Genomic DNA, 112,227 nt, shown 5'->3' with positions numbered 1-112,227 from the left:
CAGGGCGGCGGCGGGAATGGCTTGACGCTCGGCGAAACCGCCGAGGGGGTTCAATTCTTTCATGGTGTTCCTCTGAAACTCGTTGGGAGGTGTGCTACGCGGGGGTAGCATCCGCCAGACGCACGGCCTGGATGAAGGCCTCTATCCTGGCGGCATCCTTGATGCCCTTGGCGGCTTCGACGCCACTGCTGATGTCGACCGCGTAGGGGCGAACGCCAGCCACCGCCTCAGTGACGTTGTGTACGCTCAAGCCACCACTCAAAACGGCCCGAGGCGCGAGTTCTTTTGGAATGAGAGACCAATCGAAAACCTTTCCGCTGCCGCCATACTCCTCGACCAGGGTGTCGAGCAGCAGTCCGGTGAAAAACGGACTGGCAGAGCGATATGCCTGCTCGTATTCTAACAAATCCGCGGGCTGCGTCGAACTTCCTATTCTGGCCGCGCGCATGAAGGGTCTGACAACAGCTTCGGCGATGGCAGCGCATTGCTCGGGCGTCTCGTCACCGTGGAACTGCAGCACCGTGAGCGGCGCCTCGGCCAGTACCTGCTGCACCTCTTCCAGGGTCGGATTGACGAACAGCCCGACGATGCTCACGAAAGGCGGCACCGCACGGGCCAGCTCGCCGGCACGCTGCGGCGTCACGTAGCGCGGACTCTTCGGATAGAACACCAGGCCCAGCGCATCGGCGCCGGCGGCCACGGTGGCGCGGACATCTTCTTCACGGGTCAGGCCACAGATCTTGATGCGGGTACGAAAGCTCATGGAGATTGCCTCATGGGTGAAAACTTCTACGGGCCTGGCGGCTGACAGCCTCACAACCAGGGCCAGGACCGCGCCTCCTGCGGCAGCGCCCAGCTATCCGGATAGTCGACCCGCGCCAGGTACAGGCCGTCTGGCATAAAAGTCGGTGCGGCGCGGCTGCGATCGCGCAGGGCCAGCACCTCCCCCATCCATTCCGGTCCGTGCTTGCCGCTGCCGACCACGATCAGCGAACCGACGATGTTGCGCACCATGTGGTGCAGGAAGGCATTGGCCTTGAGGGTGAAAACGATCATGTCGCCATGGCGGCGCACGGCGATGCTTTCCATCTTGCGCACCGGCGACTTGGCCTGGCACTCCACGGCGCGGAAGCTGGTGAAGTCATGTTCACCGATCAGGTATTGCGCGGCCCGGTGCATGCGGTCAGCGTCCAGCGGGCGGAAAGTCCAGCCAGCCTTGCCGGCCAGCAGCGGCGAGCGCACCGCGTGGTTGTAGAGCACGTAGTGATAGGTGCGGGCGATGGCCGAAAATCGCGCATGGAAACCGAATTGGGCCATGCTCTCGGCCCCTTCCCGCTCGGCCCCGTGCAACTCGGCCGCCTGGGCCGCAGCAGTGGCGCCGGCGATGGCCGCGTCATCCACCCAGGGCAGCTCGCAGGCCCAGCGCACCGCAATCGTGGGCGGCAAAAACGCATTGGTGCCACGTACCCAGGAGAAGCTGTCGCGGGCAATGGCCGTGTCGAAATGCACGACCTGCTCCAGCGCATGCACGCCCGAATCGGTGCGGCCGGCGCAGGTGGTCGCAATCGGGGTCGTGCTGAAGCGTCGCAGGGCGGCTTCCAACTGGTCCTGCACGGTCTGGCGGTGCGGCTGGGTCTGCCAGCCCTGCCAGCTGGCGCCGTCGTATTGCACGCCCAGCACCACACGGCGCAGGCCCTCGGACGGGGAAGAAAGTTCTGTCATGGATGTTCACTGCCTGCCGCAAGCGGCCGGGGTCCTGCGCAAGCCTGCAGAAAGCTTCATACAGCCCGCACACCACGGTCTGGCGGCACGATAAAAAACGAACGGGCAGCTCATGCGAGCTGCCCGCGAGATGAAGCTATTGTAATCGCTCCTGATGCCGGGATCAGCCCAGGGCGGCGATCATGGACTTGGCGCGCGCCACCTGGGCGTCGTTGCCGCCGCGCATCACTTCTTCCAGCAATTCGCGGGCGCCGTCCTTGTCGCCGATTTCTTCATAGGCGGCGGCCAGGTCCAGCTTGGTGGTCATTTCCTGCTCGAAGGCCGATTCCTCGTCCTCTTCCAGGATGTTGGCCGCCGACGGGGCCGGGGTGTCTTCTGGCAGGCTCAGGTCGAGGTCGGCCAGGGTCGTGGCAGCCGGCGCATCCTCCAGGCTGTCCAGCAGCATCGAGGCCGAGGCCGCGCCGCTGGAGGCCGGCAGGATGGGCTCGTCGGCATCCGGCTTGGCGCCATTTTCCAGATCCAGGTCGAAATCGATGTCCTTGCCCAGGTCCATGGTGGCCGCCGGCGCCGGCGTGGCTTCCGGCTGTACCTCGGCCGCCTTGAAGTCGGACAGGTCGAATTCCATGCCCGCGGCTTCTTCCGGCTCAGGCTCCGGCTCGGCCGGCGTGCCACCATACAGCGGATTGGTCGGATCGATGGTGAGGCCCAGCGCAGCTGCCTTGACCCAAGCTTCGTTGAGGCCACCGCTAAGGGCATGCAGGTTCAGCGCCACGCGGTTGAAATTGTCCACGTCGCCGCGCTTGGCATAAATCTCCAGCAGCTTGGCGTGCAGGGCCTGGCGCTCGGGCTGCGTCTGCAGGGCCAGCTTGAGGATGTCCTCGGCCTGTTCGTCGCGGCCATAGGCGATGTACATGTCGGCCTCGGCGATCGGGTCGACCGGCGGCTCTTCGACAGGTGCCGCCACCACCGGTGCCACGACCGCTTCGGCGGCGGGCTCAGGCTCGGCCACCGGAGCGGGCTCAGATTCAGGCTCGGGCTCGGGTGCGACGGCAGCCACCGCCGCCACGGGTTCAGGTGAAGGCGCAGGCTCAGGCTCGATGGCAGGTTCAGCCGGTCCGTCCTCGGATTTCTTCTTGCGGCGGCGCATGGCCAGCACGCCGCCACCGACTGCCAGCAGCGCGACCAGGACGCCCGCACCGGCCACGATGTAGGGATTTTCCTTGATCTTGTCGACGAAACCACCGGACTTGGCGGACTTGTCCGCCGGAGCCGCCGCAGCAACGGGAGCCGGGGCAGGCGCAGCGGCCGGCATCGGCTTGTCCTCGGGCTTGGTGTCGCCACCCTCGGCCGGCTTGTCGGCGGCAGGCGCGGCCGTTGCCTCAGCTGCCGGTTTGGCGGCCTCCGCCTCCTTCTGCTGCTGCGCGGTCAGGTCGGCGATGGTCTTGTTCTTCAGCTCCAGCAGTTTCTGGAGGTTGTCGACGTTCTTTTCCAGATCCTTGACGCGGTCATTGGCTTCGGCCAACGCACGTTCGCTGGCGGCCTTGTCCTCGGCAGCGGCGCCCGCGTTGCCAGTCTTGCCACGGCCCTTGTTGGCGCGCGAGAGCTCCAGGCGGTCCCGTGCATCCTGGGTGCCGGAACGCTCCTCTACCCGCGCGGTGATCTTGCCCCCGCCGCTCTGGCGATTGCTGCCCGCCTTGCCGGCCGGCGCATTGGCGACCTGGCCTGCCAGCTTGTTGCGGTAGGCGTTGAAGTCCTGGGCCTGCGCAACGACCATGCCGCGCGCTTCGTCGCGGTCGACGGCGGCAGCCGTGGGCTGGTCGGGGATCGACAGGATCTTGCCCGCCCGCAGACGGTTGATGTTGTTGCCCTGGAATGCGTCCGGATTGGCGCGGTACAGCGCAATCAGCATCTGATCCAGCGAGACATTGGGCTGCTGGTTGCGGTTGGCGATGCTCCCCAGCGTATCACCGGGCTTGACGCGATAATCGGCGCTCTTGCCGCCACTGGCTGCGGCCGGGGCTGTTGCGGGGGCGGCCACGCTGCCGGAGGCGGCAGGACCGGCGGCCGGCGCGGTCGCCATGGCATCCGGGCTGGCCGAAGCCGGGGTATTTTCGGGGGCGGCCTGCTGGCGGCGGATCAGTTCTTCGGCCAGCGGCGAAGGAGCAGGACGCTGCACGATGCTGGTGGCCGGCTCTTCACCGCTGACCGGGATCGCCGCACTGGCCATGGGCGCAGCCGCGGCAGGCGCAGCAGCCGGTGCAGGCGCTGCGGCGGGTTCAGCCGCAGCAGGTGCCGCCATCGCAGCTGCCGGCGCTTCGGCAGCCGCCGCAGGAGCTGCAGCAGGGGCCGGCGCAGGGGCGGCGGCCGGTGTTGCAGGTGACGCGGCCGCAGCCGCCGTGGCGGCCTGGGCATTGCCCGGTGTCAGCGGCGCGACCTGGGCGTTGCGCGGGGTCTTGCTGTCCGGAGGATCGAGCAGAAAAGTATATTCACGCAACTGCCGCGCTTCGCCCGAACCCAGTTCCAGCAACAGGTCGACGAAGGGATCGCTGACCGGCTGGGACGAACTGATGCGGATGACATGACGTCCCTGCCGCTGCTCCAGCACGATCGACAGCGAACTCAACACCGGGTTGTAGTCCATGTTGGCGCGGCGGAAGGCTTCCGCCGGTGCCAGGCGCGCCGTAAGCTTGCCGGCCTCGTCGGCACCGACGGCGGTGACCTCGATCTCCGCACGCAGCGGCTGGCCCAGCGACGAGAGCACGGTCAGCTTGCCCAGAGCGGCGGCCTGCGCCCCCAGCGGCAAGGCCATGGCCAGCGCGATGGCAGCGCTGAGTGTCTTCATCTGGGACAGGGGAAGCTTCTTGTTGGTATGTACAGGCATGTTTTGTTTGGCTTAGAGAAACGTTCCGCTTCAAACCCGTCACGCTGGCGTTCAACCCGGTGCTGGCCTGGGAATGCCGTACCACTCCGTGAATGGGGCAGATGCCGCGCGGCCTGCAACCCGGCCTGCGCCACTCCTTGTCCGTGCCGGCTTGCTGTTGTCACGGCTTTTCTGGCAGGCCAGCGGACGGAGCAGATCCATTTCATCAAATCCAGCAGGCGTCCGTCCGGGGCGCTGCCACATGTTGGCTTTCATGAAATGGATTGGCTTTTCAAATTAACATCAAGAACTTACACCCGCAAGTGTACTTACTTTCTCAAGATGAGAAAAACCCGCCAGCATCCACTCGCATGGACGCTGGCGGGCTATTGTTGCAGACTGACAACGCGAAAGGCAAGTCCTATTCGCATTGCAGCAACGCAGCGGGTGCAGTGACCGGGATGAATCCCGGCCGCCGACATCACTCCAGGTTGCCCAGGATGATGCGCAGCATGCGGCGCAGCGGCTCGGCCGCGCCCCACAGCAGCTGGTCGCCGATGACGAAGGCGGAGATGTATTCCGGCCCCTGGTTCAGCTTGCGCACGCGGCCCACGCCGATTTCCAGGCCGCCGGTGATGGACGCCGGGGTCAGTTCCTTGACCGTGACGGCGCGGTCATTGGGCACCCACTTCACCCACTGGTTGCCGGCACGGATGATGGACTCGATCTCGGCCAGGGGCAGGTCGCGCTTGAGCTTGATGGTCAGCGCCAGGCTATGGCAGCGCATCGCGCCGATACGCACGCACAGGCCGTCCACCGGGATGATCTGCTCGTTGCCCAGGATCTTGTTGACTTCAGCCTGGCCCTTCCACTCTTCCTTGGACTGGCCGTTTTCCAGCTGGGCGTCGATCCAGGGGATCAGGCCGCCAGCCAGCGGCGCGCCGAAGAATTCGGTCGGCACGTCTTCACGGATGGTCTTGGCAACCTTGCGGTCGATGTCCAGGATGGCCGAAGACGGGGTTGCCAGCTCATCGGCCACCGCCGCGTTGATGACGCCCATGCCCTTCAACAGCTCGCGCATGTGGTTGGCGCCGCCGCCGGAAGCGGCCTGGTAGGTCATGGAACTGACCCACTCGACCAGGCCTTCCTTGAACAGGCCGCCCACGCCCATCAGCAGGATGGAGTTGGTGCAGTTGCCGCCGATGTAGTTCTTCACACCCTTGGCCAGCGCATCCTTGATGACGTTGTTGTTGACCGGATCCAGCACGATCACGGCATCATCCTTCATGCGCAGCGAGGAAGCGGCGTCGATCCAGTAGCCATCCCAGCCAGCGGCGCGCAGCTTGGGGAAGATCTCATTGGTGTAGTCGCCGCCCTGTGCGGTGATGATGATGTCGCATTTCTTCAGTTCTTCAATGCTGTTGGCGTCTTTCAGGGTCGTTGCCGTTTTGGCAAACGACGGCGCCTTGCCGCCCGCATTCGAAGTCGAGAAAAACACCGGTTCGATGTGATCGAAATCACCTTCATCCTGCATGCGTTGCATCAGGACCGAACCCACCATTCCACGCCAGCCAACCAAACCAACCAGTTTCATCATCTTTCCCTATTTAGAACTTCCATGGTGAACAAATCAGATTGAACACATTTGCGCCGGACCATCCGGCATTTCAAGCATCTGGCCGCACCGGTTGGGGCGCGGCCAGACGACGTTGATCTCAGGCGAGGGCCTTGACCACGGCTTCACCCATCTGCTGGGTGTTGACCTTGGTGCAGCCTTCTTCATAAATATCGGCGGTGCGCAGACCTTGCGCAAGCACTTTCTTCACGGCGTTCTCGATGCGGTCGGCCTGCTCGGCACGGTTCAAGGAGAAGCGCAGCATCATCGCTGCCGACAGGATGGTCGCCAGCGGATTGGCGATGCCCTTGCCAGCGATGTCCGGGGCCGAGCCGTGTGAAGGTTCGTACAGGCCCTTGTTGTTGGCATCCAGCGAGGCCGAGGGCAGCATGCCGATCGAACCGGTCAGCATGGCGGCGGCGTCCGAGAGGATGTCGCCGAACATGTTGCCGGTGACGATGACGTCGAAGTTCTTCGGTGCCTTCACCAGCTGCATGGCGGCGTTGTCCACGTACATGTGCGACAGCTCGACGTCCGGGTATTCCTTGCCGACTTCGGTGACGATGTCTTTCCAGAACTGGAAGGTTTCCAGCACGTTGGCCTTGTCCACGCTGCACAGGCGCTTGCCGCGCTTGGCGGCGGCTTGGAAGGCGACGTGGGCGATGCGGCGGATTTCCGGTTCCGAATAGCGCATGGTATCAAAACCTTCACGTGCGCCCTTGAACGGACCGTCCGGCGCTTCGCGCATGCCGCGCGGCTGGCCGAAATAGATGTCGCCGTTCAGTTCGCGCACGATCAGGATGTCCAGGTTGGCCACCAGCTCGGGCTTCAGGGAAGAAGCACCGGTCAGTTCCGGATAGCAGATCGCCGGACGGAAGTTGGCGAACAGCTGCAGGTGCTTGCGCAGGCCAAGGATGGCTTGCTCGGGGCGCAGGGCGCGTTCCAGCTTGTCGTACTTCCAGTCGCCCACCGCACCGAAGAGAATGGCGTCGGCTTCCTTGGCCAGCTTCAGGGTGCCGTCCGGCAGCGGATGGCCGTGCGCTTCATAGCCAGCGCCGCCGACGGGGGCGGTTTCCATCTCGAACTTCTCGTCCAGGGCATTGAGCACGCGGACGGCTTCGTCGACGATCTCGGGACCGATGCCGTCACCCGGCAGGATAGCAATCTTCATGGTTTCTCTTTCTCAGTGTTTCCAGCCGTGCTGGAAGACGTTCTTGGAATAAGTAACGACAGTAACGACAAGGGCGGCCATCTGACCGCCCTTTGCTGTTGTCTCGACGATCCTCTTCAGATCGTGTTGCTCAGCCAGGGCTGTTCGTGCAGGTGTTTCTCTTCGTAGGCACGAATGGTGTCGGCTTTGCGTAGGGTCAGGCCAATGTCATCGAAACCGTTCAGCAGGCAGTACTTGCGGAATTCGCTGATGTCGAACGGATAGACTTCGCTGCCATTGGTGGTGCTGACGACCTGTTTTTCCAGGTCGATGACCAGGCGATAACCCGGGAAGGCCTTGACTTCATTGAACAGGTGATCGACCTGTTGTTCGGTCAGGACGATGGGCAGCAGGCCGTTCTTGTAGCAGTTGTTGAAGAAGATGTCGGCAAAGCTGGGCGCGATCACGGCGCGGAAGCCGTACTGGTCCAGCGCCCAGGGCGCATGTTCGCGCGAGGAGCCGCAGCCGAAGTTCTTGCGCGACAACAGGATGGACGAACCCTGATAACGCTCCTGGTTGAGCACGAAATCGGGATTGAGCGGACGCTTGCTGTTGTCCATGCCCGGCTCGCCATGGTCCAGGTAACGCCATTCGTCGAACAGGTTGGGGCCGAAGCCGCTGCGCTTGATCGACTTCAGGAATTGCTTGGGGATGATCGCATCGGTATCGACGTTGGCGCGATCCAGCGGCGCCACCAGTCCTTCATGCACGATAAATTTATTCATGAGCTTGACCTCGGGTCGGCGGGGCGATGCTGATTGCTCTGCCCTGCCCTTCCTGTTTCCTGTTCAAAAACTGAAGCTGCGGCACGCTGGCCGCAGCCTTGCACTGTCTGATCCTGCGTTTTTCTGCTTATTTCTTGCTGGCGTCCTGCATCTTCTCGCCGACCTTTTCGACATCCTTGCCAAATCCGTTGACGGTATTGCAACCAGCCAGCGCCCCCAGGGCGACGGCCAGCAGAACCAGAGCGGAGATATTTTTCATGGTTGTATTCTCTCGAAAAGATTCACAAGCCCGTGCTTACAGAGAACGCACGTCCACGAAGTGACCGGCAATGCCAGCCGCCGCGGCCATGGCCGGGCTCACCAGGTGAGTACGGCCACCGGCGCCCTGGCGTCCTTCGAAATTGCGGTTCGAGGTCGAGGCGCAGCGCTCGCCCGGTTCCAGGCGGTCGGCATTCATGGCCAGGCACATAGAGCAGCCCGGTTCACGCCATTCGAAGCCGGCATCGCGGAAGATCTTGTCAAGACCTTCACGTTCTGCCTGTTCCTTCACCAGGCCCGAACCCGGCACCACCATCGCCAGCTTGACGTTGGAGGCGCGGAACTTGCCACGCACCACCTTGGCCGCTTCGCGCAGGTCTTCGATGCGGGAATTGGTACAGGAACCGATGAAGACCTTGTCGATGCGGATGTCTTCAATGGGGGTGTTGGGCTTCAGGGCCATGTAGGCCAAGGCCTTTTCCATGCCGTCGCGCTTGGTCGGGTCCTTTTCCTTGTCGGGATCGGGAACGCGGGCGTCGACTGCCACCACCATCTCGGGCGAGGTGCCCCAGGTGACTTGCGGCTTGATCTCGGCGGCGTTGAGCGTGACGACCAAGTCGAACTTGGCGCCCTGGTCCGAATGCAGGGTGCGCCAGTACGACACGGCGCGCTCCCAGTGCGGGCCGGAGGGCGAGAAGGGACGGCCCTTCAGGTATTCCAGAGTGGTGTCGTCGAAGGCCACCATGCCGGCACGGGCACCCGCTTCGATGGCCATGTTGCAGACCGTCATGCGGCCTTCCATGGACAGCGAACGGATGGTCGACCCGGCGAATTCGATGGCGTAGCCGGTACCGCCTGCGGTACCGATCTTGCCGATCACGGCCAGCACGATGTCCTTGGCGGTGACGCCGGCCGGCAGCGCGCCGTCGACCTGCACCAGCATGGCCTTGGACTTGCGCGCCAGCAAAGTCTGCGTGGCCAGCACGTGTTCGACTTCGGAGGTGCCGATACCATGGGCCAGCGCGGCGAACGCGCCGTGGGTGGAGGTGTGCGAGTCGCCGCAGACCACCGTCATGCCCGGCAGCGTGGCACCTTGCTCAGGGCCGATCACGTGCACGATGCCTTGACGCTTGTCGTTCATGCCGAAATACGTCAGGCTGAATTCTTTTGCATTGCCATCCAGCGTTTCGACCTGCAGGCGCGAGATCGGGTCGGCGATGCCTTGGGCGCGGTCAGTGGTGGGGACGTTGTGGTCCGCCACCATCAGGTTGGCCGAGTTCCGCCAGGGTTGGCGACCGGCTAGCTTGAGGCCTTCGAAGGCTTGCGGGCTGGTCACTTCATGGAGCAGGTGGCGGTCGATATACAGGATGGCGGTACCGTCATCTTCCGTATGAACGACGTGCGACTCCCAGAGTTTGTCGTAAAGCGTCTTGAGCATGTTGCGGTCCGGCGGAAACGAGAAAGGGATGCTGAACGGGAAAAATAGCGTTTGATTATGCCATAAAGCGACAGGTCTGACCTCCCTGCCGTGTTTTCCGCCGCGTCGCAGCAACAGGGAATAATGCTGCAAGGCAGCAGAAAAAGCGCAGAACTTGCGGCAGACATGAAAAAACCGGCATTTCTTCCGTGCAGGAAGCGATGCCGGTTCGGTCTTTCCCGAAAACGCCGGGATCAGCGCTTGCGGGTCTGCTGGTACAGCGGTTCCACACGCTGGGCGTAGACCGTCAGGTCGGCGATGCGCTCGCTGCTGGAGGGGTGGGTGGACATGAACTTCATCGGCTCATCGCCGCCCAGGCTGGCCATCTTCTGCCACAGCGTGACGGCGGCCTTGGGGTCATAGCCGCCGCGCGCGGCCAGTTCCACGCCGATGCGATCGGCTTCGGTTTCGTTGGCGCGCGAATTGGGCAAGCCCATCAGGCCCATGTACAGGTATTGGCCGCCCTGCTTGCCGACATCGCCCAGGCCCAGCAGGGCGGCACCGATGGAAATGGCGGAATTGGCCACCACCTGCTGCGAAGCGCGCTCGCGGGCATGCTCGCGCAGGGCGTGGGCGATCTCGTGACCCATCACGGCCGCCAGTTCGTCGTCGGTGATCTTGAGCTTGTCGATCAGGCCGGTATAGACCGCGATCTTGCCGCCCGGCATGCACCAGGCATTGGTCTCATCCGAGGTCAGCACGTTGACCTCCCAGTTCCACTTCAGCGCATCCGGGCGGAACACGCCGGTCTGCGGGATCAGGCGGTTGGCGATGGTACGCACGCGCTGCGCCTGGGCGGCATTGCGGTTGAGCAGGCCCTTGCTCTTGGCTTCGGCCAGTACCTGGGCGTATTCCTTGGCCGAGGAGGCTTCCATCTCGGCCGAGGACACCAGCATCTGCTGCTTGCGATCGATGCCGACGGCACCGCCCTGCGTGGTTTGTACGGTTTCGCAAGCCACCAGCCCCACCAGGGCTGCAGCCAGCAGACTGTTCTTGATGATAGGTTTAAGCACCATGCCCGCCTCCATTGAGTAATTGATATTGATCTCGGGTCCCGGTCTGCTGGCGTGCGTGTTGCCGTCAGTCAGCCGTGAGCCGCTTCGACCCGGCTCTTTGCAAATTGTTTCAGACAAGAAAAAACCGGCGACCGCATGTGCGATGGCCGGCTTCCTGGCAGGACTTTCCGGCCGCTCAGCGCAGGGCCGGCGTCTCAACCTTCACATCGCCGCATTGTGCGCGATGACGCAGGGCGTGATCCATCAGCACAAGGGCCAGCATGGCTTCGGCAATGGGAGTCGCGCGAATGCCCACGCAGGGATCGTGGCGGCCGAAGGTTTCCACCGAGATTGGCTCGCCGTTCTTGTCGATGGACGGGCGCGGCGTGCGGATGCTGGAGGTCGGCTTGATGGCAATCGAGGCGGTGATGTCCTGCCCGGTCGAGATGCCGCCCAGGATGCCGCCGGCGTTGTTGCCGACGAAACCTTCCGGGGTCAGCGCATCGCCGTGCTCGGAACCCTTCTGCGCCACCGCAGCGAAACCGGCGCCGATCTCCACGCCCTTGACCGCATTGATGCCCATGAGCGCGTAGGCGATCTCGGCATCGAGCTTGTCATACAGTGGTTCGCCCAAACCCACCGGCACGTTCTGCGCCACCACGTCGATGCGCGCGCCGATGGAATCGCCCTCCTTGCGCAGGCCATCCATGTAGTCTTCCAGGCGTTCGATGATGCTGGCGTTGGCGGCGAAGAAGGGGTTGTTGGGCACGTGCTCCCAGGATTCGAAGGGAATCGCGATCTCGCCCAGCTGGCTCATGCAGCCCTTGAAGGTGGTGCCGTATTTCTCGAACAGCCACTTCTTGGCGATGGCCGCCGCGCCCACTACCGGGGCGGTCAGGCGCGCCGAGGAACGGCCGCCGCCGCGCGGATCGCGGATGCCGTACTTGTGCCAGTAGGTGTAGTCGGCATGGCCGGGACGGAAGGTATCGAGGATGTTGCCGTAATCCTTGCTGCGCTGGTCCTGGTTGCGGATCAAGAGCGCAATCGGCGTGCCGGTGGTCTTGCCTTCATAGACGCCGGAGAGGATCTCCACCGTATCCGGCTCCTGGCGCTGGGTCACGTGGCGCGAGGTGCCGGGACGGCGGCGGTCCAGTTCGGGCTGGATGTCGGCTTCGGACAGCGTCATGCCCGGGGGGCAGCCATCGATCACGCAGCCGATGGCCGGGCCGTGGGATTCGCCGAAGGTGGTGACGGTGAAGAGCGTGCCGAAAGTATTGCCGGACATGATGGAATTCGCGCAAAAATAGGGGAAGCCGCGATTCTACCAGCCTCGGCCGATGCCGACGAGCCGCACCAGGCGGCAGGCTCCCCCTCAGGCAGGCTTATTTCCAGTCGCCGCGCAGCGCCCGGACCTGCTCCTGCAGCCCTTCCGGGCTCACGGCGTCGGGCGCAATCGGCTCACCGACCGCCAGCTCCAGCCGCGAGAACAGCCCGCGCTTGAAGGTGCGTGCCACCGGATTGCTGGGGTCGCGCGAAAACAAGCTGCCCCACAGCCCGCGCAAGGCCATGGGAAGGACCGGTACCGGGCTGCGGTCAATGATCTTCTGCACGCCGCCCTTGAAGGGATTCAATTCGCCATCGCGGGTCAGCTTGCCTTCCGGGAAGATGCACACCAGTTCACCCTCGTGCAAGGCCTGGGCGATATCGACGAAGGCCTTTTCGGTCAGCCAGGGATCCTCCTTGACCGGTGCGATCGGAATGGCGCGCACATTGCGGAACAGCCAGGACATCACCGGAATCTTGAATATCTGGTGATCCATCACGAAACGCACCGGGCGCGGGCTGGCGGCCATGATGGCAATCGCGTCGACATAGCTCACGTGATTGCACACCAGCACGGCCGGTCCTTCATCAGGAATGGCCTGGCCGTTGATGATGCGCACCCGATAAAAGGTGTGGATGAGGATCCAGGCCAGGAAGCGGATCAGGAATTCCGGCACCAGCGAGAAGATGTAGACCGCCACCACGCCGTTCATGATGGCCGTGGCCAGGAAGATCTGCGGGATCGTCAGCCCGGCCTTGAGCAACACCATCGCCACCACGGCCGAGACCACCATGAACAGCGCATTCATGATGTTCATCCCGGCGATGGTGCGGGAGACGTGGGCCGGGTCGCAGCGGGTCTGGATTAGCGCAAACAACGGCACGATGTACAAGCCGCCAAACAGGCCGATACCCAGGCAATCGAACAGGATGCGCCAACTGCCGCCCTGCGCCAGGAAGCCGCCCAGGTCCAGCATGGCCGACGGCGTGACATAGGCCTGGCTGGCGAAATACAGCTCCAGTCCGAACACCGACAAACCGATGGAGCCGAAAGGCACCAGCCCGATTTCCACCTTGTGCCCGGAAAGCCGCTCGCACAGCAGCGAACCGGCACCGATGCCGACCGAGAACACCGCCAGCAGCAGCACGAAGACGCTGTGGTCGCCATGCAGGTAGTTCTTCGCATAGACGGGGAATTGCGCCAGCATGATGGCCCCGTAAAACCAGAACCAGGAATTGCCCAGCAGCGACAGGAACACTGGCCGGTTGCGGCGCGAATAACCGAGGTTGCGCACGGTCTCGGTGAAGGGATTCCAGTTCACCTTCAGGTCCGGCACAGGGGCCGGCGAAAGCGGAATGCGCAGGCTGGCCAGCCAGCCCAGCACGGCGATACCGATGGTGATCCCGGCCACCAGGTGCAGGCCCCAGGGCTTGTGCACGACCAGCACCGCACCCAGGATTTCACCCAGCAGGATGCCGACGAAGGTGCCCATTTCGATCAGGCCATTGCCCCCGACCAGTTCCTCGCGCTTCAACTGCTGCGGCAGGTAGGCGTATTTCACCGGCCCGAACAGGGTCGAATGAACACCCATGCCGATCACGGCGGCGATCAGCAGCCACAGGTGATGCGTCATCCAGCCATAGGCGGCAACGCACATGATGGCGATTTCGAGCAGCTTGACGAAGCGTGCCACCCGGCCCTTTTCCAGCTTGTCGGAGAGCTGGCCGGAGGTGGCCGAAAACAGGAAGAACGGCAGGATGAACAAACCCGGGATGAGGTTGTTGAGCAAGCCCGGATCCATGTCCGTCCAGGACAGCGCGTCATAGGTGAGGATGGTCAGCAGCGCCGTCTTGAACACGTTGTCATTCAAGGCCCCCAGGAACTGGGTCCAGAAGAAGGGAGCGAAGCGCCGTTGGGAGAAGAGCGTGAACTGGCTGTTCTTTTGCATGGGCAATCAGGTGAGGGAGGAAGCGCGCAGTCTGCGCCGCGCGGGTCAGGATTGGCAACAATACCAAGGGACAAGGGGTAACGGGCAATAAAAAACCGCTCCAGCAGGAACGGTCATGACGGCAGCGCCTGCACCGGGCAGGCGGCTGCCAACAACAAACGAAAGCGCAGAGCGTTCAGCTGTTGCCTTCGCGCTCTTCTTCCTCGGCCGGCCAGTCGCGGATGTAGGCCTTGAGCATCTTGTTCTCGAAGCCCTGCGCATCCAGCACCGCCTTGGCCACGTCGTAGAAGGACATGACGCCCAGCACGGTACGGGCTTCCATCACCGGCACATAGCGCGCGTGCTTTTCCAGCATGATGCGGCGCACTTCGTTCAGGTCGGTATCCGGGGTGACGGTGATGGGCGCATCGTTCATGTGCTTGCGCACGGTCGAGCCGCCCAGCTCGCCGCCGTTTTTGTGCAGCGTCAGCAGCACTTCGCGGAAGGTCAGCATGCCGACCAGGTCGCCGTATTCCATCACGACCAGCGAGCCGATGTCTTTCTCGGCCATGGCGGCGACCGCCTCCTGAATCGGGGTTTCCGGCGTGACGGTGAAGAGGATGTTGCCTTTGACCTTGAGGATTTCAGAGACTTTCATGATGTCGTCCTGGTTTGGTTATATGAAGCTGTTTTGACTGTAGGCGATGACGCCGGGAAAATCCAATTCATGGGGGCAACAGGATAACTGATCCTGCCCGCAACCGCAGCGGACGCCTCCTCCACGCCCTCCTGGCGCGCTGGAAATCACATGGTACGGGCAAGGGCGACATTTGGGCAACCCGCAAAGACGCTGCTGCGCAGTATTTCCCTGCAGAATTTAAGTTTTACAGCTGAAGCTTGCTTCAGCACAAGGATTGCAAACGGGCGCGGCGCTGACTACTCTGAAAGGGTCAGGACTCTTCGGAGAAGACCATGGCCGCTACCCTGCCCGAACGCCATTACGCCAGTTTCAGCGAGTTCTATCCGACCTACCTCAGCGAGCATGCGCACCGGGTCAACCGGCAACTGCATTTCCTGGGGTCGACGCTGGCGCTGTTGAGCCTGTTGCTGCTGCTGATCACGCACCAGTGGTGGTGGCTGGCGGTGGCGCTGTTCTGCGGCTACGGTTTTGCCTGGGTCGGGCATTTCATGGTGGAGAAGAACCAGCCGGCCACCTTCCGTCATCCGTTCTATTCCTTCATGGGCGATTGGGTGATGTACTGGCAAATGCTCACCGGGCAGGTGTCCTTTTAGAAACCTTCATAAAAGGGCCGACAAGGGCTGATCCGGGCGCCTTGGCGTCGGGTCAGCGCTCCCACAGACGCCGGCGCGCCTCCAGCGGCACCGCAGCGTGGGGCATGGCGGCCACGGTGGCGGCGACTTCTTCCTCGGCCACCCGCCCGGCCTGACAATACTGCTCCAGCGACTGCGCCAGCTCGGCGTTGATGGCATCTTCCACCCGCGCCACCAGCGCTTCTTCCTCTCCGGCCTGGGCCAGTACGGCAGGATCGAACACGAACAGGCGATACACCCGCGCCAGCTGGATGGTGCTGGGATTGGCCACCAGGGTCCAGCGATCCATGTCATCGGTAATGCGGCGGTTCCAGCCGCGACGGCTGCGGCTGCCCGACTCCGGCTTGACCGAGGCCACCCAACCCTCTTCGCTCATGCGCGCCAGCAGTTGCTGCAATTCGCCCAGGCCCAGCCGGGTGGCGCGCCGCACCTCCTCCATGCTGACCACGGCCGACTCCACCCCCACGCGCGCCGCGTGCAGGAATTTCAGGACCTTGACCGCATCGATGAATTCCGCGCCCGGCGAGGGGACATGCCACCAGCGTTCATAGCGCACCACCGGCAGCGCCGCCGTCAGCAGCGCCCCGAAGAGCGTGATCATCCACATCATGTAGATCCACACCAGGAAGATCGGCAGCACCGCCACCGTGCCATAGACCATGGTGTAGGTCGGGAACTGCAGGATGTAGGCGGCGAAGAGCCGCTTGGCGATTTCCAGCCCGATACCGGCCAGCAGGCCGCCGGCGGCCGCATCGCGCCAGTCCACGGTCTGGTTGGGCACGGTGCTGTAGAGCAGCGTATAGGCCAGCGTGGAGAGCATCAGCGAGACCAGCGTATAGAAGCTCGCGCCCAGCCACGGCAGGCTCTTGACCGCGCCGCCGGTGGCGGTCGACAGATACGAGGTCACGCTGATGGAGACCCCGATCAGCAGCGGCCCCAGCGTGATGATGGCCCAGTACACCAGCACCCGCTGCACCAGCGGGCGCGACTTCTTGACGCGCCAGATCTGGTTGAACACGCTCTCGATGGTGGACATGGTCAGCACCGAGGTCAGGATCAGCAACACCCCGCCCACGGCCGAGATGCGCGCCGATTTGGCGGCGAACTGGTTGAGGTAGCCAAGGATGGTGTTGGCCACGCCCTTGGGCATGAGGTTCTCGACGAAATAGGCTTCCAACGAGGCGCGGAAGGTCGAGAACAGCGGGAAGGCCGTAAACAGTGCCAGCGCGATGGTCAGCATCGGCACCAGCGACAGGATGGTGGTGAAGGTCAGGCTGCCGGCCACTTGCGGCAGGCGATCTTCGCGCAGCCGCCGGCCGGCGAAGCGCAACAGGTCGCTGAACTGCTCACGGGTCAGACCACGCATACGGGACAAGGAAAAACGCAAAGAAGACATCCGTTCGACTTCATCGGAGACGCCGCACCCGCAGATGCGCCGCCCCATCGGGGTTGAATCAGGCCGCATGACGGCGCGCAGGCTTGCTGCCGGCCAGACGACAAGTTTGGCGATTATCGCCCAAGCGGGCAGCAAAATCCCGCAAAAAGGCAAAGCAGGCCCAAAGTTTCTGCTTCCTCATGGTGCAGATGAAGAAAAAGCGGGGACACTCAGGCTTTTCCTGCTGTCTGGGAGCAAAAAAACGGAAATATAATAAGTCACATGATGACCTCTTCGACCGCTACTTCCGTGCAGACCTCCTCCAACGCCACCATCCTGGTGCTCTACTATTCGCGCCATGGTGCCACCCGCAAGCTGGCCGAGCTGATCGCCCAGGGCGTGGAAAGCGTGCCCGGCTGCGATGCCCGCCTGCGCACCGTGCCGGCGGTTTCCACCGTCACCGAAGCGGTGGAACCGGACGTGCCAAGCTCCGGCGCGCCCTACGTGGAGGCCAGCGACCTGGCGGAATGCGATGGCCTGGCCCTGGGTTCGCCCACGCGTTTCGGCAACATGGCAGCGGCCATGAAGTATTTCTGGGATGGCACCTCGCCGCAGTGGCTCTCCGGCGTACTGGCGGGCAAGCCGGCCTGCGTCTTCACCTCCACCGGCAGCCTGCATGGCGGCCAGGAATCGACGCTGTTGAGCATGATGCTGCCCCTGCTGCACCATGGCATGCTGATTGTCGGCCTGCCCTATTCGCATCCCGAGCTGATGAATACTTCCAGCGGCGGCACACCTTACGGTGCCAGCCACTGGGCGGGCGTCAACGGCAATCAGCCGCTGTCGGACGACTCGCGCACCCTGGCCATCGCGCTGGGCAAACGGCTGGCAGAAAACGCCATCAAATTACGGAGACTATCATGAACAGCAGTGCGCGCTACTTCCACCTCGGAGCCAGTTCCAGCCTGATCGCCCTGATCCTGCTCTGTCTGGCGTGGGAACTGGTGCTGGCCCCGCTGCGACCGGGCGGTTCGTGGATGGTGCTCAAGGTCGTGCCTTTGCTGCTGCCGCTGCGCGGGGTATTGAAGCGCGATGTCTACACGCTGCAATGGTCGTCCATGCTGATCCTGGTGTACCTGGCGGAAGGACTGGTGCGCGCCACCAGCGACAGTGTCCATGCTTCGGTGCTGCTGGCCTGGGCCGAAGTGGCACTGACCACGCTGTATTTCGTCTGTGCACTGGCGTATTTGCACCCGTTCAAGAAGGCCGCCAAGGAAATTGCCCGCCAGGCGATCCAGAAGGCCTCCCAGTAATACACACCGCTTCCCCACATCGATAGGGCGCGCCACTGCACGTGGCGCGTTTCGCTTTCATGACCGACTTCCTCGCTGCCTGCCGTACCGCCATCGGTGCTGCTTATGTCCTCACCGAAGCCGCCGACACCGCCGGCTACCTGACCGACCAGCGTGGCCGCTACACCGGCCGTGCCCTGGCCGTATTACGCCCGGCTGATACGGCCGAAGTGGCGGCGCTGGTGCAACTGTGCGCGCACCATGGCATCCCGCTGGTGCCGCAAGGGGGCAACACCGGCCTGGTGCTGGGCAGCGTGCCCGACCAGCAGGGCAATGCCGTGGTGCTCTCGCTGCGTCGCCTGAACCACATCCGTGCGGTGGACCCGGTCAACAATACGATGACGGTGGAAGCCGGCTGCGTATTGCAGCATCTGCAGGAACAGGCGGCGGCGGTCGAACGGCTGTTCCCGCTGTCGCTGGCGGCCGAAGGCAGCTGCACCATCGGCGGCAATCTCTCCACCAATGCCGGCGGCACCGGCGTGCTGCGCTATGGCAATACGCGCGAGCTGTGCCTGGGGCTGGAAGTGGTGACGGCCGCGGGCGAGATCATGAGCAGCCTCAAGGGCTTGCGCAAGGACAATACCGGCTACGACCTGCGCGATCTTTTCATCGGCGCGGAAGGTACTCTGGGCATCATCACCGCTGCGGTAGTGAAACTCTTCCCGCAACCGCGCGCGCAACTGACTGCACTGGTAGCGCTGCAATCCCCGGCGCAGGCGCTGCAACTGCTGCAGCAGGCGCAAGCGCGCTGTGGTTCGGCCTTGACCGGTTTCGAGCTGATGTCGCACTTCTGCCTGCAGCTGGTCTGCAAGCACTTCCCCGACCAACGCCTGCCCTTCAGCCAGCCGCATCCGCAATACGTGCTGCTGGAACTGTCGGACAACGAATCCGAAGACCACGCCCGGGCGATTTTTGAAACCCTGATTGGCGAGGCCCTTGAACAGGGTTTGGTGGACGATGCCGTGATCGCCGCCTCGCTGGCCCAGTCCAGGGCCTTGTGGCGACTGCGTGAAAGCATCTCGATGGCACAGGCGCACGAGGGCAAGAACATCAAGCACGACATCTCGGTGCCGATCTCGCGCATCGCCGAATTCATGGAAGCGACCGATACCCTGGTGCAGCAGGCCGCACCGGGTTGCCGCATGGTCAGTTTCGGCCACCTGGGCGATGGCAACCTGCACTACAACGTCTCGCCGCCGGTGGGCGTGCCCGATGCCGATTTCCTGGCGCGCCAGGGCGACATCAACCACGTGGTCCACGACAGCGTCGACCGCTTCGGCGGCTCGATCTCGGCCGAGCATGGATTGGGAGCGCTGAAGCGCGAAGAGATCCTGCGCTACAAGTCACCGGTGGAACTGCGTCTGATGCGCGCCATCAAGCAGGCGCTGGATCCGCAGCAATTGATGAATCCGGGCAAGGTGCTGTGACGCCACTTTGAAGCAGGTATCAACAAAAAGGGACGGACGCCAGTACGAGCCGTCCGCCCCAACCTCCCCCTCAGGAGCCTGCCTGAAACGCTCAAATTCCTTGCGTTTCCCTATGTCGTGATCTTTGCATCAAGCGCGCTTCTCCAATTCGAGGAATAGCAGGCGATGCCACAGCCAATTTGTGAATTCAGGCCGCCGTCTTGTGCTCGGCGGCATGGTCGCGCATGGTCTGCAGGAACAGGTCCGGTGCCATCGGCCGTCCCAGCAGATAGCCCTGCATGGCGTCGCATCCGACCTGGTGCAGGAACTCCTGCTGGCGCTCGGTCTCCACGCCTTCGGCGACGATGCGCAGATTCAGCGTCCGCCCCAGGGCCACGATGGCCGATACGATGGCGGCATCCTCGGTGCCTTCGCTCAAGTCGCGCACGAAGCCGCGATCGATCTTCAGTTCGTTGGCCGGCAGGCGCTTCAGGTACAGCAGGCTGGAATAGCCGGTGCCGAAATCGTCGATGGAGATCTCCACGCCCAGGTCGGCGATCTGCTGCAGCGTCTGCAGGCTCTGCTCGGTATTGTTCATGGCAGTCGACTCGGTCACCTCCAGCGTCAGGCAGGACGGCGGCAGCTGGTGTTTCTCCAGGGCAGCACGCACCACGTCCAGCAGATGCGGATCGGCAAACTGCACCGGCGAAAGATTCACCGCAATCTTCCAGTCGGCATAGCCCAGGGTCAGCCACTCATGCATCTGGCGACAGGCTTCATCCAGCACCCAGGCCCCGATCGGGATGATCAGGCCGGAACGCTCGGCCAGGCCGATGAACTCATCCGGCCCCACCAGTCCGCGTTGCGGATGCTGCCAGCGCAGCAGCGCCTCGGCCCCCAGCACCGGACCATCAAGCAGGCTGAACTTGGGCTGGTAGACCAGCCGGAATTGCTTGCGCTCCAACGCCACCCGCAGGTCCTGCAGCCACTGCAGCTGATGATGCGCATTGGCATTCATCGACGGTTCGAAGAAGTTGTAGCCGTTGCGGCCGGCGCGCTTGGTGTGATACATGGCGGCGTCGGCGTTGATGACCAGGTCGTGGCGCGTGGCCCCGTCCTCCGGGTAGATGGCGATGCCCACGCTGGCCGACACGCGCAGCTCCTGCTCGGCCAGGCGGAACGGCAGGTTGACCACTTCCACCAGCTTCTCGGCCACCGGCATGGCGTCTTCCGGCTGCGCCAGTTCCACCAGGATCACGAATTCGTCGCCACCCAGCCGCGCCACCGTATCGTGTGCGCGCATGGCACCAGTCAGGCGCTGCGCCACCTCCACCAGCATGCGGTCGCCCACATGGTGGCCGAGCGAGTCGTTGATGGCCTTGAAGCCATCCAGATCCATGAACATCAGCGCGAAATGTCCCTGGCTGCGTGCGGCCTTGTTGATGGCCTGGCTCAGGCGGTCTTCCAGCAGGGTGCGGTTGGGCAGCTTGGTGAGATGGTCGTGCAGCACCATCTGCGTCAATTCTTCATTGGCTTCGGCCAGCGAGCGCGCCAGCTTGGCGGTACGCGACTCCAGCCGCGCATCCAGCACCGAGGTCAGCAAGGCGATGCTCAGCACCGCCAGCGTGACCACGATGACCAGGATCGCCAGCCAGCCGGTCCCCACGCCCTCGCGTGCCGACAGGCACACCGAACCGTTGGGAAAAGTGGCAGCCGCCATGCCGGTGTAATGCATGCCGACGATGGCCACGCCCATCACCACCGAAGCGCCGGCGCGCGCGGCTTTCACGTAAGGGGTATTGCGGCGCAGGCTGAAGGCGATCCACAGCGCTGCCGCCGATGCCGCTATGGCGATCAGGATGGAAGCGATGAACAGCACCAGGTCGTAATCGATGCCCGGCGTCATGCGCATGGCGGCCATGCCGGTGTAATGCATGCCGGCAATGCCGGTCCCCATCAGCAAGGCGCTGCCGAACAGCCGCCGCAGCGGCAATTCGCTGCGGGTAACGATCCACAGCGCATAGCCCGAGGTGGCGATGGCGATGAGCAGCGAGAGCGTAGTGATCCAGACATCGTAGCCCAGCGCGATGGGCAGCCGGAAAGCCAGCATGCCGATGAAATGCATCGACCAGATCCCCAGCCCCATGGCCACCGCACCGCCGGCAAGCCAGAAGCGTGCGGCACGCGAATGCAGATGGCTGGTGGTGTTGATGCGCTCGGCCATGTCCAGCGCCGTATAGGAGGCGAGGATGGCCACCAGCAGGGAAACGACCACCAGCGGCTTGTCGTAGTTGGCGATGAGCATGGCGAAGAGTGATGCCTGTGAAAAACGGGATTGAGCGAAGGTCGCTGGAAGGCAGGTGATTCGGTGCGCGCACGCACCGGCACGTCCCGCCCCGGCAAACAGCTTGGCAACATGGAGGACTTGTCATCAAGCTTAGGGGGCGGCGCATTGTCACACAATCAGGAAATACCCGTTATCAAAATGGCATTTTCCGTCGACCAAACCTTACCCGAACGAGGCAAACAAACAACATTTCGTGACCAACCGCATGCCAAATTGATCATTTGGTCAGGATTGCGCCTCCCAAAGGCATACGGAGGTCAGAAGATGTCGATGGAATGGCAACTTTATGGAGCGCCGCTGATCTCTTGTCACGGCAGTCCGCGCATCGCCGCCCGACGTGCGCCCGGCCGCCCTTCGCGCCTGCACGCCACCGAACAAGCTGCAAAACGACAACAAAACACAACAAATCGACAACAAGGACAACATGCTGAACTTACCCCACTCCCGTCTGCATCCGCACCAGGACGGCCTGCCGGCCCGTAGCCGTCTGTCGCGCCGCGTGGCGCTGGCCTTGTGCGGTGTGGCCGCACCGCTGTGGCTGGCCGCTCCGGCGCATGCCGGCATTTCGATGGTGCAGCCGCCCAAGCGCATCGATGCCACCAAGCCACTGGAACTGACGCTGCTGGTGTCCGAGGATGAGCAGGCCCAGCGCACCTATCAGTTGCCCGCCACGCTGCTGGTGGCGGCCTCGGCCGACATGATTCCGCCGCAGCAGATCGCCCTGCAGCGCGTCGATGGCGAAGACAGCCTGACCCTGAAGCAAGGTGAGTTCCGCAAGGTGCGCTACCGCGGCGAGTTGCCGCGCCGCCTGCGCGGCATGGTGCGTATCGAACCGATCGGCATGGATGCTTCGCCGGTGCTGGTGGCGGTGGTGCGCCCGGATCCGTCGCTGGGCCCCTTGCCGGAGTCGCCCGACCTGATCAACACGCCGCTGGCCGATTCGACCAGCAAGGTCGCGCCGGTGGCCCCTTCGGCCACGGTATTTACGCCGGGTGCCAATGCCTCGCCCATCGACAGTGCACCGGCAGCTGAGGACATCCTCTCCAACAATCGCCGGCTGTCCTTCAATGAGCCGATGTATTTCACGGTGGGGCACAACAATGGTGATACCAATGCGCGCTTCCAGCTCAGCTTCAAGTTCCGCGTGTTCGTGCCGGACGATCCGCGCTCGCGCGGCCTGCTGGACAATCTCTACCTGGGCTACACGCAATTCTCGCTGTGGGACCTGTCGGCCCCCTCGGCCCCCTTCCGCGATACCAGCTATCGCCCCAGCCTGTATTACTACCTGCCGGACGTGGGCATACAGAACCGCGTCTTCAGCCGCATCGGCATCGCCACCGGACTGGAGCACGAGTCCAATGGACGCGACGGCACGGCCTCGCGCAGCATCAATACCTACTTCATCGAGCCGACCTTCAACTTCGGCAATCTCAACGACTATCACTTCAAGGTCGCGCCCAAGGTCTATGCCTATCTCGGCCCGACCCGCGACAACCCGGACATCGCCGACTATCGCGGCCACCTGGACCTGAAGCTGGCCTATGGCAAACCCGACGGTCTGGAAGTGGCGACCATGCTGCGCAAGGGCAAACTGGGCGGCAAGTACAGCGCCGAAACCCAGGTCACCTACCCGCTCTCGCGCCTGCTGCCCGGTACCGCAGGCTATCTGATGGCCAGTTACTTCTACGGCTATGGCGAGAGCCTGCTGACCTACAACCAGAAGGATCATCCGCAACTGCGCATCGGTTATGCGCTGTGGCGATGAACATCGTGTGAGCGTGCTTCGCGGGGCATGATGCAAGCAAAACGGGGATGCCTTGGCATCCCCGTTTTTTTCCGTTCCTTGGGTACCGCTTGCAGAAGACGGTGGACTCAGGCCACCGGCGTGCGCATCGTCACGAACTCTTCGGCGGAGGTCGGATGGATGCCGATGGTGGTATCGAACTGCGCCTTGGTGGCACCGCATTGCAGGGCCACTGCAAAGCCCTGGATGACTTCGCCGGCATCGCCGCCGACCATGTGCACGCCGAGCACCTTGTCGGTCTGCGCATCGACCACAAGCTTCATGAAGGTGCGTTCGGTATTGCGCGAGAGGGTGTTCTTGAGCGGCTTGAAGTCGGTCTTGAAGATTTTTACTTCACCATGGGCTTTTCGCGCCTGTTCCTCGGTCAGTCCCACGGTGCCCACATTGGGATGACTGAACACCGCTGTCGGAATGTTCTGATAGGACATCACGCGCTCGCCCTTGCCGAACAGGCGCGCCACCACCACCATCGCTTCGGCCAGCGCCACCGGCGTCAGGGACACGCGGTCGATCACGTCCCCCACGGCGAGAATCGATGGCACGTTGCTCTCGAAATTCTCATTGACCACCACGGCGCCGTTTTCCTTCAAGACGACACCGGCCTGCTCCAGCCCCAGGCCGCGTGTATTGGGCGTACGCCCGGTGGCAAACAGCACGCACTCCGCCGCCACGGTTTCGCCATTGGTCAGGCGCACCTGCTTGACGCTGTCTTCGGCCGCATGCGGTCCTTCTATGGCCGCGATGCTGGCATCGAAGACCAGGCGGATGCCCTTCTTGGCCATTTCATCGGCCAGGTGGATGCCCAGGTCGGCATCCATGTTGCGCAACAGGCGTTCGCGGCGATAGACCAGCGTCACGTCGCTGCCCAGGCCATTGAGGATGGACGCCAGTTCCACGGCGATGTAGCCGCCGCCCAGCACCACCGCGCGTTTCGGCAGGCCCTTGAGATGGAAGAAATCGTCCGAAGTGATCCCCAGCTCGCTGCCCGGGATCTGCGGCTTGTCGGGATGGCCGCCGGTGGCCACCAGGATGTGGCGGGCCGTGAAGCGCTTGCCTTCCACGTTCACCGTATGCGCATCTTCCACCGTGGCGAAGCCGCGATGCAGGCTCACGTTGGCGCCATCGAGCAGACGCTGGTAGATGCCGTTCAGGTGCGTGATCTCGCGGTCCTTGTTGGCGATCAGGGCCGACCAGTCGAAGGTGGGTTCGCTGTGCAGGGTCCAGCCGTAACCGGCGGCATCGGCGAAATCCTCGTGGAAATGGGCGCTGTAGGACATCAGCTTCTTGGGGATGCAGCCGACGTTGACGCAGGTGCCGCCCAGATCGCCCTTCTCGGCCAGCCCGACACGGGCCCCGGCCTGGCCGGCGAAGCGCGCTGCGCGCACGCCACCGGAACCGCCGCCGATGGTGAAGAGATCGTAATCGTATTGGCTCATGGTTTCTCCAGAGAGTGGCCGCAGCCCCCTGGCCACGCCCATTGTTGGTCTTTGCGTGCTTGGGTTATGCGGGCGGAAGCGCGCTTTGCAAGTCCGTGCGGCGCCGGCCATCGAGCGCCCGCATCACCAGCAGCACCGGCGCCAGCCCCACCAGCACGATGGACAAGGCCGGCAAGGCCGCCTCGCCCAGGCGCTCGTCGCGCGCCAGGTTGTGTGCAATCACGGCCAGGGTATCGGTATCGAAGGGGCGCAGCAGCAAGGTCGCCGGCAGCTCCTTGACCACATCGACGAACACCATCAGCGCCGCCACCGCCAGCGACCGCCACAACAGCGGCATGTGCAGGCGCCAGGCAATCACCGCGCGCGAACTGCCCAGGGTGCGCGCCGCTTCGTCGAGACTGGCCGGAATACGGGTGTAGCCGGACTCCACCGACTGCACCGCAACCGCCGTGAAGCGTACCAGATACGCGTAGATCACGCCCAGCGAGCTGGCCGTGAGCAGCACACCCAGGCCCGCGGCCGGCCACAGCGCCTGCAGCCAGGCCACCGGCAGCAGGATGCCGACCGCGATGACCGAACCGGGAATGGCATAGCCCATGCCGGCCAGGCGTGCGGTCAGGCGCAGCACCAGCCCCTGCAGGCGCGGCAGGTGCGCGCCGCGCAGCGCGAAGCAAAGGCCCAGCGCCAGCACGATGGCCGCCAGCGCCGCCATGCCGCCGAAGCGGAAGCTGTTCCACACCCAGCCGGCGTAGCGGGCCAGATCGAAGGCGGGCATGGCGGCGTCGCTGCTGCCCCACTGCCCGGCCCACAACTGCAACAGGATCGCCACCGGCAGCACGAAGCCCAGCACCACCGGCAAGCCGCACACCGTCCAGGCCGCCAGCGTCTGTGCGCCGGACAATTGCGGCAGGCGCGCTTCGGCCCCCTCGCTGCCGCGCGCACCGCGTGTGGCCGCAAAGCGCATGCGGCCCTGCTCGCGCCGCTCCAGCCACAGCAGCACCGACACGAAGAGCAGCAGCAGCGACGCGTACTGGGCGGCGGCAATGCGGTCATCCAGTACAACCCAGGCCTTGTAGATGCCGGTGGTGAAAGTGGTCAGGCCGAAGTAGGCCGAGACACCGTAATCGGCCAGCGTTTCCATGAGCGCCAGCGCCGCCCCGGCCGCCAGGGCCGGACGCGCCAGCGGCAAGGCCACTCGCCGGATGCGTTCGGATAGCGGCGTGCCCAGCATGCGGGCAGCCTCCATCAGGTGCATGCCGCGCTCGGAGAGCGCATTGCGCGCCAGCAGGTAGGCATAGGGATAGAGCGTGAAGACGAACATGCACACCGCCCCCGGCAAGCCGCGCACATCCATGCGCCAGCCCGGGAACCAGCCGCGCAGCGTGCTCTGCACGGCCCCCGCGTATTGCAGGAAATCGGTATAGGCATAGGCCGACACGTAAGCCGGCATGGCCATCGGCAACAGCAGCGCCCAGGACAGCCAGCGCCGTCCGCGAAACTCGAACAGGCTCACCGTCACCGCCGCTGCACCACCGACGATGACCACGCCCAGCGGCACCATCAGCGCCAGCCAGCCGGAGGTGGCCAGGTAGCCGGGCAATACGGTCTGCATCTGCTGGCGCAGGTTGTCGATGCCGGCCGCATCCAGCCCGAACCAGGCAGCGAGGATGCCGAAGAGCGGCAAAGCGATCAGGACAGCGAGCAAACCGATGATGTGCATAAACGGGAACGGCCAAATAAAGAATTGCCAGGGGAAGTCGGCGGTCCATGCGCTACACTGCGCACTCCGAGACAAACGCGAATTGTAACCATTTCATCGAGCCTGCCCATGTTTCTGGAAGTCGATCACGTCAGTATCCGTTATCCCCGCAGCGCCCAGGCGGCCGTCGATGCCGTCTCGCTGCGCCTGCAGCCGGGCGAGCTGGGCGCCCTGATCGGCCCCTCCGGCAGCGGCAAGACCAGCCTGCTGCGCGCCGTGGCCGGGCTGGAACCGGCGCAATCAGGCCGTATCCGGCTAGACGGAACATTGCTGGAAGGTGATGGCGTGCGCGTGCCGGCCGAGGCGCGGCGCATCGGGATGGTGTTCCAGGATTTCGCGCTGTTCCCGCATCTGGATGTGGCCGCCAATATCGGCTTTGGCTTGCGCGGCATGGCGCGTGCGCAGCGGGAACAGATCGTCACGCAGATGCTGGCCCTGGTCGGCCTGCCCGAGGCGGGCAGCAAGTTCCCGCACCAGCTCTCCGGCGGCCAGCAGCAGCGCATCGCCCTGGCGCGCGCGCTGGCACCGCAGCCGCGCCTGCTGTTGCTGGATGAACCGTTTTCGAGTCTGGACGTGGAACTGCGCGAACGCCTGGCACACGACGTGCGCGACATCCTCAAACGCACCGGCACCACCGCCCTGATGGTCACGCACGATCAGCTGGAAGCCTTTGCGGTGGCCGATGTGGTGGGGGTGATGCGGCACGGCCGATTGGAACAGTGGGATACGCCCTACGCGCTCTACCATCGTCCGGCCACCCGCTTTGCCGCGGATTTCATCGGACATGGGGTGTTGCTGCGCGGCGAGGTGCAAGCTGCAGCGGATGCGGGGATACAAGGCGAGATCAGCGTCCAGACCGCAGCAGGCCTGTTGCGCGGACTGCCGGTGGAAAGCGGACGCGATGCCAGCGCCGCGCAGGTCGACGTATTGCTGCGGGCCGACGACGTCATGCACGACGACGCGTCCCCCTTCAAGGCGCAGGTGGTACGCAAGTCATTCCGGGGCGCGGAATTCCTCTACACCCTGGCGCTGGAGAACGGCCAGCAACTGCTCTCGCTGGTGCCCTCGCATCACGATCATGCGGTGGGGGAATGGATAGGGATCAGCCTGGATGTGACGCATCTGGTGACGTTTCCGAACATGGAATCGTCATTGGCAGCGGCACCTTCGGCCCCGGCAGGGACCGCCCCCGGGGCTACCGGCAAGCCGGGCTGATCGACCCCGGCCGCCCTCCCCAGCGCATCCACCACCAGCCAGTCAAGCGCACGCCGCATCAGCCGCGCGCCTTCGACAGCACCACCAGCCAACGGCGGAACAGCAGGATTTCCACATGGCCGGGCTCGATGCCCGCGCTGCATTCAATCACCGGATTGACCCGGTAACGGCGCACGTAGGTATCACGGCAAATGAAGATTTCGCGGCGACCCAGGCGGATGGCCAGCGAAGACGGGGTGGACGATGCAACAGCGAAGCGAGCGTCGGAAGCAAGATCAAAGTGGGTCATGGCAGCGATTCCTCTTCTTGTCGATAGGAGGCTTCACTTTAGCATAACACTGTATGAATACACAGTACTTTTTATACAGTACTGTACACACCATGGCGAGCATACAACAGCCGCCGCCACCCTGCCCTTCCGAGCCTGCTACGGCGTGGCGCTCAGGCCACACCGGCCGCCAGCCGGGCCCGGACGAAGCCGATATGCTCCCGCAACACGTAGAACTGGTCGGCAAAGGCCAGCGGCATCTTCATGCGATTGACCGCAATCTCGATCTCATCCAGGCGTTTGAGCATCTCGGCCTGCTCCTCCGGCGACTCGCGCGAGAGCCCGCGTTCCAGCGCGATCAGCTCGCCATACCAGCGATAGATGCGCGAACGCACCCGCCAGCCATAGAGCATCGGCACCAGGCGAATGCCCGGGATCAACAGCAGGATCACCGGCAGCACGATCACCACCGCGCGATCCACCAGGCTGGCCATCCAGAAGGGCAAGGTGCGGTAGAAGAAGGTCTTGCCGGACTTGTAGTAGCGCGCCGCATCGTCGCTGATCGGGTATTCATGCTCCAGCGGGGCCGGGAATTCCCCGGCCTTCTGCATCACGTTGGCCTTGCCGTGCACCTCGCGGGCTGCTGCGATGAGCAGGTCCGAGAGCGCCGGATGCAGGTCCTCGCGCGCCACCAGCTCAGCCGTGGGCGCAATCAGTTGGGTATCCCGCGCCGGCAGGTTGTGCGCCAGGTCGAACACGCCCATGGGCATTTTGAGGGTATTGAGATAGCGGAAGCGCCGCACGTAGGCATCGGCCTGCGAGAAATCCAGCAGCCGGATGCCGGGCGCGCGCAAGAGCTTGCCCATGGTCGCCACCGAGACCGAATCGCCCATCAGGAAGGCCGCATCGATCTTGCCGCTGGTCAGCGCCTGCGCGGCCTCGTCGCCGCCGATGTTCAACAGCTGGGTGCTGCCGCCCGACTCGACGCCATTGGCCTTGAGCAGCGTGGCCGCCAGCACGCTGGAACCGCTCCCCTCCCCGCCGATGGCAATCCGCTTGCCCGCCAGCTCCGACAGCTGCCGCAATGGCGGCACCGGGCGGCCATCCTCACGCGGCGGCGGCACGCGGTAATACACCGACACCGGGACATAGGAAATACTGCCCAGCGACACCAGCGGGCTCAAGGATTCGGCCGGTACTGCGCCGGCCAGGCCACCCTGCACGAAACCGACGTCCACATTCTGGTCGGGGTCGGCCAGGCGCTTGAGGTTGTCCAGCGAGCCCCCGGTCTCGACGATGTCCAGCCGGATACCGTCGCGCGCCAGCAGCGCCTTGTAGCGTTCGGCCACGCGCCAGAAATTGCTGTCCTTGGGACCGGCGGCAATGGTGATGGACGACGGCGGCGCCGGCCGGATCAGCCAGATCACCAGCCATGCGCCGATCAGGATCAGCAGGATGATGGGACCGAAGCTGACGGCGAGATCGCGCCACGAGATGGCCACGAAGCGCGCCCGGATGCGGGTGGCCGAGGGGGCGTAGGCGGAGAGTTTCTTGTCTTTGAGCATGCGCGCTATTCTAGCCGCGCATTCCGCCTTTGCATCGCCGCGCTTGTAACCCGATGTGACTCAATAGGTTTTATAAGGCAGGAACTTGCCTGACAGCATCACATTGACGCGATCGCCATTGGGGTCGGCCTGGCGCTGGATATCCATCTTGAAATCGATGGCACTCATGATGCCGTCGCCGAACTCTTCGTGGATCAGTTCCTTGATGGTGCTGCCATAAACACTGACGATCTCGTACCAGCGATAGATCAGCGGATCGGTCGGCACCGGAGTCGGCAGCGATCCCTTGTAAGGCACGATCTGCAGCCACAGCGTTTCTTCATCGGTCAGTTCGAACAGTTCCTGTGCCGCGGCGGCCTGCTTGGCCGTCAGGGTCATCTGGCCCAGCATGGCGGCGGTAGTCCACTCCTTGCTCTGGCCGATGCGTTCGGCGATCTGGGCCCAGGTCATCTTCTTGCTGACCTTGGCGGTGACGATCTTCTGGGTGACTTGGTTGCGGTCCATGCGCTCTCTCCTTGTGGTGGACGAAAAATGAAAACCGACGACACTTTGTAGTGTGCGTCATCGATCCTGACGAAACGATGCTGCAAAACGACGATATAAACTGACGAAATGGCAGGTCACCCTGCCCCTGCCTTCATGCCGCGACCTGCTCCAGCCCCGGCATGACGATGCGGGTCGGCAGACGCGCTGCGCCGCTGGCCTGCGCTGCCTGGATCTGGCGCGAACGATGCACCAGGAAATCGACCAGGTGATTGCGGATGCGATAGAACTGCGGATCGTGGTGCATGCCTTCGCGTGTGCGGTTCTTGGGCAGCGTGTTGATGACCACCTCGGCGATGCAGGCCTGCGGGCCGTTGGACATGAGGAAGATCTTGTCGGCCAGCAGGATCGCTTCATCGACGTCGTGGGTAATCATGAACACGGTCTGGTGCGTGGCCGCGCAGATCTTCAGCAACTCGTCCTGCACCACGCCACGCGTCAAGGCATCGAGCGCACCGAAGGGCTCGTCCATCAACAGCATCTTGGGCTCGATGGAAAAGGCGCGTGCAATGCCCACGCGCTGCTTCATGCCGCCCGAGAGTTCGGAGGGCTTCTTGTGTTCAGCGCCCTTCAGTCCCACCATCTCGATGAAACGCCGTGCATGCTCCTCGGCCTTGGCCCGTGGCCAGTCCGGCCAGCGCGAACGCACTGCGAACACCACATTGCCCAGCACGCTGAACCAGGGCATGAGGGCGTGGCTCTGGAACACCACACCACGATCCAGGCTCGGTCCCTTGACTTCGCGCTGGTCCATGATGACGACACCCTCGCTGGCCGCTTCCAGCCCGGCCAGCACGTTGAGGATGGTGGTCTTGCCGCAGCCCGAGTGCCCGATCACGCAGACGAATTCACCGCGATCGATACCGAAAGAGACCTGCTCGAACACCGGCGGCGCGCCCGCTGCATACCGCTTGGCCAGGCCCTGCACGCTCAGGAAATTGTGATCCATGCTGCTGCTCCCTTCATTCGACATAGGTGACCCACTTCTGCAGCCGCGCGAAGATCAGGTCCAGCACCATGCCGGTCACGCCGATGACCAGGATGGCGAAGATCACGCTGGTCAGCGACAGGTTGTTCCATTCATTCCAGACGAAGTAGCCGATGCCGGTTCCGCCCACCAGCATCTCGGCGGCCACGATCACCAGCCAGGCAATGCCCATGGAGATGCGCATGCCGGTCAGGATGGTGGGCGCTGCCGCCGGCAGGATCACCAGGAAGGCGCGCCGCAGCGGTGCCACCTCCAGCGTCTTGGCCACGTTCAACCAGTCGCGCCGCACCGAGGCCACCCCGAAGGCGGTGTTCATCAGCATCGGCCAGACCGAGCAGATGAAGATCACGAACACCCCCGACACCGAGGAATCCTTGATGGTGTAGAGCGCCAGCGGCATCCAGGCCAGCGGGGAAATGGGCTTCAATATCTGGATGAAGGGATTGAGCGCACGCTGCATCAGCGGCGACATCCCCAGCAGGAATCCCAGCGGCACCGCCACCACCGCCGCAATCGCAAACCCCAGCCCGACCCGGCCCAGCGAATAGGCCAGCTGGATGCCGATGCCCTTGTCATTGGGACCGTTGTCGTAGAAGGGATTGCTCAGTTCCTTGCGGATGGTCTCGCCCATCTGCGCCAGTCCGGGGAAGCCATCGCGCTTGGCCGCGCCGCTGCTCTTGCCCATCAGCCTGGCGTACTCATCCTGGGCGGCACTGGCGGCGCTCTCCTTGGGCAGCGTGGCCAGGTGCCACACCATCAGCAGTGCGGCCAGCAGCAGCAGGGAAATGAGCGCGGCGCGCCAGCCGATATGCCGGGCCGGCATCACGCGCTCCTCTTGATGGCGAAGCTGTTCACGTAGGCGTCGGCCTTGTTGGCATCGAACTCCTTGCCCATGATGGAATACTTGCGGTAGGCCCCGTCCGGGACCGGCTGGCCCAGCTCCTTCATGTGCTTCTTGGCCTCGGTCAGCAGCAGCACCTTTTCGGTGATGGCCTTGTAGTCGACGTCGCCCTTGATGTAGCCCCAGCGCTTCATCTGCGTGAGGATCCACACCCCCATCGAATCCCAGGGCACCGGATCAAAGTCGGCGCGGCCCGGCACGTTCTTGACGTTGCCCAGGCCATCGGCGAAGCGGCCGGTGAGCACCTGCTCCACCACCGTCTCCGGCTGGTTCAGGTAGGCCGGTGGCGAGATCACCTTGGCCACCAGCGAGCGGTTGGCCGGATCGCGTGCCATCGCGGCCGCGGTCAGCACGGCGCGGAACAGCGCCGCAAAGGTATTGGGATTCTGCTTGATGAACTCTTCGGAGGTGCCGAAGGCGCAGCAGGGGTGCCCGTCCCAGATCTCCTTGGAGAGGATATGAATGAAGCCGACCTCGTCATAGACCGCGCGCTGGTTGAACGGGTCCGGCCCGAGGAAACCGTCGATGTTGCCTGCGCGCAGGTTGGCCACCATTTCCGGCGGGGGCGTCACGCGGATCTGCACGTCGCGGTCCGGGTCCAGTCCGTGCTCGGCCAGGTAGTAGCGCAGCAGGAAATTGTGCATCGAATATTCGAAGGGCACGGCGAACTTGAAGCCCTTCCATTGCTTGGGATCGCGCTTGTCCTTGTGCTTGGCATGCAGCGTGATGGCCTGGCCGTTGATGTTCTGGATGGTGGCCACGCGCATCTGCGTGGCATTGCTGCCCACACCCATGGACATGGCAATCGGCATGGGCGAAAGGAAGTGCGAGGCGTCGTGTTCCTTGTTGATCATCTTGTCGCGGATCAGCGCCCAGCCGGCCGTCTTGTTGAGCGACACGTTCAAGCCCTGCTTGCGGTAGAAGCCCAGCGGATCGGCCATGATGAGCGGCGCCGCACAGGTGATGGCGATGAAGCCGATCTTGAGGTCTTTCTTTTCCAGCGCACCATTCTTTTCCTGCGCCATGGCCTGCAGCGAGCCCAGCGGCAGCACGCTGGCAATGGCCGCGCGCGCCGCATTCTTGCCCACCGCCCGCAGGAAATCACGGCGTTCGGCCACGCGCGGGAAGAGCGAACGCATCAGCGCTTCCTCCACCACGTCATTGGTCAGGGTTTCGACATCGCGGCCACGCTGCAGGCGCTGCTGCTCGGCCAGCACATCGGCCTCGTGCTGCTGCTGGCTGCCGTGGCGGCCGCAGGAACAGCCCTGCCCGGCGCGTTCGGCGTCATAGGTGTGGAACAGATTGGTCTCTGGTGCGTCCGGCATGATTCCCCCGTTTGGTGAATGTGAGGTGAGTTGCTGCTTTCACTTTCACTACCTGCAAGGGATTTGCCAGCGCGCTGCATTACGTCATGGGCGCACGACATCTTGTAGTGCTGCCACTACAAGCAGCGTCGATCACATCGTCAGAATGACGAAAACGCGCTGCAAAATGACGACACTCGGTGAGAAATGCTCACACCGGCAGCAACTGGTGCCGCACGGCATACATGGCAATGCCCACGTCATTGGAAGCCCCGGTCTTCTCCAGGATACGGCTGCGATAGGTGCTCACCGTATTGGGGCTCAATTCCAGCTGGTCTGCGATTTCCTTGACGCTGCGCCCTGCGGCGATCAACTGGAAGACCTGGTATTCGCGGTGCGACAGGCTCTCATGCGCGGCCCGCTGCGGGGCCGTGGCGCGCTGAGCCAGGCCCGAGGCCAGGGTCTCGGCCATCTGCGCGCTCACGTAGAGGCCGCCGCCAGCGGCCTTGCGGATGGCTTCCACCAGTTGCTCTGGGTCGGTGCTCTTGTTGAGATAGCCTGCTGCGCCCAGCTTGTAGCAACGGGCCGCGTATTGTTTCTCGGGATAGGTGGACAGCATCAGCACCGGCAGGCGCGGCATCTCCTGCTTGATCTGGCGCAGCACGTCCAGCCCGTCCTGCTGGGGGATGGCGATGTCCAGCAGCACCAGGTCGATCGCCTCGACGCGCGCACTGTGCAGCACCTCCGGCCCGCTGGCGCATTCGGCAGCCACCTCGATGTCGGGCGTGTCGGCCAGGATCTGCTTCAAGCCCTCGCGCACGATGCGATGGTCGTCGCAGAGCAGGATGCGGATGTTGTCACCGGGGCGGCTCATGGCAGCTCCCGGCTGGCGTGATGGGGCAGGCGCAGGCAGACCAGCGTGCCGGGCCTGCCGTGCTCTGGTGCATACCGCGCACCAGCAATGCTCAGTGCGCCACCGAAGTGCAAGGCGCGCTCGCGCATGCCCATCACGCCATAGGACGTGGCCGCTTCCTGGGCGGCACGGGGCGTGCCTACGCCATCGTCTTCCACCTCCATGCGCAGTTCTGCCGGGGTGAGGTGAACCGCGATGCGCACCTGCGTGGCCTGCGCGTGGCGCGCCACGTTGGAGAGCATTTCCTGGAAGATGCGAAACGCCGCCGTGGCCTTGGCCCCATCCGGGACGAAGGCTTCCGGCGCGATATCGAACTCGACCTCGCAGGGCAGTTCGGTGGCTTCGGAGAATTCCTGCACCTGCCATTCCAGCGCGGCGATCAGGCCCTGGTGATCGAGGATGCTGGGGCGCAGGTCGGTGATGATGCGTCCCACGTTGTCCACTGCGGTTTCGATCAGGCGGCTCATGGCCTCGCACTTGCGCGCCACCGGATCGAGATCGGTCACACGCTTGGCCATCCAGTTCACATCCAGTTTGAGTGCCACCAGCAGGCTGCCCAGTTCGTCGTGGATTTCGCGGGCGATGCGGGTGCGTTCATCCTCTCGCACCGAATGCGCATGCGCCGACAACTGCCGCACCTGGCGCAGCGCAGCCGACAACTCGCGGGTGCGCTCGGCCACGCGCACTTCCAGTTCGGCCTTGGCCCGCTGCAACTGTTCCTCGGCCTGGCGGCGCTTGGAGATATCGCTGAAGGCGATCACCGCCCCGCGCACCTGGCCGCCATCAATGATCTGGTAGGAAGAATATTCGGTCGCAAAGCAGCTGCCATCGGCGCGCCAGAACACTTCCTGGTCGACCCGGCAGGACTCGCCCTTGCGGAAGGCCTTCAGGATCGGGCATTCGGCCTCGGGATAATGGCCACCGTGCTCATGGCTGTGATGCACCAGTTCGTGCATGTTGTGGCCCAGCACGTCTGCCGGCGCGTAGCCCAGCATGGCCGCACCGGCGCGGTTGATGAAGGTGCAGCGCCCCTCCAGGTCGATACCGTAGATGCCCTCGCCGGTGGAGTCCAGCAGCAGGGCCAGCTTGTCGCGCAGCAGTCCGCCTGGCGGGGCCAGGGCGGCTGAAGCGGAAACGGGCAGGAAAGGATCGTGGCGCATGATCCTCCCTGCCCGCAAGAGCCATGCCAGAACCGGTGTGGCGTGGCGCCGGACCTTACGGCATGTACTGGCCGCCGTTGACGTCGATGATCTGGCCGGTGACGTAGCCCGACATCTGGTCCGAGGCCAGATAAAGGAAAGCACCGCTGCATTCATCAGGCTCGCCGATGCGGCCCATGGGGATGGTCTTGCGGAAGCCTTCCAATTGTTCCGGAGTGGTGAAGCGTTCCTGGAATGGCGTCATGATCACGCCCGGCGCCACCGCATTGACGCGGATCTTGTCGGCCAGCAATTCCTTGGCCATGCCGCGCGTGATGGTGCTGACGAAGCCTTTGGAGGCCGCATAGATCAGCGCTCCGGGGCCGCCGCCATGGCGTGCCGCCACCGAGGTGACGTTGATGATGTTGCCGCCGCCCTGGGCGCGCATGACGGGAATGACCGCACGCGTGAAGGCCACCACCGAGCGGGCATTGATGTTGATGATCTCGTCGAAGAGTTCATCGGTGACCGTTTCCAGCGGGGCCCGCTTGACCAGCGCGCCGGCGTTGTTGATGAGCACGTCGATGCGGCCCATCTGCTCCACGGCCTTGGAGACGGCGGCGTTGATGGCTGCCGTATCGCGCACGTCCGCGCCGATGGTGACGGCCTTGCTGCCAGCGGCGCGCACTTCTGCGGCCACGGCCTCCGCCTCTTCCTTCGAGCTGTTGTAATGGACCACCACGTGGGCACCACGTGCTGCGAAGGCGCGCGCGGCGGCCGCGCCGATACCGGTGCTTGCACCGCTGATGAAGACGACTTTACCTGCCAGATCCAGCATGCTGTTCTCCTGCAATCGATTGATAAGGAAAGATCCTGCCTGTCCGGCTTGTAGAAGTGCTGCATCAACAGGCGGCCCTGCGCGCCTTGCCGGTATCGCTTCTTGTGAGGGGCACCGCGGCCATGCTGCGGCTGTGCTGCCACGCCGCCGTTGTGGAATGCTGCGGGACCAGCCCGGCAGCAACGGCGACGCTTCTTGCGTTGGATCGTGCTTGTTGTCTCAGTCGTGGACCGATTCGTTCTGGCTGCGTCCGGCACTGCGATAGGCATCGCGCACCCTCAGCAGGTGGTTGCGCATGGCTTCGGAGGCCTGGTGCGGATTGCGCGCCTTCAGCGCATCGAGGATGTCGCGGTGGTCCTGCAGGCTGCGTTCCAGCGTGGAGGGGATGCGCGAGGTGATGGAGCGGCTCTTCTTGCCCAGCATGTAGAGACTGCCGGCGACGCTTTGCAGGAAGGGATTGTTGCAGGCCTCGATGATGGCCTCGTGGAATTCCACATCCGCTGCCGAGAAGGCCGCCGGGTCCGACAGCAACCGCGCCTCATCCTCGACGTTGCGCGCCAGGCGCGCCAGTTCGGCGTCGTCGATATGGGTGGCGGCCAGCGCGGCCACGCCGGTCTCGATGATGAGACGGGCGTCGAACAGCGCTTCCAGCGTGCCGGGGTTGAGATCGATGATCATCTCCAGGGGCTCCAGCAGCTCGCGCGTTTCCAGCGAACTGACGAAGGTGCCCTCGCCCTGGCGGATGCGCAGCAGGCCCAGCAGGGCCAGCCCGCGAATGGCTTCCCGCACGGCAGGACGGCCCACGCCCAGCATGGCTGCCAGTTCGCGCTCGGGCGGCAGTTGCTGGTCAGGTTTCAGCAGGCCGCTGCGGATCATGGTCAGCAGCCGCTGGGCTACCTGCTCGGAAATGGATTTCTGGACGATGGGGTCGAAGGACATGCTCTCTGGGTATCTGCCTGTAGGGTGAATCGCTGCCGTCGCGGCAGTGTCGGCCTGGCCCGCCAGCCCGGCGTGTGCGGGCGACAAAAGGTATGACCAATCGGGGGTGAGGATAGGTATGGGGAAGGAATGTGTCAAGCGGCGGGAAAATTGGTGCGGTGCGCAAGAAATGCGTTGAAGCGGCGTGACCGCGCTGACGTGTCAGTCGCGGTCCACGCCAACCGGAAAAGCTCGCCAGTTGCGATCCGCAGCGGCTCTTCCGATTACACCGTGCAGGGCGTCATTCCAGCTTCCGCCCCGCCGTCTCCCGCACCATGGCAATGGCCACCAGTGAGATGAGGCCGGTGCCGATCACATACCAGGCCGGACCCAGGTTGGAACCGGTGGCCTTGACCAGCCAGGTGGCGATGAACTGCGAGAAGCCGCCAAAGATCGATACGCCCAGTCCATAGCACAGGGCCAGCCCGGTCGCCCGCACGCGGCGCGGGAACAGTTCGGTCATCATGACCACGCTGGAGACCGAAGTGAAGACCATGGGAATGACCATCACCGTCACCGCCGTCAGCAGGCCCATGCCGCTGCGCAGATGGTTCATCAGCATGAAGGCCGGGAACACCAGGACGATCAGCGCCAGGCGCGACCAGGTGGCCACCGGCTTGCGGCCGAGGCGATCAGTCAGGATGCCGGCCGGCGCACACAGCAGCAACTGCAGCAGGCCGGCCAGCCAGGAGGCCCACAGCGCCAGCGAGAACGGCATGTGCAGGATGGCCTTGGCATAGGTGGTGATGTAGTGCATCACGATGTAGTTGGCCGAGGTCCCGCCGATGACGATGGCCGTGCCCAGCAGCAATGGTTTGCGATGCGCCTGCAGGATCTCGCTCAGGGCACCCGGTGCCCGCTTGCCCGGCTGGCCTGACGCGGGCGCATGTTCCACCTCGGCGGTCTCATCGAGGAAACGGCGGATGTAATTGCCGATCGGCACCAGCAGCAGGCCGACGACGAATGGCAGACGCCAGCCCCAGCTTTCCAGCTGCTCAGCAGTCAGCGCATAGGTCAGCAACAGTCCCACGCCGGAGCCGACCAGCGTGCTGAGCGCCTGGCTGAACAGTTGCCAGCTGCTGTAGAAACCACGTGTCCTGTCGTCCGCGTATTCCAGCAGCATGGAGGTCGACGCGCCCACTTCGCCGCCCACCGCAAAGCCCTGGATCATGCGGCCGGCGATCATCAGCAGCGGCGCGGCCAATCCGATCTGGGCGTAGGTCGGGGCCACGATGAAGATGGCCGAGCCCACCGCCATGAGCCACAAGCTCAAGGTCATGGCCGGCTTGCGTCCGCGCCGGTCGGCGAACTGCCCCATGATGATGCCGCCCAGCGGGCGCATCAGGAAACCCACCCCGAAGGTGGCCAGCGACATCATCAGCGAAGCCCATTCCGAGGTACTGGGAAAGAACTGGCGACCGATGATGGCCGCAAAGTAGGTGTAGATGGAAAAATCGAAAAACTCCAGGCCATTGCCGATGGTGATGGCGGCGATCTTCTTGGCCTTGGAAACCGGAGCGGGTACGGCAGCAGCGGGGCTGACGGCAGCTGAGTGGCTGTTGCTGTTCATGGTGTGGGTGGCCCTTCTGTCGTGTCTGTTGTGCGTTGGCAGCGCCCGGCGAGATTGCGCCGCCGGGTGCCGTTCTCCCCTGTGACGGATCAGGCCACCATCGGCGCGTCCGACAGGAAGCGCTGGGTCAGCTTGACCCAGTAGCTGGCCGCGATCGGCAGGATGCCGTCATTGAAGTCATAGCGCGGGTTGTGCACCATGCAGCCGCCCTGCTCTCCTTCCCCATTGCCGATGATGACGTAGCAGCCCGGGCATTGCTCCAGCATGAAGGAGAAATCCTCGCTGCCCGTCAGTTGCTGGACGTTCTCGATGAAGGCGTCCTGTCCCAGCCAATCACGCACCACGCCTTCGGCAAAGGCGGTCATGCCCGCATCGTTCTGCAGCGCCGGATAACGCCAGTGGTAATCGACCTCCGCCCGCGCGCCCATGGCCTGCGCCTGGGTCTGGGCCAGCTCGGTGATGCGCTGGCGCAGCAGCGCCCGCACCTCGGGCGAATAGGCGCGCACCGACAGGCGCAGCTCGGCGGTCTCGGCGATCACGTTGGGGGCATTGCCCGCATGCAGCGCACCGACTGTCACCACCGCCATCTGGCGCGGATCGACATTGCGCGCGACCACGCTCTGCAAGGCCACTACCAGATAGGAGGCCACCAGAATTGCATCGACCGTGATGTGCGGCATGGAGCCATGCCCCCCATTGCCGATGATCTTGATGATGACAGTATCGGACGAAGCCATGAAGGCTCCCGGCAGGGTACCGAACTTGCCCACCGGATAACCGGGCATGTTGTGAAAGGCGAACACGCCATCGCAGGGAAATCGCTCGAACAGGCCATCCTCGACCATCTTGCGCGCACCGCCCAGGCCTTCTTCGGCGGGCTGGAAGATCAGGTGCAGGGTGCCATCGAAGTCGGTGTCCTTGAGCTCGCGCGCGGCCGCCAGCAGGCTGGCGGTATGGCCGTCATGGCCGCAAGCATGCATGGTGCCGCCGTGCTGGCTGGCATAAGGCAGCTTGGTCTCCTCATGGATGGGCAGGGCGTCCATGTCGGCACGCAGGCCAAGGCGGCGCGGACCGCTGCCCTTCCTCAAGGTCCCCACCACGCCGGTCCCGCCCAGGCCGCGATGGACCTCGTATCCCCATTCGGCCAGCTTGCCGGCGACCAGCTCGCTGGTGGCGTGCTCCTCGAACGCCAGTTCGGGATGGGCGTGAATGTGGTGACGCAGCGCCACGCTTTCCTGCAGGTGGTGCAGGATGCCGGGCACGAGGGCGGAAGAGGACGGGTTCTTGGTCATTGCGGGTCTCAGGGTAGTGGAATGCGATCCTGCCGATGCGCACTGGCAAGCACGCTGGCATGGCCGGTCTCACCATGCAGCATGCATACCAGTGCGTCTCCGGCAGACGGAACAGGCCGGGCGGGACAGCCCCGGGAGCTGCGTAAATCATTTACACTTCTGCCCGCAACACCCTGCCCTTCCTGGTGCGGCAAGTGTGCAGCCATTGCGCGGCGGCGTCGCGTCAACGGCTCGTTGACATGAATAGATCCGGTTGAATCGAAAAACAGATGCGCGAATACGGTGCAGCGTTTATCCTCGCCGCACCCCTTCATGAGCCCCCCGGAGGAGCGAACCCATGGCGCGTCCGCCCGAACTGAAGCTGCAGCAACTGCAATATCTGATCGCCATCGCCGAGCATGGCGGCCTGCGTTCGGCTGCACAGGCCCTCAACGTGACCGCCGCCGCTGTCAGCAAGGGCTTGCAGGAGTTGGAGAATACCGCCGGCACCCGCTTGCTGGAACGCCAGGCACAGGGGCTGCAGCTCACGGCTGCGGGCCGCAAGCTGCTCACTCGAGCCCGGCTGATCCAGTGTGAAGTCGAACAGGCCATGCAGGAACTGGGCGCTGCGCGGGCCAGCAATCGCATCCGTTTCACCGTCGGTGTCACGCCGTGGATTTCGCTGACCCTGCTCACCCCCACGCTGCTGCGCTTTGCCGAACTGCGGCCGGATGTGAGCCTGCGCCTGTCCGATGTCTTCGGTTCCGACTATGCTGCCCTGCGCGAGGGCAGCATGGACCTGGCCATCGGCCTGGCACCGCCCGATGAGGGCAGCGCTGAACTGGCGGCACGGCCGCTGTTTTCCTACGAACACGCGATCGCCTGCCGCCGTGGCCATCCGCTGCAGCAGGCCCGCCATCTGGAGCAACTGGCCGGACAATCATGGTTGGTCAGCCACGAGATCGGCCAGTACCAACCGCCCCTGCGCGATTTCTTCCAGACACACTATGGCGACGGTGCGCTGCCTGGCGGCGGCCAGGTGCATCAGTACCGTTCCCTACACATGATGGAACTGATCTGCAACAGCGACCTGCTCACCGTGGTCCCCTGGCCGGTGATCGAAGCCAGCCGCCAGCACTACCCGCTGGAAGCGCTCACGCTCAAGGAGCGGCTGCCGGCCAGCATCACCTGCTACGTCACGCGCAAGAACGCGCCCATCCATGGCTGCGTGAGCGATTTCGTCGGGGCCATGATGCATGTGCTCACCGACGAGGCCACCCGCAGCCGCTTCCTGCATCCGCGGGTGTTGCGTTCGCTGGACGTGATCGCACAACGCTAGCCGGCAGGCGCGCGCATCTGGTAGCCTAGGGCCTGCCCACCCCACCGCCGAGCACCCATGAACCTGCGTTTCGTCGAGGCCTTCCACTGGGCCGCCTCGCTCAAGAGCATCACCCGCGCCGCTGAAAAGCTCCACATCACGCAATCGACCATGTCCAGCCGCATCGCCTCGCTGGAAGAGGAACTGGGCGTGGTGCTGCTGGACCGCCGCGAAAAACAGTTTCGCCTCACCGTGGCCGGCCAGCGCTTCCAGCGCCTGGCGGTGAAACTGCTCGACATGCAGCGCCAGATCCGCCAGGAGCTCGGCGGCAACAGCGCCGGCCCGCTGCTGCTGCGCATCGGCAGCATCGAATCGGTGGTGCACAGCTGGCTGCCGGCCTGGCTGCAGGAAATCCGCAGCCGCTATCCCGATTTCGCGCTGGAACTCACCGTCGAAACCTCGCCGGTACTGACCGAGCAGATCCGGCGCGGTGCCCAAGACCTGGTCTTTACCTCCACCGTAGGCAGCGACACGGCCGTGCGCTCGCGCCTGATGACGCCGATGGAGATGGTCTTCGTGGGCCACCGCGAACGCTTCGGTACGCGTTCTCACACGCTGGACGAACTGGCCGCACACGACCTCATCACCTTCCAGCGTGGCTCGCAGCCGCACCAGGGCGTGCTGCAGCTGTGCCAGGAATGGGGCGTGATCGAACCGCGCGTGCATGCCATCTCTTCCATCTCCGCCATGGTGCAGCTGGTCGAAGGCGGCTTCGGTGTAGCCACCCTGCCGCGCGCCTCGGTGCGCGAACTCACGCGCCGTCTTCCCCTGCGCATCCTGCGCTGCGAAGCCACGCTCCCGCCCTTGCAGATCCACGCCAGCTATCGCGAAGACCCCAGCTCCAGCCTGGCCGAACTGGTGCTCGATTCGGCATTGGAGCATGCACGGCGCACCCAGGGCAAAGGCCGCACCGCAGAAAAATGAGCCACTGGCACGGAAATCGCTACAGTGAAATTTCCGTTGTCCTCATCGAAAAAATCGATAACAAAAGATATAAATTTTTTGTTGGACGCTGTCCCGGCACGCTCCTAACATCGGCTCCATTCCAAGAAGGAGACCGCCATGCCAGAGACTGCCACCGCCTCGCCTGCCGTACCGACTCATTCCGCCGCAGCGCCTGTGCTGTCGGCTTCCTCCAGCGCGCTAGACGTGCGGCTGGCCGCCCGCAGCGGGGCATTCACCGGCCACACCAGCGGGGTGGCCAGTGCCCATGTGCAAGTCAACCTGGCGATCCTGCCGGCGGCGTTGGCCGATGATTTTCTCGCCTTCTGCGAACGCAATCCCATCCCCTGTCCCTTGCTGGCCATGTCCAAGCCGGGCTCGCCCGCCCTGCCCACGCTGGGCCTGGATTTGGACGTGCGCAGCGACGTGCCGCGCTATCACCTGTGGCGTGACGGCGAGCGCGTGGCCGAGGTGAACGACCTGCGCGCGCTGTGGCGCGACGATCTGGTCACGTTCGCGCTGGGCTGTTCCTTCTCTTTCGAGCATGCGTTGCTGGCCGCCGGTATTCCGCTGCGCCATGTCAGCGAAGGCCGCAACGTGGCCATGTACCGCACCAATATTCCGACGCAGCCGGTGGGCGTGTTCCAGGGACCGACGGTGGTCTCGATGCGGCCGCTCAAGGCCGCCGATGCCATCCGCGCCATCCAGATCACCGCACGCACGCCGCAGGTGCATGGCGCACCCATTCACATCGGCGACCCGGCCTTGATCGGCATTGCCGATCTCCACCAGCCCGACTATGGCGAAGCGGTGGACATCCACGCCGATGAGCTGCCGGTGTTCTGGGCCTGCGGCGTCACGCCGCAAGCCGCCATCGTCGCCGCCCGGCCCGAATTCTGCATCACCCATGCACCCGGCTACATGCTGGTGACCGACAAGCTCAACAGCGAACTGCCGCTCGACGCGCAGGCCTAGCGCCTGCTGCCGCTCTACCGTTTTTTCATCGATGGCCGCATGCTTCTTGCACGCGACCAGCGATGCCGCACGTCAGTGATTTACACATTCATTACGGGGATCAACATGTGGCTGCAAGAGACAACGACATCCGAGCGACGCACGCTCACGGCAACCTTCACCGGCTATGCGGTGGATGGTTTTGATTACATGATCTACACCTTCCTCATCCCCACGCTCTTGGCCGCGTGGAGCATGAGCAAGGCCGAAGCCGGCTACATCGCCACCGGCGCCCTGCTGACCTCGGCCATCGGCGGCTGGGCAGCAGGCGTGCTGGCCGACCGCTACGGGCGGGTGCGCGTGCTGCAATGGACGGTGCTGTGGTTTGCGCTCTTCACCTTCCTCTCGGGCTTCACCACGTCCTTCGGCGAGCTGTTCTTTACCCGTGCGATGCAGGGCTTCGGCATGGGTGGCGAATGGGCCGTGGGCTCGGTGCTGATCGCCGAGACCATCTCGGCCCGCCATCGCGGCAAGGCCTCGGGCCTGGTGCAGAGCAGCTGGGCGGTGGGCTGGGCGGCTTCGGCGCTGGCGTTCTGGGGCGTCTATGCGGTGCTGCCGCCGGAGACGGCGTGGAAGGTGCTGTTCTGGATCGGCGTGCTGCCGGCCCTGCTGACGCTCTACATCCGCCGCGCCATCAGCGAACCGGAGGTCTTCCTGGCGACCCAGGCCCAGCTGCGCGAGAGCGGCCAGCGCGGCAACTTCCTGCGCATTTTCCATCGCGACCTGCTGCGCACGACGCTGCTGGCCAGCCTCCTGGCGACCGGCATGCAGGGTGCGTATTACTCGGTGACCACCTGGCTGCCGACCTTCCTGAAGACCGAACGCCACCTGTCGGTGCTGGGCACCAGTACCTATCTGCTGGTGTTGATCGGCGGGTCTTTCTGTGGCTACCTGACCTCGGCCTGGCTGTCGGACACCATCGGCCGCCGCCGCTGTTTCATGCTGTTTGCGGCCATGGGGATCGTGCTGGTGCTGAGCTATACGCAGCTGATCATTACCGATGCGTGGATGCTGGCGCTGGGCTTTGTGCTGGGGTTTTTCCTGTCGGGGATTTTCTCGGGGATGGGGGCCTATCTGTCTGAACTGTTTCCCAGCGATGTGCGCGGTTCGGGACAAGGATTCTGCTACAACTTCGGGCGTGCGGTCGGGGCGATATGTCCTGCGCTGGTCGGGTATCTCAGCAACAGCCTGCCGCTGGGGCAGACCATCGGGTGGATTGCGGCGGGGTGTTACGGGCTGGTGATCGTGGCTTGCCTGATCCTGCCGGAGACCCGGGGCAAGGAGCTGGAGGCGGTGGTGGCGGCGTCGTGATCCACCACCGTCCCGTTGAACAACGCAATGCTCACTTCACGCCGGATTCGTTTTCCATGCCGGCGTGAGCGTTCTCGACCAGCTCGCTCAGGTAAATGGCAGGCACGGAATCGGTCAGCCAGACACCGTTATCGGCGATATGGAACACGCTTCCCGCTGCGGCCATTTTCCTTGCATCGACCACAAGCACGACCGGCTTGCCATGCCGGCTGCCGACTTGCCTTGCCACCTCAGGACTGGCGGACAGATGCACATGCTGCCGGGATCCTGCATGCAGTCCGCTGGCGCAGATGGATTCCAGAAAGCGCGTCGCCGTACCGTGATACAGCACGTCCGGCGGCACGCTGGGTGGCAGTCCAAGCGCAATCTCGACGGAATGGCCTTGATTGGCGCGAATCCGTTGGCCATCGGGGCTCAGTGCAAAACGTTTCTTGTCGCTGCTCGCAACGATGGCTTCGACCAAGGGGCGGTCGACGCTCAGACCATTGGCGTGAGCGTTGGCCAATCGAATCAGTTCATCTACGTCTGCCCAGCCGGCGGGATCCAGTTGAAGGCCGATCTCTTCGGGCTTGTGGCGGAGTACCAGGCTCAGGAATTTGCTGGAGGTCTCCATTGATTTTCGGTTGCTGTTCGTTTTCAATCATGTGTTGGTGATGTCTGCCTACTGCAATGGCGGGCATTCAGGACATAAGTGGCCACTGCTCCGTATCGCGATGGCTATTCAAACCTGCCGCAGCGAACCTGTCGACATGTTCGGAAACATTGACGCCGACCAGAGCCTCCATTCGGAGTGGTATCAATCAAGTCCTCCTCTGGCCGAAACGGTTTCTAGATGACTATTTTCTGAAATCGATCATCGTACGGCAACAGGTCATCATGCGGCTTGACGCACCTGATGAAGCAACGATTCGTCAGGAGCTCGATTCGCTCGTCGAGGGTCAGCTCCGGACAGGCTTCCAGTACCTCCTTCAATTCAGATCCTTTCGCGTGCAGATCGTATTTGCCATCGACGTTGAAGTACTGCATGTTACCGATGGCATAGTCTCGCCGAAAAACCGTTCTCCATTGCGAGTTGCTTCCCCAGCCGTGGGACAGATCATGGTGAGGCCTCGCTTTTCGGCGATAGGCCCAATACAGAGTCGTGCTGCGCGCCAGATCAGGATCAAGAACCTTGGCGTTTGCTTCCAATTCAATTCCGCCGCGCAGGACAAGCAGATTGCCGAGCATCACGCACGGCCATCGGGAGGAGATGATTTCAGGGACAGGAGAAGCCTTGTCCGATACACGTGCATCGACGATCTCATGATGGAACGGCGAAAAGGAAGCAGGCGTCAGCGATCTCAGGCCGAGAACCTCGATGAACTCCAGAAATTCATCCATGGAAATCTGCAGACCCTCCCAGCCCGCGTCTGGCCCCGGCTTCTGGAAACCCAGAATCAGAAGATCCAATACGCGGCTCAGCGCATAAAGCTCCCACGACTCCTCCAGGCTCACCAAAGGAACAGGCGCACCTTCGCGGTGACCCAGGGAGCGCAACCACGTTTGCTGGCCTCCACTTGACCTGAGCCAAGGCAATAGAACCTCGGCATAGACGCTTTCGCCATCATGCGCCAACAGCGCATCATGCAAATGGCGGAAGGAGATCTGGTTCAACATTCAATTTCCTGGACAAGAGATTGTTTTCTTCGCGCCCGCCAGCAAGAGGACTTCCATCATTCAAGGCCGATTGTCCGAGGCAGTGCCCGAACAAAATCCGAGCGCTCTCCATAATGCGGGGCCAGCTCCGTAATCATTTCGACCAGGTCCTTCCTGGTGGCTTCCGGCGCGCCGTGAAGTTGAGCAGCAAGGGCTTCCATCTGAGAAACGGCAACATCTTCATCGATCTGCGAATCTTCAGAGAATTCCAGAAAGATGAACATATCGATGATGGAACGTACAATGGCTTTGTCGAGCATATTCAATCTACGGGAAGATATGATAGTGGCCGATTGCGGACCGAGCCATTCGCTACTTTTGTGGATCATAGGCCAATGTCAGACTGTCCCAGTGCAGATCATGATCTTCAACAGAGACAGACCAGTCGCATGAATTTAACAGGCGACGCAGTTCGGAGAGACAGCCGCACCAGTGCTGCACACCTATCCATGTCGCTTCGCCTGAATCGTCTGGAAGCTTGGTGCTACCAGAAAAGACGATAGCGCTTTTGAACATGCCTGGTCGCTGACCGTTGAGTTCGAAATGAAAGGATTCCCAATTAAGGCCAACACCTGTCGACAGGAATTTTTCTATTTGGGAATCAACTGAATATCTTGCACAGATCAATTCTATTTCCTTGATCTCCGAGGGACTTAATGGCTTTTTTCTGCGGGCGGAGTAGTAGATGGAAACTGACACTTTCAGGAGTCCTATAAATTGATTTCGCTCATTATGTCCGTTATTGGCTGGAAGCAAACAACCATTCCAAGAGCTGTTTCTCTTCTGATAAAGATGGACGTTCCGCGACAGCCCCGTAGAGGAAAGGAATATTGATGCCTGTGTTTACCAAGAAGCTCCAACAGAGCCTTCGGCTCCAATTGTTGGATCAATCTCGAGAAATTATGGCAAACACTGACGTGGGCAGCCTAGGGGAGATTTTAAAGAAAAACTTTCCTTCTATTACTCGCCCTTTTCTCATCAATTGCGTGCCGGACCAAGGGGAAGACATTTATTGGATACTAGTCAGTTCAAAAGAGATTGCGGTTATTGAGATCCCGCGCAAGAAAACCGATACGGCTGGCAGCATCCTTGAAATTATCGAAGTCGATGCCTACCAATTTAAACGACTTTCACGGGGGCCAAGGCAGCGGCTCGCAATCGCACTTGAATTGATCAGCTAGAGACCTGTGTTTGCTCCATATCTCTCGACAACCCGCTCACTGCCTGACTGGCTACAAATCACCTACGCAGGTCCGATGCCCGGTTTGTAACGCGCAAAGCGAGAGCCGCCAGGCAAAACTCGTTTTTGAAGTTCCATTCGCACTGAGTAGTCAGTCGTACCATGGTGAAACCAGTGCGCCAAAGAGAAACGCTGCCACCGAAACAGCGGCCAGCAAAGCTGGAGATATCTTTTCCGATGAAATACGCAGTCTCGTCAAGAGAAAAGCCCTGACATTCAGAAGGAGAGCTCCCGGCAATATGGCAATGGCCGGATACAGAATCACGCCCCACCCAACTTGCGCAGCTTCATTCAAAAGCGCCAGCCCGAACAACACGAATAACGCCGGTGCAAAAGGCAATACGATGTCTGAAAGAAGCAAGGTCTCGTGTTTCCAGAGATATCGCCACGGTGCGATGAGTGCGGTCAGGATCGCCAGGAGTGTCGCAGCGAGATGAATGTATATCAGCATCATTTATATATTTCTTCGAAATGGCTGTTTCTGCCCGGATGCAGCCCTAACGCTCCAATACCTGAACGTCGGCCTTCTCTCCCGTATCAAACAACTGTGCGAATTCGATCACCTCTGCAAGGGACTCATCGATATGAGAAGTAGTAGTAATGAAATGAGGCTCAGTTGCCCCTTGATCCAAGGCTATCCAGTCCAACGCCTCCTCCCATTTGTCGGCATCAGCCCCCAAGACGCAAAAGAGCCTGACACCATCACGACAAAGCTGGCGAAGGAAATCCTCATCTCGCTCAGGAACATAGCCGGATCGGGATAGAAAAACAATTTTCTTGGAATAGGTCATCCTGGATTACCTTTTCTACTCCTGGCAGATTGCTGACAAGGTACGCGGCACATCTGTATCGTCTAAGACTTGGCTACCGCGCATTGAGATTCAGCAAGGTGCGATTCAGTCTTTCAAAATCAATAGGTAGAGGCACATCGGTGATGCAGTTTGGATTGCATCTGAAGTCGCGGTCATTCATCTGGAGCCAAACGCTAAACATGGCTGAATCCCTGCCAGAACCTTTGCCCCATTGACAGCAATATCCTGCCAAAGCTTGGCAAATAGTTTTCGTGACAATGAGGTCATGGGCATCTTGCTCTTGCTTGTTTGATCGCTCTGAAACGAGCGTTAATCTGCTTGTTCGACGCTCACTGCTGGCCAGTAGCAGACCTCAGGAATGGCATTTTTCTCTTCAGATATTTCAAGCGCTTTCAAAAGGCTCACTTCGATCGCATCCATCCAAAAAGAAGATAGCAAAAGCCATTGATGACGCCGATGATAATTGCACCGATTTCCAGCGCGACCAAAAACTGATTTACGCCAAAATAGAAATTTATAAAGTGCAGGATAAAGGCAACGACCGTCAAAAAGATGGCCAAGGAAAATTGAATTTTGAATCTCTTGGAATATTTGGACATGGTCAATCTGCCGTTTCTTTGCTAATGGACTCGTCTGTCCCTGCCCGGATGCAATCAATCGACTATTTTTTAGACTCGTCGACAAGCCTATCCCAGCGAGAAAACAATCGGAACCCAACGTAGTCGTTCTTATATTTAAAGGTCCGCCGATAGTAGCAATCCCAGTAGCTAATCATTCTAGCTTTTGCCTTCGCATAGAACGCCGGGTTTTCTCTCAATATTTGGGCGTACATTCCAGCATCGAAGTGATCAACGTTCTTTTCTATGTCGTAGAGAATTTCGATGACATATTCACTTGCCAACCAGATTACAAACGGAACGATCCACGGTTGGCTCTGATTGAAAAGATTTGCCAGCTGACGCTGTCGAATATAACCATCGTGGTGCCGCGTTAGTATGCATGTGTACAAAGTGCCTGCTTCCACGGGAAGACTCTTGAACACTCGCTCGTCGAATTGCTGATAAATCCGGACAGGAAGTTCGAGATTTTCTCCCTCGATCTTTACTTCGATTAAAGGTCCACTTGAGAAAGTTATTGGGCGAGTTCTTTCCGCAAACAATGCCGCATATTCCCTCAACTGTGAGGGAAATGCCTTTGTTAACTGAGCGAGCGTATTTTGATCGATGGGCACGATTTTTATTCTTGGATTATTTTTATCAATATTGCTATCCGCTTACGGCTGCGGTTTCTGGCCGCTATCGGACGAATTGACTGGCAAAATCGTGAAAGTTATCGGCTATTCGGATGGCGGTCTCAGGCGCCATTCCAATCAATGGCAACATGTAGACACACCCTCGTTCATCAAAGGCCAGCACTTCACCTCCGCCATTTCCCGCAAATGCAATGAAGCCGGGCGCATACGTTTCGATTTCAATATCCGAATTGTTTTCATCAATTTCCTCCATAGCCCAGAGGCTGACGTAGCCTGGGTGCGCATCATCGAGAGTGAATCCTTCGAACAAACCATTTTCTTGAATATAGTCGCGGTAGCTGCTTGGTATCGATGGATGCATAGTATCCCGCTCATCATTTTTAACTTCGGGTGGCACTCTGGGCGCTTGGAGATTGGTTGTTGACAAGGGTCAGCCACACTTGCCAAGCAGCTCTTCACTCAATACATCGCCAACCGACACGATCTTCAATTGACCCGTGAAAGCGCGCAGTCCCCGGAAGAACTTTCCTATATCGCCTGTCGGCCTCTCGTACTCAGGTACGCGGACCGGTAGCGCATAGCCCTTCTCAACAAATGGCCCGAACAGGTCCGCCAGTTTGTCCGGTGCCACAACGCAAGTGTCCTTTTTTCGCGGACGAAACAGGGGCTTGGGAGCGAGTTCGTCCCTGACCACAATCACTGCGTCCGTCTGCGGCATGAGCGTTGGAATACCATCCCCCCACACTATTGCCGAGCGCAAGTGGCCATCAATGGTCGCCAACATGATTGTGGGCACGAACAGCACCTCACCGAACTCCTCTTGCAATGCCGACTTCGCGCGATTCCATCGCCAGGCCGCCTCGATCTTCGCTTCAGGACAGGCCAGAAACGGCCCCTTGTGCTGTGATGTGATTGCCTTGTAGCCGAACTCATTGCCGGCATTCCACCCGGCGAGGAACCCTTCGCCGGTGTACGGCCCCCGGTCCATGCCGTGCGTTTGCGGGTCTTCCACGTCGGGCTGAAAGTGCTCCACGAACGCACGGACCTCAGGCTCGGCCTCCAGGCCGAAGATGTGTGGGCGGAAGTAGTTGAGGTTCAGTGATGCACCCACCAGCTGATTCGGGTCGTCATCACACTCCTGAAATTCGAACAGGAAGTACACCCCCGTGTCCTGGCTCTGGTAAACCGCCGACCCATTGAGCTGGTAATGCGGACGGCGGCAGAAATATTCCTCCACGGCACTTCGCTGTGTGGGCTGCGGGAAAGTGAAAAAGAGATCGTAGCTCACGGTCTGTCCAAGTTTGTCATCGGGTTCTTTGCATCGGCCTGCACGCCAGCCAGCCGCTCAATGATCTGGCTGGCCACCGATTGCAGACTTTGCCGGCATTCTCGCCAGAAACGCGGCACTCCCGGCCGTCGATTATGGCAATCATTTCTGAACCGCCCTTCTACAGAAGACACGGAAAATCAGATAGGCCAGGAAAATGACCACCATTAAAAACAGGCAGAACGGCCAGATGCTGAAGGTGCCAAGGACGAGCACACCAGGCTCTCCAACTATCCGGTAATGCTGGCCATCCCGCGGTTCAGGTATGGAGAAAATTCCGAGAGATGAGTCCAGGATGAAGTAGCAAGCGTAACTTGCCACAATGGTAGAAACAAAATAGATCCAAGGACGTGATAGCTTTCGCCAGAAAAGCACAGCTGCTACTGCTGCACAGAACAGAGGAAGCACCATTATCAACATGGTTTCCCATTCCAAGTGGTCCAGCAGCACCAATATTGCAAGGCCAATGGTCAATATCGCCAAAGCAGATCCGGATGCCAAGGATGGATTCTTCATGAAATCATTTGAATGAGGTACGGGTTGTCAACCCGCTGCGCTTCTGGCCGCTTGCGGACTTCGGCTATTTGATCCCGACGGTTCCCCAGCCATCGTAGTAACCATGATGGCTGGCGGCCAAGGCTGAAAGGTCGCGTGTTATCGCTTGCATTGCACCGATCTCCGGCGCCATTTTTCGCTTCGCATGCACCTCCCACAGCGTTCGCTTGGGGACTTTTCCGATACTGGCAATCTCGTAACCGCGAGCGCGAAGGTTGTCAGCTGCCGCCACTGCATCGCTCTCCTGGCCGAAGACAAGAAAGAAGTCGATGTCGTGCGTCTTGGTCAAATCTGCGCCATTACGCTGCAGGTTCTCGATCACCCGGGCATCCTGTTGTTCAGCAATTGAAGTCTGCGCTACCGCAGGAAAACCCGTAAGCGATGCGCCTGCCAATAGCGAGCATAGAAGCAAATGAAACGGTTTCATCATGATTTTCCAATAGAACAGGTCGACGGCATCAGTTGTATCTCGGCTACTTCCATCGAATTTTATTATCGATTGCAGCGATACCAGGAAATGACCATGCATACGTCATGGCAAATTTTTAAAAGTGACAAGCTGCTTCTTCCGGTGAAAACGATCACACTCCCTCAACTGCCCAACCGATCTCTGAACATTGCGGCTCTGCAGAACTGAAAACACTCAGACAGCCGTTACCTGTTACCACCATCCATTCCCGACCATCAAGCTCCAATCCTTGGAGCCCGCTTTCTTCCGATAGCCACCCACCATCAGTCACCTCGATGAGATGAGTACCGAAGGGAAATGCTTCGGAATGAACATAACGATACAAGTCCGTTCCATCCAGAAAGCGAAAACCTGCTACCGGCGGTGGAAAGACTATTTTGAGACCACGGACAATATCCCCATCCATTGAGCAAGCGACAGTGACGACGAGCTCACCATGGGTGTCCAAGGCAAGTGATGAAATATCGGAATTTGATTGGACGCCGCTAGCCGGCAAAAATGCACGCGCCGTGAAGTGCCTAGGTTTCATTCGGGTCGATTCCAAGGTCAGCAGAAATTCCTGACAGGGTTGATGTTCGTTGACTGTTCCTTTTATCTATTCGACGCGAACCAAGCCATGAGTGATAGCAAAGTTTTCGATTCGCGTCGCCAGATTGTCAGCGTCTCGCCAGAACGCATTATCGAGTTCGTCCAGACGCTGCTGCAGTTCGTCGTTGTCGGCCGCCATTTGCATTCTTCGCCTGGCAGCTGTTTCGACGGGGACGTCCGCAGGTCCGAAGATTATCTTCTTTGCTTCTTGAAGCAACAGCAGGCTGGACGTGGCACCTATCGCCATCAAGCCATCAACGGCGTCAGAATAAGTCGAGCCTGAACTGTTATGAAAATACTGATCGAAACCACCGTTGTAGACGTCGCCAGACAGGCAACTCACCGCCCAATATTGTCTTTCCATATCGGACAAGCCCGCCATCCCCGCATCAGACTTGTGTACCCTGTTCACCAGCTCCCGCCAATAAAGCCGAAATGGATCCGTATTATCTAGCTCACGTTCTCTTCTCCTCGCGACTTTCGCTGCCTCAATTTCCGCGCGCTTTCCCGACTTGCAGGGCATGCAAAGTCCGCCTGTTTTTTTCGCAGTGTCGGGCAGGATCAAAGCCGAGCATGTAGAACATGGAATCTTCATTTTGAGGATGGAAGGTCAGTTTCTGACAGGAAGCGTACATTCATTTATCAAGGAGCGTGAACTATTCCAGCTCTTTCATCTTCTGGTGCAATACCTCGACCCGCTGCAGGTGTCCATTGCCCCGTTCGCGCAGCTTTTCCGCCGTCAGCGAGCAAATCAGATTGACCATCGCTGAAACCGCCACCACGCTGTCGAACAGCATCATGCCATCGGTGTGGCAGCGGATCACCCAGTCGGCGCGTCTGGCCGGTTTCCCCCGTAATCACGTCGGATAGGTACAAGGTCTTCACGCCGCTCTCGGAAAGCGCATCCATCGCCAGCGAGATGGCCGGCACCCGGCGGCGCAAGCCGATCACGATAGCCATGTCTCGCTCGCCCAGATCACTCAGGTATTCCGCCAGCGTGTCGCCGGGTGCCGGCAAGACCAGCACGTTGCTGCGGACCTGCACCAGTTCGCGACGGATCATTTGGGCGATCGTGTGGCTGTGGCGATAGCCGATGATCGCAACGCGCTGCGCATTGGCGATGCAGCTTACCGCCTCGGTCAGCACCTGCTGATCCAGCGAACGGTAGGTATTGGCCAGATTAGAGACTTCATGGTTCAGGTGCGCTTCGATGGAGGCGTCGAGCCCGCTGCCCGCTTGCTTCTCCCCCCCGTTTCAGCAGATACAGGGGTGATCCGCCCACCAGCGCCGCGCGCGCGCTTTCCCTTGCATCGTCATAAGACGCATAGCCCAGTTTCTGAAAGAAGCGAGTGGCCGTCGCCTTCGATACTTGTGCACTCTCGGCCAGCTCGGTGGCGGTTTGCATCGCAAGCTGACCGGGCGCGCTGAGAATGACGTCGGCCAACCGCAGGTCGATCTCCGACAGCTGGTCATACTGCTCGGCGATACGGCTCTCGATGGAGGCGGACGCCTTGCCTTTCTTGTGGGGGGAGATAGCCATGTCGATCTGGAAATACGTGAAAAAGAGGAAATGCCATGGTGCAAGAATCATTCCAATGCGGTGCGACGCACTTGTTTTGTGCGGCAGCGTTCTGGAATGGAACGTAGGCATTGTATGCCGCCCTTGCACCACTGAAACGAGCATTTCAAAAAAATGCCCCGTGAATCCATTGTTTCCTTGGCACCGCAATTAGAAACTTGTGTTTCCAAAACCATTGGCATGAAACATGCATTGCACTATTCGTCTTGCTCGTTCCTTCGTCAGCCACCTCAAGGAGTCCGCTCATGTCTGCACAACGTTTCTCCCGTTTCCTGATGTCCGCCTTGCTGTTCTGCAGCGCCGCCGCCCATGCTGACACGCTCGACGACATCAAGAGCCGCGGCAAGATGATCGTCGCCATCGATCCCACCTTTGCCCCCTACGAGTACACCGATGCGTCCAATGCCATCGTCGGCTACCACCCGGCGGTGCTGGCCGCCGTCGCCAAGAGCCTGGGCGTGAAGATCGAATACCAGCGCATGGCCTTCAGCGGCATCATTCCCGGCCTGCTGTCGCGCTCCTTCGACATGGAAGGCTCGGCGCTGAACGTGACCGCCGAGCGTGCCAAGCGCATCGCCTATGTCGTGCCCACCGGCAAGACCGTCAACGGTGCTCTGGTGCGTGACGATTTCACCAGGATCCCGGCCAAACCGACGCCGGAATCGCTGGCCGGCCTGACCGGTGCGGTGAAGACCGGCAGCGCGCCGGAAGGCATCCTCAAGCAGTTCAACGAGACGCTCAAGTCCAAGGGTCTGGCACCGATCAGCCTGCTCAGCGTCGATAGCGTCGACCAGACGGTCGCGGCACTGATGACCCGCCGCGCCGACTTCGTCTTCGACGATGTGACGGTCCTGGCCGATGTCATCAAGCAGAATCCGGGCAAGATGAAGATCACCGGTGAACTGGGCCCCTCCCAATGGATCGCGCTGGCCACCCGTCCTGAAGACACGCGCCTGAACAAGGCCGTCAGCGAACAGATCATGGCGATGAAGAAAAGCGGCGAGCTGGCCAAGCTGCAGCAACAATACCTCGGCGTGACCTTCGCCACGCCGGACACCGATTTCATTCCCGCCAAGTAACTGCCCCATGTGCAACTCCACTCATTCCCTGACCGTGCAAGCCGGTCATGGCCGGACCTTCGAGGTGAAGGCCGGCCAGTTCCTCACCATCATCGATGTCGAAGGGCAGCAAGCGGCTGACTTCGTGGCCGTCGTGGCCCGCGACAAGCACGAGAAGCTGTCGCCCACGCATACACGCCGCAAGCTCAACTCGATCTTCTTCGACGTCGGCGATCATCTGTATTCCTCGCTGGACCGCCCGCTGCTGCGCGTGGTGGCGGACACCGTCGGCGTACACGACGCCAACGTGCCCGCCTGCGACGACACCCGCTTCACGGTCGATTTCAACGTGGCCGGCCATCGCAATTGCCTGGACAACATGCACGAAGGCCTGGCCTTGCACGGTCTGTCGAAGTTCGACGTGCCGGAACCGTTCAACCTGTTCCAGAACGGCCCGGTCACGGCTGACCGCCGCATGCAGGTCACTGATCCGACCAGCAAGCCGGGTGATCACATTACCTTCGAGGTGCTGGAGGACCTGCTGTGCGCCGTCTCGTCCTGCCCGCAGGACATCATTCCCGGCAACGGCCTGCGCGTGACCGACATCGCCATTTCCATCCACGACGCCGATCCGCACAGCAGTGCCGCCGCGTCCATCGACTGACCATCATGCTGCTGTTAAAAGAGACTCCCTCCCGTAGCCCCCTGCCGCCGAGCCGCCTTGCCGTGCCAGCCGGAGAAAGCCGCGCCGTCGAGGTCAGGGCCGGCCAGATCCTGCGCATTGAAGCGAAGGAGGCCGGCGCAACCGCCATGCTGTTCGCCTTCGATCGCGCCAGCCCGGACATCTTCATGTCGGTGCATCACACCCGCGTGTTCAGCAATTCCTATGTGCTGCAGGCCGGCATGCGCATCGTCAGCAACTACCGGCGCGCGCTGATGGTACTGGGCAAGGATAGCGTCGGTACGCACGATCTGCTGATGCCGGCATCGACTACTGCATGGCTGCAAGCCAACGGCTACACCGGCCAGACCGGCTGCGTCGAATCGGTCTCGGCCGTGATCCGGGAGCAGGGACTGAACCCGCCCAAGTTGCCGGATCCGATCAACCTGTTCATGCACGTTGACCTGGACCAGAACGGCCGTATCATTCCCTTGCCGAACCGCACGCGCGCGGGCGACTTCATCGCGTGCCGCGTCGTCGCCGACATGGTTTTCGTGGTCTCTGCCTGCTGCTCCGGCATACCCGGCAACGATCAGCCGGGTGCCCTGGAAGTGGCGCTGGCCGAAGAACCGAACGCGCTGTAAACGCAGGAGACCTCGCATGTGGCTGAGCCCCCAGGTGATCCAGAGCATTCCCTCGCTGATCGACGGCTGGATGATGACGGTCGCGCTCACCGTGCTCGGCGCGATCGGCAGCCTGATCTGGGGGCACATTGCGCTGGCCATGCAACTGGCACCACTGGCACCAGTGCGCTGGCTGGCACGGCTTTACATCAGCTTCATGCGCGGCACGCCGGCGCTGGTGCAACTGTTCCTGGTGTTCTTTTCTCTCCCTCTGGTGGGATTGGGAGGCCGCCCGCTGCTGGCGGCGGCGCTGACGCTGGGGCTCAACAGCGCTGCCTACACCGCCGAGATCCTGCGGGGCAACCTGCGCATCATCACACGCGGCCAGATCGACGCAGCCACCGCACTGGGCATGGCGCCGTGGCGCATCGCCACGCGCATTGTCATGCCGCAGGTGATCAAGAGCAGCATCCCGGCGCTCATCAACGAATTCACCATCCTCCTGAAGACTACGCCGCTGGCTTCGGTAGTTGCCGTGACGGAGCTGACTTATGCAGGGCAGATGGTGATCGCGCGCACTTATACCTCCTCCCAGATCATGCTGATGGTGAGCATCGGCTATCTGGCCGTGGTGCTGCCGGTGCTGGCGCTGGGCAAGCACCTGGCCAGAGCACCGCTCGCCGCTACGGGAAGGAGCTGACATGGCCTTCGAGCCCGCCATCCTGACTGAACACGCAGGGACCTTGCTCGGCGGCCTGGCCGACACGCTCTGGCTGAGCACGGTCAGCGCATTGCTCGCCGTGGTAGTTGGCGTCGCACTGGTAGCCGTGCGCCGCACCGGCCCGCGTCCGCTCGCCCTGCTGATCGACGCGTATATCGCGCTCACGCTGGCGCTGCCCTTGCTGGTGCTGCTTTATGTGACGTTCTATGTCCTGCCCGATTTCGGCCTGCTGCTGCCGGCTCCGGTGGTGGGCGTAGTGACGCTGGGGATCTATTACGCCCCTTACATCGCACAGGTGATTCAGGCCGCCATCGACAGCCTGCCCAAGGGCACGGTGGAAGCGGCAATCGCCATCGGCATGTCGCCGCTCGCGATCGTGCGCAGGATAGTGGCACCGCAGGCATTGCCCCTGCTGCTGCCAACCATGACCGGATTGATGATCGGCCTGTTCAAGGATTCCGCATTGCTATCGGTGATCTCGGTACATGAGTTCATGTTCGCCGCCAAAAGCGTGGTGTCCGAGACTTACGCATCACTGGAAGTCTATTGCATGGTGGCGCTGGTTTACTGGGCCGCCACTGCGCTGCTGAATGCGCTGACACGCCGCTGGGAGCAGCGTATCGCCGTGGCCCACGGCATCCCCTTAACTCGCTAGCCTGCCATGAATCAGACTGAACCCCATTCGAATGTGAACGGCAACATCGCCCTGCGTGCGCGCGACATCGTCAAATCCTTCGGCTCCCAGCGCATCCTTGATGGCGTCGATCTCGATATCGAGCGCGGCAAGGTGGTGTGCATTCTGGGCCCTTCCGGCTCGGGCAAGTCGACGCTGCTGCGCTGCCTGAACTGGCTGGAACCGCCCGACGCCGGCGAAGTATGGATAGGCGGCGAGCGAGTCGGCGTGAAGGAAGGGCCCCAGGGCAAGCCGGTCGCCCGTCCCGGAAGAGAAATTCGCGCCCAGCGCAGCCGTATCGGCATGGTGTTCCAGAGCTTCAACCTGTGGCCGCACATGAACGTGATCGAGAACGTCATGGAAGGCCTGATCTCGGTCAAGGGCATGTCGCGTCTCGCCGCCAGCGACATTGCCGCCGAGGCCTTGCGCAAGGTGGGCCTGGCGGGCAAGCATATGGCGCTGCCCGCCTCACTGTCCGGCGGGCAGCAGCAGCGCGTCGGTATTGCGCGCATGCTGGCCATGGTGCCGGAAGTCATCCTGTTCGACGAACCGACCTCCGCGCTCGATCCCGAATTGGTTGGCGAGGTGCTGGCCGTGATGCGCGGCCTGGCGGCAGCGCAGACCACCATGATCGTCGTGACGCACGAAGTTGCCTTCGCCCGCGAAGTAGCCGACCTGGTGGTGTTCATGGACGGCGGCAAGATCGTCGAGATGGGCCCGCCGTCGCAAGTCATCGATCAGCCGTCGTCAGCGCGTTTGCGCCAATTTCTTCAACGCTTCACCCCAGGATCCTCCCCATCATGACTGCTTCGACATCTGCTTCCGCTTCCCTTACCATCCCCGCCGGCCACGGCAAGGCCGTTCGCCTCAAAGCCGGGCAGGCCGTGCGTGTCGTCAACACGCATGGCACCCAGGTGGTCGACTGCTGGGCATGGAACGCCTACGACCTGGCCGAATACATGTGCATGGAAACCACGCGCGTGTGGAACCAGCGCCTGAATCCCATCGTCGGTGACAGTTTCGTCACCAACCAGCGCCACCCCATTCTGACCGTAGTGGAAGACGCCACACCCGGCGTCCACGACACCTTCATGGCCGCTTGCGACCGCCGGCGCTATGAACTGCTCGGCGTGAAGCACTATCACCGCAATTGCTGCGACAACATGTTCGAGGGCATGTTCGAGCTGGGCGTAACGCCGCCGCGCCCCAACCTGGCGTCATTCAACATTTTCATGAACATCCGTGTCCAGCCCGACGGTATCACGCTGAAGACACTGCCGACGGTGACCAAACCCGGCGACTTCATCACAATGCGCGCAGAGATGGATTGCTTCGTCGCCTTCTCTGCCTGTCCACAGGACATCGTGAAGATCCAGGGCCAGGGCGACAACACCCCCAAGCCGGTCGAAATCATCGTGCTGGAGGACTTTCACTCCGATTTGCCGGGAACGCATACCTGGGTACCGCAGAACTGAACCGCTTGCGAACCCGGCCACGCACACCGCCCCGCGCTTCACCCCCGTATATACGCCCCCAATCCCGCCACCAACGCAGCAAAGGTCACGGCGCAACGCGGGCTCGCCCGCAAGTCCTCATGCATGGCAATCCAGGTTTCCATCTTGAGAGAGAATTTCCTGGGCAGCAGATGCACCAGTGCGTCATCCCTGGCCGCCAGCCCCACCTGGCAAATCCCGATGCCGAAGCCCGCGCGAATCGCCGCCAGTTGCGCCAGATCACTGTCGGCCCGGAATGCCAGGCCGGTGCGCGCGAGCCAGGGGAATTGCTCCAGTACCTTGCGCACAAAGGCGCTCTCCTGATCGAAACCAATCAGCGCATGGCCCGCCAGTGCATCAATCGAGTGCGGTACCCCATGTGCCGCCAGATAACGCTGGTGCGCATGCAGTCCCACTTCGATGCTGCCCAGCCGCTTGGCGATCAGCGCATCCTGGACCGGCTTGAACATGCGCACGGCAATGTCCGCCTCCCGCTGCAACAAGTCATCAGCCTTGTTGGACATGACCAGCTCGATGCACAGCCCCGGATGCTGATGCTTGAGTTCGGCAAGGATCGGGGGCAGCACTTCCACGCTGATGACTTCACTGGCGGTCAGCCTGACCGTGCCGCGCACTTCCCTGCCGTGGCTGCTGGCGACCCGGCGCAGTGCGGCGGAAGTCGCCGCGATACCGGCCGCATAAGGCCTCAGTTCCAGCGCGGCATCCGTAGGAGAAAAGCCATCAAAGGAGCGTACGAACAGTTTCAGCCCCAGCGCCGACTCCAGCTGTTCGATGTGGCGGCCCACCGTCGGCTGCGTGAGCCCCATCTCGCGCCCGGCCGCTGACAGCGATCCCGTCTCCAGCACCTTGAGAAAACTGCGGTACCACTCCCAGTTCGGTTCGATGTCGGCCAGGGTATTCATTTATGTATAGACGCTAGGCTAATTTATGCAATTTTCATTTATACCGCAATTTCGCATACTGAGCATGTTCGTACTCACACCATCTTTCGGGAGAACCCCATGTCCAGGATTGCCCTCTTCGGTGCCGCCGGTGCCATCGGTCAAAGCATCGCCTCTGCCATCAGCGCGCAAGGGCTGCCCTATCGCGTAGTCGGCCGCAATGAAGCCAGTTTGCGCAAGGCCTTCGGGACCGACCCGCTGGCCGAGATCGTCAGCTGGAACCCCGACTCGCCGGCTTCCGTGGAAGCCGCCGCACAGGGGATCGACACGCTGATCTATCTGGTCGGCGTCAACTACACGCAGTTCGAGCTGCATCCTGCACTGATGCGCAAGACGCTGGACGGCGCGATCAGCGCTGGCGTCAGGCAGGTTCTGCTGATCGGCACGGTGTATCCCTACGGTCTGCCGCAGACCTCACCGATACGGGAAGACCATCCGCGCAATCCGCACACCTTCAAGGGCCGCATGCGCAAGGCGCAGGAAGACCTGCTGATGCAGGCCGACAGCACAGGACGCATCCGTGCAGCGGTGCTGCGTCTGCCGGATTTCTACGGCCCCGGCGTCGAAGCCAGCTACCTGCGCGGTGCGATCAAGGCGGCGGCACAGGGCGGCACGGCAGACATGATCGGGCCGCTGGATCGCCCGCACGAGTTCGTCTTCGTGCCCGATGTCGGACCGGTCGTGGCCAGGCTGATCAACACGCCTGCGGCCTTCGGCAGGATCTGGCACCTGGCCGGTGCCGGGGTGACGTCGCAACAGGCACTGGTGGAAGAAATGGAAAGGCAGACCGGGCGCAAGCTGAAGAAGCGCGTGGCGGGAAAGACCATGCTGCGCATCATCGGATTGTTCAATCCGATGATGCGCGAACTGGTGGAGATGCACTATCTGCAGACGCAGCCGGTGATCATGGATGATTCGGCGCTTCAGCAATTGATCGGGCCGATCACCAAGACTTCCTATGCGGACGGTATCCGGAGGGCACTGGCCAGCCAAGGCGGAACGTCCGTTTGAGCAGGCGAGCTCACGGCGGCCCCGTGCGATCAATCGAGCAGCTGCAACTGCCGCAAAAATTGTTTCTGCACGGAGAATATGAGCGGGGGTATTTCATCAAAAGGAGCGGCCCCCAATTGCTGCCGATCAATGCCCTGCACCTCAAAACACTGCGCGATATCCAGCCGGTCATTTCTCCCGGCCTGCGCATTCATTGCCTGAATCAGAAATGCGCTTCTCGCTGGCACAGCATGATCAATCGCGAACCTGAAAGAACGGCGAGCGGGCAAGTATGGCGTTGACGTCAGTTACCAGACGCACCTGCTCTGGTGCAGGGCTCGCTCCTTCATCACCATTGATCAGCAGATCAAGTTCGATGAGCACTTTGCGGTATTCATCCTCGTCCCGGATCACGCCCTCATTCCGGATCTTATGCAGATAGGTTTCTCCAAACAGAGCATCACGAGCGAGGATGGCCTTGAATGATGCCCAGCTCTTCGCTCCCATGGTCTCGCGGGCGACCACGAGCAGCTCCTTTTTCATGCCGTTCAGATAGGTCTTGCGAGCAGGCCTGTCCTGTTGAAGTTCGAAGGAAAGCAGTTCGCGACAGTGGGCGGCGAGCACGGACGCATCAGGTACCTTTTCAAGAACGCCCATCATGAACGTCAGCTCTGCCACCAGCCTGGTGATTTCATCGGAGACGGCTCTTTTTTCATCTTTGCTCATGGTCGAAAGCGGATTTCACCGCAGGGTCCTCCAGGCTGAATACGGAAACACATTCGTTGATACCAGTCACCAGATACTCTTTCACATCCGGGTGAAGACCATGCAGGCAGGTGCCAGACCGAGAACGGTCCACAGAATGAGTCCGCGCAGATCGGCCGCATACACAGGCCGCAACGCCATCAACAACAGGCCGCCCAGCGCCTGGCGCTCAAAAGCATTTTCCTGCCGATGTGCGACGACTGCTGACGATCGATTTACTTCCGATCAACACTTGAGACAAATGGCAGTGCGATGCGCTTCACTATCGACGCTCGTCCATCTTTCCGCAATGACCTGCTCTTCCACTCATGGCAAGACATACGGCTTGCCGATCAACTTGGTCTCAAAGAGACGGAACACGGCCTTGGACGTATCAAGGTCAGGATATTGCTGTTTGACTTTATCCAGATATTGCGTGAAGTCGGCACGCGTCTCCGGATAGAAGCGCCAAGGCATGGGGGCCTGCACGCAGTCGAGCGCGAAGTGCCCCACGTAGACGATCTCTCCGGCACCGACCTTGAAACTGCCTACCTTGGAGCGCCCGTCCTGAAACAGGCTCTTGCGGTCACCGCTGAAATGCGCTGTTTGCGTCATGGAACGCGCCACATGAATCAGATAGAGACTGAATTCATACTCCCCGGGATCAACCAGGAAGGCGTAATTGGAAAAGGGAATCTGCTGTGCATTGCCTGATTCCGCGCCCTGAATGACCAGCTCGGGACGCTGGCTCAAGGGCCGGGTGCCAGGCTCGATCTTGTCAAATCCCAACAACTGCAACTGTGCATAGTCGTTGCGGCCGCAGCCCCAGCTGCGTCCCCAGTTGGCTGAAATCAGCACGACGCCCTTGGTACCTGCAGCCTGCTCCTGCGCCGCGCTGGTGAAGGGCTGCGCGGGCTCGGCCTGGGCCGGGTCACCCAGCAGCAGGCACGTTGACGCAGTAAGGGACAAGAGCCAGTTTCTGGCTGACATTCCGGATATCGTCTTCCGCAGCTTCATGAGTTCCCCTTTTTCTTTGTTTATTTCAAGTTCACTGTGCAGTTGATAACGGCGCATTCAGTCCGATTATTCTTTTTTGGCGCAGCGTGACGACAAGATCGATCGCTCCAGGACGTCGCTGACTTTTCGAATCGCTTCCGGGGTACAGTTTTCTACATTTGGCGTAGGCGATATTTTTGCCGGCTGACGGGTGAAGCTTCGGTAAGCGAAGACAACCATGATGGCCACGGCAATGACTGCGATGGCCACATTCGCGCGCGTTTTCAAATCAGGACTCCTCGTTGATTCTTGATAAGCGAGAATGATACCGTGCGTGAGCTGCTCATGAGAACTCGAAGAGCTTATCCGCGATACTGTTCCGACCAGTCAAGACGTCGTTCTGCCCACTCGTCTACTTCAGATGCATCTGCATACGAAAGCAATGCGCCCAGCTTGGTCGCTCCCTTTGCCAATGCAAGAACACCCAGAATAATTCGTACAAGAGATTCGTCACAGTCCCTTGCCAAGTCAGACGTCGCAATAGGCACAACGCGGCACCAGGCTTCCTGATAACTCTCCATCAGCCAATCCGGGACAGCAGGATTTCCCCTGCGGTGACGCTCAGTTTCGATGGCGGCAATCAGGGCGTAGAAATTCCAGTCCCGGCTTCCATTTTTCATTGCCATCGCCACCAACTGCGGCACGGCCGCATAGGAAGCAATTCCGACGTCACCCTGGTGATACAGCTCACTCCAGAGTTCATCCCACACATCCATGCCATTGCGCAAAGCGCGCAGCGCAATTGAGGCATCGTATGGCAACCGATAGCCTCCTTCAAATTCCTTCCACCTCGGATCATCCAGACTCAGCAATATCACTTCCCCTCCTCAATGACAGCCTTGAGAAATGCAGCAACATCCAAAGGTGCCTGCTCGCGCGCCAGCGTATCACCGCCAAGCATCACGCCATAGCTCAGGCAGCGCCTCGCTTCTGCAGTTGCATCCGCCCCCGACAAGACCTGATCACCTTTGCGCATCACGAACTGGTTCGAATCAAGATCGTAGCTGCCATGACAGTCGCGGGCGCTGGTAGCGGACTTGATCACATGCAGCCGCGTCGGCCTGTCAAATCCGTGATAGGCATCGGGATAGGTTTTCAGCGTGACCTGGGCACCCTGCTTGCGCAATGCATCGGCATACTCCACACACGGTGCGGCCGGCGTGTAATTGTCCTTGCCGCCAAGCAGCATCAGGATGGGCGCACCATCCAGATGGGTCGAGGTGTAGTTAATGCCGCAACTCGGATAGAAGGCGATGTGTGCGGCAAAGCGCAGATCGTCATCCATCACGGCGCGGCGAAAAGGATCGAGGGCCGAATACAATGCCGCGATGCCGCCGCGCGAGAATCCCATCACGCTGATCTTTTTCCTGTCGATACGCGGGTCAGCCGCCAGCAGGCGCAGTGCAAAATAGGCATCGGCGATCCCCGCGCTCATCGACAGCTGCGTCTGGTCCGCCTCGGTATTGGAAACGCCTCGCCCCGTAAAACTGTCCACCACGAAACTGGCATAACCCATTGCGTTCAGGCGTTGCGCCCAGACTTTCTCGCCTGGATTGACGCCGCTGCTTCCGTGCAGGATGACGACCGCCGGCACGGGCGAAGTAACTGCGTCGGGGAAGGTAAGACGTCCCGTGATCGAGACCTTCTCGTTGGCAGCGCGCTCCACGAAATCCATGATCCTTTTGGGTGTGACTGACTCAAAGGTGAGGGTCGTGCCATGACTTTCTTCAGGAACAAGCGGCGATGGCGAAGCCGCATTCGCACTTCCGATACTGAGGAAGAACGTGACGAAGATGACCGTAAAAGTCTTGAACGAATTCATTCGTTGCGCTCCTCCATGTCAGTTCAATTCCGGTTCACCGATCCCGCCCTTGAGCAAGCGCGAGCATTTCCGCCAGCATGTTGCGCAATGCCTCGGCCTCCAGCGCAACCATGCCGGAAGCGGTCCGCCTCTCGCCTTGCCTGACATACCTGCCCACCATCTGATAACCCAGCGAATAACCCACCCATCGCGGCAACGTCCCAGTCCCGAAGAACCAGGCCCCGTGATCATGATCGTCGCGACTCCACATCTGCAGCGCCAGCGCGATGGTCTCGCTCATGCTCAGAATATCCAGCGTTTCCCAGGGCTCCGGATCCCCACCCAGGAGCTCTTGCGCGAAGTGTCCCGCCAGCCCCTCCGACACCAGCGCCTCGCCCAGTGTCGCCCCGTACCCGGGACCATCCCAGCGCGCGGCATGATGCAATTCGTGGGCGAACATGCGTTCCAGCGAAGACTGTGCATTGGCCAGCAGCGCGGGATGACCGGGATCGATGGTGAGGTGGATCAGCCCGGGGCGCGGAGCATATCCCAGCAGTCCCTTCTCCGGCACCACCTGTTTTCCGGCCTGTATGACCACATCCAGCGGCTGCAAGGGCAACAGCTGCGCAGCCTTGGCATGCGTCTGCAGCAGTGCATCGCTTATCCATGCGCGCAAGGGCGTCAGGCTTGCACGCGCATCGAGAAAATGCAGATGAATCGTCATGAACTCCTCATGAAAATCATGGCCTTTCCGAAAGCCTGTGGGACAACGCATTGCGAAGGCGGCCTCTCCCCCTGCAGAGGGAGCATTGAACCACGATTACGTATCGATCATCGCCCAATCCCCAGCGTCCTCTCAAAATGCCCCACCACCGCCCGCACCTTGGCCGAATGCTCACGGCTGCGCTGCCAGACGATATGCAGAGGCAACCCCTGCGTCACATGCGCAGGCAAGATAGCCACCAGGCTACCCTCACGCAAGGCCTGCTCCACCACCCAGGTTGCCAGCTGCGCAATGCCCAATCCCGCCTGCACCGCCGCCACCTGCGCCTCGGCCTGTCCAAGAATGATGCGCCCTTCCGCATGCTGGCGTACCACCGGCTGATCGCCGTCCTTGATGAGCCACGGACTGCTGCTGCCATCTGCACGCGCATACAGCACCGCATCATGTGCCTGCAATTCCTGCAGGGTGCGCGGCTCGCCACGGCGGGCAAGATAGGACGGCGCAGCGCAGAACACCAGTTCTTCATGTCCGAGGCAGGTATAACCCAGCGTGGCCGGCCAGACGTCGCCGCCCCCGATGCGTACCACCACATCGAGCCCCTCTTCCACCAGATCGACGAAGCGATCCGTGAAGGACACCTGCGGCGTGACCTGCGGATGTTTCTCCGCAAAGGCCAGCAGCGACCCCATGCCGCGCAAGCGGCCAAAGGTGGCAGGCATGTCCACGCGCAGCCGGCCCGAAGGCGCCAACTCATCCGAGGCCAGCATGTCCTCGGCGCTCTTCAACTCATCCAGCACGCGCACGCAGACCTGATAAAACGCATCACCCGCATCGGTCAACTCAACGCGTCGCCGGCCCCGCTGCAACAGCGGGCGCTTCAACCGCTCCTCCAGCCGCGCCACGGCCTTGCCCACCGCTGAATTGGTGAGATGCAGACGCTCCGCCGCCGCCGTGAAACTCCCGGCTTCGACGACGGCAACAAAGGTCTCGAGACCTTTCAGCCTTTCCAGTGGCGACATCTTGCACTCCCGCAGATGGAATATTTCTCCAGATAAGTGACGATTTTATATCCAACAGTGGACATTTTTTCTCACCTACCATGGCGGGCCCAAATTCAAAACGGAGTTTTTCCCATGCCAACTGCCCCCAGCGCCACCGCGCGCACCCGCACTCAGCCAGCGCAAGATACGCAGGGCGGCAGTGCCTCGATCGCCATTCTCGCGGTGGCCGCTTTCGTCATCGTGACCACTGAATTCCTGATCGTTGGGCTGCTACCCGCACTGGCGCGCGATCTGCGCATCAGCGTGGCCAGTGCCGGCCAGTTGGTCACGCTCTTTGCCGTGGTGGTGATGCTGTGCGGTCCGCTGCTCACGGCCAGCCTGGCGCATCTGGAACGCAAGCGCCTGTTCATCGTCATCCTGGTGATCTTCGCGCTTTCGAATGCACTGGCCGCACTGGCCTGGAACATCTGGATACTGGCCGTCGCGCGCCTGGTGCCGGCGCTGGCACTGCCAGTGTTCTGGGGCACGGCCAGCGAGACGGCAGCACAGATCGCCGGACCGCAAAAAAGCGGACGCGCAGTGTCGACGGTCTATCTGGGCATCTCGGCGGCCATGCTGTTCGGTATTCCGCTGGGCACGCTGGTGTCGGAGGCCGTCGGCTGGCGTGCCGCCTTCGGCCTGCTGGCGCTGCTGTCGCTGCTGGTGGCAGTGTTGATTGCGGCTGTGGTGCCGCGCGTGCGCAGCGCCCCCAGCGGTGGCATGGCGGCGCAGGCACGCATCCTGAAGAGCCCCTTCTTCCTGGCCAACGTGGCACTGTCGGTACTGGTCTTCACGGCCATGTTCACGGGTTATACCTATCTGGCCGAGATGCTGGAAAAATCCGCCGGCATCGCCCCCGCGCATGTCGGTTGGTGGCTGATGGGCTTTGGCGCGGTCGGCCTGGTCGGCAATTGGCTGGGCGGGCTGTGGGTGGATCAGAAGCCGCTCGCCACCACCGCCCTCTTCTGCGCCATCCTCGCGCTGGGCATGGCGGGCAGCATGCTGTTGAGCCAGGCGGGCTGGGCCTTTGCGCTGGCACTGGCGGTATGGGGCATCGCCAATACGGCGCTCTATCCGATCTGCCAGATCCGCGTGATGAAGGCTGCTTCGGGCGCGCAGGCGCTGGCCGGTACGCTCAATGTCTCGGCCGCCAATGGCGGGATCGCGCTCGGTGCCGCGGTGGGCGGTGCGGCGCTGTCGTCGTGGGGCACCGGTCAGGTGGGCTATCTGGCGGCGGGGATTGCGATGCTGGCGGTGGTGATGGCTACCATCGTGGCGAAACTCTCACCGCGCTGACAGCACGCCGCTGCGCTCAGCGCCTCAACCAAGAAGGCCGGCATCAAGCCGGCCTTCCTCATTCAAGACGCATCACTCAAGCCTCTTGCTGCACCCGCGCCGCCTTGGCCACGAAACTGCAGACCGCTTCGGTCACCTGCACCGTGGTCGCCTTGCCGCCCAGGTCCCCGGTATGCAGCGCCGGATCGGCCGTGACCGCTTCAATGGCCTGCATCACCTGCGCCGCTGCATCGTGCTCGCCCAGGTGTTCCAGCAGCATCACCACCGACCAGAAGGTACCGACCGGATTGGCCAGGCCTTTGCCCATGATGTCGAAGGCCGACCCGTGGATGGGTTCGAACATGGACGGATAGCGGCGCTCCGGATCGATGTTGCCGGTGGGCGCAATGCCCAGGCTGCCCGCCAGCGCAGCGGCCAGGTCGGAGAGGATGTCGGCATGCAGATTGGTGGCCACGATGGTGTCCAGCGTGGCGGGACGGTTGACCATGCGCGCGGTGGCGGCGTCGACCAGTTCCTTGTCCCACTTCACGTCCGGGAATTCCTTGGCAATCTGCACCGCGATCTCGTCCCACATCACCATCGCATGGCGCTGGGCATTGCTCTTGGTGACGACCGTGAGCAGCTTGCGCGGACGCGACTGCGCCAGCTTGAAAGCGAAACGCATGATGCGCTCGACGCCGGCGCGGGTCATCATCGAGACATCGGTGGCCGCTTCGATGGGATGGCCCTGGTGCACGCGGCCACCGACTCCGGCGTATTCGCCTTCGGAATTCTCGCGCACGATGACCCAGTTCAGGTCTTCGGCACGACAGCGCTTGAGGGGCGCGTCGATGCCCGGCAGGATGCGCGTGGGGCGCACGTTGGCGTACTGGTCGAAGCCCTGGCAGATTTTCAGGCGCAGGCCCCACAGGGTGACGTGGTCCGGAATGTGCGGGTCCCCGGCCGAGCCGAACAGGATGGCGTCCTTGTCGCGCAGGGCATCGAGGCCATCGGCGGACATCATCACGCCGTGCTGGCGGTAGTAGTCTCCACCCCAGCCGAAGTCCTCGAAGTCGAAGGCGAGGTCGGCACGGGCGGCGGCCAGGGCTTGCAGCAACTGGCGGCCCGCAGGAATGACTTCCTTGCCGATGCCGTCGCCGGGGATGGTTGCGATGCGATAGGTTTTCATGTCTCCAGCCTTTCTTGATGAGATGCGGTGTGGGGTCTCGCAAAATGACGGCATGCGCCGCGTCTTTGCATGCGGACTACTTTACCCATACTGAAAGGACAGGAACCGGTGCTAGACTTAAAGCATTCTTAACCTGAATTCAACAATCCATTTTTTGTTTTCCTGGCGAGGTTTCATGCAGGACACCGTTCTTCCCGCCGACCTGCGTTTCTTTTCCGTGCTGGCCATGGCCGGCAGTCTCTCTTCGGCCGGGCGCGAGCTGGGACTGACCACGGCGGCGGTCAGCAAGCACCTCACGCTGATGGAAGCGCGGGCCGGCGTGCCGCTGGTCAACCGCACCACGCGCCGCATGATGTTGACGCCCGAGGGCGAGCTCTATCTGGAACATGCGCGCCGCATCCTCGACCAGATCGATGAATTGTCCGAACTGCTGGGCAGCTCCAAGCGCCGCCCGGAAGGCCTGCTGCGGGTCAACGCCACACTGGGATTCGGGCGCAGCCATGTGGCGCCGGTGATTTCCAGATTCGTGACGCGCCATCCGCAGGTGTCGGTGCAGTTGCAGTTGTCGGTGATGCCGCCGCCGCTGACCGAGGACAGTTTCGATGTCTGCATCCGCTTCGGCGAGCCGCCCGATACCCGGGTGGTAGCGCGGCGGCTGGCATCCAATGCGCGCCTGCTGTGCGCCTCGCCGGACTATCTCAGGCGCAGGGGCATGCCGCAGACGCCGCATGACCTGGCCAAACACAATTGCGTGGGCATCCGCCAGGGTGACGAGGCTTATGGGGTGTGGAAGCTGTCTTCGGGCAGCGGTGCTTCGCGCAAAACGGAGACGGTCAAGATCCGCGGCAACCTCACCACCAATGACGGCGAGATCGCGGTGAAGTGGGCGCTGGATGGGCACGGCATCCTCATGCGCGCCGAGTGGGATATCCGCAGCTATCTGGAACAGGGGCGGCTGGTGCAGGTGCTGCCGGGCTGGCTGACGCCCAATGCGGATATCTTTGCGGTGTATTCACAGCGCCAACAGCTGTCGACGCGGGTGCGCAGCTTTGTGGATTTCATTGCGCGTGAGTTGGCTGAAACTTCGCCCAAGCCGCGTATTACCGTGTTGGGCAAGCGCTAGCAGCGCGGTGCAGCTTCCATCCGCCCCCGCGCCCGCGTTAAGATAGCCGCCAACCCCGTCCACCCGCCCAGTCACTTCCTTCATGACGTCCAGCCAAGCGCCCGCCGATCTCGCCACCCGCCGTGCCGGCAAGCTCACCGACACGGTCTATGCCAGCCTGCGCGATGACATCTACGCCTTCCGCCTGCTGCCCGGCGACCGCTTTGCCGAGAACGATGTGGCCGAGCGGCTACAGGTCTCGCGCACGCCCGTGCGCGAAGCGCTCATGCGCCTGCAGAGCGAAGGCCTGGTGCGCGGCCACTTCCGCAATGGCTGGGAAGTGGTGCCAATCGACCTGGCCCGCTTTGCCTCCCTCTACGAATTGCGCGAGATGCTGGAGCTGCACGCCGTGCGCAAGCTGTGCTCCCCGCGCATCGCCCCGGCCGTGCGCCAGCAGCTGGTGGCCGAGCAAGGCGCGATCTGGCAGTGCGCCCCCGGCGACCGCCTGCCCGACGGGCTGGCCGTCGCGGCCCTGGACGAAGCCTTCCACTGCGCGCTGGTGCAGGCGGCCGGCAACCCCGAGGCCGATACCGTCTACCGCCAGCTGGCCAACCAGCTGCGCATCATGCGGCGCCTGGACTTCGCCTATGGCGACTGCATCGATGACACCTACGCCGAACACCGCGCCATCCTCGATGCCATCGCCCGCAGCGATGCCGCTCTGGCTGGCGAGCTGATCGCGCGTCACATCGAAGACAGCCACACCGTGGTCGAGCGCCTCACCATCGCCCGCCTCGAACAGGTACGCGCCGAGTCGGTGCAGGCTGCACCGGTGCCGGGCAACGCACCGGCAACGACACCCACCCGCCGCAAGCGTTTTGGCTGAAAAAGTGAAGCTTTGCGCCTGAACTGCGGGTCGCAGGCGGGTTTTTACGCTCCCGAAGAAGAATTGCACCGATTTTCCTGTGCCGGATTTGCCTGGGAGCAAATGGCACGAAAGCTGCTTTTGTGGCTGGCAGGATTTATGCATACATAAATTCAGTCCAGCGGCATCCTGCCCGATCCGGCAAGGCTGACCGTCCCACTCTGGCTTTCTGTACAGGAGAAACGCATGACCACCCTCACCCAAACCGCCCCGGCGAGCGCGCAGGGCCTGCTGCGCAACCGCTGGTTCCAGCTGTTGATCGGCCTGATCTGCATGATGGCCATCTCCAGTCCGCAATACGTGTGGACCTTGTTCACCAAGCCGCTCACGGCCAAGCTGGGCGTGCCGCTGTCGGAGCTGCAGATCACCTTCTCGATGCTGATCGTGCTGCAGACCTTCTTCTCGCCCTTCCAGGGCAGCCTCATCGAGCGCTTCGGCGCGCGCCGCCTGATCGCCATCGGCACCTTCATGTCCGGCCTGTCCTGGATCCTGGCGGCGCAAGCCTCCACCATCGGCATGTTCTATTTGGCCTATGGCCTGGTGGGCGGACTCGGCACCGGCATCGTCTATGTCGGCGTGGTCGGCCAGATGGTGCGCTGGTTCCCGGATCGCCGCGGCTTTGCGGTGGGCATGGTGGCGGCCGGTTACGGCATGGGCGCCATCCTGACCACCTTCCCGATCTCGGCCTCGCTGGCCAGCGCCGGGCTGGAAACCACGCTCTGGCAATTCGGCCTGGTGTTTGCGGTGATCGGCGTGCTGGCCGCACAGGCCCTGCGCTCGCCTGACGCCAGCCATGCAGCCGCCATGCCGGCCCCGGCCATAGCCGCCAGCAAGCTCGATCTGGCGCCGCGCCAGATGCTGCGTACGCCCCTGTTCTGGCTCATGTTCGTGATGATGACCATGATGTCGACCTCGGGCCTGATGGTGACCTCGCAGATGGCCACCTTCGCGCGTGACTTCGGCGTGGCCAACGTGATGGTGTTCGGGCTGGCCGCGCTGCCGCTGGCACTGACCATCGACCGTCTCACCAATGGCCTGACGCGCCCCTTCTTCGGCTGGATCTCGGATCGCTACGGCCGCGAGAACACCATGTTCTTCGCCTTCGCGCTGGAAGGCGTGGCCATGGCGCTGTGGCTGGCCACGCGCGAGAATGCGGTGCTGTTCGTGCTGCTGTCGGGCATCGTCTTCTTCGGCTGGGGCGAGATCTTCTCGCTCTTCCCCTCGACCCTGACCGACACCTTCGGCACCCGCAACGCCACCGCCAACTATGGCTGGCTCTACATCTCGCAAGGTATCGGCTCGATCTTCGGCGGCCCGCTGGCGGCCATGATGCATGAGAAGACCGGCAGCTGGCATCCGGTCTTCGGGACCGCCATCACGCTGGACATACTCACCGCCTGTCTGGCGCTGATGGTCTTGAAACCCTGGCGCGCACGCTATCTGGCCAAGGCCGGCAACTGAGCACCGCCTGCCCTCCCCGCGTTCCCTGATGCCGGCCTTGTGCCGGCATCGTCGTTTTTGCCCGCGCCTTCTCCTGATGCAGTGGCACATGGCTGCCGAGCTTGTACCGCGCAGGTACCGTATACTTGCAAGCTTGTTGCAAGTCATTGCAACGCGCCTGCAACGCCCCTGCAACTCCTTGCAGCCCTGCCGGTCTGACCCACCCGCGCCTCATCACAAGAACATCACCTGCTGCCTCATGGAAATCGTCTTCACCGTCCTGATCCTGCTGCTGGCCGTCGCCGTCTCCGGCGTGGTCGCGCGGCTGGCTCCCTTCAAGCTGCCGCTGCCCCTGTTCCAGATCGCCCTGGGCGCGGTGCTGGCCATGCCCATGTTCGGCCTGCGCATCAGCTTCGATCCGGAGCTGTTCCTGCTGCTGTTCATCCCGCCGCTGCTCTTCACCGATGGCTGGCGCATGCCCAAGCGCGAATTCTTCCGCCTGGCGCGCCCCATCCTGGCGCTGGCCCTGGGTCTGGTGATGTTCACGGTGGTGGGCGTGGGTTACTTCATCCACTGGATGATCCCGGTCATCTCGCTGCCCTCGGCCTTTGCGCTGGCGGCCGTGCTCTCGCCCACCGATGCGGTGGCGGTCTCGTCCATCGTCGGCAAGGGCCGCCTGCCGGCCTCGATGCAGCACGTGCTGGAGGGCGAGGCGCTGATGAACGATGCGTCCGGCCTGGTGGCCTTCAAGTTCGCGATTGCCGCCGTCATCACCGGCACCTTCTCGCTGCTGGACGCCAGCATTTCCTTCGTGCTGATCGCCGCCGGCGGCATCGCCGTGGGGCTGATCGTGGCCTGGGGCTTCGGACTGATCCGCCGCAAGATCATCGAATGGGCCGGTGACGAGCCGGGCATCCAGGTGGTGCTGCTGTTGCTGATCCCCTTCACGGCTTACATCTTTGCCGAACACTTTGGTTTGTCCGGCATTCTGGCGGCGGTAGCGGCGGGCATGCTGATGCCCTATCTGGAGACGGCCGGTGGCGAATCGGCGGCCACGCGCTTGCAGGGACGCAGCATCATGACCATGCTGGAATTCGTCTTCAACGGCATGTCCTTCCTGCTGCTGGGCCTGCAATTGCCGGGCATCGTCAGCCTGGCCCACGTGGATGCGCAGATGGCGGGCAATGTGCCGGTGTGGCATCTGTTCGTCTACATCCTGGCCATCACGGTGGCGCTGATCGTGCTGCGCTTCGTGTGGGTCTGGATCAACCTGCGCATGCGCCGCTTCGCCTCCGCCCTGCGTGGCCAGAGCGGGCGCAACCGCAAGTTCGATTTGCGGCTCATCAGCATCACGGCGCTTTCCGGCGTGCGCGGGGCCATTACGCTGGCCGGTGTGATGTCGATCCCGCTGCTGCTGAAGGAACATACGCCCTTCCCGGCGCGTGACCTGCTGATCTTTCTCGCCACCGGCGTGATCCTGTGCTCGCTGCTGTTCGGCAGCTTCCTGCTGCCCTGGATGCTCAAGGATCTGCAGCTCGATGCCGAGGTCAAGCGCCGCCGCGCCGAGGAAATGATGGCGCGCCTGCGCCTGTCGGAGGCAGCCGTGCGCACCATCGAGGAGGCGCAGGAACGCATCGGCGTCAATCTCGATGAATCCGATCTGGCGTTGTTGATGGAAGTCAGCGGCAGTCTGTTGGCGACCTATCGCATGCGCATGAATGCGGAGAGTGATTCGGAAGAAACCCAGCGCGCGGCCAACCGCTTCAAGCAGTTCGAACGTGAACTGCGGCTGGAGGCAATCCGCGCCGAGCGGCTGGAAGTGCACTACCTGCGCGCTGAACAGCGCATCAATGACGAGACCTTCCTGATGCTCATCAACCAGATCGACATGGCCGAGACCTGGTTGCTGGGATCATTGAATGCGCCGGGGCAGCATCACTGACCCGACATCCCTCCCGCGTACCGCAACAACGACAAAGCCCGCAACGCCCTTGTACCGGGCGTTGCGGGCTTTGTTGAATCCAGGTTAAGAATCCGGAATTGGCCGCTCATTGGCCAATGCGCGGCCAATTCACGTCACCGGCAAGGCAGGAATCAGGCTACCGAATTGACGGTCGTGCCGATGATCTCTCCGGTCGCATTGCGCGAAGCCTGCTCGCGGCGATTGCGTTCCTGGCGGGCGTTTTCGGCGCGGGTTTCATCGGCCTGGATTTCTTCGAGGCGACGCTGCTCGGCCTTCAAGGCGGCTGCGGCTTCTTCGGCGCGGCGCACGGCCACCGGATCGTTGGCCTTGCCAGTGGTCGGTGCATTGCCGTTGGGGTCGGAGACGACGCCGTTGACGGCAGAGGAAATGTCCATGGCCATGATGGGCTCCCTTTGAAACGAAGGCTGAGGAATGATGACTGGCGGCGACAGGATGTGCCTTCCAGTGGAACGAATGCCGACTATGTTACGCCCATTGCAGCGCTCTGCCACAGGGAAAATCCTGAAAAGGGGTGATTTTTGTGCGGACGGTACGGAGCGGCTTGCGCGGTCGTCAACAAATCCCGATTTCCCGATATCGGCATGGCAACTTCCTTGCCACGCCGGCAAGAGGCCTCAGTGGCAATCCGGTACGTTCTGGTCGAGGTAGACCTCGAAGGCCACGTTGTTGACCCACTTCTTGATGGTTTTGTCCCAGAACGCATCGTTCCATCGCGCGGCCAGTTGCCGTGCGGCGGCCAGGTCGGCCGGGTCATTGCCGCGTACCTGCAGCACCAGCGCCTGGCGCGTCACCGGCGGCAGTTGCGCGGAAAACTTTTTCCATTCGGGCAGCTTCAACAGCGCCTTCATGAGCGTGTCGTCATGCACGGCAGCATCGCACTGGCCGATGCGCACGGCCAGCAACGAATCGGCCGGGGCCGGCATCACTTTCTCGATGGCGGCATAGCGTGCGCTGAGGGTGCCGACATAGGGCGACCCGGCGGAGACGCAGACGGTGCGGCCTTTCAGGTCTTCCCATTTGCGGATGGTGGTATCGGTGCGCATGATGGCCATGCCACCGGCGCTGTAGCCGGTCGGAACCATGATGACGTCGGCCGCGCCCGCCTGGGCGACATCGATGCGCGTGAGCACGACATCAGGACGCACGCCCTTCAATGCAGCGCGGTCCTGCGTAGTGGGCTGGAGGTCGGCCTTGAGCTTCCACTGTGCGGCAAGATCCTCGGCCGGCACGATGGCGATGTTTTCCGGGGTACGGAATTTCATGCCGCCCTTGTAGACCGGCGGCACGTGGTCCAGCCCGATGCGCACGGTGTCGCTGCGGCGTGCGCCATCGAGCACGCCAGCCTGCGCGGCGCCCACGGTCAGGCAGGCCGACGCCAACAAGGTGAGGCGAACGAGGGTATGCATGGCGGGCATAGCTTCAGACGTACTGGTACTTGAGCAGGCGATGCTTGAGGTTTTCCAGAATTACCTGGTCGATCAGCGCGGCCAGGATGGCGATGGTGAGGATGTTGGCCATCACGCCGATCATGTCGGCCGTCTCGCCCGAGTAGGCCAGCGTGCGGCCCAGGCCCTTGCCGAAACCGACCAGCATTTCAGCAGAGATCAACGCGCGCCAGGCATTGCCGAAGGCCAGCTGGGCACCGGTGATGAGTTCGGGCATCACTGCCGGCAGGTACACCCGGCGCAGCATGGACAGGCGCGAGGCCCCCATCACGCGGGCCGCCGAGACATGCACCTGCTGCACGCTCTCGGTGGCATTCATGACCGAGAGTGCGGCCGGGAAGAACGCGGCGATGGCCACCACCACCACGATGGGCAGGTTGCCGAAGCCCATCAGGATCAGGAACAGCGGGACCCAGGCAATCGAGGGAATCGATTGCAGGATCACGATGGCCGACTTCAGTACTTCACGGAAGAAGAACAGCACCGCCCCGATCAGGCCGAATCCGATGCCCAGCACCAGCGCCGAGCCATAGCCCAGGCCCAGGCGATAGAGACTGCCGAAGAGGGCCGTGCGGAAGCTGCCGGACTGCACTTCCTCCACCAGCCGCGCGGCCACCTCGGGCACGCCAGGCATCAGGAAGGAGGGCAGCGACCAGGCCGCGATCTGCCACATCAAAAGGATGAAGACGATGGCCAGCAGCATGGCCAGTTTCTTGCGGAGTCCGGTAACGCGACGCTGTGAGCTCATAAGGACAGGAAAGACAATGGCCGGACAGCGTCCGGCCAGGGTGAATACAAAAGGAAATCGATCAGGCGCAGTGCCGCATCACAGCTTGCGCGCGTTCTGCCACGACAGGTCGGTGATGGAATTCACATCGAAGGGCTTGCCGTCGCGGGTCTTGAGCGAACCTTGCGATTGCAGGATATCGGCGATTTCCTGCATGCGGTCCTGGTCCTTCTTGCTGATTTTGGGGGTGAAGGTCTGGCTCTTGATGGCGTCGCGGATGACGTCTTCGCGCAGCATCTCGCCATGCTTCAGGGTCTTCAGGGTCGGTTCGGCGATGAAGTAGCCGGCGATCAGCTTGGAGGCTTCGGCAGGCTTCTTCTGCAGCAGGGTGATGGCGTCGCGTTGCGCATCCAGCGACTTCCAGACGGCATCGCGCTTCTTCTTCAAGGTCTCGCCGGAAGTGATGACGACCATGCAGGGGAAGGGCCAGACTTCGCCGATTTCATAGACCTGCTTGACCGGTGCGATCAGTTGCGCAATGCGCGCCTGCGGCTCGAACAGGAAGGCCGCATCGACGCGCTTGCCCACCAGCGACTGCACCGCCACCTGGGGCGAGACGCCCATGACGTTGACGTCATCGGGCTTCACGCCCGCATCACGCAGGACCACGCCCTTGAGCACGGTGTCAGCGGTGCTGCCTTCGGCTTGCGAAGCCAGGGTCTTGCCCTTGAGGTCAGCCACCTTGTTGATACCGGAATCCTCGCGCGCCACCAGGGCGTGATAGCCCAGCTGCGCACCGCCGACCACCTTCAGGTCCGCGCCCTTGGAGGCCCAGGCCACGGCATTGGAGAAGCCGAACACGCCGCTGTCGAGCTGGCCGCCGACGATGGCCTTGACCAGGTCGGTGCCGGACTTGAATTCGATCAGTTCCACATCCAGTCCGTATTTCTTGTAGAGGCCGGCTTCATAGGCGGCCATGGCCTGGGCATCGTCCATGACGCGCAGGTAGCCGATCTTGAATTTTTCCAGGGCCAGGGCGTTGCCCGAGAAAGCCAGGGCCGCGGCGGTGATGGCCGGTGCCAGGATGCGTGCGAGTGTCATACTCCTACCCCTTCCAGGTTTTTTGCAAATTCGTCCTGCTCGGCGTGGATGCCCAGCAGACAAAGGATTTCGCGGCGGGTGGCCGCAAATTCGGACAGGTCGTGCGTCTTGTCGTGATGCACGAGATTGAATTCCTTCAAGACCTTGGCCGGACGCGGGCTGAACACGAAGATGCGGTCAGCCAGGAACAGCGCCTCGTCCACATCGTGCGTCACCAGCACCACGGTCGGGCCCTGCTGGCGGATCAGGTCGCGCAGGGCATCCTGCAGGGTCATGCGGGTGAGCGCATCGAGCGCCCCGAAAGGCTCGTCCAGCAGCAGCGCCTTGGGCTGCGAGATGAAGGCGCGCGCCAGGGCCGCGCGCTGGCGCATGCCGCCCGAGACCTGGTGCGGATAATAATTTTCGAAACCCTTGAGCTTGACGTTCTCCAGCCAGACGCGGGCCTGGTCGGCGGATTTCTTCTTGTCGACATTCTGGAATTCCAGTGCCAGCGCCACGTTCTGTTGCAGCGTCAGCCAGGGATAGAGCGCGTTTTCCTGGAACATCAGGGTGCGCTCGGGATGCGGTCCGCGAATGGCCTGGCCGTCGGCGGACACGGTGCCGCTGCTGGCTTTTTCCAGACCGGCGGCCATGTGCAGCAGGGTCGACTTGCCGCAGCCGGAGGGGCCGACCAGCGCGACCAGCTCACCCGAGGCGATCTCGCGGGTGAATTCCTCGATCACGTGCAGGTCGCCGAAACGCTTGGCGACGTTGTTGAAAGATAGCTTCATGTGGTCCGCGGACGGGCCGCGCGTGGAATGGATGGAACGGAAGAGGCGCGCCGGTGCTGGCGCACGCGCCGGTCAGAAACTTCACAGGCTGCTCCAGCCTCCCCCATTGAGTCAGGCATGCACTGTACTGAGGCCGGCTATGCAAAACAACTACTTAAAAATCGTATGCTTATTCGTATTTCGAATAAGAAAGGTGGGCAAAACGCATAAAGGCGTCAGCCCTTCGTCAGCCTTTGCGCCTGCCATTGGGCCAACAGGCTCTGCACATCGGGATAGCGCAACTGCACGCCCAGCTCCTCCTTGATGCGCGCATTGTGGAGGCGGCGCGATTCCGACATGAAGGACAGCATCATCGGCGAGACGCTGCGTTCCAGCTCGCTGCGCGGCAGGCGCGGCGGACGGGAAAGACCGGCGGCATCGGCGACGGCGTCGAAGTAGTCGCCCATCTTGAGGTCGGTATCGTCGACAGCGTGATAGACGCGGTTGGGCGCGCCCAGGCGCATCGCCGCCAGGCAGATGCGGGCCAGGTCGTCGGCGTGGATGTGGTTGGTATGCACGTCCTCCTGCGCCACCAGCGCCGGCAGGCCCTTGTGCAGGCGCTCCAGCGGCAGCCGGTCGGCGGCGTAGATGCCCGGCACGCGCAGGATGGAGAGCTTGCCGTGGCGGCGCCGGGCCCAGGCGCGCAGCACGGTTTCGGCGTCCACACGGCGCACGGCGCGGGCGTTCTGCGGACGCACGCTGCGGGTCTCGTCGAAACTTGCGCCAGCGCAATCTCCGTAGACACCGGTAGTACTCACATAAACCAGGCGCGCGCCCTCGGGTAAAATGGCGGCCAAATTGCGAGTGCGGCGGTCGATGCGGCCCTCGGACTGCGGCGGCGCCAGATGCACGATGGTCGGTGCCAGGCGCGCCAGGCGGCCCAGCGTCAAGGGGGCGTCCAGGTCGGCCACGATGGGAACGGCCCCGGCGGCGCGCAGTTCGGCGCGGCGCCCGGGGTTGCTGGTCACGGCCAGTACGCGGTAGCGCGGCAGTAGCAGCGGCACCAGCCGCAGGCCGACATCGCCGCAGCCCAGGATCAGTACGCGGGGCAGGCCCAGTTTTTTCACGGTGTTCAATCCAAATTTATTCAGAAGCAGAATTGTATGAGTTTCCAAGTCACAGTCCAGCCCAGCGGTCGCCAATTCTCCTGCGACGCCAGCGAATCCATCCTCACGGCCGCCATCCGCGCCGGTGTCGGCCTGCCCTACGGCTGCAAGAACGGCGCCTGCGGCTCCTGCAAGGGCAAGCTGGTCTCGGGTGAGGTCGAGCACGGTCCGCACCAGGTGCGCGCCCTCTCGGAGCACGAGCAGCAGCTGGGCCATGCCCTGTTCTGCGTGGCCAAGCCGCACAGCGACGTCACCATCGAAGCCCGCGAAGTGGCCGGCGTGGGCGAGATCCCGGTGCGCAAGCTGCCGGTGCGCGTGGCCAAGCTGGACAAGGTGGCCGACGACGTCATCATCCTCTCGCTGCAGCTGCCGGCCAACGACCGCCTGCAGTACAAGGCCGGCCAGTACGTGGAATTCCTGCTGCGCGACGGCAAGCGCCGCAGCTACAGCATGGCCACCGCCCCGCACCGGGACGAGCACATGAGCCTGCACATCCGCCACCTGCCGGGCGGTCTCTTCACCGACCAGGTCTTCACCACCCTGAAGGAACGCGACATCCTGCGCATCGAAGGCCCGCTGGGCACCTTCTTCCTGCGCGAGGATTCCGACAAACCCATCATCCTGCTGGCCTCCGGCACCGGCTTTGCGCCCATCAAGGCCATCGTCGAGCAGTTGGAACATGCGGGCTCGAAGCGCCCGGTGACGCTGTACTGGGGCGGCCGCCGCCCGCAGGACCTGTACATGAGCGCCCTGTGCCAGCAGTGGGAACAGGACCTGCCCAACTTCAAGTACGTGCCGGTGGTCTCGAATGCCCAGGCCGAGGACAACTGGAGCGGCCGCACCGGCTTCGTCCACCGCGCCGTGATGGAAGACTTCCCCGACCTGTCGGGCCATCAGGTCTACGCCTGTGGCGCGCCAGTCGTGGTGGAATCGGCACAGCGCGATTTCAGCGCCGAATGCGGCCTGCCGGAAGACGAGTTCTATGCCGATTCCTTCACTTCCGAAGCCGACCTGGCCAAGGCCGTGTCGGACACCCCGGCCGCCTGACGGGCCGGGTGCGGGCGCCGGTGCTGTCATGCCGGCGTCACGCACATTTGCGAAGATGCCGCGCAAGCCTGATGCCGCGCGGCCCGGCGAGATGCGATGAAATTGCAACGGTGGCCCGCCCGATGCGCCTGCAAGCGGCTCCGGCGGGAAATTTCTTTTTGACGCTCTGCGCAAAACGTCCTAAACTTCACCGCATGATCGCCAACGCCACATTCTTACGACGCCGCAGCCAACCTGAGAAAGGTTTGCTGCTGCGCGCGTGAAGTGAAACGAATCGCGAAGCCACAGGCAAACCCTGTGGCTTTTTTTTATTCGCCATTTTGGGTCTGTCGTGCGCCTGCCGCCTAGCGCTTAGTGCTCATGTGTCAGCAACGGTCTGCACCACCCTCCCAACCACCCTATTCTTGCAGGAGCCTCTCGATGCAATTGAACCAGTCCGACACCAACAAGCTGATGTATGTCACCAACCGCCCCGAGCTGGTCTTCACCGAAGGCCATGGCATGTGGCTGACCGACCACAACGGCAAGCGCTATCTCGACTACCTGCAAGGCTGGGCGGTCAACACCCTGGGCCACTCGCCGCAATGTATCGCCGATGCCCTCAACGCGCAGAGCAAGAAGCTGATCAACCCGTCGCCGGCCTTCTACAATGCGCCCTCCATGGAACTGGCCGAGCTGCTGACGGCCAACTCGGTGTTCGACCGCGTGTTCTTCGCCAACAGCGGTGCCGAAGCCAACGAAGGCGCCATCAAGCTGGCCCGCAAGTGGGGCAAGAAGAACCCGGCCGCCGATGGCTCCTCGCGCTTCGAGATCATCACCTTCAAGCACAGCTTCCACGGCCGTACCCTGGCCACCATGTCGGCCAGCGGCAAGGACGGCTGGGACACCATGTTCGCCCCGCAGGTGCCGGGCTTCCCCAAGGCCATCCTGAATGACCTGGCCAGCGTCGAAGCGCTGATCGGCAGCCACACCGTGGCCGTGATGCTGGAGCCGGTGCAGGGTGAAGGCGGCGTCATCCCGGCGACCAAGGAATTCATGCAAGGCCTGCGTCGCCTGACCAAGGAAAAGAACCTGCTGCTGATCGTCGATGAAGTGCAAGCCGGCATGGGCCGTACCGGCCAGCTGTTCGCCTACCAGCACTCCGGCATCGAACCGGACATCATGACCCTGGCCAAGGGTATCGGCGGCGGCGTGCCGCTGGCGGCCCTGCTGGCGCGTGAAGAAATCGCCTGCTTCGAAGCCGGCGAACAAGGCGGCACCTACAACGGCAACCCGCTGATGACCGCCGTGGGCGTGGCCGTGATCAAGGAACTGCTCAAGCCCGGCTTCATGGAATCGGTGCGCGAGCGCGGCCAGTACCTGCGCCAGCGTTCGCTGGAAATCTCCGAGAAGTATGGTTTCGAAGGCGAGCGTGGCGAAGGCCTGCTGCGTGCCCTGCAACTGGGCCGCGACATCGGTCCGCAGATCGTCGAAGCCGCACGCAACCTGGAACCGGTGGGCCTGCTGCTGAACTCGCCGCGCCCGAACCTGCTGCGCTTCATGCCGGCCCTGAACGTGACCAAGGAAGAGATCGACCAGATGTTCTCCATGCTGGAAGACGTCCTGGCCAAGATCGGGAAGTAAGCGATGGCGGGGCGCGCAAGGATGGCATTGACGCACAGGGCCGCTGCGCCCTCTTCCCGGTCGGCACTGGCTGCAGTATGTGCGGCACTGGTGCTGGCCGCCTGCGGCACGGCACCGACCGCGCCCCCCATCGCCCGGCTGCCCGGTGCCCCGCAATCGCAGGTACCGGCGCTGCCGGCCACCGACAATGGCAATGAAGTGGCGCTCTATGCGCTCTCGCTGATCGATACCGGCTACCGCTTCGGTGGCAAGAATCCGTCGGCGGGTCTCGATTGCAGCGGCATGGTCAGCTACATCTTCGGCCAGGCCGCCAATTACCGCATCAGCGGCAGTGCCGCCGACATCGCCCGCCAGGGCCGCCAGATCGATCCTTCGCAATTGCGCGCGGGCGACCTGGTGTTCTTCAACACCCAGAACCGTCCCTTCTCGCACGTGGGCATCTATCTCGGCGATGGCCGCTTCGTGCATGCACCTTCCACCAATGGCAAGGTGCACATCACGCGCATGGACAATCCCTATTTCTCGCGCCGCTTCGAAATGGCGCGCACCTACTTCAACTGAACTACTTCAACTGAAGCGAAGCCTTGCGGGCGGGCCGTTTGCGCGGCGCGCTCTCCTGCTGCTGGCGGTTGCCGTATTCCCGGATCAGATTGGCGCTGTAGCGCGTGAAGGCGATGTCCATGTGCCGCCGCATGGCCGCGCGCGCCTGCTCAGGGTTGCGCTCGCGCAGGGCCTGCATGATGAGGCCGTGCTCCTCGATGGCTTCCTGCCAGACGCGGGTGCCGTCGAAGTGGCTGTGCAGGCGCTCGAACAGCGGGCCCAGGCGGGCATCGAAGAGCTGCGTCACCAGCCCGACCAGCACGCTGTTGCCGGTGGCCTCGGCCAGTCGGATGTGAAAGAGGCGATCGGCTTCCAGCGGATCAATGCCCGCTTCGGCATGCGCGATCATGAGCGCATAGGCTTCCTCGACGGCAGCGATCTGCTGCTTGCTGCCATGCTGGGCGGCGGCATAGGCCACTTCGCCTTCGATCATCTCGCGCGCACGGATCAGTTCCAGCGGTCCTTCCTCGCCGGACAGGTCATGCCGCAACTCGCGCTGCATGGGCGGTGCACAGACATAAATGCCCGAGCCCATGCGCACTTCGATGTAGCCCTCCACCTCCAGCGCAATGAGCGCTTCGCGCAACGATGGACGGCTCACGCCCAGCTGCACCGACAGTTCACGCTCGGACGGCAGGCGTGAACCGACGGCAAATTCTCCGTCCACGATCAGCTTGCGCAGCTGGTCGCTGATCTGCCGATACAAGCGCTGCGGTTCGATCGCTTCGATGGGCATGATGGTCCTCAGGCGAGGGTCGCGGGAAACTCCAGATCGTAGGCGGCACCGGCTTCACGCAGCATGGGCGCAATGGTCGGATGCAGGGTCACGCCTTGCGCCAGCTGCTCGGCGCGGCGCTGCATGCCACGGTCGCCGGGCATGCGCACCTGGCCCACGCCGGGGCGCGGCGGATTGCTGCGGCAGGCCTGCGCGATGTGATCCATCTGGCGCTTGAAGTCCTGCTCGCCGCCGAAGGCCGACGGATCATAGAGCGACATGAACACCGTCGCCCCCCAGCCCGCTGCCGGATCGGCACGCCCGAAACCGGACAGGCCGCCCGTCAACGCCTCGATCAGCACGGCCAGCCCGAAGCCCTTGTGCCCTGCCGAGAGCCCGCCCAATGGCAGGATGGTGCCCGGTGGCGTGGCCGAGAGCACGGCCGGATCGCGGCTGGGATGACCGGCGCCGTCGATGAGCCATTCTTCCTCGAACTGCTTGCCGGCCTTGTGCAGGCGATTGCTCATGCCGTTGGTGGTGATGGAGGCCGAGATGTCGACCAGGAAGGGCGTGCCGGAAGTGGGAATGCCGGCCGCAATCGGATTGGGCGTAAACACCGCCTGCGTACCACCGAAGGGGGCCACGCTCTGCACCGCCGGGTCCGAACTGGCCAAAATCATCATGAAGCCCTCTTGCGTGGCACGCAGCAGATAGGCGGCCAGGCAGGCGATGTGATGGCTGTGGTGAATGGTCAGTGAAGCGGTGCCATAGTCGCGCGCCTTGGGGATCAAGGCATCGATGCCCTGGTGCACCAGCCACGGGCCCGGCAGGCGGCGGCCATCCCAGGCCAGCGCGGCGGCGCGCTCCGAGAGCACCTCGGGTTGGCCGGTTTTGGCCATGCTGCCCTTTTCCAGTTCCTTGACGTAGGGGGCCAGCAGCGCCAGCCCGTGCGTGTCGTGGCCCAGCAGGTCGCCATCGACCAACGTGGCGGCGACGCTGTCAGCCTTGTCGGCCTCCAGGCCTGCGCGCTGCAACAGAGTGGATGCGAACTGACGCAGGGCGTCAGCGGAGAAACGTTCGGGCATTGCCATGGAACCACCTTTCCTTGCTTGAATCATCGATTGAAATCTTTTCACCTCAGGCCAGGGCCAGCGGCTTCCTGCGCACCAGCTTGAGCACCAGCGGCAACAACCACAGCAGCAGCGTGATCACGCCCAGCGTGCCGGCAATGGGGCGCTCGAAGAAGGCCAGGAACTGGCCGTCGGACTTGATCATCGAGGTCACGAAATGTTCTTCCAGCATCCCACCCAGCACCACGCCCAGCACCGCCGGCGCCACCGGGAAACCGTTCTCTTCCATCACGTAGGCCAGCAGACCGAACACCAGCATGATGCCCACGTCGGTGACACTGTTGTTGGTCGCATAGGAGCCGACGATACAGAACAGCAGGATCAGCGGCATCAGGATGCCGCGCGGTATGGAGAGGATGCGCTTGGCCATCTTGATGCACCAGAAGCCCAGCGGCAGCATCAGCAGGTTGGCCAGGATGAAGACCAGGAAGATCGCGTACATCGACACCGGGTTGTCGACGAAGATCATCGGTCCCGGATTGAGGTTCTTCATGTAGAGCACGCCGATGACGATGGCGGTGATCGAATCCCCCGGGATACCGAACACCAGCGCCGGAATCCAGGCCCCGGCCAGTGCCGAGTTATTGGCCGCGCCCGATTCGACGATGCCCTCCGGATGGCCGGTGCCGAATTTCTCCGGCTCCTTCGACATCTTCTTGCTCATCGCATACGACATCCAGGCCGCGATGTCAGCGCCTGCGCCGGGCAGCGCACCGACCAGGGTCCCGAGGACGCTGCCGCGCAAGACCGACTTCGGATACTTGAGCATCAGCCCCCACATGCCTTTGAAGACGTTGCCCACGCGGCTTTCCGCAACCTTCATGGTGAAGTCGCGCGAGACCGCGAAGCGCAGCACCTCGGACATGGCGAACATCCCGACCATCAGCGGCACCAGCGATACCCCGCCCAGCAGGTCGGGCTGATCGAAGGTGAAGCGCGGTGCGCCGGCCGGATTGCCCATGCCGACGGAGGCGATGAACATGCCCAGGAACAGCGAGACGAAGCCCTTCAAGGGATTGTCGGAGGCGATGAAGATGGCGCAGGTCAGGCCCAGCAGCACCAGCCAGAAATATTCGAAGGAGGAGAATTTCAGCGCCAGCTCGGCCAGTGCCGGTGCCGAGAAAATCAGCACGAAGGTACCGAACAATCCGCCGATGACCGAGAACACCAGGCTGGCGCCCAGCGCAATCTCGCCCTGCCCTTTCATGGTCATGGCATAGGCCTCATCGGTATAGGCGGCCGACGAAGGCGTGCCGGGAATGCGCAGCAGGCAGCCGGGAATGTCGCCCGAGAAGATCGCCATGGCCGTGGCCGAGACCATGGCTGCGATGGCCGGCACCGGCGGCATGAAGAAGGTCACCGGGACCAGCAACGCTACCGCCATGGTAGCGGACAGGCCGGGTACCGCCCCCATGAAGAGGCCGAAGATGGAGGAACCGAGAATCACCGCCAGCACGTAGGGATCAAACACCATCGCCAGTGCGGCGTAGAGGTTGGCAAGCATGTCGTCTCCTTACCAGGCCAGGGGCGTGAGGATGCCCCAGGGCAAAGGCACCTTGAGCAGTTTGTAGAAGATGGTGTGGATCAGCAGCGCACTGGCCATCGCCACCGGCAGGGCCACCAGCACGCGGGTGCGGAACGTCAGGAACAGCGCCAGCAGCAGCACGAAGGCCGTCGGCAGGAATCCCAAAGGTTCCGAGACCCCGATGTAGAACACCAGCGACAGCGGAATCAGCAGGAAGGAAAACACCGCATGGCCGCTGCGGAACCAGTCAGGCAGCGTGACCCAGCGCAGGTCCTGCTCATCAGCACCCACCGTGGCAATGCGCGAAGCAGGCCCACCGCGCGCAGTGCGCGCCTGCCGCAAACCGCGCAGGCCACGCAGCACCAGCAGCACGGCACAGATCATCAGCCCGCCGGCCAGCGCCTGCGGAAATACGTTGGGCCCGATATCCTGCCCCATCGCGGGCAGGCGGGAAGAAGCGATCCAGAGCACGACCGCAAGGACAGCGATCAGCAGCCCGGACAAGGCATCATTGATTTTCATGGGACAGTCCCGAAGCGAAGAGCACGATGAGAAGAGCGAGGCAGGCGCATCGATTGCGGTCAATGCGCCTGCTCCATGCCTGTTACCTGGCCATGCCCAGGGTCTTGAGGATGGCGCCCATGTCCTCGTCGCTCTTGTCCATGAACTTGCCGAACTCGGCCGCATCGGCATACTGCGTACCGAAGCCGCGTCCGCTCATGAAGTCCTTGTATTCCTTGCTGTCGTAGATCTTCTTGAGGCTGGCCGAGAGCTTGCCCTGCACATCGGCCGGCAGGCCCTTGGGCCCGACGATGCCGCGCCAGGCACCGTTGGTCCAGGTGCTGCCGGTCAGGCTCTTGAGCGTGGGCACCTTGGGATAGAGCGCCGCCGGTTCGTTGGCCATGATCACCAGTGGCGTGGCCTTGCCGGCATCGATCAGCGAACGTGCTTCCGGCAGCGAGGCCGCGACGATGTCCACCCCGCCCGCAGCCAGGTCCACCATGGCCGGCGCAGCGCCGTTGGAGGGCACGAAGCGCACCGCATTGGGCGCGACCTTGAGGTCGTTCAACATGCCGGCCAGGCCCAGGTGCCAGATGCCACCCTGCCCGGTGCCGGACGCCTTGAGCTTGCCGGGATTGGCCTTGATGGCCTTCAACAGGTCGTCGAAGTTCTTGTAGGGCGAATCGTTGCTCACGGTCAGCGCGGCCGGGTCGAAGTTCATCAGCGCCAGCGGCGTGAGGTCACGCGGGGTCAGCTTGGTCAGGCCCTGGTGGTGCATCATCGAAATCTCCACCGTGGCGATGCCGATGGTGTAGCCGTCCGGTGCGGCACTGGCAATGGCCTGGTGGCCCACCGCGCCATTGCCGCCGGTGCGATTGACCACGTTGACCGGCTGGCCCAGGTCCTTTTCCAGCAAGGCACCGATGATGCGGGCCGTGGCATCGGTACCCCCGCCGGCGCCCCAGGGCACGATCAGCGTGACCGGACGTTCGGGCCAGGCGGCAAAGGCCGCGGGGGCGGCCAGGACGGTGCAGGCCGCGCTGGCGGCCAGGATGGTCTTGAACAAGGTTCTGCGGGTCAACTGCATGGTCTCCTCCGTTGTCATCTGCGCTCATTGCGCGCAATGGGGTGCGGCTAACGCTTTGGCAAAGGACTTTCGTTACCGCTTCTCTGACCTGCGGGGAGCGCCGGAGTGATTGGCCATGCGGAAGAGATTTTCCCCCGCTGGTCTCCTGTGTTGTCTCTGTTGCGCAGGTCTCATGCCTTGCTGCTTGTTCTTGTAATCCGGACCGGGCCGGTGAGGCTGCATCATGCTGCTGGCCGCGCCCCCGCATTGGGATGAGTCGCGCAGAGGTCATGTGGTCTGACCAGCGGAGGCTAGAATTTCACATCACCCAGGCAGTGTCAAGGATGAATCGAATGGAACAAAAAAATTCATCCTTGGTGCCATGCAGCATTAATACCCCGCCGCAAAGCCTTGCCAGCTCTGGCTTTCAGACAGGCAGTGTGTTTTACTGCATGTTGCAGGGGCGACGCAAAAAGCCGGCCGCACAATGCTGACAAAAAGCTTTCTCGCGATCTGGTATTACCACTTGACCAAACAAATCTGGCTGCAATAGACTCGCAGCCAATTACACAAGTCACGTCGCTTCACGTGTCTTGCCACCGTCGGGGACGGGGCAGGCCGCAGGGCAGAACGGACGGCACAGACCCAGCCGCCACGGCACCTGCCGGCGGCTCCAGGCAACGGAGACATCCCATTGGCTTATCCAGGCACAGCATCGCATGTGAACCGCAGGACGCCGGCTGGCCGGGCGCAAACGCGCCGCGCCGCCACCGCTGCCAGCGTGCGTGCGCGCCGCGCCTTGCATCGCTGCTCCGCTTTCGGGTCCCTGCTGGCCTTCCTGCTGATTGATTTTTCCCGCTATTTCTTTGACCAGGGCGACAGTCATCCTGTCGCCCTGCGCGCTCTCGCCTGAGTTCGACAAAGACCAGGTTCGCGCAGGCAGCAAGCATTGAACGGCACTGCCGGCCTCATCCGGCTGGCAGCACATGGATCGCATGAAGCAGGGCAAGGGACGCAGTGCGCGCTTGCGCACGCACCTTGCCAGGGAAACGACAATGACTGACGACACCAAGAAAAAATCCACCCGCCGCAGCCAGGCCTGGTTTGGCCGCCAGGACCGCGATGGGTTCATCTACCGCTCCTGGGTGAAGAACCGCGGCATCCCGCACGACCAGTTCGATGGCCGTCCGGTGATCGGCATCTGCAATACCTATTCCGAACTGACCCCCTGCAATTCGCACTTCCGCGCCTTGGCCGAACAGGTCAAGATCGGCATCTGGGAAGCCGGCGGCTTCCCGCTGGAATTCCCCGTGATGTCGCTGGGCGAGACGCTGCTGCGCCCCACCGCCATGCTCTACCGCAACCTGGCCAGCATGGATGTGGAAGAGTCGATCCGCGCCAATCCGCTCGATGGCGTGGTGCTGCTCATGGGCTGCGACAAGACCACGCCGGCGCTGCTGATGGGCGCGGCTTCAGTGGATGTGCCGACCATCGGCGTCTCCGGCGGCCCGATGCTCTCGGGCAAATACCGTGGCCGTGAACTGGGTTCCGGGACGGGCGTATGGCAGATGTCGGAAGATGTGCGCGCCGGCAAGATGACGCAGGAAGAATTCTTCGAAGCCGAGAGCTGCATGCACCGCTCGCACGGCCACTGCATGACCATGGGCACGGCCTCCACCATGGCCAGCATGGTCGAGGCATTGGGCGTGGGCTTGCCGCACAATGCCGCCATTCCCGCCGTCGATGCGCGCCGCAACGTGCTGGCCCGCAACGCCGGCCGCCGCATCGTGCAGATGGTGGACGAAGACCTGGTGCTCTCCAAGATCCTCACCCGCCAGGCCTTCGAGAATGCCATTCGCGTCAACGCCGCCATCGGTGGTTCCACCAATGCGGTGATCCACCTGCTGGCCATTGCCGGCCGCATCGGCATCCAGCTCGACCTGAAGGATTGGGACGACATCGGCCAGCAACTGCCCTGCCTGCTGGACCTGCAGCCCTCGGGCAAATTCCTGATGGAAGATTTTTACTATGCGGGCGGCCTGCCGGCAGTGATCCGCCAACTGGAAAGCGTGATCGACAAGACCGCCCTGACCGCCAACGGCAAGACCCTGTGGGAGAACTGCCAGGATGCGCCGAACTGGAATCCGGAAGTCATCCGCAGCTTCGACCAGCCCTTCAAGGAAGCGGCCGGCATCGCCATCCTCAAGGGCAACCTGGCCCCGGACGGTGCCGTCATCAAGCCATCGGCCGCCACCCCTGCCCTGCTCAAGCATCGCGGCCGTGCCGTGGTCTTCGAAAACAGCGACGACCTGCACACGCGCATCGATGACGAGAACCTGGACGTCGATGAAACCTGCGTGCTGGTGCTCAAGAATTGCGGCCCCAAGGGTTACCCCGGCATGGCCGAAGCAGGCAACATGCCGCTGCCGCCGAAGGTGCTGCGCAAAGGCATCACGGATATGGTGCGCGTCTCGGATGCGCGCATGAGCGGGACCGCCTACGGCACCGTGGTGCTGCACGTCTCGCCGGAAGCGGCCGCCGGTGGGCCGCTGGCGCTGGTGCAGAACGGCGACTTCATCGAACTCGATGTGGAGGCACGCAAGCTGCACCTGGATGTGTCAGATGAAGAACTGGCGCGCCGCCGTGCGCAATGGCAAAAGCCTGAGCTGCCGCCGCAGATGCAGCGCGGCTGGGTCAAGCTCTATGTGGACCACGTGCAGCAGGCCAACCAGGGCGCGGACCTTGATTTCCTGGTCGGCAAGAGCGGACCTTACGTGCCCAAGGACAATCACTGAACTGGCCTGCCCTTGCCTCCAGCAACGGCGGCAAGGGCAGGAGAAATTTTCAAAGCCAACTGGCTTGACCGAATTCCACCTGCAGCAAGGCATCAAGCATCACAAGCTTCACAGGCTTCAACAAGCAGCATTAAGCAAAAGTTAAGGGTCATTCAAACAGCATTAAATTCAGCTAAATACCAGCATCCGTCGTACCCCGGGACCACGGTACAGCCACACAAGCGGCGGCCGTGTTCCAGGAAGTAGTTGCATCAGGTGGACCAAGACAACCATCACGGAGACGAGCAATGAAAGTACTGATTACGGACTACGATTTCCCCGACGTCGACCTGGAGCTTGCTCTCTACAAGGAAGCCGGTGTGGAAGTCGTGACCGCGCAATGCCGCACGGAAGAGGAGGTGATCGCCGCCTCCGCAGGATGCCAGGGTCTGCTGGTGCAATACGCACCGGTGAACGCAAAGGTCTTTGCGGCCCGTCCTGAAATCCGCATCGCCAGCCGCTATGGCGCGGGCTTCGATACCATCAACACGGCCGATGCCGCAGCACACGGCGTGTGGGTCGCCAACTCGCCCGACTATGGCGTGGGCGAAGTGGCCACCCATGCACTGGCCATGGCACTGGACCTGATCCGCAATATCACCGTCTATGACCGTGCCGTGAAAGCCGGCGAATGGCACTACACCACGGCCGGCATCATTCCGCGCGCTTCCGATCTCACCATCGGCATCATCGGCTTGGGCCGCATCGGCAAGCGCATGGCGCATATCTCGCGCAATCTCTTCAAGCGCGTCATTGCCTATGATCCCTACATCATCGATGGCGATTTCCCCGCCTACGTGGAACGCGTGAACCGCGAAGAACTGTTCGCCCAGGCGCATGTGGTGTCGCTGCATACGCCCTTGAACGACGAGACACGCAACATGATCGACGCTTCGCTGCTCAATCTGCTGCAGCCGCAGAGCTACCTGGTGAATTCCGCACGCGGCGGCCTCATCAAGATCGACGACCTGTTGGCCGCGCTGGAAAACGGCCAGCTCAAGGGTGCCGCGCTGGACGTCCTGCCGGTGGAGCCGCCGCAGACAGCCTCGGCTATCGTGCAGCATCCACGTGTGCTATTGTCGCCGCACGCGGCCTTCTTCTCGGATGTCGCAGCGCGCGAACTGCGGCGCAAGGCGGCCCAGAACCTGATCGACTGGGACCGCAACGGACGGCCCTCCTACGTGGTCGTTCAGGGCAAGAACAAATAAGTCAAAACAATCACCCCGGCAACGGGGCGCCAACGCAGCACCGCGCCTGCCGCCAGCCGGCGCAGCATCAGTGTAGACAACGAAAAAAAGGAAGACCGGCAGGATCTTCCACGCGTCCCTCCACAGGACGTGCCTGAACAAAGTGCGTTGTGAACGGCTCCGCCTGGAACCGGTTCCGCAGCGTCGATACGAGGATAGACACGAGGAGCATTTGATGGCATCAGTACAGATCCGCGCAGTCAAGAAACAGTTCGGCAGCACCCAGATCATCCGGGGCGTCGACATCGATATCGCCGATGGCGAATTCACCGTCCTGGTCGGTCCGTCCGGCTGCGGCAAGTCGACGCTGCTGCGCATGCTGGCGGGACTGGAGGAAATCACCGGCGGCGAGATCCTCATCGGCGGCACCGTGGTCAACAACGTCCAGCCCAAGGACCGCGACATCGCCATGGTGTTCCAGAACTACGCGCTCTATCCGCACATGACGGTGCGCGACAACATGGCCTTCTCGCTGACCCTGGCCAAGAAGGACAAGTCCTTCGTGGAAGAACGCGTCAAAAAGGCCGCCGACATCCTCGGCCTGAACCAGCTGCTGGACCGCTATCCGCGCCAGCTCTCGGGCGGCCAGCGCCAGCGCGTGGCCATGGGCCGCGCCATCGTGCGCGATCCGCAGGTGTTCCTGTTCGACGAACCGCTCTCCAACCTCGATGCCAAGCTGCGCGTGCAGATGCGCACCGAGATCAAGGAACTGCACCAGCGCTTGAAGACCACCTCCATCTATGTCACCCACGACCAGATCGAAGCCATGACCATGGCCGACCAGATCGTGGTCATGCGCGATGGCCTGGTGGAACAGCGCGGCCGTCCGCTGGACCTGTACGACCATCCGGCCAACCTGTTCGTGGCCGGTTTCATCGGCTCTCCTGCAATGAATTTCATCCCTGCCACCCTGCGCCGCAACGGTGGCGGTGGCGCAGCAGAAGTCGAGTTCGCCGATGGCACCCGCGTGCCAGCGCCCTATGGCAGCGCCCTGCAGGGCAATGACGGGCAGAAGGTCACCTACGGCGTGCGTCCCGAGCACCTGGCCATCGGTGCGGCCGGGCAAGGCATTGCCACCAAGGTCATCGTGGTGGAACCGACCGGGGCCGATACCGAAGTGTTCTCGCGCTTCGGCGAGACCAGCCTCACCTCGATCTTCCGCGAGCGCCATGATTTCGGCGCGGGCGACGTGATCCACCTGGTTCCCGACCACAGCCGCACGCACCTGTTTGACGCCGAATCGGGCAAGTCGCTGGCGGCCCGCTGATCCAACGCACCATCACTGCAGTAAGCCAAGCACCACCCGTAGCGCAGCATCACAAGAAAAAGAGTCCATCCGCAAGAACAGCCGTTCGAGAGCGGTCCAATTCGACTTTCAACCGAAGGAGTAGGAGACATGAGCAAGCTGACACGACGCGAATTCCTGGTCACCAGCGCTGCCGCCGCAGCCGCATCGAGCATGGGCGTGAACGCCTTTGCCGCAGGCCCCGGCGCGGCTGGCGCCGACAGCATCAAGTACCCCATCGAACAGGGCGCGACCTTGCGTATCCTGCGCTGGAAGCGTTTCGTCCAGGGCGATGAAGACCTGTGGAACGCCAACGTCAAGAAATTCACCGAACTGACCGGCGTGGCCGTGCGCACCGACAGCGAAGGCTGGGAAGACGTGCGTCCGAAATCGGCCGTGGCCGCCAACGTGGGCAGCGGTCCGGACATCGTGCTGGGCTGGTTCGACGACCCGCAGCAGTACCCGACCAAGCTGGTCGACATGACCGACCTGGCCGACTCGCTGGGCAAGCGTTATGGCGGCTGGTACGACGTCTGCCGCAAGTACGGCACCAAGGACGGCAAGTGGATCGCCCTGCCGCTGGGCGTGATCGGCAATGCCCTGGTCTATCGCGAAAGCCAGATCAAGGCGGCCGGCTTCGATGCCATTCCCAAGGACACGGCCGGCTTCCTCAAGCTGTGCCAGGCCTTGAAGGCCAAGGACACTCCGGTCGGCTTCGCCCTGGGCAAGGCCGTCGGTGACGCCAACAACTGGGCGCACTGGCTGCTGTGGTCGCATGGCGGCAAGCTGGTGAACAAGAACGGCCAGGTCGCCATCAACTCGGCCGAGACCCGCGCCGCGCTGGAATACGCCAAGCAGCTCTATGCCACCTTCGTGCCCGGCACCCTGTCGTGGCAGGATCCGTCCAACAACAAGGCCTACCTGGATGGCCAGATCAGCCTCACGGCCAACGGTATCTCGGTGTATTACGCCGCCAAGAACTCGCAGGATCCCAAGCTGCAGGACATCGCCAAGGATACCCAGCACGCGCACTTCCCGGTCGGCCCGGCCGGCAAGCCCACCGAGCTGATGCAGATCACGCAGATGATGGTGTTCAAGCACACCAAGTTTCCCAATGCGGCCAAGGCCTTCGTGCAATTCATGTTTGAGCCGGACCAGTACAACCCGTGGATGAAGGCCTCCATCGGCTACGTCAGCCAGCCGCTGAAGGCCTACGAGAAGAACCCGGTCTGGACCGACGACCCGAAGGCCACGGTGTACCGCGACTCGGCCTCGCTGATGCTGGACCATGGCCACGAAGGCCCGCTGGGACAGGCCTCGGCGGCCTGCATGGCGGACTACGTGGTGGTGGACATGGTGGCCGAGGCCGCCTCGGGCGCCAAGACCGTGCAGCAGGCGATCGACCGTGCGGCCGAACGCGCCAAGCGGTATTACAAGACCTGATGGCAGCAGCCTGAACGTCAGCAAGGCGGGTCCGGGTTCCCTCGGGACAGCGGGCAAAGGGGCAGGTTGTCAGGGCTTGCCGACCCGGTCCCGCCGCGCTGGCGCATCGCGACGCGTCACTACCGTATTGGCCGCAGGCCTGGCTTGCGGCCCTTTCATCGAGGCACATCATGCTATCCCGATTCCTGAACAACCGTAACGTACTGGGCATGCTGTTCATGGCCCCGGCCGTGATCCTGCTGGTGGTGTTCCTGACCTACCCGCTGGGCCTGGGCATCTGGCTGGGCTTCACCGATACCAAGATCGGCGGCGAAGGCAGCTTCATCGGCCTGGACAACTACACTTACCTGGCCGGCGATTCGCTTGCGCAGCTGTCGCTGTTCAATACCGTGTTCTACACGGTCAGCGCCAGCATCCTGAAATTCGCACTGGGCCTGTGGCTGGCCATCCTGCTCAACAAGAACGTGCCGCTGAAGACCTTCTTCCGCGCCATCGTGCTGTTGCCCTGGATCGTGCCGACTGCGCTCTCGGCCCTGGCCTTCTGGTGGCTGTATGACGCACAGTTCTCCGTCATCAGCTGGGCCCTGCACAAGATGGGCCTGATCGACCGCTACATCGACTTCCTGGGCGACCCGTGGAATGCGCGCTGGTCCACCGTCTTTGCCAACGTCTGGCGCGGCATTCCCTTCGTGGCGATCTCGCTGCTGGCGGGCCTGCAGACGATCTCGCCCTCGCTCTATGAGGCGGCCGCCATCGACGGTGCCACGCCCTGGCAGCAGTTCCGCCACGTGACGCTGCCCTTGCTCACGCCCATCATTGCGGTGGTGATGACCTTCTCGGTGCTGTTCACCTTCACCGACTTCCAGCTGATCTATGTGCTCACGCGTGGCGGTCCGCTCAATGCGACGCACCTGATGGCCACGCTCTCCTTCCAGCGCGCCATTCCCGGCGGTGCCCTGGGTGAAGGCGCGGCACTGGCAACCTACATGATTCCCTTCCTGCTGGCAGCGATCATGTTCTCGTATTTCGGCCTGCAACGTCGCGGCTGGCAACAAGGAGGTGACAAATAATGGCCAAGAAAAAAGACGACCAGCAGGAAACCCAAGGCATGGATTTCCTGCAATCGACACCGCGCCGCTGGGTGACGATCTACATTCCGCTGCTGATCTTCCTGTTCGTGCTGCTGTTCCCGTTCTACTGGATGGTGATCACGGCCTTCAAACCGGACAATGAATTGCTCTCGCAGACCGGCAACCCCTTCTGGGTCGTTGCCCCGACGCTGGCGCACTTCAAGAAACTGCTGTTCCAGACCCAGTATCCGGCCTGGCTGCTCAACACGGTGATCGTGTCGGTGGTGTCGACCTTCGCCTCGCTGGCGGCCAGCGTCTTTGCCGCCTATGCGATCGAACGCCTGCGCTTCCAGGGCTCCAAGCAGGTCGGGCTGGGCATCTTCCTGGCCTACCTGATCCCGCCCTCGATCCTGTTCATTCCGCTGGCGGCGATCGTGTTCAAGCTGGGGCTGTTCGATACGCGCTGGGCGCTGATCCTGACCTATCCGACCTTCCTGATCCCGTTCTGCACCTGGTTGCTGATGGGCTACTTCCGCTCGATTCCTTATGAGCTGGAAGAGTGCGCGCTCATCGATGGCGCCACCCGCTGGGAGATCCTGGTCAAGATCATCCTGCCGCTGGCGGTGCCGGGCTTGATCTCGGCGGGCATCTTTGCCTTCACGCTGTCCTGGAACGAGTTCATCTATGCGCTGACTTTCATCTCCTCGTCCGAGGTGAAGACGGTGCCGGTGGGCATCGTCACCGAACTGGTGGAAGGCGACGTCTACCACTGGGGCGCACTGATGGCCGGGGCGCTCCTGGGCTCGCTGCCGGTGGCGGTGGTGTATTCGTTCTTTGTGGAGTATTACGTGTCGGGGATGACCGGGGCGGTGAAGGAATAAAGCTTCACCCTGCATCCTGTGCGGCAAGAAGAAAGCCCGGCGTTCGCAAGAACGCCGGGCTTTTCTTTAAAGCGGCACAGCGGGTCGACTAGACCTTACTGCTTGGCCAGCGGCGCACTCCCCGCCTCCACCGTTTTCTTCTCCGGCAGCTGCTTGCGTACCTTGGCCACATCGGACGCGTTCACCGAAGACGCCTGGTTACCCCAGCTGCTACGGATGAAGGTGACCACATCGGCCACTTCCTGGTCCGACAGCCGGCTGGCAAAGCCCGGCATGGCGAACTGTGTCGGTGCCTTGTGGGTCCACGGCATTTCGGCCCCCTCCAGCACGATGCGGATCAGCGAAGCCGGGTTCTCGGCATTGACCGTCGGCGACAAGGCCAGGGTCGGGAAGGTTTCTTCATATCCCTTCCCGCTGCTGCGGTGGCAGGCCGCGCAGTTGTTCAGGAACGCCATGGCGCCCGGACTCTGGTCGCTGCCTTTGCGCAAGGCCTGGTGGGTCTTGTCGTCATAGGCCAGCGCTGGCGTGCCCTCCTTCACCGCCTTCAAGGACTTCAGGTACTTGGCCATGGCCGAGAGATCTTCCCCGGTCATGTACTGGGTACTGTTGGCCACCACGTCGGCCATGCCGCCAAAGGCAGCGGAATGGCTGTTGCGGCCGGTCTTGAGGAAGGCCACGATGTCGGCCTCGCTCCAGTTGCCCAGACCGTCGCGGGCGTCACCGCGCAGGTTGTTGGCCAGGTAGCCGTCGATCACGCCACCGGAGAGGAACTGGCTGCTGTCATTGGACAGCGCCTTCTCCTGCATGCCCACGCCGCGCGGGGTGTGGCAGGCGCCACAGTGGCCCAGGCCTTCGACCAGGTATTGGCCGCGGACCAGAGGACTGTTGTCCTCCGGACCATCGGCCGCCACTGCCGGCGCGAACACCTTGCGCCACACCGACAACGGCCAGCGCATCGACAGGGGCCAGGTGATGTCCACACCGCGATTGGGTACGGGATCGGCCTGCACGCCCTGCATGAAGTAGGCATAGAGCGCCTTCACGTCTGCCGGCTTGACCTTGGCGTAGGAGGGATACGGCATGGCCGGATAGAGCGACGCGCCATCCTTGCGGATGCCGTGACGCAGCGCACGGTCGAAATCCTCTTCGCTGTAGTTGCCGATGCCGTGGTCCTTGTCCGGCGTGATGTTGGACGAATACACCGTGCCGATGGGCGTGGCTATGGGCAAGCCACCCGCAAAGGGCTTGCCGCCCTTGGCGGTGTGGCAGGCCACGCAGTCACCGGCCTTGGCCAGGTACTCGCCACGCTGCACCAGCTGCTGGTCGGCCGAGGGAGCGGCGGCACTGCTCTGCGCTGCTGCGGTGAAGGCGGACAGCGACATGACAGCCGCACAGGCGGCGATGAAATAATGCTTGATCATGATGGTCGTCATCCTTATGCCTGCACCAGCGGGCCGGGGTTTTTCAGATACTGCTCACGGATGGCCTTGGCGGAGTGATACGCCAGCGCCGTGACCAGCCCGGTCGGGTTGTAGCCCATGTTCTGCGGGAAGGCGCAAGCGCCGTAGACGAACACGTTGGGCACATCCCAGCTTTGCAGGTACTTGTTGACCACGCTGTTCTTGGGCGTCGTGCCCATGATGGCGCCCCCGGTCAGGTGGGTCGATTGATAGACCCGCGTATCCCACGACGAGCCAGTCTTGCGTACCGCCTTGACGACCTTCTCCGGATTCATGGCCTGGCCGACCTTCTCCATCTCGCCGGCGATGTAGGTCAGCATCTTGCCTTCGTTCTCCTTCCAGTTCAGGGTCATGCGCAAGAGCGGCTGGCCATTGGCATCCTTGTAGGTCGGATCCAGCGACAGGTAGCAATCGCGATACGCCATCACCGAACCGGACATGCCGATGGTGAGCGTGCGCTGGTAGGCATCCTGCACGCTGGCCTTCCATTCAGAACCCCAGTTGGGGACCTTCTCGCCCGGCATGGTGCCGGCCTGCTTGATGGGACGACCGCCATAGCGCACGTGACGAATCGAGGCACCGCCGATGAAGCCCAGCGGACCGTGATCGAACTGGTCGGCGTTGAGGTCATCCATGCCCACGCCACCGGCACCGGTGCCGATGAACGGATTGAACTGCGTGCCCTTGGGCATGACCACGTTGATGCCGCCGTTGTACTGGTAGGCGAAGTTCTTGCCGACCACGCCTTCGCCGGAGACCGGGTCATAGGGCTTACCGATGCCCGAGAGCAGCAGCAGGCGCACGTTGTGGGTCTGGAAGGCGGTCAGCAGGACCAGGTCGGCGGGCTGCTCGACTTCGCGGCCCTGGGCGTCGATGTAGGTGACGCCGGTGGCACGCTTGCCGGAGGCATCCAGGTTGACCTTGATGACCTGGGCCTTGGTGCGTACCTCGAAGTTCTTGCGCTTCAACAGTACGGGCAGGATGGTGGTCTGCGGCGATGCCTTGGAATACATGTAGCAGCCGTAGTTTTCGCAGAAGCCGCAGTAATTGCAGGGGCCGATGCGCACGCCATACGGATTGGTGAAGGGCTGCGAAGCATTGGCCGCGGGGGCCGGATAAGGGTGGTGGCCGACGTCGCGCATGGCCTTCTCGACCAGCGAAGCGCTGTACTGGTACTGCAGCGGCGGGGTCGGGAATTCATCGCTGCGCTCGCCTTCCAGCGGATTGCCGCCGGCCACGATCTGGCCCTTGAGATTGCCGGCCTTGCCGGAAACCGCCATGACCTTTTCCGAGAAATCGTAGAAAGGCTCCAGCTCCTTGTAGGTCACGCCATGGTCCTGGATGGTCATGTCCTCGGGGATGAATTTCTTGCCGTATTTCTGCTCGTGGTGCGTGCGCATTTCCAGCTCTTCGGGCAGGTTGCGGTACATCATGCCGTTCCAGTGGAAACCGGCACCGCCCACGCCATCGCCCAGCAGGAAGGAACCATGCTGGCGGTAGGGCACGGCCACATCCGAGAGCGTATGACGAATCGTCACGGTCTCGCGCGAGAGGTCCTGGAACAGCGCGCCGCGCACGGAGTATTTCAGTTCATCGACGGCCTTCGGATAAGGCGTGTCGGTGTTGGTGTCACGCATGTCGCCGCGTTCCAGCGCCAGCACGTTCAGGCCGGCTTCGGTGAGCTCCATGCCCATGATGGAGCCGGTCCAGCCCAGGCCCACCATCACTACATCCACTTTGTCTTTTTTGATAGCCATGATCAGCCCTTCTCTCTCAGAATCGACACGGGGCCGTATGGATATTTGACGTTGTATTGATCGACCCAGTCGGCGTAATCGGCGCGCGCACCGGGGAAGCCGACCATCTTCCAGCCGCCCATCTTCTGGTTGCCGCCGTACATCGGGTCGGCAAAATAGCCTTCCTTGGTATTGCCCAGCATGAAGCTGAAGAAGGTCTTGGCGGGCACGGTATCGAAAGCGATCTTGCCGCTTTCCATCATCTTGAGCACGTCCAGCTGCTTGGCCTTGTCGAGTTCGGCGAAGACCTTGCCATGGTTCTTGCTGCACCAGTCATTGCAGGCAGCGATGCCCTGGCGGTAGATGTCGCGCGGCACCAGCGAGAGCTGGTAGCCGAGTTCCGGCACGCTGTCCGGGTGGAAGGGACCTTGCATGTACCAGAGCTTGCCGGCGCCGTAGGGGGTTTCCATCTGGCGGTCGATGAACTCGGGCACGCCGGTTTCGAGCGCACCGGCACCGTACTGGTCGGAGGGGATGAGGTGATCGACGGCGGCGTTGAGGAAGGCCCATTCAGGCGCGGTGAAGTAGGTGGGCGTGTAGGCGCGGGGCTTGCCGGGTTCGCTGCTGTCGGCCATTGCCGGCTGGCTGACCGCAACGGTGGTGGCTCCGCCTAGCGTGGTCGCGGCTGGGACGATGGCCAACACCTGGCGCAGGAAGCGCCGCCTGGGCTCTTTATCTTGTGACATGAGTATCCTTTGGACGTGGGATTTGACGAGGGCAATGCAGGATGCTGGCGCGAGCGGCGCGGCAAGGATGAACGCTCCCCTGCGTACCGGACGGACGCACTCTCTTCTTGTTATCGTGAGACTGCCTGTGCAGCGGCTCCGGGCACCGCTGCACAGGTGGATGAATCAGTTCGGCAGGGCATCGGCCCCGCCCTGCTTCAAGACATCAGGCCAGCACTTCGCCGAAGAAGGCCTGCAATGCGACCGCGGCGCGTTCTGCCGTCTGGCGGTGGTAGAAGAAGCCGGGATGGTTGGCATCCGGATCGGTGAAGGAGTGGCCGGCCAAGCCATAGTTGACCAGTTGCCAGTCAACCTTGAGCGCGCTCATTTCGTCGATGAAGCCATTGACCTGATCGCGCGGCACCGACGGGTCCTGCACGCCGTGCAGCACCAGGACCGCTCCCTTGACCTTGCTCTCGCCCGGGGCCGGGGTATCGAGCGCACCGTGCAGCGACACCGTGCCGCGCACGTCCGCACCATCACGCGCCAGTTCCAGCGCAGCGGTGCCGCCGAAGCAGAAACCGCTGGCGCCCAGCTTGCCTGCATCCAGCTTGACGAAGGTCTGCTCGCGCAAGACCTTCAGCACGCCGTGCATGCGCTTGCGCAGTTCGGCGCGATCCTTCTTCAGCGGGAGGATGGCGGCCAGAGCTTCGTCCGGATTGGTCGGACGCAGGCTCTTGCCGAACACGTCGGCCACCAGGATGGCATGGCCGGCACCGATGGTGGTGGCTGCGATTTCCAGCGCCTGCTGGCGCAGGCCGAAATAGTTGGGGATGGTCAGCACGCCCGACACCGGCGGCTGTGCCTTGTTGTAGAGCAGGACGCTTTCGTAATCGATGCCATCGGCGCTATGGGCGATGGTCTCGATGCCGAGGTCGGCGACGGGGATGCCGAGCTTCTCGGCGATGGCGGCGGTGTTCCAGGACGTGGACATGGATGGTGGCTCCTTTGGTTGGCAAACGCCGCCCGGCGTGGAGACCGGGCGGCGTTCAGGAAACTTTTGTTTGGCGCGAAGATGAATCACAGGGGCAATTGCTGCTGCATGGCCGTGCTGTTTCCAGCTCAGCCACGCCCTTGCCTTGACCGCGTTCGGGCAGCAATGTTCGCACAAACAGTGCATTTCTGCAGAAGGTCAGACCAGTGAAGCACGAACAAATGCGAGGCCGGTCCCTACAACATCCATACAAGCAGCGTGGTGATCAGCGACAACTTGACTTTTACTTGCGAGCAATGGATTCTTGCCCGACCCCATCGGCAGACCTCTTCCATACAACGACCAATACAAGAGCTTCCATGAACGATCATCCTGACTTGCCTGAATCTTCCCTTCCCTCGCCTTCCGTTCCGGCGGCGCCCGGCAATTTCGCGACCGCCCTGCGTGACTCGGCCGACCACAGTGCACCGCAGGCCTTTACCTTCAGCGGACGCGGCTCCGAATATTTCCGCATCTGGATCGTCAACCTGCTGCTGTCGATCGTTACGCTGGGCATCTATTCGGCCTGGGCCAAAGTGCGTCGGCTGCGCTACTTCTACGACAACACCTCGGTGGCCGGGGCCAGCTTCGACTATCACGGCAACCCCGTCGCCATCCTCAAGGGACGCATCCTGGCCGTCGTGCTGATCGTGGCGTACCAGATCGCCGGCTACATCAACCTCCTGCTGGGCCTGATTGCCGCGCTGGCCTTGATGCTGGCCAGTCCCTGGCTGATCTGGCGCAGTCTGCAGTTCAAGCTCTACAACACCAGCTATCGCGGCATCCGCTTCGGTTTTCGCGGCAGCTTCGGCGGCGCATTCAAGAACTTCCTGCTGTGGCCCATGATGTCGGGTTTCAGCCTGGGCCTGTTGATGCCGATGGCAGCGCAGCGCTTCAAGCGCTTCCAGCACAATGAAGCGCGCTTCGGTGCCACCCACTTTTCCTTCCACGGTTCGGTCGGCGCGTTCTATCTGGCCTTCGCGGCCGGTATCGGCGGCTGGATCGCCGGCTCGGTGCTCATCGTGGTCGGCTTTGGCGGCGTGGCACTGTTCCAGTCGGTGCAGTCGGGTGCGGGCTCGATCGCCGCGTTCGGGCTGATGTTGTTCGCCCTGTATGCCTGGTCTTTCCTGATCATTCCGCTGTGGATCACGCTGCTGCAAAACCTGGTGTGGAACAACACGCGCCTGGGCGAACATCGCTTCGAAAGCCGCATGCGCTGGGGCCGCACCGCCATCATCCTGCTCACCAACGTGCTCGGCATCGCGTTCACGCTGGGGCTGTTCACCCCCTTCGCGCAAATCCGCATGATGCGCTACCGCATCGAGTCGGTGACGCTGCTGCCGGCGGGCAGCCTGGATGACTTCATCGCTTCCAGCGAATCACCCGGCTCGGCCACCGGCGAAGGCCTGGGCGACCTGCTCGACTTCGATCTGTCGATGTAAGCCATGACGGTCTCCGCTTCCTACTACGATGGCAAGACGTCAAAACGTTACCAGGTGACGCTGGACGTCAGCGATGGCATGGCCCAGGTGCGCGGCGAGGTGGAGCGGGACTGTCCGATCGCCCAATTGCGCGTCTCCGAGCGCCTGAACCGGGCAGCGCGCAAGGTCAGCTTCCCTGACGGTGCCTATCTGGAAATCATCGATGGGGCGGCCTTCAGCGCCTTGCTGCATGAAACCGGCCACCGGGATTCACTGGTGGTCCGCTTGCAGCAAAGCTGGCGGCATGCGCTGGCGGCCTGCGCGGCGCTGGTCGCGGTGGTGGTACTGAGCTACCTGTACCTGCTGCCGCTGGCCGCGCAGGGCATCACGGCCATCCTGCCGGTGGCGGTGGATCGCCAGGTCGGTCAAGGTACGCTGGACTTCCTCGACCAGCACGTATTGGCCCCCAGCCAGCTCGACGCCCAGCGGGCCAAGGGCATCACGTCGCGCTTTCGTGCCCTGACCGCGCCGATGGCGGATGCGCCCGACTACCAGATCGTGTTCCGCAAGAGCCGCATCGGTCCCAACGCCTTCGCCCTGCCCTCGGGCCAGATCGTGGTCACCGATGAGATCGTGCAGCTGCTTGATGATGATGACGCCCTCATGGGTGTGCTGGCCCATGAACTGGGGCATGTGCACCGGCGCCACCTGATGCGGCGGCTGATCCAGAGTTCGGCCATCGCGGCCACGGCCACCTTGCTGTTCGGCGATGTCTCGGCGGTCCTGGCCAACATCCCGACGGTCTTGCTGGATCTGAAGTATTCGCGCGATATCGAACGCGAGGCCGATGATTACGCCATCGCCATGTTCAAGGCCAATGGCCTGCCGCGCCAGAAACTGGCGCTGGTGTTCGAGAAACTGGAAGACATGGGCAAGAGCAAGGACAGTCCGGCAGCACGTTACCTGTCCAGCCATCCGGCCAATGAGGAACGCATCGCGCACATCCTCGGCACCCGCTGAATGCAGCTACTGCCTGCAATAAAAAACCCCGGTGCGCAGGCGCGCAACGGGGTTTCGCCCTCAAACAACTATTGCCCCTGATGCCCCGGCTCACCCGGTCGCTCGTTTCCTTCCACCAGTGCCTTGAGCGAATCCAGCACCAGTCCATTGCTGCGGATCCAGTCCTGGCCGCTGCGTTCGCTGATCACATCATCCTGGTCCGGCGAGGACAGATCGATGATCTCGCTCTCCAGCGATTCGATCGAGAGCGCCGTCGTAAACGCCTTGACCACCGGCTTGGTCAGGTCCTTGTGATTCTGGCGAATCACCAGTGCTGTGCGGCCTGAACGCAGCTTGACGATGGATCCGATGGGATAGATCCCCAGCGTCTTGACGAAGGTCAGGAAGATGGGGCGATCAAAGTGGCCGCTCCAGCTGGCCATGCGAGCCAGCGATTCTGCCGGATCCCAGGCGGATTTGTAGGTGCGGTCGGAGGTGATGGCGTCATACACGTCACACACCGCCGCCATGCGCGAATACAGATCGATCTGGTTGCCCTGCTGACGCCCCGGATAGCCGGTGCCATCGATCTTTTCGTGATGATGCAGGCAGACGTCGAGCACATAATCCGGCACACCCGCGAAGCCGCTCAGGTATTCATAGCCCAGCGTGGTATGGCGCTGGATGATGCGGAATTCCTGATCGGTCAGCTTGCCGGGCTTGTTGAGCACGTCGAGCGGAATGAAGGCCTTGCCCACGTCGTGCAGGTAGCCGGCCAGTCCGGCTTCCTTGCAGGCCGTATTGTCCATGCCCAGGGTGCGTGCCAGGGCCACCATCATGGTGCAGACGGCAATGGAATGCAGGTAGGTGTATTCGTCGGCGCGCTTCAAGCGGATGATGCTGAGCAGGGCATTCGAATTGCGCGTGACCGAGGCGGCGATTTCTTCCACCAGGTCCTGGCATTGCGCGACATCCAGGGTCTTGCCCAGGCGCGCCTGCCGGAACATCTGCTGCGTCGATACCTTGGCGCTCTCGTAGAGCCGCAGCGCTTCGCTCAGTTCGTTGCGATACTCGTCCTCTGGCGTGAGCGGCACCGGCTTCACACGCGGTTCTGCGGCCACGTCCATTGCTTCGACGGCGCTACCCGGAATGACATCCCGGCCCAGCGCGACGTCGATCCAGCAGAACTCAAAGCCGGCGCTGCGGGCGCGGCTGATGTCTGCGGCCTGCTCGATCAGGAACTTGCTGCGCCAGAACGGATTGTCGATCCAGGGGCCATCGAAACCGGAAAAATACATGCCCACGGCCAAGTCGTCGACGCTGATTTTTTTGAGTTGTGTCATCTGAGCCTGAGTGAAGTTGCTTCGCCGCGACATCGCCCCGGCTTGTGGCCCGACTGTATTACATCTTGAGCGGATTGATTAGCGGAAAATTCCTGATGACACTCGTTAGAGAAACGATGCAATCTCCAAAACGTACAGTGTTGTCCGTGCAGACAAAGAAAAACCCGGGGCGCTGGCGCGGCCCGGGTCGGCAGGTGAGGCAGGCGTGACGAGTCAATGACTCGCGATGTCAGTGACGCTGCTCTTCCTGCGACATGCTCGACAAGCCCGAATACAGGCTGCAGCAATGCGGCGCACCGCGGTGCGAACCGGTGTCGAGTTCACTGGAGTCATTGAGAAAATCAACCAGCTTGCGATAGAGTTGTGCGAAGTAGTGCATGACTTACCCCCTTTCACTATTGACTGATGGCAGGCTCCCGAAGGTTTTCTGCCAGTGCCGGTCTGTCCATGGTGTCGACTCATACGGCCGGCACGAACCGTATAAATTGTTTATATCATTTATTCTAGGTGCATGCAGGCCGCGCGTCTATCAGGATTTCTCTGACATGGCTGTGGTTGTTGCGCGTAATCATCACTTCAGTCAACCCTACACGCAGCCTGCCTGCACCTTCAGCCATGTCCGGAAAGCCGCCATGGCGGCGGTTTGCGGGCGTGACTTCAAGCGCGTGAGCCAGTAGGCACCGAGCACGATGCGCTGTTCGAAGGGGCAGACCAGCCGCCCCTGCCGCAATTCGCGCTCGAACATCATCACCGGCAACAGCGCCACGCCGGCCTCTTGCGCAGCCGCTTCAGCCAGCGCCAGCGAGGAGTCGAATACGAAGCCGCGCAAGGGCGGGCAAGGCGCAGCGGCGGCCGCAAACCAGCGGTGCCACTCGTCACTGCGATAGGACCGCAGCAGCGTCTCGGCCGCCAGGTCGGAGGGCGTGCGCAAACGCGCGGCAATCTCCGGTGCGCACATGGGTGCCAGTGGCGCTTCGAACAGACGTTCAGCCTCGGTGCCATGCCATGCACCATCGCCAAAACGAATCGCATAATCGAGCCCCTCACCGGCCAGGTCGACACGGTTGTTGTTGGCGAGCAGGCGCAGGTCGACGAAGGGATGCTGCTGCTGGAATTCGCGCAGGCGCGGCATGAGCCAACCCACGGCGAACGTTCCGACCACCCCGACGGTGAGCACCTCGCGGCGCCGGCCATCTTCGAACTGGGCCAGCACATCGGCGATGCGCCCGAAGGATTGCGCCACCACCGGCAGCAGCGCCAGCCCTTCGTCGGTGAGGGCCAGGCCGCGTGGCAGGCGACGGAACAGGGTCACGCCCAGCCGCTGCTCCAGATTCTTGACCTGCATGCTGACGGCGGTCTGGGTCACGCTCAATTCCTCGGCGGCGCGCGTGAAGGAGAGATGGCGGGCCGAGACTTCGAAGGCGCGCAAGGCATTGAGGGGCAGGTACATGAACACTCCAGGCATCAGTTTTTCTTGGGCTTGCGTCCAATTATCGTGAATTGTGAGCACCGCGACTACTGCCTATGATGCAGCCCTGTTGCCATCATTCATCGAGGAGTATCCATGTCTGGACGACGTCATTTTCTGTCCGTCGCCGCGCTGGCCGGTGCCGGCCTGATCAGCCGCAGCTGGGCGGCCAGCCTGCAAGGCGCAAGTAAAACTGTGGACTCATCCGCACTGACCGCCACGCTGTCGCGGCTGGAAGCCGATATCGGCGGGCGTCTGGGCGTGTCGCTGGTCGATACCGCCGGCGGCCGCCACTGGGGCTATCGTGCCGATGAGCGCTTCCCCATGTGCAGTACCTTCAAGTTCCTCGCGGCGGCCGCCGTGCTGCGTCGCGTGGACGAGGGCAAGGAGCAGCTGGCGCGCCGTATCGTCTATCGCCAGCAGGACCTTGTGCCCTACTCGCCCACCACCGGCAAGCACACCGGCGGGGATGGCCTGTCGCTGGCACAGCTGTGCGAGGCCGCCATCACTCTTTCGGACAACACCGCCGCCAATCTCATGCTGGAGAGCATGGACGGTCCCGCCGGCATGACGCGCTTCGTGCGGTCGCTGGGCGATGACCTGACCCGGCTGGATCGCAATGAGCCCACGCTCAACGAAGCCGTTCCCGGCGACCCGCGCGACACCACCACTCCGGCCGCGATGACTGCGGACCTGCGCCAGCTGGTGCTGGGCAATGCGCTGACACCTGCCTCGCGCCAGCAGCTTGCGCAATGGCTGGTGGCCAACCAGACTGGCGACAAGCGCGTGCGCGCCGGCCTGCCCAAGGGCTGGAAGGTCGGCGACAAGACCGGGACGGGACGGCTGGGCACGGCCAACGATGTGGGCGTGGTGTGGACAGAGAAAGGCGCACCGCTGCTGTTTGCGGTCTATCTCACCGAAAATGCGGCCACCGATGCCCGGCGTGATGCGGTGCATGCAGAAGTGGGCCGCCTGATCGGTCAGCTCATGACGTAAAAAGTTGCTGCTGTTCAGCTGGCGAAACTGAACGAAACTGCACCGATCCCCTCCAGCGCACCCTCGATCTGTCGCCCTGCGCGTGCAAGCTGCAGCCCTGTGCAGGAGCCGGTCGTGATGACCTGGCCCTGGCGCCATGGCTGGCCACGGCGCGCGCAATGCAGCGCCAGCCAGCCCAGCATGGGCCACAGGTCAGCCGGATTGCCGCCGGTGCTGCGGGTGATTTCCTGGCTGTCGATGTGCAGACTGGCCGCGATCTGGCGCAACGAAAGCGTAGCCGGCAGCGGCTGGGCGGCACCGATGATCAGGGCACCGTGGCTTTGCAGGTCGGCCATGCCGGCCCAGGGGTTGGTACAGGGCGGATGACCGAGGCGCGTCTCCACCACTTCGATGGCCGGCAGGATGGCGTCAAAGACCGTGCGCAACTCGGCCTCATCCGGCACTTGATCGCCGGGATGGTAATCACGCCCGACCCGCAAGGCCAACTCCACTTCCAGACCGCGCATGCGCCATTGCGGCCCGCGCAATGGCGCTCCCGAGGCCAGTACGCCGGAGGCCGGCAGCGGCGCACAAGCTGGCAGGCTGCCATCCCCCTTGCTCCCGACCTTCCAGCCCCCGATCGGCCCCAGGCGTTGCAGTTGAGCGTCCTGCACGGCGTAGGCGATCTCGGCATCGCCGACGGCCAGGCGGCGCCAGTCCAGGGCCAGACCACTGTGGCGGGCGTCGAGCAGGAGTTGGGTGGCGGCGTCGATATGCATGCGGGAATTCTCCGAAACAGAAAGGAAGGCAGCGCGCATTGTACTGGCTGCCAAGGCGCTCGCCCACAGCAAGCGCGGCCTTGAACTCGCCGCCACCAGCGCACTCCGATCTGAATGCCGATAATGGCAGACAGCGCTTGACTTGGAGCGCACTCCAACTTCTAGACTGGCTGCCATGACGACTTCCCTCACCATTGCCCAAGCGGCCGACGCCACCGGCCTGTCGGTGCATACCCTGCGTTACTACGAACGCATCGGCCTGCTCGATCCGGTGGAACGGCGCGACAACCGCCATCGCCGCTACACCCAGGAAGACCTGAACTGGATCGATTTCCTGAAGAAGCTCAAGGCGACAGGTCTGCCGGTGCGCGCCATGCTGCGCTACGCCGAGCTGCGCCGCGAGGGCAATACCCTGGAAAGCGTCAGAGAACGCAAAGCCATGCTGCAGGCGCATACGCTTTGCGTCCAACACACCCTGGCCGAGCTGCAGGAGAACCTGGCCGTCCTGCAGCGCAAGCTGGTCCTGTACGACGAACTGGAGCAAGACGCCCGTGCTGAACCTGCCCGCGCACTCCCCAGCAGCAAGGCCGACGCTCCTCCCCCCGAAAGGATGGCACCATGACCGAACCCCTCACCTCTCACCTGCAACCGGAATCCCACGTGGGTACCCGCCGCCTGGGCAGCAACGGCCCGCTGGTCTCGGCCATCGGCCTGGGCTGCATGGGCATGAGCGATTTCTATGCGCAGCGCGACGACGCCGAATCGCTGGCCACCATCGACCGCGCCCTGGAGCTGGGCATCAACCTGCTCGACACGGCCGACATGTACGGCCCCTACACCAATGAAGAACTGATCGGCCGCGCCCTCCAGGGCCGTCGCGACAAGTTCTTCATCGCCACCAAGTTCGGCATCCGGCGCGATCCGGCCAATCCCTCCGCGCGCGGCGTCGACGGCAGTCCGGCCTATATCCGCCAGGCGGTGGAAGGCAGCCTCAAGCGCCTGGGCATCGAGACCATCGATCTCTACTACCAGCACCGCATGGATCCGAACACCCCCATCGAGGCCACCATGGGCGTGCTGGCCGACCTGGTGCAGGCCGGCAAGATCCGCTACATCGGCTTGTCCGAAGCCTCGTCGGCCACGCTGGAGCGGGCGCACCGGGTGCATCCGGTGACGGCGCTGCAAAGCGAATATTCCTTGTGGACGCGCGATCCGGAAACCGAGGTGCTGGCCACCTGCCGCGCACTGGGCATCGGCTTCGTGGCCTACAGCCCGCTGGGACGGGGCTTCCTGACGGGCGCGCTGCAACGCTTCGAGGATCTGGCCGAGGATGATTTCCGCCGCACCAATCCGCGCTTCCAAGGCGAGAATTTCGCCCGCAACCTGCGGCTGGTGGAGCAAGTGAAGGAAATGGCAGCCCGGCATGGCTGCACGCCGAGCCAGCTGGCCCTGGCCTGGGTGATGGCCCAGGACCCGCACATCGTGCCGATCCCCGGCACCAAACGCCGACGCTATCTGGAAGAGAACGCGGGCGCGTTCTCGGTGAAGCTTTCTGCGCAGGACCTGATGGCGCTGGAGGCCGTCTTCCCGCGCGGAGCAGCCGCCGGGGAGCGCTATACCGAGGCCAGCATGAAAATGCTCAACCTCTGACCAGCGCCTTTCTCAAGGCAGGTCAGTCGTTGCTGCTGGCTGCCGGATGCTGGGCCAGCGGCACGAAGGTATTGGTCGCCGTATCGTGCGCCAGGATGGACCCGCTCTCGATGTCGTAGACCCAGCCATGCAGCCCCAGCCGGCCCTGTGCCAGCGCCACGGCCACCGAGGGATGGGTGCGGATGTTGTTCAGTTGCGCAATCACGTTCTCGCGCACCATGCCGTCGATGCGGTCCTTTTCGGTTTCGTGGTGGCGCGACTCGTTGATCATCCGGGCGGCATCGGTGTGATGCAGCCAGTTGCGCACGGCCGGCATGTGGTCCAGGCAGGCGCACGTCGCCACGGCCGTCATGGCGCCGCAATCGGAGTGGCCGCAGATGACGATGTCCGACACCTTCAGCTGGGCCACCGCGTATTCCACCGTGGCGCTCACGCCGCCCGGCTCCGGACCGAAGGACGGCACGATGTTGCCGGCATTGCGGATGACGAACAGGTCGCCCGGTTCGCGCTGGGTCACCAGCTCGGGCACCATGCGACTGTCGGAACAGGAAATGAACAGGGTGGTGGGCGTCTGGCCGTTGGCCAGGCTCTTGAACAGTTCTTTGCGGGAAGGGAAGACATCCTGCTGGAAACGCAGGAAGCCATTGATGATGTCGCGCATGTGGGGAATAGCCTTGATTCTTGATGAAGATGGACGCCAGGCGTCCGCGTGAGGCGGATGATATCACCCGCCATCATGCGGGCCCGCACGGACCGTGATCAGCATGATAAGGGATCTGCTTTTCCGTTAAATTTCATCAAGAAATAGCGATTTTTCTACATCTTTTCCTCTTGTCTACTGATAAAATTGCCGCCTCGAAACTTGCCAGCACGCAAGGTGCGACACTTTCGAGAGCATCAACATGAATCGAAGGGCAGTCGGGCTGCCCTTGTCGACATCAACAATTCGGGGAAAAGACTATGTTTAGCAGGTATGTCACGACCGTGGCGGCAGTTGCCATGGTGACGGCGCTGGGGGGTTGCGCCACGGAGAATTCACGCAGTCTGCCGGTGGCCCAGGTGGCCAGCGCGCAACAGGCCTACCAGGGAGCGCGCAGCCCGATCGCCGTCGGCAAGTTCGACAACCGTTCCAGCTATCTGCGCGGCATCTTCTCGGATGGCGTGGACCGTCTGGGCGGCCAGGCCAAGACCATCCTGATCACCCATCTGCAGCAGAGCAACCGCTTCTCCGTGATGGACCGTGACAACATGGGCGAGCTGGCGCAGGAAGCCAAGCTGAACAAACAGACGCAAACCCTCAAGGGTGCCAACTATGTGGTCACCGGTGACGTCACCGAGTTCGGCCGCAAGGAAACCGGCGACCGCCAGCTGTTCGGCATCCTTGGCCGTGGCAAGTCGCAGGTGGCCTATGCCAAGGTCGCCCTGAACATCGTGGACGTGAAC

At 62.6% G+C, this 112,227-nt stretch carries 116 protein-coding genes (2 of these 116 only partly in view); 41 read left to right on the top strand and 75 right to left on the bottom strand.

Features of this window, described 5'->3' with window-relative positions; genetic code table 11:
- The 13 genes from trpB to ACWHXP_RS03050 form a co-directional block, all read right to left on the bottom strand.
- Positions 1-63 carry the beginning of a tryptophan synthase subunit beta gene (trpB, locus tag ACWHXP_RS03110; RefSeq protein ID WP_034331673.1) on the bottom strand. The gene continues 1,197 nt to the left of window position 1, outside the view, so the window shows 63 of its 1,260 coding nt (coding positions 1-63); its start codon is at positions 61-63; the stop codon falls past the left edge of the window.
- Between the two features lie 31 nt (positions 64-94).
- The gene (locus ACWHXP_RS03105; RefSeq protein ID WP_134222967.1) at positions 95-763 is read right to left on the bottom strand and encodes a phosphoribosylanthranilate isomerase; all 669 of its coding nucleotides are present in this window, start codon (positions 761-763) and stop codon (positions 95-97) included.
- Between the two features lie 50 nt (positions 764-813).
- Complete coding sequence (locus ACWHXP_RS03100; protein WP_489634531.1) at positions 814-1,722, bottom strand: tRNA pseudouridine synthase A; 909 nt, start codon at positions 1,720-1,722, stop codon at positions 814-816.
- 163 nt (positions 1,723-1,885) lie between these two features.
- Positions 1,886-4,564, bottom strand: coding sequence for a motility hub landmark protein FimV (locus ACWHXP_RS03095; protein WP_489634532.1), 2,679 nt, complete (start codon positions 4,562-4,564; stop codon positions 1,886-1,888).
- A gap of 499 nt (positions 4,565-5,063) precedes the next feature.
- Positions 5,064-6,176, bottom strand: coding sequence for an aspartate-semialdehyde dehydrogenase (gene asd / locus ACWHXP_RS03090; protein WP_039784953.1), 1,113 nt, complete (start codon positions 6,174-6,176; stop codon positions 5,064-5,066).
- 121 nt (positions 6,177-6,297) lie between these two features.
- Positions 6,298-7,368 (bottom strand): 3-isopropylmalate dehydrogenase, encoded by a 1,071-nt coding sequence (gene leuB, locus ACWHXP_RS03085; RefSeq protein ID WP_017452965.1) that lies wholly within the window; start codon positions 7,366-7,368, stop codon positions 6,298-6,300.
- Positions 7,369-7,484: 116 nt separating this feature from the next.
- Positions 7,485-8,132 (bottom strand): 3-isopropylmalate dehydratase small subunit, encoded by a 648-nt coding sequence (leuD, locus tag ACWHXP_RS03080; RefSeq protein WP_034333116.1) that lies wholly within the window; start codon positions 8,130-8,132, stop codon positions 7,485-7,487.
- Between the two features lie 127 nt (positions 8,133-8,259).
- A complete protein-coding gene (locus ACWHXP_RS03075) occupies positions 8,260-8,391 on the bottom strand; it encodes an entericidin A/B family lipoprotein (RefSeq protein WP_489634533.1) in 132 nt (43 codons plus the stop codon).
- Between the two features lie 36 nt (positions 8,392-8,427).
- On the bottom strand, positions 8,428-9,828 hold the full coding sequence (gene leuC / locus ACWHXP_RS03070; protein WP_034333111.1) for a 3-isopropylmalate dehydratase large subunit: 1,401 nt from the start codon (positions 9,826-9,828) through the stop codon (positions 8,428-8,430).
- 233 nt (positions 9,829-10,061) lie between these two features.
- Positions 10,062-10,883 carry a M48 family metallopeptidase gene (locus ACWHXP_RS03065; RefSeq protein WP_205703693.1) on the bottom strand — a complete coding sequence of 274 codons (822 nt, stop codon included), beginning with the start codon at positions 10,881-10,883 and terminating at the stop codon, positions 10,062-10,064.
- Between the two features lie 175 nt (positions 10,884-11,058).
- Positions 11,059-12,147 (bottom strand): chorismate synthase, encoded by a 1,089-nt coding sequence (gene aroC / locus ACWHXP_RS03060; protein WP_209534444.1) that lies wholly within the window; start codon positions 12,145-12,147, stop codon positions 11,059-11,061.
- A 97-nt stretch (positions 12,148-12,244) separates the two neighbouring features.
- Entirely contained in the window at positions 12,245-14,134 is a 1,890-nt protein-coding gene (locus ACWHXP_RS03055; protein ID WP_209584086.1) for an MFS transporter, read from the bottom strand.
- Between the two features lie 175 nt (positions 14,135-14,309).
- Positions 14,310-14,771: a CBS domain-containing protein gene (locus tag ACWHXP_RS03050; RefSeq protein WP_121045023.1), complete on the bottom strand. Its 462-nt coding sequence runs from the start codon at positions 14,769-14,771 to the stop codon at positions 14,310-14,312.
- Between the two features lie 314 nt (positions 14,772-15,085).
- On the opposite strand from ACWHXP_RS03050, the gene ACWHXP_RS03045 reads away from it, so the two are divergent.
- Positions 15,086-15,406, top strand: coding sequence for an Mpo1-like protein (locus tag ACWHXP_RS03045; protein WP_034338162.1), 321 nt, complete (start codon positions 15,086-15,088; stop codon positions 15,404-15,406).
- A 52-nt stretch (positions 15,407-15,458) separates the two neighbouring features.
- Here the strand turns inward: ACWHXP_RS03045 and ACWHXP_RS03040 are convergent, their stop codons facing one another.
- Positions 15,459-16,811, bottom strand: coding sequence for a YihY family inner membrane protein (locus ACWHXP_RS03040; protein ID WP_245202196.1), 1,353 nt, complete (start codon positions 16,809-16,811; stop codon positions 15,459-15,461).
- 64 nt (positions 16,812-16,875) lie between these two features.
- On the opposite strand from ACWHXP_RS03040, the gene ACWHXP_RS03035 reads away from it, so the two are divergent.
- Genes ACWHXP_RS03035 through ACWHXP_RS03020 form a run of 4 tightly spaced genes read left to right on the top strand, consistent with a single transcriptional unit; the run spans position 16,876 to position 19,599 of the window.
- A complete protein-coding gene (locus ACWHXP_RS03035) occupies positions 16,876-17,094 on the top strand; it encodes a hypothetical protein (protein WP_134222974.1) in 219 nt (72 codons plus the stop codon).
- Between the two features lie 8 nt (positions 17,095-17,102).
- Complete coding sequence (gene wrbA / locus ACWHXP_RS03030) at positions 17,103-17,744, top strand: NAD(P)H:quinone oxidoreductase (protein WP_489634534.1); 642 nt, start codon at positions 17,103-17,105, stop codon at positions 17,742-17,744.
- The gene (locus tag ACWHXP_RS03025; protein WP_489623439.1) at positions 17,741-18,133 is read left to right on the top strand and encodes a DUF2069 domain-containing protein; all 393 of its coding nucleotides are present in this window, start codon (positions 17,741-17,743) and stop codon (positions 18,131-18,133) included. Before wrbA ends, ACWHXP_RS03025 begins: the two co-directional genes overlap by 4 nt.
- A gap of 59 nt (positions 18,134-18,192) precedes the next feature.
- Positions 18,193-19,599 (top strand): FAD-binding oxidoreductase, encoded by a 1,407-nt coding sequence (locus ACWHXP_RS03020; RefSeq protein WP_489634535.1) that lies wholly within the window; start codon positions 18,193-18,195, stop codon positions 19,597-19,599.
- Positions 19,600-19,786: 187 nt separating this feature from the next.
- Here the strand turns inward: ACWHXP_RS03020 and ACWHXP_RS03015 are convergent, their stop codons facing one another.
- Positions 19,787-21,883, bottom strand: coding sequence for a putative bifunctional diguanylate cyclase/phosphodiesterase (locus ACWHXP_RS03015; protein ID WP_209567677.1), 2,097 nt, complete (start codon positions 21,881-21,883; stop codon positions 19,787-19,789).
- A 466-nt stretch (positions 21,884-22,349) separates the two neighbouring features.
- Here ACWHXP_RS03015 and ACWHXP_RS03010 point away from each other — a divergent pair, with 466 nt between their 5' ends.
- Positions 22,350-23,690 (top strand): phospholipase A, encoded by a 1,341-nt coding sequence (locus ACWHXP_RS03010; RefSeq protein ID WP_227022812.1) that lies wholly within the window; start codon positions 22,350-22,352, stop codon positions 23,688-23,690.
- 107 nt (positions 23,691-23,797) lie between these two features.
- On the opposite strand, the gene gorA is transcribed toward ACWHXP_RS03010, so the two are convergent.
- A complete protein-coding gene (gene gorA, locus ACWHXP_RS03005; protein WP_489634536.1) occupies positions 23,798-25,165 on the bottom strand; it encodes a glutathione-disulfide reductase in 1,368 nt (455 codons plus the stop codon).
- Positions 25,166-25,229: 64 nt separating this feature from the next.
- Positions 25,230-26,885 (bottom strand): ABC transporter permease, encoded by a 1,656-nt coding sequence (locus tag ACWHXP_RS03000; protein WP_489634537.1) that lies wholly within the window; start codon positions 26,883-26,885, stop codon positions 25,230-25,232.
- A 108-nt stretch (positions 26,886-26,993) separates the two neighbouring features.
- On the opposite strand from ACWHXP_RS03000, the gene ACWHXP_RS02995 reads away from it, so the two are divergent.
- Positions 26,994-28,139: an ABC transporter ATP-binding protein gene (locus ACWHXP_RS02995; protein ID WP_489634538.1), complete on the top strand. Its 1,146-nt coding sequence runs from the start codon at positions 26,994-26,996 to the stop codon at positions 28,137-28,139.
- Positions 28,140-28,197: 58 nt separating this feature from the next.
- Here the strand turns inward: ACWHXP_RS02995 and ACWHXP_RS02990 are convergent, their stop codons facing one another.
- The 12 genes from ACWHXP_RS02990 to ACWHXP_RS02935 all read right to left on the bottom strand — a co-directional run bounded on the left by ACWHXP_RS02990 (position 28,198) and on the right by ACWHXP_RS02935 (position 40,438).
- On the bottom strand, positions 28,198-28,428 hold the full coding sequence (locus ACWHXP_RS02990; protein WP_034329828.1) for a hypothetical protein: 231 nt from the start codon (positions 28,426-28,428) through the stop codon (positions 28,198-28,200).
- A gap of 152 nt (positions 28,429-28,580) precedes the next feature.
- On the bottom strand, positions 28,581-29,972 hold the full coding sequence (locus tag ACWHXP_RS02985; RefSeq protein WP_121045036.1) for a TAXI family TRAP transporter solute-binding subunit: 1,392 nt from the start codon (positions 29,970-29,972) through the stop codon (positions 28,581-28,583).
- Positions 29,973-30,032: 60 nt separating this feature from the next.
- Positions 30,033-30,476, bottom strand: coding sequence for a cyanase (gene cynS / locus ACWHXP_RS02980; RefSeq protein WP_039784640.1), 444 nt, complete (start codon positions 30,474-30,476; stop codon positions 30,033-30,035).
- Between the two features lie 133 nt (positions 30,477-30,609).
- Positions 30,610-31,464, bottom strand: a complete 855-nt coding sequence (locus tag ACWHXP_RS02975) for an ABC transporter ATP-binding protein (protein ID WP_034329820.1) — start codon at positions 31,462-31,464, stop codon at positions 30,610-30,612.
- A gap of 13 nt (positions 31,465-31,477) precedes the next feature.
- Positions 31,478-32,326, bottom strand: coding sequence for a nitrate ABC transporter permease (gene ntrB, locus ACWHXP_RS02970; protein ID WP_343724642.1), 849 nt, complete (start codon positions 32,324-32,326; stop codon positions 31,478-31,480).
- Entirely contained in the window at positions 32,326-33,729 is a 1,404-nt protein-coding gene (locus tag ACWHXP_RS02965) for a CmpA/NrtA family ABC transporter substrate-binding protein (RefSeq protein WP_489634539.1), read from the bottom strand. Before ACWHXP_RS02965 ends, ntrB begins: the two co-directional genes overlap by 1 nt.
- 190 nt (positions 33,730-33,919) lie before the next feature.
- A complete protein-coding gene (locus tag ACWHXP_RS02960) occupies positions 33,920-34,582 on the bottom strand; it encodes a response regulator (RefSeq protein WP_121045044.1) in 663 nt (220 codons plus the stop codon).
- Positions 34,579-35,781 carry a sensor histidine kinase gene (locus ACWHXP_RS02955; protein WP_134137380.1) on the bottom strand — a complete coding sequence of 401 codons (1,203 nt, stop codon included), beginning with the start codon at positions 35,779-35,781 and terminating at the stop codon, positions 34,579-34,581. Before ACWHXP_RS02955 ends, ACWHXP_RS02960 begins: the two co-directional genes overlap by 4 nt.
- Before the next feature lie 55 nt (positions 35,782-35,836).
- Positions 35,837-36,598, bottom strand: coding sequence for an SDR family NAD(P)-dependent oxidoreductase (locus ACWHXP_RS02950; RefSeq protein WP_121045048.1), 762 nt, complete (start codon positions 36,596-36,598; stop codon positions 35,837-35,839).
- A 219-nt stretch (positions 36,599-36,817) separates the two neighbouring features.
- Positions 36,818-37,537 (bottom strand): FadR/GntR family transcriptional regulator, encoded by a 720-nt coding sequence (locus ACWHXP_RS02945; RefSeq protein ID WP_034329812.1) that lies wholly within the window; start codon positions 37,535-37,537, stop codon positions 36,818-36,820.
- 280 nt (positions 37,538-37,817) lie between these two features.
- Entirely contained in the window at positions 37,818-39,146 is a 1,329-nt protein-coding gene (locus ACWHXP_RS02940; RefSeq protein WP_489634540.1) for an MFS transporter, read from the bottom strand.
- 89 nt (positions 39,147-39,235) lie between these two features.
- A complete protein-coding gene (locus ACWHXP_RS02935) occupies positions 39,236-40,438 on the bottom strand; it encodes a M20 aminoacylase family protein (protein WP_489634541.1) in 1,203 nt (400 codons plus the stop codon).
- Between the two features lie 337 nt (positions 40,439-40,775).
- Between ACWHXP_RS02935 and ACWHXP_RS02930 the strand changes: the two genes are divergently transcribed.
- From ACWHXP_RS02930 to ACWHXP_RS02915, 4 genes are all read left to right on the top strand, one after another.
- Entirely contained in the window at positions 40,776-41,756 is a 981-nt protein-coding gene (locus ACWHXP_RS02930) for a LysR family transcriptional regulator (protein WP_121045055.1), read from the top strand.
- Positions 41,757-41,813: 57 nt separating this feature from the next.
- Positions 41,814-42,719, top strand: a complete 906-nt coding sequence (locus ACWHXP_RS02925; protein WP_252695349.1) for a LysR family transcriptional regulator — start codon at positions 41,814-41,816, stop codon at positions 42,717-42,719.
- A 138-nt stretch (positions 42,720-42,857) separates the two neighbouring features.
- Positions 42,858-43,712 carry a putative hydro-lyase gene (locus ACWHXP_RS02920; RefSeq protein ID WP_489634542.1) on the top strand — a complete coding sequence of 285 codons (855 nt, stop codon included), beginning with the start codon at positions 42,858-42,860 and terminating at the stop codon, positions 43,710-43,712.
- Between the two features lie 105 nt (positions 43,713-43,817).
- Positions 43,818-45,062, top strand: coding sequence for an MFS transporter (locus tag ACWHXP_RS02915; RefSeq protein ID WP_489623449.1), 1,245 nt, complete (start codon positions 43,818-43,820; stop codon positions 45,060-45,062).
- A 31-nt stretch (positions 45,063-45,093) separates the two neighbouring features.
- On the opposite strand, the gene ACWHXP_RS02910 is transcribed toward ACWHXP_RS02915, so the two are convergent.
- From ACWHXP_RS02910 to ACWHXP_RS02895, 4 genes are all read right to left on the bottom strand, one after another.
- Complete coding sequence (locus ACWHXP_RS02910; RefSeq protein WP_489634543.1) at positions 45,094-45,675, bottom strand: RNA 2'-phosphotransferase; 582 nt, start codon at positions 45,673-45,675, stop codon at positions 45,094-45,096.
- A gap of 215 nt (positions 45,676-45,890) precedes the next feature.
- Positions 45,891-46,718, bottom strand: coding sequence for a hypothetical protein (locus ACWHXP_RS02905; protein ID WP_489634544.1), 828 nt, complete (start codon positions 46,716-46,718; stop codon positions 45,891-45,893).
- Between the two features lie 56 nt (positions 46,719-46,774).
- Positions 46,775-47,017 carry a hypothetical protein gene (locus ACWHXP_RS02900; RefSeq protein ID WP_209567237.1) on the bottom strand — a complete coding sequence of 81 codons (243 nt, stop codon included), beginning with the start codon at positions 47,015-47,017 and terminating at the stop codon, positions 46,775-46,777.
- Between the two features lie 52 nt (positions 47,018-47,069).
- Positions 47,070-47,456, bottom strand: a complete 387-nt coding sequence (locus ACWHXP_RS02895; protein WP_489634545.1) for a hypothetical protein — start codon at positions 47,454-47,456, stop codon at positions 47,070-47,072.
- Positions 47,457-47,659: 203 nt separating this feature from the next.
- Between ACWHXP_RS02895 and ACWHXP_RS02890 the strand changes: the two genes are divergently transcribed.
- Complete coding sequence (locus tag ACWHXP_RS02890) at positions 47,660-47,938, top strand: hypothetical protein (RefSeq protein WP_489637760.1); 279 nt, start codon at positions 47,660-47,662, stop codon at positions 47,936-47,938.
- Between the two features lie 150 nt (positions 47,939-48,088).
- Here the strand turns inward: ACWHXP_RS02890 and ACWHXP_RS02885 are convergent, their stop codons facing one another.
- From ACWHXP_RS02885 to ACWHXP_RS02830, 12 genes are all read right to left on the bottom strand, one after another.
- Positions 48,089-48,451 carry a hypothetical protein gene (locus ACWHXP_RS02885; protein ID WP_489634547.1) on the bottom strand — a complete coding sequence of 121 codons (363 nt, stop codon included), beginning with the start codon at positions 48,449-48,451 and terminating at the stop codon, positions 48,089-48,091.
- Positions 48,452-48,494: 43 nt separating this feature from the next.
- A complete protein-coding gene (locus tag ACWHXP_RS02880) occupies positions 48,495-48,788 on the bottom strand; it encodes a DUF7684 family protein (protein WP_489634548.1) in 294 nt (97 codons plus the stop codon).
- Positions 48,789-49,118: 330 nt separating this feature from the next.
- Positions 49,119-49,466, bottom strand: a complete 348-nt coding sequence (locus ACWHXP_RS02875; protein WP_489634549.1) for a hypothetical protein — start codon at positions 49,464-49,466, stop codon at positions 49,119-49,121.
- 4 nt (positions 49,467-49,470) lie between these two features.
- Positions 49,471-50,040, bottom strand: coding sequence for a hypothetical protein (locus ACWHXP_RS02870; protein ID WP_489634550.1), 570 nt, complete (start codon positions 50,038-50,040; stop codon positions 49,471-49,473).
- A gap of 64 nt (positions 50,041-50,104) precedes the next feature.
- Positions 50,105-50,488, bottom strand: a complete 384-nt coding sequence (locus ACWHXP_RS02865; RefSeq protein ID WP_134040376.1) for an SMI1/KNR4 family protein — start codon at positions 50,486-50,488, stop codon at positions 50,105-50,107.
- Positions 50,489-50,491: 3 nt separating this feature from the next.
- Positions 50,492-51,349 (bottom strand): hypothetical protein, encoded by an 858-nt coding sequence (locus tag ACWHXP_RS02860; RefSeq protein ID WP_489634551.1) that lies wholly within the window; start codon positions 51,347-51,349, stop codon positions 50,492-50,494.
- A 141-nt stretch (positions 51,350-51,490) separates the two neighbouring features.
- A complete protein-coding gene (locus ACWHXP_RS02855; RefSeq protein WP_489634552.1) occupies positions 51,491-51,904 on the bottom strand; it encodes a hypothetical protein in 414 nt (137 codons plus the stop codon).
- Between the two features lie 64 nt (positions 51,905-51,968).
- Entirely contained in the window at positions 51,969-52,373 is a 405-nt protein-coding gene (locus ACWHXP_RS02850; RefSeq protein ID WP_157845692.1) for a ribonuclease E inhibitor RraB, read from the bottom strand.
- A gap of 151 nt (positions 52,374-52,524) precedes the next feature.
- On the bottom strand, positions 52,525-52,941 hold the full coding sequence (locus ACWHXP_RS02845; RefSeq protein WP_489634553.1) for a hypothetical protein: 417 nt from the start codon (positions 52,939-52,941) through the stop codon (positions 52,525-52,527).
- 66 nt (positions 52,942-53,007) lie between these two features.
- Positions 53,008-53,523 carry a DMP19 family protein gene (locus tag ACWHXP_RS02840; protein ID WP_199725130.1) on the bottom strand — a complete coding sequence of 172 codons (516 nt, stop codon included), beginning with the start codon at positions 53,521-53,523 and terminating at the stop codon, positions 53,008-53,010.
- Between the two features lie 119 nt (positions 53,524-53,642).
- The gene (locus ACWHXP_RS02835; RefSeq protein ID WP_489637759.1) at positions 53,643-54,146 is read right to left on the bottom strand and encodes a MurR/RpiR family transcriptional regulator; all 504 of its coding nucleotides are present in this window, start codon (positions 54,144-54,146) and stop codon (positions 53,643-53,645) included.
- Positions 54,147-54,189: 43 nt separating this feature from the next.
- Positions 54,190-54,651 (bottom strand): MurR/RpiR family transcriptional regulator, encoded by a 462-nt coding sequence (locus ACWHXP_RS02830; RefSeq protein ID WP_489637758.1) that lies wholly within the window; start codon positions 54,649-54,651, stop codon positions 54,190-54,192.
- A 173-nt stretch (positions 54,652-54,824) separates the two neighbouring features.
- On the opposite strand from ACWHXP_RS02830, the gene ACWHXP_RS02825 reads away from it, so the two are divergent.
- The 7 genes from ACWHXP_RS02825 to ACWHXP_RS02795 all read left to right on the top strand — a co-directional run bounded on the left by ACWHXP_RS02825 (position 54,825) and on the right by ACWHXP_RS02795 (position 59,790).
- Entirely contained in the window at positions 54,825-55,658 is an 834-nt protein-coding gene (locus ACWHXP_RS02825; RefSeq protein WP_329802319.1) for a transporter substrate-binding domain-containing protein, read from the top strand.
- A gap of 7 nt (positions 55,659-55,665) precedes the next feature.
- A complete protein-coding gene (locus ACWHXP_RS02820; protein ID WP_121045086.1) occupies positions 55,666-56,301 on the top strand; it encodes a DUF1989 domain-containing protein in 636 nt (211 codons plus the stop codon).
- Positions 56,302-56,363: 62 nt separating this feature from the next.
- The gene (locus tag ACWHXP_RS02815) at positions 56,364-56,942 is read left to right on the top strand and encodes an urea carboxylase-associated family protein (protein ID WP_227022816.1); all 579 of its coding nucleotides are present in this window, start codon (positions 56,364-56,366) and stop codon (positions 56,940-56,942) included.
- A 16-nt stretch (positions 56,943-56,958) separates the two neighbouring features.
- The gene (locus tag ACWHXP_RS02810) at positions 56,959-57,621 is read left to right on the top strand and encodes an amino acid ABC transporter permease (protein WP_121045089.1); all 663 of its coding nucleotides are present in this window, start codon (positions 56,959-56,961) and stop codon (positions 57,619-57,621) included.
- Position 57,622: 1 nt separating this feature from the next.
- Positions 57,623-58,297 (top strand): amino acid ABC transporter permease, encoded by a 675-nt coding sequence (locus ACWHXP_RS02805; protein WP_489634554.1) that lies wholly within the window; start codon positions 57,623-57,625, stop codon positions 58,295-58,297.
- 6 nt (positions 58,298-58,303) lie between these two features.
- Positions 58,304-59,119 (top strand): amino acid ABC transporter ATP-binding protein, encoded by an 816-nt coding sequence (locus tag ACWHXP_RS02800; RefSeq protein ID WP_489634555.1) that lies wholly within the window; start codon positions 58,304-58,306, stop codon positions 59,117-59,119.
- A complete protein-coding gene (locus tag ACWHXP_RS02795) occupies positions 59,116-59,790 on the top strand; it encodes a DUF1989 domain-containing protein (RefSeq protein ID WP_489634556.1) in 675 nt (224 codons plus the stop codon). The genes ACWHXP_RS02800 and ACWHXP_RS02795 overlap by 4 nt, the downstream gene beginning before the upstream one ends.
- Before the next feature lie 38 nt (positions 59,791-59,828).
- Here ACWHXP_RS02795 and ACWHXP_RS02790 read toward each other — a convergent pair whose 3' ends face one another.
- Positions 59,829-60,722 (bottom strand): LysR family transcriptional regulator, encoded by an 894-nt coding sequence (locus ACWHXP_RS02790; protein ID WP_489635880.1) that lies wholly within the window; start codon positions 60,720-60,722, stop codon positions 59,829-59,831.
- Between the two features lie 108 nt (positions 60,723-60,830).
- Here ACWHXP_RS02790 and ACWHXP_RS02785 point away from each other — a divergent pair, with 108 nt between their 5' ends.
- Positions 60,831-61,781, top strand: coding sequence for an NAD-dependent epimerase/dehydratase family protein (locus ACWHXP_RS02785; protein WP_489634557.1), 951 nt, complete (start codon positions 60,831-60,833; stop codon positions 61,779-61,781).
- A gap of 29 nt (positions 61,782-61,810) precedes the next feature.
- On the opposite strand, the gene ACWHXP_RS02780 is transcribed toward ACWHXP_RS02785, so the two are convergent.
- From ACWHXP_RS02780 to ACWHXP_RS02745, 8 genes are all read right to left on the bottom strand, one after another.
- The gene (locus ACWHXP_RS02780; protein ID WP_158601284.1) at positions 61,811-61,975 is read right to left on the bottom strand and encodes a hypothetical protein; all 165 of its coding nucleotides are present in this window, start codon (positions 61,973-61,975) and stop codon (positions 61,811-61,813) included.
- Between the two features lie 40 nt (positions 61,976-62,015).
- Positions 62,016-62,486: a hypothetical protein gene (locus tag ACWHXP_RS02775; RefSeq protein ID WP_209567273.1), complete on the bottom strand. Its 471-nt coding sequence runs from the start codon at positions 62,484-62,486 to the stop codon at positions 62,016-62,018.
- 345 nt (positions 62,487-62,831) lie between these two features.
- Positions 62,832-63,578, bottom strand: a complete 747-nt coding sequence (locus tag ACWHXP_RS02770; RefSeq protein WP_209567275.1) for a hypothetical protein — start codon at positions 63,576-63,578, stop codon at positions 62,832-62,834.
- 9 nt (positions 63,579-63,587) lie between these two features.
- On the bottom strand, positions 63,588-63,788 hold the full coding sequence (trbK, locus tag ACWHXP_RS02765; protein WP_489637757.1) for an entry exclusion lipoprotein TrbK: 201 nt from the start codon (positions 63,786-63,788) through the stop codon (positions 63,588-63,590).
- A gap of 74 nt (positions 63,789-63,862) precedes the next feature.
- Positions 63,863-64,378, bottom strand: a complete 516-nt coding sequence (locus tag ACWHXP_RS02760) for a hypothetical protein (protein ID WP_489634558.1) — start codon at positions 64,376-64,378, stop codon at positions 63,863-63,865.
- The gene (locus tag ACWHXP_RS02755) at positions 64,375-65,382 is read right to left on the bottom strand and encodes a dienelactone hydrolase family protein (protein ID WP_489634559.1); all 1,008 of its coding nucleotides are present in this window, start codon (positions 65,380-65,382) and stop codon (positions 64,375-64,377) included. The genes ACWHXP_RS02760 and ACWHXP_RS02755 overlap by 4 nt, the downstream gene beginning before the upstream one ends.
- Positions 65,383-65,416: 34 nt before the next feature.
- Positions 65,417-66,085 carry a DUF2268 domain-containing putative Zn-dependent protease gene (locus ACWHXP_RS02750; RefSeq protein WP_489634560.1) on the bottom strand — a complete coding sequence of 223 codons (669 nt, stop codon included), beginning with the start codon at positions 66,083-66,085 and terminating at the stop codon, positions 65,417-65,419.
- 107 nt (positions 66,086-66,192) lie between these two features.
- Positions 66,193-67,104 (bottom strand): LysR family transcriptional regulator, encoded by a 912-nt coding sequence (locus ACWHXP_RS02745; RefSeq protein ID WP_489634561.1) that lies wholly within the window; start codon positions 67,102-67,104, stop codon positions 66,193-66,195.
- Positions 67,105-67,218: 114 nt separating this feature from the next.
- On the opposite strand from ACWHXP_RS02745, the gene ACWHXP_RS02740 reads away from it, so the two are divergent.
- On the top strand, positions 67,219-68,421 hold the full coding sequence (locus tag ACWHXP_RS02740; RefSeq protein ID WP_489634562.1) for an MFS transporter: 1,203 nt from the start codon (positions 67,219-67,221) through the stop codon (positions 68,419-68,421).
- Positions 68,422-68,497: 76 nt separating this feature from the next.
- Here the strand turns inward: ACWHXP_RS02740 and ACWHXP_RS02735 are convergent, their stop codons facing one another.
- On the bottom strand, positions 68,498-69,589 hold the full coding sequence (locus tag ACWHXP_RS02735) for a tartrate dehydrogenase (RefSeq protein WP_489623460.1): 1,092 nt from the start codon (positions 69,587-69,589) through the stop codon (positions 68,498-68,500).
- A gap of 175 nt (positions 69,590-69,764) precedes the next feature.
- Between ACWHXP_RS02735 and ACWHXP_RS02730 the strand changes: the two genes are divergently transcribed.
- The 4 genes from ACWHXP_RS02730 to ACWHXP_RS02715 all read left to right on the top strand — a co-directional run bounded on the left by ACWHXP_RS02730 (position 69,765) and on the right by ACWHXP_RS02715 (position 74,998).
- A complete protein-coding gene (locus tag ACWHXP_RS02730; RefSeq protein ID WP_489634563.1) occupies positions 69,765-70,712 on the top strand; it encodes a LysR family transcriptional regulator in 948 nt (315 codons plus the stop codon).
- An 82-nt stretch (positions 70,713-70,794) separates the two neighbouring features.
- On the top strand, positions 70,795-71,577 hold the full coding sequence (locus ACWHXP_RS02725) for a GntR family transcriptional regulator (RefSeq protein WP_039784589.1): 783 nt from the start codon (positions 70,795-70,797) through the stop codon (positions 71,575-71,577).
- Between the two features lie 225 nt (positions 71,578-71,802).
- Positions 71,803-73,077, top strand: coding sequence for an oxalate/formate MFS antiporter (oxlT, locus tag ACWHXP_RS02720; protein ID WP_121045131.1), 1,275 nt, complete (start codon positions 71,803-71,805; stop codon positions 73,075-73,077).
- A gap of 238 nt (positions 73,078-73,315) precedes the next feature.
- Positions 73,316-74,998, top strand: a complete 1,683-nt coding sequence (locus tag ACWHXP_RS02715) for a Na+/H+ antiporter (protein ID WP_039784578.1) — start codon at positions 73,316-73,318, stop codon at positions 74,996-74,998.
- Between the two features lie 152 nt (positions 74,999-75,150).
- On the opposite strand, the gene ACWHXP_RS02710 is transcribed toward ACWHXP_RS02715, so the two are convergent.
- The 6 genes from ACWHXP_RS02710 to ACWHXP_RS02685 all read right to left on the bottom strand — a co-directional run bounded on the left by ACWHXP_RS02710 (position 75,151) and on the right by ACWHXP_RS02685 (position 80,189).
- On the bottom strand, positions 75,151-75,420 hold the full coding sequence (locus tag ACWHXP_RS02710; RefSeq protein WP_034338578.1) for a hypothetical protein: 270 nt from the start codon (positions 75,418-75,420) through the stop codon (positions 75,151-75,153).
- Between the two features lie 234 nt (positions 75,421-75,654).
- A complete protein-coding gene (locus ACWHXP_RS02705; RefSeq protein ID WP_489634565.1) occupies positions 75,655-76,446 on the bottom strand; it encodes a type 2 periplasmic-binding domain-containing protein in 792 nt (263 codons plus the stop codon).
- 13 nt (positions 76,447-76,459) lie between these two features.
- Positions 76,460-77,233: an ABC transporter permease gene (locus ACWHXP_RS02700; protein ID WP_088754909.1), complete on the bottom strand. Its 774-nt coding sequence runs from the start codon at positions 77,231-77,233 to the stop codon at positions 76,460-76,462.
- Between the two features lie 78 nt (positions 77,234-77,311).
- Positions 77,312-78,313: an ABC transporter substrate-binding protein gene (locus ACWHXP_RS02695; protein ID WP_343742066.1), complete on the bottom strand. Its 1,002-nt coding sequence runs from the start codon at positions 78,311-78,313 to the stop codon at positions 77,312-77,314.
- Positions 78,310-79,083 carry an ABC transporter ATP-binding protein gene (locus tag ACWHXP_RS02690; protein ID WP_329802337.1) on the bottom strand — a complete coding sequence of 258 codons (774 nt, stop codon included), beginning with the start codon at positions 79,081-79,083 and terminating at the stop codon, positions 78,310-78,312. The genes ACWHXP_RS02695 and ACWHXP_RS02690 overlap by 4 nt, the downstream gene beginning before the upstream one ends.
- A 215-nt stretch (positions 79,084-79,298) precedes the next feature.
- Positions 79,299-80,189: an NAD-dependent epimerase/dehydratase family protein gene (locus ACWHXP_RS02685; protein ID WP_489634566.1), complete on the bottom strand. Its 891-nt coding sequence runs from the start codon at positions 80,187-80,189 to the stop codon at positions 79,299-79,301.
- Between the two features lie 36 nt (positions 80,190-80,225).
- Between ACWHXP_RS02685 and ACWHXP_RS02680 the strand changes: the two genes are divergently transcribed.
- The 3 genes from ACWHXP_RS02680 to ACWHXP_RS02670 all read left to right on the top strand — a co-directional run bounded on the left by ACWHXP_RS02680 (position 80,226) and on the right by ACWHXP_RS02670 (position 83,459).
- A complete protein-coding gene (locus tag ACWHXP_RS02680; protein WP_489623465.1) occupies positions 80,226-81,275 on the top strand; it encodes a CDP-6-deoxy-delta-3,4-glucoseen reductase in 1,050 nt (349 codons plus the stop codon).
- Positions 81,276-81,695: 420 nt separating this feature from the next.
- Positions 81,696-82,898 (top strand): acetylornithine transaminase, encoded by a 1,203-nt coding sequence (locus ACWHXP_RS02675; RefSeq protein ID WP_034334028.1) that lies wholly within the window; start codon positions 81,696-81,698, stop codon positions 82,896-82,898.
- A 3-nt stretch (positions 82,899-82,901) separates the two neighbouring features.
- Entirely contained in the window at positions 82,902-83,459 is a 558-nt protein-coding gene (locus tag ACWHXP_RS02670; RefSeq protein WP_288063899.1) for a C40 family peptidase, read from the top strand.
- Between the two features lies 1 nt (position 83,460).
- Here the strand turns inward: ACWHXP_RS02670 and ACWHXP_RS02665 are convergent, their stop codons facing one another.
- The 5 genes from ACWHXP_RS02665 to ACWHXP_RS02645 form a co-directional block, all read right to left on the bottom strand.
- Positions 83,461-84,234 (bottom strand): FadR/GntR family transcriptional regulator, encoded by a 774-nt coding sequence (locus ACWHXP_RS02665; protein WP_259432821.1) that lies wholly within the window; start codon positions 84,232-84,234, stop codon positions 83,461-83,463.
- An 8-nt stretch (positions 84,235-84,242) separates the two neighbouring features.
- Positions 84,243-85,304, bottom strand: coding sequence for an Ldh family oxidoreductase (locus ACWHXP_RS02660; RefSeq protein WP_204725801.1), 1,062 nt, complete (start codon positions 85,302-85,304; stop codon positions 84,243-84,245).
- Between the two features lie 46 nt (positions 85,305-85,350).
- Positions 85,351-86,847, bottom strand: a complete 1,497-nt coding sequence (locus ACWHXP_RS02655; protein ID WP_134137436.1) for a tripartite tricarboxylate transporter permease — start codon at positions 86,845-86,847, stop codon at positions 85,351-85,353.
- Positions 86,848-86,856: 9 nt separating this feature from the next.
- Entirely contained in the window at positions 86,857-87,390 is a 534-nt protein-coding gene (locus ACWHXP_RS02650; RefSeq protein WP_489623467.1) for a tripartite tricarboxylate transporter TctB family protein, read from the bottom strand.
- 82 nt (positions 87,391-87,472) lie between these two features.
- Positions 87,473-88,456 (bottom strand): tripartite tricarboxylate transporter substrate binding protein, encoded by a 984-nt coding sequence (locus tag ACWHXP_RS02645; RefSeq protein ID WP_145604297.1) that lies wholly within the window; start codon positions 88,454-88,456, stop codon positions 87,473-87,475.
- Positions 88,457-89,156: 700 nt separating this feature from the next.
- On the opposite strand from ACWHXP_RS02645, the gene ACWHXP_RS02640 reads away from it, so the two are divergent.
- The 7 genes from ACWHXP_RS02640 (at position 89,157) to ACWHXP_RS02610 (ending at position 97,195) form a co-directional block, all read left to right on the top strand.
- A complete protein-coding gene (locus ACWHXP_RS02640) occupies positions 89,157-89,348 on the top strand; it encodes a hypothetical protein (RefSeq protein WP_259432824.1) in 192 nt (63 codons plus the stop codon).
- A gap of 142 nt (positions 89,349-89,490) precedes the next feature.
- A complete protein-coding gene (locus ACWHXP_RS02635) occupies positions 89,491-91,230 on the top strand; it encodes an IlvD/Edd family dehydratase (RefSeq protein WP_489634567.1) in 1,740 nt (579 codons plus the stop codon).
- A 287-nt stretch (positions 91,231-91,517) separates the two neighbouring features.
- On the top strand, positions 91,518-92,477 hold the full coding sequence (locus ACWHXP_RS02630; protein WP_121045157.1) for a C-terminal binding protein: 960 nt from the start codon (positions 91,518-91,520) through the stop codon (positions 92,475-92,477).
- Between the two features lie 214 nt (positions 92,478-92,691).
- Positions 92,692-93,783, top strand: a complete 1,092-nt coding sequence (locus ACWHXP_RS02625; RefSeq protein ID WP_209567304.1) for an ABC transporter ATP-binding protein — start codon at positions 92,692-92,694, stop codon at positions 93,781-93,783.
- Positions 93,784-93,912: 129 nt separating this feature from the next.
- Entirely contained in the window at positions 93,913-95,244 is a 1,332-nt protein-coding gene (locus ACWHXP_RS02620) for an ABC transporter substrate-binding protein (protein WP_489623469.1), read from the top strand.
- A gap of 170 nt (positions 95,245-95,414) precedes the next feature.
- Positions 95,415-96,314 (top strand): carbohydrate ABC transporter permease, encoded by a 900-nt coding sequence (locus tag ACWHXP_RS02615; protein ID WP_039784562.1) that lies wholly within the window; start codon positions 95,415-95,417, stop codon positions 96,312-96,314.
- Positions 96,314-97,195: a carbohydrate ABC transporter permease gene (locus ACWHXP_RS02610; RefSeq protein WP_039784561.1), complete on the top strand. Its 882-nt coding sequence runs from the start codon at positions 96,314-96,316 to the stop codon at positions 97,193-97,195. Before ACWHXP_RS02615 ends, ACWHXP_RS02610 begins: the two co-directional genes overlap by 1 nt.
- A gap of 95 nt (positions 97,196-97,290) precedes the next feature.
- Here the strand turns inward: ACWHXP_RS02610 and ACWHXP_RS02605 are convergent, their stop codons facing one another.
- From ACWHXP_RS02605 to ACWHXP_RS02590, 4 genes are all read right to left on the bottom strand, one after another.
- Positions 97,291-98,616 (bottom strand): cytochrome c, encoded by a 1,326-nt coding sequence (locus ACWHXP_RS02605; protein ID WP_489635881.1) that lies wholly within the window; start codon positions 98,614-98,616, stop codon positions 97,291-97,293.
- 14 nt (positions 98,617-98,630) lie between these two features.
- Positions 98,631-100,412 (bottom strand): GMC family oxidoreductase, encoded by a 1,782-nt coding sequence (locus ACWHXP_RS02600; RefSeq protein ID WP_489634568.1) that lies wholly within the window; start codon positions 100,410-100,412, stop codon positions 98,631-98,633.
- 2 nt (positions 100,413-100,414) lie between these two features.
- A complete protein-coding gene (locus ACWHXP_RS02595; protein WP_489634569.1) occupies positions 100,415-101,137 on the bottom strand; it encodes a gluconate 2-dehydrogenase subunit 3 family protein in 723 nt (240 codons plus the stop codon).
- Positions 101,138-101,342: 205 nt separating this feature from the next.
- Complete coding sequence (locus ACWHXP_RS02590; protein WP_489634570.1) at positions 101,343-102,110, bottom strand: dienelactone hydrolase family protein; 768 nt, start codon at positions 102,108-102,110, stop codon at positions 101,343-101,345.
- Positions 102,111-102,469: 359 nt separating this feature from the next.
- On the opposite strand from ACWHXP_RS02590, the gene ACWHXP_RS02585 reads away from it, so the two are divergent.
- Both ACWHXP_RS02585 and ACWHXP_RS02580 read left to right on the top strand, forming a co-directional pair.
- On the top strand, positions 102,470-103,591 hold the full coding sequence (locus ACWHXP_RS02585; protein ID WP_343742058.1) for a YjgN family protein: 1,122 nt from the start codon (positions 102,470-102,472) through the stop codon (positions 103,589-103,591).
- 3 nt (positions 103,592-103,594) lie between these two features.
- Complete coding sequence (locus ACWHXP_RS02580; protein ID WP_134223021.1) at positions 103,595-104,590, top strand: M48 family metallopeptidase; 996 nt, start codon at positions 103,595-103,597, stop codon at positions 104,588-104,590.
- A gap of 68 nt (positions 104,591-104,658) precedes the next feature.
- Here ACWHXP_RS02580 and ACWHXP_RS02575 read toward each other — a convergent pair whose 3' ends face one another.
- From ACWHXP_RS02575 to ACWHXP_RS02565, 3 genes are all read right to left on the bottom strand, one after another.
- Positions 104,659-105,912 (bottom strand): HD-GYP domain-containing protein, encoded by a 1,254-nt coding sequence (locus ACWHXP_RS02575; protein ID WP_489623471.1) that lies wholly within the window; start codon positions 105,910-105,912, stop codon positions 104,659-104,661.
- A 229-nt stretch (positions 105,913-106,141) separates the two neighbouring features.
- Positions 106,142-106,291: a hypothetical protein gene (locus ACWHXP_RS02570; RefSeq protein ID WP_166675078.1), complete on the bottom strand. Its 150-nt coding sequence runs from the start codon at positions 106,289-106,291 to the stop codon at positions 106,142-106,144.
- A 207-nt stretch (positions 106,292-106,498) separates the two neighbouring features.
- Entirely contained in the window at positions 106,499-107,362 is an 864-nt protein-coding gene (locus ACWHXP_RS02565) for a LysR family transcriptional regulator (RefSeq protein ID WP_489634571.1), read from the bottom strand.
- 114 nt (positions 107,363-107,476) lie between these two features.
- On the opposite strand from ACWHXP_RS02565, the gene bla reads away from it, so the two are divergent.
- Positions 107,477-108,376 (top strand): class A beta-lactamase, encoded by a 900-nt coding sequence (bla, locus tag ACWHXP_RS02560; RefSeq protein WP_121045179.1) that lies wholly within the window; start codon positions 107,477-107,479, stop codon positions 108,374-108,376.
- 14 nt (positions 108,377-108,390) lie between these two features.
- On the opposite strand, the gene ACWHXP_RS02555 is transcribed toward bla, so the two are convergent.
- The gene (locus ACWHXP_RS02555) at positions 108,391-109,134 is read right to left on the bottom strand and encodes a fumarylacetoacetate hydrolase family protein (protein WP_489634572.1); all 744 of its coding nucleotides are present in this window, start codon (positions 109,132-109,134) and stop codon (positions 108,391-108,393) included.
- A 175-nt stretch (positions 109,135-109,309) separates the two neighbouring features.
- Between ACWHXP_RS02555 and ACWHXP_RS02550 the strand changes: the two genes are divergently transcribed.
- Complete coding sequence (locus ACWHXP_RS02550; protein ID WP_121045183.1) at positions 109,310-109,756, top strand: MerR family transcriptional regulator; 447 nt, start codon at positions 109,310-109,312, stop codon at positions 109,754-109,756.
- Positions 109,753-110,784, top strand: a complete 1,032-nt coding sequence (locus ACWHXP_RS02545; protein WP_121045185.1) for an aldo/keto reductase — start codon at positions 109,753-109,755, stop codon at positions 110,782-110,784. The genes ACWHXP_RS02550 and ACWHXP_RS02545 overlap by 4 nt, the downstream gene beginning before the upstream one ends.
- 22 nt (positions 110,785-110,806) lie before the next feature.
- On the opposite strand, the gene ACWHXP_RS02540 is transcribed toward ACWHXP_RS02545, so the two are convergent.
- Positions 110,807-111,445 carry a carbonic anhydrase gene (locus ACWHXP_RS02540; protein WP_034338314.1) on the bottom strand — a complete coding sequence of 213 codons (639 nt, stop codon included), beginning with the start codon at positions 111,443-111,445 and terminating at the stop codon, positions 110,807-110,809.
- 299 nt (positions 111,446-111,744) lie between these two features.
- Here ACWHXP_RS02540 and ACWHXP_RS02535 point away from each other — a divergent pair, with 299 nt between their 5' ends.
- On the top strand, positions 111,745-112,227 hold the 5' portion of the coding sequence (locus ACWHXP_RS02535; protein WP_134223027.1) for a CsgG/HfaB family protein. It continues 186 nt past the right edge of the window; the window shows 483 of its 669 coding nt (coding positions 1-483); it begins with the start codon at positions 111,745-111,747; the stop codon falls past the right edge of the window.

The organism is Herbaspirillum sp. Her2, from assembly GCF_057961375.1.
The sequence above is the reverse complement of the archived record's forward strand: the minus strand, read 5'-3'. Positions and strand labels throughout refer to the sequence as shown.

Coding starts and splice junctions, on each gene's coding strand:
- ACWHXP_RS03105 (WP_134222967.1), bottom strand. CDS start 763: ATGAGCTTTCGTACCCGCATCAAGATCTGTGGCCTGACCCGTGAAGAA.
- ACWHXP_RS03100 (WP_489634531.1), bottom strand. CDS start 1,722: ATGACAGAACTTTCTTCCCCGTCCGAGGGCCTGCGCCGTGTGGTGCTG.
- ACWHXP_RS03095 (WP_489634532.1), bottom strand. CDS start 4,564: ATGAAGACACTCAGCGCTGCCATCGCGCTGGCCATGGCCTTGCCGCTG.
- asd (WP_039784953.1), bottom strand. CDS start 6,176: ATGAAACTGGTTGGTTTGGTTGGCTGGCGTGGAATGGTGGGTTCGGTC.
- leuB (WP_017452965.1), bottom strand. CDS start 7,368: ATGAAGATTGCTATCCTGCCGGGTGACGGCATCGGTCCCGAGATCGTC.
- leuD (WP_034333116.1), bottom strand. CDS start 8,132: ATGAATAAATTTATCGTGCATGAAGGACTGGTGGCGCCGCTGGATCGC.
- ACWHXP_RS03075 (WP_489634533.1), bottom strand. CDS start 8,391: ATGAAAAATATCTCCGCTCTGGTTCTGCTGGCCGTCGCCCTGGGGGCG.
- leuC (WP_034333111.1), bottom strand. CDS start 9,828: ATGCTCAAGACGCTTTACGACAAACTCTGGGAGTCGCACGTCGTTCAT.
- ACWHXP_RS03065 (WP_205703693.1), bottom strand. CDS start 10,883: ATGGTGCTTAAACCTATCATCAAGAACAGTCTGCTGGCTGCAGCCCTG.
- aroC (WP_209534444.1), bottom strand. CDS start 12,147: ATGTCCGGCAATACTTTCGGCACGCTCTTCACCGTCACCACCTTCGGC.
- ACWHXP_RS03055 (WP_209584086.1), bottom strand. CDS start 14,134: ATGCAAAAGAACAGCCAGTTCACGCTCTTCTCCCAACGGCGCTTCGCT.
- ACWHXP_RS03050 (WP_121045023.1), bottom strand. CDS start 14,771: ATGAAAGTCTCTGAAATCCTCAAGGTCAAAGGCAACATCCTCTTCACC.
- ACWHXP_RS03045 (WP_034338162.1), top strand. CDS start 15,086: ATGGCCGCTACCCTGCCCGAACGCCATTACGCCAGTTTCAGCGAGTTC.
- ACWHXP_RS03040 (WP_245202196.1), bottom strand. CDS start 16,811: ATGCGTGGTCTGACCCGTGAGCAGTTCAGCGACCTGTTGCGCTTCGCC.
- ACWHXP_RS03035 (WP_134222974.1), top strand. CDS start 16,876: ATGCGCCGCCCCATCGGGGTTGAATCAGGCCGCATGACGGCGCGCAGG.
- wrbA (WP_489634534.1), top strand. CDS start 17,103: ATGATGACCTCTTCGACCGCTACTTCCGTGCAGACCTCCTCCAACGCC.
- ACWHXP_RS03025 (WP_489623439.1), top strand. CDS start 17,741: ATGAACAGCAGTGCGCGCTACTTCCACCTCGGAGCCAGTTCCAGCCTG.
- ACWHXP_RS03020 (WP_489634535.1), top strand. CDS start 18,193: ATGACCGACTTCCTCGCTGCCTGCCGTACCGCCATCGGTGCTGCTTAT.
- ACWHXP_RS03015 (WP_209567677.1), bottom strand. CDS start 21,883: ATGCTCATCGCCAACTACGACAAGCCGCTGGTGGTCGTTTCCCTGCTG.
- ACWHXP_RS03010 (WP_227022812.1), top strand. CDS start 22,350: ATGCTGAACTTACCCCACTCCCGTCTGCATCCGCACCAGGACGGCCTG.
- gorA (WP_489634536.1), bottom strand. CDS start 25,165: ATGAGCCAATACGATTACGATCTCTTCACCATCGGCGGCGGTTCCGGT.
- ACWHXP_RS03000 (WP_489634537.1), bottom strand. CDS start 26,885: ATGCACATCATCGGTTTGCTCGCTGTCCTGATCGCTTTGCCGCTCTTC.
- ACWHXP_RS02995 (WP_489634538.1), top strand. CDS start 26,994: ATGTTTCTGGAAGTCGATCACGTCAGTATCCGTTATCCCCGCAGCGCC.
- ACWHXP_RS02990 (WP_034329828.1), bottom strand. CDS start 28,428: ATGACCCACTTTGATCTTGCTTCCGACGCTCGCTTCGCTGTTGCATCG.
- ACWHXP_RS02985 (WP_121045036.1), bottom strand. CDS start 29,972: ATGCTCAAAGACAAGAAACTCTCCGCCTACGCCCCCTCGGCCACCCGC.
- cynS (WP_039784640.1), bottom strand. CDS start 30,476: ATGGACCGCAACCAAGTCACCCAGAAGATCGTCACCGCCAAGGTCAGC.
- ACWHXP_RS02975 (WP_034329820.1), bottom strand. CDS start 31,464: ATGGATCACAATTTCCTGAGCGTGCAGGGCCTGGCCAAGCGGTATGCA.
- ntrB (WP_343724642.1), bottom strand. CDS start 32,326: ATGCCGGCCCGGCATATCGGCTGGCGCGCCGCGCTCATTTCCCTGCTG.
- ACWHXP_RS02965 (WP_489634539.1), bottom strand. CDS start 33,729: ATGCCGGACGCACCAGAGACCAATCTGTTCCACACCTATGACGCCGAA.
- ACWHXP_RS02960 (WP_121045044.1), bottom strand. CDS start 34,582: ATGAGCCGCCCCGGTGACAACATCCGCATCCTGCTCTGCGACGACCAT.
- ACWHXP_RS02955 (WP_134137380.1), bottom strand. CDS start 35,781: ATGCGCCACGATCCTTTCCTGCCCGTTTCCGCTTCAGCCGCCCTGGCC.
- ACWHXP_RS02950 (WP_121045048.1), bottom strand. CDS start 36,598: ATGCTGGATCTGGCAGGTAAAGTCGTCTTCATCAGCGGTGCAAGCACC.
- ACWHXP_RS02945 (WP_034329812.1), bottom strand. CDS start 37,537: ATGTCCTTCGACCCCATCGTCCAGAAATCCATTTCCGAGCAGGTAGCC.
- ACWHXP_RS02940 (WP_489634540.1), bottom strand. CDS start 39,146: ATGAACAGCAACAGCCACTCAGCTGCCGTCAGCCCCGCTGCTGCCGTA.
- ACWHXP_RS02935 (WP_489634541.1), bottom strand. CDS start 40,438: ATGACCAAGAACCCGTCCTCTTCCGCCCTCGTGCCCGGCATCCTGCAC.
- ACWHXP_RS02930 (WP_121045055.1), top strand. CDS start 40,776: ATGGCGCGTCCGCCCGAACTGAAGCTGCAGCAACTGCAATATCTGATC.
- ACWHXP_RS02925 (WP_252695349.1), top strand. CDS start 41,814: ATGAACCTGCGTTTCGTCGAGGCCTTCCACTGGGCCGCCTCGCTCAAG.
- ACWHXP_RS02920 (WP_489634542.1), top strand. CDS start 42,858: ATGCCAGAGACTGCCACCGCCTCGCCTGCCGTACCGACTCATTCCGCC.
- ACWHXP_RS02915 (WP_489623449.1), top strand. CDS start 43,818: ATGTGGCTGCAAGAGACAACGACATCCGAGCGACGCACGCTCACGGCA.
- ACWHXP_RS02910 (WP_489634543.1), bottom strand. CDS start 45,675: ATGGAGACCTCCAGCAAATTCCTGAGCCTGGTACTCCGCCACAAGCCC.
- ACWHXP_RS02905 (WP_489634544.1), bottom strand. CDS start 46,718: ATGTTGAACCAGATCTCCTTCCGCCATTTGCATGATGCGCTGTTGGCG.
- ACWHXP_RS02900 (WP_209567237.1), bottom strand. CDS start 47,017: ATGCTCGACAAAGCCATTGTACGTTCCATCATCGATATGTTCATCTTT.
- ACWHXP_RS02890 (WP_489637760.1), top strand. CDS start 47,660: ATGGCAAACACTGACGTGGGCAGCCTAGGGGAGATTTTAAAGAAAAAC.
- ACWHXP_RS02885 (WP_489634547.1), bottom strand. CDS start 48,451: ATGATGCTGATATACATTCATCTCGCTGCGACACTCCTGGCGATCCTG.
- ACWHXP_RS02880 (WP_489634548.1), bottom strand. CDS start 48,788: ATGACCTATTCCAAGAAAATTGTTTTTCTATCCCGATCCGGCTATGTT.
- ACWHXP_RS02855 (WP_489634552.1), bottom strand. CDS start 51,904: ATGAAGAATCCATCCTTGGCATCCGGATCTGCTTTGGCGATATTGACC.
- ACWHXP_RS02850 (WP_157845692.1), bottom strand. CDS start 52,373: ATGATGAAACCGTTTCATTTGCTTCTATGCTCGCTATTGGCAGGCGCA.
- ACWHXP_RS02845 (WP_489634553.1), bottom strand. CDS start 52,941: ATGAAACCTAGGCACTTCACGGCGCGTGCATTTTTGCCGGCTAGCGGC.
- ACWHXP_RS02840 (WP_199725130.1), bottom strand. CDS start 53,523: ATGCCCTGCAAGTCGGGAAAGCGCGCGGAAATTGAGGCAGCGAAAGTC.
- ACWHXP_RS02830 (WP_489637758.1), bottom strand. CDS start 54,651: ATGCCTACGTTCCATTCCAGAACGCTGCCGCACAAAACAAGTGCGTCG.
- ACWHXP_RS02825 (WP_329802319.1), top strand. CDS start 54,825: ATGTCTGCACAACGTTTCTCCCGTTTCCTGATGTCCGCCTTGCTGTTC.
- ACWHXP_RS02820 (WP_121045086.1), top strand. CDS start 55,666: ATGTGCAACTCCACTCATTCCCTGACCGTGCAAGCCGGTCATGGCCGG.
- ACWHXP_RS02810 (WP_121045089.1), top strand. CDS start 56,959: ATGTGGCTGAGCCCCCAGGTGATCCAGAGCATTCCCTCGCTGATCGAC.
- ACWHXP_RS02805 (WP_489634554.1), top strand. CDS start 57,623: ATGGCCTTCGAGCCCGCCATCCTGACTGAACACGCAGGGACCTTGCTC.
- ACWHXP_RS02800 (WP_489634555.1), top strand. CDS start 58,304: ATGAATCAGACTGAACCCCATTCGAATGTGAACGGCAACATCGCCCTG.
- ACWHXP_RS02795 (WP_489634556.1), top strand. CDS start 59,116: ATGACTGCTTCGACATCTGCTTCCGCTTCCCTTACCATCCCCGCCGGC.
- ACWHXP_RS02785 (WP_489634557.1), top strand. CDS start 60,831: ATGTCCAGGATTGCCCTCTTCGGTGCCGCCGGTGCCATCGGTCAAAGC.
- ACWHXP_RS02780 (WP_158601284.1), bottom strand. CDS start 61,975: ATGAATGCGCAGGCCGGGAGAAATGACCGGCTGGATATCGCGCAGTGT.
- ACWHXP_RS02775 (WP_209567273.1), bottom strand. CDS start 62,486: ATGAGCAAAGATGAAAAAAGAGCCGTCTCCGATGAAATCACCAGGCTG.
- ACWHXP_RS02770 (WP_209567275.1), bottom strand. CDS start 63,578: ATGCGCCGTTATCAACTGCACAGTGAACTTGAAATAAACAAAGAAAAA.
- ACWHXP_RS02755 (WP_489634559.1), bottom strand. CDS start 65,382: ATGAATTCGTTCAAGACTTTTACGGTCATCTTCGTCACGTTCTTCCTC.
- ACWHXP_RS02750 (WP_489634560.1), bottom strand. CDS start 66,085: ATGACGATTCATCTGCATTTTCTCGATGCGCGTGCAAGCCTGACGCCC.
- ACWHXP_RS02745 (WP_489634561.1), bottom strand. CDS start 67,104: ATGTCGCCACTGGAAAGGCTGAAAGGTCTCGAGACCTTTGTTGCCGTC.
- ACWHXP_RS02740 (WP_489634562.1), top strand. CDS start 67,219: ATGCCAACTGCCCCCAGCGCCACCGCGCGCACCCGCACTCAGCCAGCG.
- ACWHXP_RS02735 (WP_489623460.1), bottom strand. CDS start 69,589: ATGAAAACCTATCGCATCGCAACCATCCCCGGCGACGGCATCGGCAAG.
- ACWHXP_RS02730 (WP_489634563.1), top strand. CDS start 69,765: ATGCAGGACACCGTTCTTCCCGCCGACCTGCGTTTCTTTTCCGTGCTG.
- ACWHXP_RS02725 (WP_039784589.1), top strand. CDS start 70,795: ATGACGTCCAGCCAAGCGCCCGCCGATCTCGCCACCCGCCGTGCCGGC.
- oxlT (WP_121045131.1), top strand. CDS start 71,803: ATGACCACCCTCACCCAAACCGCCCCGGCGAGCGCGCAGGGCCTGCTG.
- ACWHXP_RS02715 (WP_039784578.1), top strand. CDS start 73,316: ATGGAAATCGTCTTCACCGTCCTGATCCTGCTGCTGGCCGTCGCCGTC.
- ACWHXP_RS02710 (WP_034338578.1), bottom strand. CDS start 75,420: ATGGCCATGGACATTTCCTCTGCCGTCAACGGCGTCGTCTCCGACCCC.
- ACWHXP_RS02705 (WP_489634565.1), bottom strand. CDS start 76,446: ATGCATACCCTCGTTCGCCTCACCTTGTTGGCGTCGGCCTGCCTGACC.
- ACWHXP_RS02700 (WP_088754909.1), bottom strand. CDS start 77,233: ATGAGCTCACAGCGTCGCGTTACCGGACTCCGCAAGAAACTGGCCATG.
- ACWHXP_RS02695 (WP_343742066.1), bottom strand. CDS start 78,313: ATGACACTCGCACGCATCCTGGCACCGGCCATCACCGCCGCGGCCCTG.
- ACWHXP_RS02690 (WP_329802337.1), bottom strand. CDS start 79,083: ATGAAGCTATCTTTCAACAACGTCGCCAAGCGTTTCGGCGACCTGCAC.
- ACWHXP_RS02680 (WP_489623465.1), top strand. CDS start 80,226: ATGAGTTTCCAAGTCACAGTCCAGCCCAGCGGTCGCCAATTCTCCTGC.
- ACWHXP_RS02675 (WP_034334028.1), top strand. CDS start 81,696: ATGCAATTGAACCAGTCCGACACCAACAAGCTGATGTATGTCACCAAC.
- ACWHXP_RS02670 (WP_288063899.1), top strand. CDS start 82,902: ATGGCGGGGCGCGCAAGGATGGCATTGACGCACAGGGCCGCTGCGCCC.
- ACWHXP_RS02665 (WP_259432821.1), bottom strand. CDS start 84,234: ATGCCCATCGAAGCGATCGAACCGCAGCGCTTGTATCGGCAGATCAGC.
- ACWHXP_RS02660 (WP_204725801.1), bottom strand. CDS start 85,304: ATGGCAATGCCCGAACGTTTCTCCGCTGACGCCCTGCGTCAGTTCGCA.
- ACWHXP_RS02655 (WP_134137436.1), bottom strand. CDS start 86,847: ATGCTTGCCAACCTCTACGCCGCACTGGCGATGGTGTTTGATCCCTAC.
- ACWHXP_RS02650 (WP_489623467.1), bottom strand. CDS start 87,390: ATGAAAATCAATGATGCCTTGTCCGGGCTGCTGATCGCTGTCCTTGCG.
- ACWHXP_RS02645 (WP_145604297.1), bottom strand. CDS start 88,456: ATGCAGTTGACCCGCAGAACCTTGTTCAAGACCATCCTGGCCGCCAGC.
- ACWHXP_RS02635 (WP_489634567.1), top strand. CDS start 89,491: ATGACTGACGACACCAAGAAAAAATCCACCCGCCGCAGCCAGGCCTGG.
- ACWHXP_RS02630 (WP_121045157.1), top strand. CDS start 91,518: ATGAAAGTACTGATTACGGACTACGATTTCCCCGACGTCGACCTGGAG.
- ACWHXP_RS02625 (WP_209567304.1), top strand. CDS start 92,692: ATGGCATCAGTACAGATCCGCGCAGTCAAGAAACAGTTCGGCAGCACC.
- ACWHXP_RS02620 (WP_489623469.1), top strand. CDS start 93,913: ATGAGCAAGCTGACACGACGCGAATTCCTGGTCACCAGCGCTGCCGCC.
- ACWHXP_RS02615 (WP_039784562.1), top strand. CDS start 95,415: ATGCTATCCCGATTCCTGAACAACCGTAACGTACTGGGCATGCTGTTC.
- ACWHXP_RS02610 (WP_039784561.1), top strand. CDS start 96,314: ATGGCCAAGAAAAAAGACGACCAGCAGGAAACCCAAGGCATGGATTTC.
- ACWHXP_RS02605 (WP_489635881.1), bottom strand. CDS start 98,616: ATGATCAAGCATTATTTCATCGCCGCCTGTGCGGCTGTCATGTCGCTG.
- ACWHXP_RS02600 (WP_489634568.1), bottom strand. CDS start 100,412: ATGGCTATCAAAAAAGACAAAGTGGATGTAGTGATGGTGGGCCTGGGC.
- ACWHXP_RS02595 (WP_489634569.1), bottom strand. CDS start 101,137: ATGTCACAAGATAAAGAGCCCAGGCGGCGCTTCCTGCGCCAGGTGTTG.
- ACWHXP_RS02590 (WP_489634570.1), bottom strand. CDS start 102,110: ATGTCCACGTCCTGGAACACCGCCGCCATCGCCGAGAAGCTCGGCATC.
- ACWHXP_RS02585 (WP_343742058.1), top strand. CDS start 102,470: ATGAACGATCATCCTGACTTGCCTGAATCTTCCCTTCCCTCGCCTTCC.
- ACWHXP_RS02580 (WP_134223021.1), top strand. CDS start 103,595: ATGACGGTCTCCGCTTCCTACTACGATGGCAAGACGTCAAAACGTTAC.
- ACWHXP_RS02575 (WP_489623471.1), bottom strand. CDS start 105,912: ATGACACAACTCAAAAAAATCAGCGTCGACGACTTGGCCGTGGGCATG.
- ACWHXP_RS02570 (WP_166675078.1), bottom strand. CDS start 106,291: ATGCACTACTTCGCACAACTCTATCGCAAGCTGGTTGATTTTCTCAAT.
- ACWHXP_RS02565 (WP_489634571.1), bottom strand. CDS start 107,362: ATGTACCTGCCCCTCAATGCCTTGCGCGCCTTCGAAGTCTCGGCCCGC.
- bla (WP_121045179.1), top strand. CDS start 107,477: ATGTCTGGACGACGTCATTTTCTGTCCGTCGCCGCGCTGGCCGGTGCC.
- ACWHXP_RS02555 (WP_489634572.1), bottom strand. CDS start 109,134: ATGCATATCGACGCCGCCACCCAACTCCTGCTCGACGCCCGCCACAGT.
- ACWHXP_RS02550 (WP_121045183.1), top strand. CDS start 109,310: ATGACGACTTCCCTCACCATTGCCCAAGCGGCCGACGCCACCGGCCTG.
- ACWHXP_RS02545 (WP_121045185.1), top strand. CDS start 109,753: ATGACCGAACCCCTCACCTCTCACCTGCAACCGGAATCCCACGTGGGT.
- ACWHXP_RS02540 (WP_034338314.1), bottom strand. CDS start 111,445: ATGCGCGACATCATCAATGGCTTCCTGCGTTTCCAGCAGGATGTCTTC.